General features: G+C 69.7%; 102 protein-coding genes, 3 tRNA genes, 5 pseudogenes and 1 riboswitch (2 of these 111 cut by a window edge). Of the genes and pseudogenes, 63 read left to right on the top strand and 47 right to left on the bottom strand.

The genetic code is table 11. The features are described 5' to 3' along the window. From SSQG_RS14775 to SSQG_RS14760, 4 genes are all read left to right on the top strand, one after another. Position 1 carries a 1-nt sliver of an MFS transporter gene (locus tag SSQG_RS14775; RefSeq protein WP_003990580.1) on the top strand. The gene continues 1,586 nt to the left of window position 1, outside the view, so only 1 of the gene's 1,587 nt is visible here; the start codon falls outside the window, past its left edge; the stop codon is cut by the window's left edge — 1 of its three bases falls inside, at position 1. 173 nt (positions 2-174) lie between these two features. Next, a complete protein-coding gene (locus SSQG_RS14770; RefSeq protein ID WP_003990579.1) occupies positions 175-1,974 on the top strand; it encodes a DEAD/DEAH box helicase in 1,800 nt (599 codons plus the stop codon). Between the two features lie 374 nt (positions 1,975-2,348). Next, entirely contained in the window at positions 2,349-2,990 is a 642-nt protein-coding gene (locus tag SSQG_RS14765; protein WP_003990578.1) for an IclR family transcriptional regulator, read from the top strand. Positions 2,991-3,066: 76 nt separating this feature from the next. Beyond that, a complete protein-coding gene (locus SSQG_RS14760; RefSeq protein WP_003990577.1) occupies positions 3,067-3,858 on the top strand; it encodes a S16 family serine protease in 792 nt (263 codons plus the stop codon). On the opposite strand, the gene SSQG_RS41805 is transcribed toward SSQG_RS14760, so the two are convergent. From SSQG_RS41805 to SSQG_RS14730, 7 genes are read right to left on the bottom strand one after another with little or no spacing between them, the layout of a single operon-like run. Further along, complete coding sequence (locus SSQG_RS41805) at positions 3,855-4,028, bottom strand: hypothetical protein (protein WP_003990576.1); 174 nt, start codon at positions 4,026-4,028, stop codon at positions 3,855-3,857. The genes SSQG_RS14760 and SSQG_RS41805 overlap by 4 nt on opposite strands. Before the next feature lies 1 nt (position 4,029). Beyond that, a complete protein-coding gene (locus SSQG_RS14755) occupies positions 4,030-4,614 on the bottom strand; it encodes an ArsR/SmtB family transcription factor (RefSeq protein ID WP_003990575.1) in 585 nt (194 codons plus the stop codon). A gap of 50 nt (positions 4,615-4,664) precedes the next feature. Next, positions 4,665-5,630, bottom strand: coding sequence for a glycine betaine ABC transporter substrate-binding protein (locus SSQG_RS14750; RefSeq protein ID WP_003990574.1), 966 nt, complete (start codon positions 5,628-5,630; stop codon positions 4,665-4,667). Continuing rightward, complete coding sequence (locus SSQG_RS14745) at positions 5,627-6,472, bottom strand: ABC transporter permease (protein ID WP_003990573.1); 846 nt, start codon at positions 6,470-6,472, stop codon at positions 5,627-5,629. Before SSQG_RS14745 ends, SSQG_RS14750 begins: the two co-directional genes overlap by 4 nt. Beyond that, positions 6,469-7,728, bottom strand: a complete 1,260-nt coding sequence (locus SSQG_RS14740) for a betaine/proline/choline family ABC transporter ATP-binding protein (RefSeq protein ID WP_003990572.1) — start codon at positions 7,726-7,728, stop codon at positions 6,469-6,471. Before SSQG_RS14740 ends, SSQG_RS14745 begins: the two co-directional genes overlap by 4 nt. Continuing rightward, positions 7,721-8,368, bottom strand: coding sequence for an ABC transporter permease (locus SSQG_RS14735; RefSeq protein WP_003990571.1), 648 nt, complete (start codon positions 8,366-8,368; stop codon positions 7,721-7,723). The genes SSQG_RS14740 and SSQG_RS14735 overlap by 8 nt, the downstream gene beginning before the upstream one ends. 19 nt (positions 8,369-8,387) lie before the next feature. Beyond that, complete coding sequence (locus tag SSQG_RS14730) at positions 8,388-8,858, bottom strand: Lrp/AsnC family transcriptional regulator (RefSeq protein WP_003990570.1); 471 nt, start codon at positions 8,856-8,858, stop codon at positions 8,388-8,390. Positions 8,859-8,982: 124 nt separating this feature from the next. On the opposite strand from SSQG_RS14730, the gene hppD reads away from it, so the two are divergent. Next, on the top strand, positions 8,983-10,128 hold the full coding sequence (gene hppD, locus SSQG_RS14725) for a 4-hydroxyphenylpyruvate dioxygenase (RefSeq protein ID WP_003990569.1): 1,146 nt from the start codon (positions 8,983-8,985) through the stop codon (positions 10,126-10,128). 237 nt (positions 10,129-10,365) lie between these two features. Here the strand turns inward: hppD and SSQG_RS14720 are convergent, their stop codons facing one another. After that, on the bottom strand, positions 10,366-11,805 hold the full coding sequence (locus tag SSQG_RS14720) for a tetratricopeptide repeat protein (RefSeq protein WP_039932747.1): 1,440 nt from the start codon (positions 11,803-11,805) through the stop codon (positions 10,366-10,368). A gap of 92 nt (positions 11,806-11,897) precedes the next feature. Between SSQG_RS14720 and SSQG_RS14715 the strand changes: the two genes are divergently transcribed. Continuing rightward, positions 11,898-13,313 carry an FAD-binding oxidoreductase gene (locus SSQG_RS14715; RefSeq protein WP_039932744.1) on the top strand — a complete coding sequence of 472 codons (1,416 nt, stop codon included), beginning with the start codon at positions 11,898-11,900 and terminating at the stop codon, positions 13,311-13,313. Positions 13,314-13,324: 11 nt separating this feature from the next. Here the strand turns inward: SSQG_RS14715 and SSQG_RS14710 are convergent, their stop codons facing one another. After that, a complete protein-coding gene (locus SSQG_RS14710) occupies positions 13,325-13,735 on the bottom strand; it encodes an SsgA family sporulation/cell division regulator (protein ID WP_003990566.1) in 411 nt (136 codons plus the stop codon). A gap of 246 nt (positions 13,736-13,981) precedes the next feature. Between SSQG_RS14710 and SSQG_RS14705 the strand changes: the two are divergent. Next, positions 13,982-15,641 (top strand): annotated as a pseudogene (locus SSQG_RS14705) (RDD family protein). 76 nt (positions 15,642-15,717) lie between these two features. Beyond that, positions 15,718-16,428 carry an RDD family protein gene (locus tag SSQG_RS14700; protein WP_039932742.1) on the top strand — a complete coding sequence of 237 codons (711 nt, stop codon included), beginning with the start codon at positions 15,718-15,720 and terminating at the stop codon, positions 16,426-16,428. Between the two features lie 23 nt (positions 16,429-16,451). On the opposite strand, the gene SSQG_RS14695 is transcribed toward SSQG_RS14700, so the two are convergent. After that, entirely contained in the window at positions 16,452-16,730 is a 279-nt protein-coding gene (locus SSQG_RS14695; protein WP_078507025.1) for a hypothetical protein, read from the bottom strand. 413 nt (positions 16,731-17,143) lie between these two features. Between SSQG_RS14695 and SSQG_RS14690 the strand changes: the two genes are divergently transcribed. Further along, positions 17,144-19,501, top strand: a complete 2,358-nt coding sequence (locus SSQG_RS14690) for an immune inhibitor A domain-containing protein (RefSeq protein ID WP_003990561.1) — start codon at positions 17,144-17,146, stop codon at positions 19,499-19,501. Between the two features lie 134 nt (positions 19,502-19,635). Continuing rightward, positions 19,636-19,977, top strand: coding sequence for a hypothetical protein (locus tag SSQG_RS14685; protein WP_003990560.1), 342 nt, complete (start codon positions 19,636-19,638; stop codon positions 19,975-19,977). A gap of 23 nt (positions 19,978-20,000) precedes the next feature. Here SSQG_RS14685 and SSQG_RS14680 read toward each other — a convergent pair whose 3' ends face one another. Together SSQG_RS14680 and SSQG_RS14675 are read right to left on the bottom strand one after the other, a co-directional pair. Next, positions 20,001-20,591, bottom strand: coding sequence for a nicotinamidase (locus SSQG_RS14680; protein ID WP_003990559.1), 591 nt, complete (start codon positions 20,589-20,591; stop codon positions 20,001-20,003). Between the two features lie 115 nt (positions 20,592-20,706). Continuing rightward, complete coding sequence (locus SSQG_RS14675; protein WP_003990558.1) at positions 20,707-22,104, bottom strand: nicotinate phosphoribosyltransferase; 1,398 nt, start codon at positions 22,102-22,104, stop codon at positions 20,707-20,709. Positions 22,105-22,211: 107 nt separating this feature from the next. Here SSQG_RS14675 and clpS point away from each other — a divergent pair, with 107 nt between their 5' ends. The 7 genes from clpS (at position 22,212) to SSQG_RS14645 (ending at position 27,187) form a co-directional block, all read left to right on the top strand. After that, positions 22,212-22,529 carry an ATP-dependent Clp protease adapter ClpS gene (gene clpS, locus SSQG_RS14670; protein ID WP_003990557.1) on the top strand — a complete coding sequence of 106 codons (318 nt, stop codon included), beginning with the start codon at positions 22,212-22,214 and terminating at the stop codon, positions 22,527-22,529. Positions 22,530-22,561: 32 nt separating this feature from the next. Beyond that, the gene (locus SSQG_RS14665) at positions 22,562-23,170 is read left to right on the top strand and encodes a DUF2017 domain-containing protein (RefSeq protein WP_003990556.1); all 609 of its coding nucleotides are present in this window, start codon (positions 22,562-22,564) and stop codon (positions 23,168-23,170) included. A 365-nt stretch (positions 23,171-23,535) separates the two neighbouring features. Next, on the top strand, positions 23,536-24,960 hold the full coding sequence (locus SSQG_RS14660) for an amino acid permease (RefSeq protein ID WP_003990555.1): 1,425 nt from the start codon (positions 23,536-23,538) through the stop codon (positions 24,958-24,960). 246 nt (positions 24,961-25,206) lie between these two features. Further along, a complete protein-coding gene (locus tag SSQG_RS14655; protein WP_003990554.1) occupies positions 25,207-25,629 on the top strand; it encodes a Mov34/MPN/PAD-1 family protein in 423 nt (140 codons plus the stop codon). Positions 25,630-25,739: 110 nt separating this feature from the next. Beyond that, entirely contained in the window at positions 25,740-25,835 is a 96-nt protein-coding gene (locus SSQG_RS43680) for a putative leader peptide (RefSeq protein ID WP_338117253.1), read from the top strand. Positions 25,836-25,951: 116 nt separating this feature from the next. Further along, entirely contained in the window at positions 25,952-26,230 is a 279-nt protein-coding gene (locus SSQG_RS14650) for a MoaD/ThiS family protein (RefSeq protein ID WP_003990552.1), read from the top strand. A gap of 6 nt (positions 26,231-26,236) precedes the next feature. Further along, positions 26,237-27,187 (top strand): PLP-dependent cysteine synthase family protein, encoded by a 951-nt coding sequence (locus tag SSQG_RS14645; protein WP_003990551.1) that lies wholly within the window; start codon positions 26,237-26,239, stop codon positions 27,185-27,187. Positions 27,188-27,276: 89 nt separating this feature from the next. Here the strand turns inward: SSQG_RS14645 and SSQG_RS14640 are convergent, their stop codons facing one another. After that, positions 27,277-27,720: a type II toxin-antitoxin system PemK/MazF family toxin gene (locus tag SSQG_RS14640; protein ID WP_003990550.1), complete on the bottom strand. Its 444-nt coding sequence runs from the start codon at positions 27,718-27,720 to the stop codon at positions 27,277-27,279. 212 nt (positions 27,721-27,932) lie between these two features. Between SSQG_RS14640 and SSQG_RS14635 the strand changes: the two genes are divergently transcribed. Then, positions 27,933-28,685, top strand: coding sequence for an MBL fold metallo-hydrolase (locus SSQG_RS14635; protein WP_003990549.1), 753 nt, complete (start codon positions 27,933-27,935; stop codon positions 28,683-28,685). 92 nt (positions 28,686-28,777) lie between these two features. Here SSQG_RS14635 and SSQG_RS14630 read toward each other — a convergent pair whose 3' ends face one another. After that, on the bottom strand, positions 28,778-30,040 hold the full coding sequence (locus tag SSQG_RS14630) for a PTS transporter subunit EIIC (protein ID WP_003990548.1): 1,263 nt from the start codon (positions 30,038-30,040) through the stop codon (positions 28,778-28,780). 283 nt (positions 30,041-30,323) lie between these two features. Between SSQG_RS14630 and SSQG_RS14625 the strand changes: the two genes are divergently transcribed. From SSQG_RS14625 to rdgB, 4 genes are all read left to right on the top strand, one after another. After that, a complete protein-coding gene (locus SSQG_RS14625; protein ID WP_003990547.1) occupies positions 30,324-30,557 on the top strand; it encodes a glucose PTS transporter subunit EIIB in 234 nt (77 codons plus the stop codon). A 92-nt stretch (positions 30,558-30,649) separates the two neighbouring features. Next, positions 30,650-31,387 carry a ribonuclease PH gene (gene rph / locus SSQG_RS14620; protein WP_003990546.1) on the top strand — a complete coding sequence of 246 codons (738 nt, stop codon included), beginning with the start codon at positions 30,650-30,652 and terminating at the stop codon, positions 31,385-31,387. A 145-nt stretch (positions 31,388-31,532) separates the two neighbouring features. Further along, the gene (locus SSQG_RS14615; RefSeq protein WP_039932735.1) at positions 31,533-31,931 is read left to right on the top strand and encodes a hypothetical protein; all 399 of its coding nucleotides are present in this window, start codon (positions 31,533-31,535) and stop codon (positions 31,929-31,931) included. A gap of 175 nt (positions 31,932-32,106) precedes the next feature. Further along, on the top strand, positions 32,107-32,709 hold the full coding sequence (gene rdgB, locus SSQG_RS14610) for an RdgB/HAM1 family non-canonical purine NTP pyrophosphatase (RefSeq protein ID WP_039932733.1): 603 nt from the start codon (positions 32,107-32,109) through the stop codon (positions 32,707-32,709). Between the two features lie 38 nt (positions 32,710-32,747). Here rdgB and SSQG_RS14605 read toward each other — a convergent pair. Beyond that, positions 32,748-32,831, bottom strand: a tRNA-Leu gene (locus SSQG_RS14605). Positions 32,832-33,379: 548 nt separating this feature from the next. On the opposite strand from SSQG_RS14605, the gene SSQG_RS14600 reads away from it, so the two are divergent. The 4 genes from SSQG_RS14600 to SSQG_RS14585 all read left to right on the top strand — a co-directional run bounded on the left by SSQG_RS14600 (position 33,380) and on the right by SSQG_RS14585 (position 36,473). Next, positions 33,380-33,787, top strand: coding sequence for a hypothetical protein (locus SSQG_RS14600; protein ID WP_003990543.1), 408 nt, complete (start codon positions 33,380-33,382; stop codon positions 33,785-33,787). A 78-nt stretch (positions 33,788-33,865) separates the two neighbouring features. Next, positions 33,866-35,149, top strand: a complete 1,284-nt coding sequence (locus SSQG_RS14595) for a hypothetical protein (RefSeq protein ID WP_063749162.1) — start codon at positions 33,866-33,868, stop codon at positions 35,147-35,149. Continuing rightward, on the top strand, positions 35,122-35,745 hold the full coding sequence (locus tag SSQG_RS14590; RefSeq protein ID WP_003990541.1) for a hypothetical protein: 624 nt from the start codon (positions 35,122-35,124) through the stop codon (positions 35,743-35,745). The genes SSQG_RS14595 and SSQG_RS14590 overlap by 28 nt, the downstream gene beginning before the upstream one ends. Next, a complete protein-coding gene (locus SSQG_RS14585) occupies positions 35,742-36,473 on the top strand; it encodes an ATP-binding cassette domain-containing protein (RefSeq protein ID WP_003990540.1) in 732 nt (243 codons plus the stop codon). The genes SSQG_RS14590 and SSQG_RS14585 overlap by 4 nt, the downstream gene beginning before the upstream one ends. Before the next feature lie 86 nt (positions 36,474-36,559). Here SSQG_RS14585 and bcp read toward each other — a convergent pair whose 3' ends face one another. Continuing rightward, positions 36,560-37,027 carry a thioredoxin-dependent thiol peroxidase gene (gene bcp / locus SSQG_RS14580; protein ID WP_003990539.1) on the bottom strand — a complete coding sequence of 156 codons (468 nt, stop codon included), beginning with the start codon at positions 37,025-37,027 and terminating at the stop codon, positions 36,560-36,562. A 147-nt stretch (positions 37,028-37,174) separates the two neighbouring features. Here bcp and SSQG_RS14575 point away from each other — a divergent pair, with 147 nt between their 5' ends. The 3 genes from SSQG_RS14575 to SSQG_RS14565 all read left to right on the top strand — a co-directional run bounded on the left by SSQG_RS14575 (position 37,175) and on the right by SSQG_RS14565 (position 38,382). Further along, complete coding sequence (locus tag SSQG_RS14575) at positions 37,175-37,504, top strand: DUF3618 domain-containing protein (RefSeq protein WP_003990538.1); 330 nt, start codon at positions 37,175-37,177, stop codon at positions 37,502-37,504. A 44-nt stretch (positions 37,505-37,548) separates the two neighbouring features. After that, entirely contained in the window at positions 37,549-37,905 is a 357-nt protein-coding gene (locus SSQG_RS14570) for a GroES family chaperonin (protein ID WP_003990537.1), read from the top strand. Positions 37,906-37,955: 50 nt separating this feature from the next. Then, a riboswitch (guanidine-III (ykkC-III) riboswitch) is annotated at positions 37,956-38,027 on the top strand. 34 nt (positions 38,028-38,061) lie between these two features. Then, positions 38,062-38,382: a DMT family transporter gene (locus SSQG_RS14565; RefSeq protein WP_003990536.1), complete on the top strand. Its 321-nt coding sequence runs from the start codon at positions 38,062-38,064 to the stop codon at positions 38,380-38,382. A 65-nt stretch (positions 38,383-38,447) separates the two neighbouring features. On the opposite strand, the gene SSQG_RS14560 is transcribed toward SSQG_RS14565, so the two are convergent. Beyond that, the gene (locus SSQG_RS14560) at positions 38,448-41,342 is read right to left on the bottom strand and encodes a transglycosylase domain-containing protein (protein WP_425314993.1); all 2,895 of its coding nucleotides are present in this window, start codon (positions 41,340-41,342) and stop codon (positions 38,448-38,450) included. 245 nt (positions 41,343-41,587) lie between these two features. Here SSQG_RS14560 and SSQG_RS14555 point away from each other — a divergent pair, with 245 nt between their 5' ends. From SSQG_RS14555 to SSQG_RS14535, 5 genes and pseudogenes are all read left to right on the top strand, one after another. After that, on the top strand, positions 41,588-42,010 hold the full coding sequence (locus SSQG_RS14555; RefSeq protein WP_003990534.1) for a hypothetical protein: 423 nt from the start codon (positions 41,588-41,590) through the stop codon (positions 42,008-42,010). A 167-nt stretch (positions 42,011-42,177) separates the two neighbouring features. Next, entirely contained in the window at positions 42,178-42,978 is an 801-nt protein-coding gene (locus SSQG_RS14550; RefSeq protein ID WP_039932728.1) for an ABC transporter permease, read from the top strand. Further along, positions 42,971-43,792 carry an ABC transporter permease gene (locus SSQG_RS14545; RefSeq protein ID WP_003990532.1) on the top strand — a complete coding sequence of 274 codons (822 nt, stop codon included), beginning with the start codon at positions 42,971-42,973 and terminating at the stop codon, positions 43,790-43,792. The genes SSQG_RS14550 and SSQG_RS14545 overlap by 8 nt, the downstream gene beginning before the upstream one ends. A 14-nt stretch (positions 43,793-43,806) precedes the next feature. Continuing rightward, a complete protein-coding gene (locus tag SSQG_RS14540; protein ID WP_052310448.1) occupies positions 43,807-44,811 on the top strand; it encodes an ATP-binding cassette domain-containing protein in 1,005 nt (334 codons plus the stop codon). 33 nt (positions 44,812-44,844) lie between these two features. Next, positions 44,845-45,543, top strand: a pseudogene (locus tag SSQG_RS14535) (DUF1707 SHOCT-like domain-containing protein); the annotation flags it as partial. A gap of 152 nt (positions 45,544-45,695) precedes the next feature. Here SSQG_RS14535 and SSQG_RS14530 read toward each other — a convergent pair. Then, positions 45,696-47,060 (bottom strand): SGNH/GDSL hydrolase family protein, encoded by a 1,365-nt coding sequence (locus SSQG_RS14530; RefSeq protein WP_003990529.1) that lies wholly within the window; start codon positions 47,058-47,060, stop codon positions 45,696-45,698. Positions 47,061-47,224: 164 nt separating this feature from the next. Between SSQG_RS14530 and SSQG_RS14525 the strand changes: the two genes are divergently transcribed. Both SSQG_RS14525 and SSQG_RS14520 read left to right on the top strand, forming a co-directional pair. Continuing rightward, positions 47,225-48,595: a DUF445 domain-containing protein gene (locus SSQG_RS14525; RefSeq protein ID WP_003990528.1), complete on the top strand. Its 1,371-nt coding sequence runs from the start codon at positions 47,225-47,227 to the stop codon at positions 48,593-48,595. Between the two features lie 75 nt (positions 48,596-48,670). Next, positions 48,671-50,188 (top strand): MFS transporter, encoded by a 1,518-nt coding sequence (locus SSQG_RS14520; protein WP_003990527.1) that lies wholly within the window; start codon positions 48,671-48,673, stop codon positions 50,186-50,188. A gap of 268 nt (positions 50,189-50,456) precedes the next feature. Here SSQG_RS14520 and SSQG_RS14515 read toward each other — a convergent pair whose 3' ends face one another. Continuing rightward, positions 50,457-50,759: a hypothetical protein gene (locus SSQG_RS14515; protein WP_039932725.1), complete on the bottom strand. Its 303-nt coding sequence runs from the start codon at positions 50,757-50,759 to the stop codon at positions 50,457-50,459. A gap of 198 nt (positions 50,760-50,957) precedes the next feature. On the opposite strand from SSQG_RS14515, the gene SSQG_RS14510 reads away from it, so the two are divergent. Then, positions 50,958-51,380 (top strand): Hsp20/alpha crystallin family protein, encoded by a 423-nt coding sequence (locus SSQG_RS14510; protein ID WP_003990525.1) that lies wholly within the window; start codon positions 50,958-50,960, stop codon positions 51,378-51,380. Between the two features lie 89 nt (positions 51,381-51,469). Next, positions 51,470-51,944, top strand: a pseudogene (locus SSQG_RS14505) (DUF2267 domain-containing protein). A 194-nt stretch (positions 51,945-52,138) separates the two neighbouring features. On the opposite strand, the gene SSQG_RS14500 reads toward SSQG_RS14505, so the two are convergent. Beyond that, entirely contained in the window at positions 52,139-52,561 is a 423-nt protein-coding gene (locus SSQG_RS14500; RefSeq protein ID WP_039932723.1) for a MerR family transcriptional regulator, read from the bottom strand. Positions 52,562-52,630: 69 nt separating this feature from the next. Here SSQG_RS14500 and SSQG_RS14495 point away from each other — a divergent pair, with 69 nt between their 5' ends. Further along, on the top strand, positions 52,631-53,602 hold the full coding sequence (locus SSQG_RS14495) for an SDR family NAD(P)-dependent oxidoreductase (RefSeq protein WP_003990522.1): 972 nt from the start codon (positions 52,631-52,633) through the stop codon (positions 53,600-53,602). Between the two features lie 66 nt (positions 53,603-53,668). Here SSQG_RS14495 and SSQG_RS14490 read toward each other — a convergent pair whose 3' ends face one another. Beyond that, positions 53,669-54,658, bottom strand: coding sequence for a helix-turn-helix transcriptional regulator (locus SSQG_RS14490; protein WP_003990521.1), 990 nt, complete (start codon positions 54,656-54,658; stop codon positions 53,669-53,671). A 93-nt stretch (positions 54,659-54,751) separates the two neighbouring features. Between SSQG_RS14490 and SSQG_RS14485 the strand changes: the two genes are divergently transcribed. Beyond that, the gene (locus SSQG_RS14485) at positions 54,752-55,150 is read left to right on the top strand and encodes a VOC family protein (RefSeq protein ID WP_003990520.1); all 399 of its coding nucleotides are present in this window, start codon (positions 54,752-54,754) and stop codon (positions 55,148-55,150) included. Between the two features lie 548 nt (positions 55,151-55,698). On the opposite strand, the gene SSQG_RS39135 is transcribed toward SSQG_RS14485, so the two are convergent. Together SSQG_RS39135 and SSQG_RS14480 are read right to left on the bottom strand one after the other, a co-directional pair. Beyond that, positions 55,699-55,896 (bottom strand): DUF397 domain-containing protein, encoded by a 198-nt coding sequence (locus tag SSQG_RS39135; RefSeq protein ID WP_003990519.1) that lies wholly within the window; start codon positions 55,894-55,896, stop codon positions 55,699-55,701. Then, on the bottom strand, positions 55,897-56,742 hold the full coding sequence (locus SSQG_RS14480; protein WP_003990518.1) for a helix-turn-helix domain-containing protein: 846 nt from the start codon (positions 56,740-56,742) through the stop codon (positions 55,897-55,899). It abuts the gene before it with no gap. A gap of 217 nt (positions 56,743-56,959) precedes the next feature. Here SSQG_RS14480 and SSQG_RS14475 point away from each other — a divergent pair, with 217 nt between their 5' ends. Further along, a complete protein-coding gene (locus SSQG_RS14475; protein WP_039935062.1) occupies positions 56,960-57,592 on the top strand; it encodes an ATP-binding protein in 633 nt (210 codons plus the stop codon). Positions 57,593-57,653: 61 nt separating this feature from the next. Here the strand turns inward: SSQG_RS14475 and SSQG_RS39130 are convergent, their stop codons facing one another. Next, positions 57,654-58,118 (bottom strand): very short patch repair endonuclease, encoded by a 465-nt coding sequence (locus SSQG_RS39130; protein ID WP_003990516.1) that lies wholly within the window; start codon positions 58,116-58,118, stop codon positions 57,654-57,656. A gap of 83 nt (positions 58,119-58,201) precedes the next feature. On the opposite strand from SSQG_RS39130, the gene SSQG_RS14470 reads away from it, so the two are divergent. After that, positions 58,202-59,464, top strand: coding sequence for a DNA (cytosine-5-)-methyltransferase (locus SSQG_RS14470; protein WP_039932719.1), 1,263 nt, complete (start codon positions 58,202-58,204; stop codon positions 59,462-59,464). A 29-nt stretch (positions 59,465-59,493) separates the two neighbouring features. On the opposite strand, the gene SSQG_RS14465 is transcribed toward SSQG_RS14470, so the two are convergent. The 7 genes from SSQG_RS14465 to SSQG_RS14435 form a co-directional block, all read right to left on the bottom strand. After that, complete coding sequence (locus SSQG_RS14465; protein ID WP_003990514.1) at positions 59,494-60,357, bottom strand: NgoMIV family type II restriction endonuclease; 864 nt, start codon at positions 60,355-60,357, stop codon at positions 59,494-59,496. An 18-nt stretch (positions 60,358-60,375) separates the two neighbouring features. Then, positions 60,376-61,167 (bottom strand): HNH endonuclease, encoded by a 792-nt coding sequence (locus tag SSQG_RS14460; RefSeq protein WP_039932716.1) that lies wholly within the window; start codon positions 61,165-61,167, stop codon positions 60,376-60,378. A gap of 213 nt (positions 61,168-61,380) precedes the next feature. Beyond that, positions 61,381-64,374 (bottom strand): Z1 domain-containing protein, encoded by a 2,994-nt coding sequence (locus SSQG_RS14455; RefSeq protein ID WP_039932714.1) that lies wholly within the window; start codon positions 64,372-64,374, stop codon positions 61,381-61,383. 55 nt (positions 64,375-64,429) lie between these two features. Beyond that, positions 64,430-65,983: an ATP-binding protein gene (locus SSQG_RS14450; protein ID WP_003990511.1), complete on the bottom strand. Its 1,554-nt coding sequence runs from the start codon at positions 65,981-65,983 to the stop codon at positions 64,430-64,432. 690 nt (positions 65,984-66,673) lie between these two features. Then, positions 66,674-66,874, bottom strand: coding sequence for a DUF5988 family protein (locus tag SSQG_RS14445; protein WP_003990510.1), 201 nt, complete (start codon positions 66,872-66,874; stop codon positions 66,674-66,676). A gap of 60 nt (positions 66,875-66,934) precedes the next feature. Next, on the bottom strand, positions 66,935-67,954 hold the full coding sequence (locus SSQG_RS14440) for an SEC-C domain-containing protein (protein ID WP_003990509.1): 1,020 nt from the start codon (positions 67,952-67,954) through the stop codon (positions 66,935-66,937). A 165-nt stretch (positions 67,955-68,119) separates the two neighbouring features. Then, a complete protein-coding gene (locus tag SSQG_RS14435) occupies positions 68,120-69,595 on the bottom strand; it encodes a beta-1,6-galactanase (RefSeq protein ID WP_039932712.1) in 1,476 nt (491 codons plus the stop codon). A gap of 232 nt (positions 69,596-69,827) precedes the next feature. Here SSQG_RS14435 and SSQG_RS14430 point away from each other — a divergent pair, with 232 nt between their 5' ends. From SSQG_RS14430 to SSQG_RS14390, 9 genes are all read left to right on the top strand, one after another. Continuing rightward, positions 69,828-70,139: a DUF6412 domain-containing protein gene (locus SSQG_RS14430; protein WP_003990507.1), complete on the top strand. Its 312-nt coding sequence runs from the start codon at positions 69,828-69,830 to the stop codon at positions 70,137-70,139. Between the two features lie 86 nt (positions 70,140-70,225). After that, on the top strand, positions 70,226-70,936 hold the full coding sequence (locus SSQG_RS14425) for a YidC/Oxa1 family membrane protein insertase (RefSeq protein ID WP_039932710.1): 711 nt from the start codon (positions 70,226-70,228) through the stop codon (positions 70,934-70,936). A 194-nt stretch (positions 70,937-71,130) separates the two neighbouring features. Next, positions 71,131-72,567: a lipase/acyltransferase domain-containing protein gene (locus SSQG_RS14420; RefSeq protein ID WP_039932708.1), complete on the top strand. Its 1,437-nt coding sequence runs from the start codon at positions 71,131-71,133 to the stop codon at positions 72,565-72,567. A 71-nt stretch (positions 72,568-72,638) separates the two neighbouring features. Further along, positions 72,639-77,924 (top strand): tetratricopeptide repeat protein, encoded by a 5,286-nt coding sequence (locus SSQG_RS38200; RefSeq protein ID WP_158681043.1) that lies wholly within the window; start codon positions 72,639-72,641, stop codon positions 77,922-77,924. A gap of 148 nt (positions 77,925-78,072) precedes the next feature. Continuing rightward, a complete protein-coding gene (locus tag SSQG_RS14410; RefSeq protein WP_003990503.1) occupies positions 78,073-78,930 on the top strand; it encodes a fumarylacetoacetate hydrolase family protein in 858 nt (285 codons plus the stop codon). 286 nt (positions 78,931-79,216) lie between these two features. Continuing rightward, positions 79,217-81,073 carry a serine/threonine-protein kinase gene (locus SSQG_RS38195; protein ID WP_052310279.1) on the top strand — a complete coding sequence of 619 codons (1,857 nt, stop codon included), beginning with the start codon at positions 79,217-79,219 and terminating at the stop codon, positions 81,071-81,073. Positions 81,074-81,180: 107 nt separating this feature from the next. Further along, a complete protein-coding gene (locus SSQG_RS14400) occupies positions 81,181-81,666 on the top strand; it encodes a hypothetical protein (protein ID WP_158681041.1) in 486 nt (161 codons plus the stop codon). Between the two features lie 205 nt (positions 81,667-81,871). Then, positions 81,872-82,201, top strand: a complete 330-nt coding sequence (locus SSQG_RS41355) for a hypothetical protein (RefSeq protein ID WP_158681039.1) — start codon at positions 81,872-81,874, stop codon at positions 82,199-82,201. After that, a complete protein-coding gene (locus tag SSQG_RS14390) occupies positions 82,198-83,469 on the top strand; it encodes a hypothetical protein (protein WP_039932702.1) in 1,272 nt (423 codons plus the stop codon). Before SSQG_RS41355 ends, SSQG_RS14390 begins: the two co-directional genes overlap by 4 nt. A 19-nt stretch (positions 83,470-83,488) precedes the next feature. Here the strand turns inward: SSQG_RS14390 and SSQG_RS14385 are convergent, their stop codons facing one another. The 4 genes and pseudogenes from SSQG_RS14385 to SSQG_RS14365 all read right to left on the bottom strand — a co-directional run bounded on the left by SSQG_RS14385 (position 83,489) and on the right by SSQG_RS14365 (position 87,627). Beyond that, positions 83,489-84,355: an LLM class F420-dependent oxidoreductase gene (locus SSQG_RS14385; RefSeq protein WP_003990499.1), complete on the bottom strand. Its 867-nt coding sequence runs from the start codon at positions 84,353-84,355 to the stop codon at positions 83,489-83,491. A 229-nt stretch (positions 84,356-84,584) separates the two neighbouring features. Beyond that, a pseudogene (locus SSQG_RS43675) lies at positions 84,585-85,143 on the bottom strand (PP2C family protein-serine/threonine phosphatase). An 883-nt stretch (positions 85,144-86,026) separates the two neighbouring features. After that, positions 86,027-86,557 carry a heme-degrading domain-containing protein gene (locus SSQG_RS14370; protein ID WP_039932698.1) on the bottom strand — a complete coding sequence of 177 codons (531 nt, stop codon included), beginning with the start codon at positions 86,555-86,557 and terminating at the stop codon, positions 86,027-86,029. Beyond that, positions 86,554-87,627: a Gfo/Idh/MocA family protein gene (locus SSQG_RS14365; RefSeq protein ID WP_039932695.1), complete on the bottom strand. Its 1,074-nt coding sequence runs from the start codon at positions 87,625-87,627 to the stop codon at positions 86,554-86,556. The genes SSQG_RS14370 and SSQG_RS14365 overlap by 4 nt, the downstream gene beginning before the upstream one ends. A 96-nt stretch (positions 87,628-87,723) precedes the next feature. Here SSQG_RS14365 and SSQG_RS14360 point away from each other — a divergent pair, with 96 nt between their 5' ends. The 6 genes from SSQG_RS14360 to SSQG_RS14335 all read left to right on the top strand — a co-directional run bounded on the left by SSQG_RS14360 (position 87,724) and on the right by SSQG_RS14335 (position 94,004). Next, entirely contained in the window at positions 87,724-88,905 is a 1,182-nt protein-coding gene (locus SSQG_RS14360; RefSeq protein WP_039935055.1) for an ROK family transcriptional regulator, read from the top strand. A 260-nt stretch (positions 88,906-89,165) separates the two neighbouring features. Beyond that, positions 89,166-90,005 carry a hypothetical protein gene (locus SSQG_RS14355; protein ID WP_003990494.1) on the top strand — a complete coding sequence of 280 codons (840 nt, stop codon included), beginning with the start codon at positions 89,166-89,168 and terminating at the stop codon, positions 90,003-90,005. A gap of 126 nt (positions 90,006-90,131) precedes the next feature. Beyond that, on the top strand, positions 90,132-90,911 hold the full coding sequence (locus SSQG_RS14350; protein ID WP_003990493.1) for an HAD-IIA family hydrolase: 780 nt from the start codon (positions 90,132-90,134) through the stop codon (positions 90,909-90,911). Between the two features lie 130 nt (positions 90,912-91,041). Then, positions 91,042-91,956: a hypothetical protein gene (locus tag SSQG_RS14345; protein ID WP_003990492.1), complete on the top strand. Its 915-nt coding sequence runs from the start codon at positions 91,042-91,044 to the stop codon at positions 91,954-91,956. Then, the gene (locus tag SSQG_RS14340; protein ID WP_003990491.1) at positions 91,953-92,636 is read left to right on the top strand and encodes a class F sortase; all 684 of its coding nucleotides are present in this window, start codon (positions 91,953-91,955) and stop codon (positions 92,634-92,636) included. Before SSQG_RS14345 ends, SSQG_RS14340 begins: the two co-directional genes overlap by 4 nt. A gap of 333 nt (positions 92,637-92,969) precedes the next feature. After that, on the top strand, positions 92,970-94,004 hold the full coding sequence (locus tag SSQG_RS14335) for a glycoside hydrolase family 6 protein (protein ID WP_003990490.1): 1,035 nt from the start codon (positions 92,970-92,972) through the stop codon (positions 94,002-94,004). On the opposite strand, the gene SSQG_RS43670 is transcribed toward SSQG_RS14335, so the two are convergent. From SSQG_RS43670 to SSQG_RS14310, 6 genes and pseudogenes are all read right to left on the bottom strand, one after another. Beyond that, positions 94,001-96,835 (bottom strand): WD40 repeat domain-containing protein, encoded by a 2,835-nt coding sequence (locus SSQG_RS43670; protein WP_338117252.1) that lies wholly within the window; start codon positions 96,833-96,835, stop codon positions 94,001-94,003. The two genes, SSQG_RS14335 and SSQG_RS43670, sit on opposite strands and share 4 nt — an antisense overlap. 118 nt (positions 96,836-96,953) lie before the next feature. Then, positions 96,954-98,213, bottom strand: a pseudogene (locus SSQG_RS42695) (serine protease); the annotation flags it as partial. A 157-nt stretch (positions 98,214-98,370) separates the two neighbouring features. Further along, positions 98,371-100,311 carry a kelch motif-containing protein gene (locus tag SSQG_RS14325; RefSeq protein WP_003990487.1) on the bottom strand — a complete coding sequence of 647 codons (1,941 nt, stop codon included), beginning with the start codon at positions 100,309-100,311 and terminating at the stop codon, positions 98,371-98,373. After that, a complete protein-coding gene (locus SSQG_RS14320; RefSeq protein WP_003990486.1) occupies positions 100,308-102,308 on the bottom strand; it encodes a glycosyltransferase family 2 protein in 2,001 nt (666 codons plus the stop codon). The genes SSQG_RS14325 and SSQG_RS14320 overlap by 4 nt, the downstream gene beginning before the upstream one ends. A gap of 325 nt (positions 102,309-102,633) precedes the next feature. Beyond that, positions 102,634-103,347, bottom strand: coding sequence for a FadR/GntR family transcriptional regulator (locus SSQG_RS14315; RefSeq protein ID WP_003990485.1), 714 nt, complete (start codon positions 103,345-103,347; stop codon positions 102,634-102,636). Between the two features lie 85 nt (positions 103,348-103,432). Further along, positions 103,433-103,506, bottom strand: a tRNA-Lys gene (locus SSQG_RS14310). A gap of 201 nt (positions 103,507-103,707) precedes the next feature. On the opposite strand from SSQG_RS14310, the gene SSQG_RS14305 reads away from it, so the two are divergent. From SSQG_RS14305 to SSQG_RS38515, 5 genes are all read left to right on the top strand, one after another. Then, entirely contained in the window at positions 103,708-105,240 is a 1,533-nt protein-coding gene (locus SSQG_RS14305; protein WP_003990484.1) for a peptidoglycan-binding protein, read from the top strand. Between the two features lie 11 nt (positions 105,241-105,251). Next, a complete protein-coding gene (locus tag SSQG_RS14300; protein ID WP_039932689.1) occupies positions 105,252-106,283 on the top strand; it encodes an SPFH domain-containing protein in 1,032 nt (343 codons plus the stop codon). A 101-nt stretch (positions 106,284-106,384) separates the two neighbouring features. Beyond that, positions 106,385-106,990: a lytic polysaccharide monooxygenase auxiliary activity family 9 protein gene (locus tag SSQG_RS14295; protein WP_003990482.1), complete on the top strand. Its 606-nt coding sequence runs from the start codon at positions 106,385-106,387 to the stop codon at positions 106,988-106,990. Positions 106,991-107,077: 87 nt separating this feature from the next. Next, positions 107,078-107,542, top strand: a complete 465-nt coding sequence (locus SSQG_RS14290) for a DUF3592 domain-containing protein (RefSeq protein WP_003990481.1) — start codon at positions 107,078-107,080, stop codon at positions 107,540-107,542. 40 nt (positions 107,543-107,582) lie between these two features. Beyond that, positions 107,583-109,286: an AMP-binding protein gene (locus SSQG_RS38515; protein ID WP_078506851.1), complete on the top strand. Its 1,704-nt coding sequence runs from the start codon at positions 107,583-107,585 to the stop codon at positions 109,284-109,286. Here SSQG_RS38515 and SSQG_RS14275 read toward each other — a convergent pair. The 6 genes from SSQG_RS14275 to ehuB all read right to left on the bottom strand — a co-directional run bounded on the left by SSQG_RS14275 (position 109,252) and on the right by ehuB (position 113,414). After that, positions 109,252-109,325 (bottom strand) — tRNA-Lys (locus tag SSQG_RS14275). The two genes, SSQG_RS38515 and SSQG_RS14275, sit on opposite strands and share 35 nt — an antisense overlap. Before the next feature lie 95 nt (positions 109,326-109,420). Continuing rightward, entirely contained in the window at positions 109,421-110,182 is a 762-nt protein-coding gene (locus SSQG_RS14270) for an IclR family transcriptional regulator (RefSeq protein WP_039932685.1), read from the bottom strand. A gap of 197 nt (positions 110,183-110,379) precedes the next feature. Further along, a complete protein-coding gene (gene ehuA / locus SSQG_RS14265; RefSeq protein ID WP_003990478.1) occupies positions 110,380-111,165 on the bottom strand; it encodes an ectoine/hydroxyectoine ABC transporter ATP-binding protein EhuA in 786 nt (261 codons plus the stop codon). After that, positions 111,155-111,805 (bottom strand): ectoine/hydroxyectoine ABC transporter permease subunit EhuD, encoded by a 651-nt coding sequence (ehuD, locus tag SSQG_RS14260; RefSeq protein WP_003990477.1) that lies wholly within the window; start codon positions 111,803-111,805, stop codon positions 111,155-111,157. The genes ehuA and ehuD overlap by 11 nt, the downstream gene beginning before the upstream one ends. Further along, on the bottom strand, positions 111,802-112,518 hold the full coding sequence (gene ehuC / locus SSQG_RS14255; protein WP_003990476.1) for an ectoine/hydroxyectoine ABC transporter permease subunit EhuC: 717 nt from the start codon (positions 112,516-112,518) through the stop codon (positions 111,802-111,804). Before ehuC ends, ehuD begins: the two co-directional genes overlap by 4 nt. Further along, positions 112,515-113,414, bottom strand: a complete 900-nt coding sequence (ehuB, locus tag SSQG_RS14250) for an ectoine/hydroxyectoine ABC transporter substrate-binding protein EhuB (RefSeq protein ID WP_003990475.1) — start codon at positions 113,412-113,414, stop codon at positions 112,515-112,517. Before ehuB ends, ehuC begins: the two co-directional genes overlap by 4 nt. Positions 113,415-113,563: 149 nt before the next feature. Here ehuB and SSQG_RS14245 point away from each other — a divergent pair, with 149 nt between their 5' ends. Beyond that, a protein-coding gene (locus SSQG_RS14245; protein WP_003990474.1) for a DUF3830 family protein crosses the window boundary here: on the top strand, positions 113,564-113,600 show its 5' portion. Its footprint extends 458 nt past the window's final position; 37 of the gene's 495 nt are visible here — the first part of the coding sequence; the start codon lies at positions 113,564-113,566; its stop codon lies off the right edge, out of view.

Here is a 113,600-nt window from a genome sequence, read left to right as displayed (position 1 = left end):
ATCCGGCGGGCCGGGGACGGTGGCGGGGGAGCTGTGACGTCGGTCCCACCCGTAGGTGACGCGGGCCGGTCCGCGCGTTGACAGGGGTGGGCCGCCGGTAGGGTGGCCCGGTTGTCATACGTAGCCGAGCCGTCAGGCTCCCTCGAACGAGCCGCCCGACCCCCAACGGAGACCGTGACTACCACCGCCGGCACAAGCTCTGCCTCGCACCATCTGTCCCCGGCGTTCCCCGGCCGCGCCCCGTGGGGTACCGCCAGCAAGCTGCGCGCCTGGCAGCAGGGTGCGATGGACAAGTACATCCAGGAGCAGCCGCGGGACTTCCTGGCGGTCGCCACCCCGGGCGCCGGCAAGACGACCTTCGCGCTGACCCTCGCCTCCTGGATGCTGCACCACCACGTCGTCCAGCAGGTGACGGTGGTGGCCCCGACCGAGCACCTCAAGAAGCAGTGGGCCGAGGCCGCGGCCCGGATCGGCATCAAGCTCGACCCGGAGTACAGCGCCGGGCCGCTCGGCCGGGAGTACCACGGGGTCGCCGTGACGTACGCGGGTGTCGGTGTCCGGCCCATGCTGCACCGGAACCGCGTCGAGCAGCGCAAGACGCTCGTCATCCTCGACGAGATCCACCACGCCGGTGACAGCAAGTCCTGGGGCGAGGCCTGCCTGGAGGCGTTCGAACCGGCCACCCGGCGGCTGGCCCTGACCGGTACGCCCTTCCGGTCCGACACCAACCCCATCCCCTTCGTGACGTACGAGGAGGGGCAGGACGGCATCCGGCGGTCCGCCGCCGACTACACCTACGGCTACGGCAACGCGCTCGCCGACAACGTCGTGCGGCCCGTCATCTTCCTCTCCTACAGCGGCAACATGCGCTGGCGCACCAAGGCCGGTGACGAGATCGCCGCCCGGCTCGGCGAGCCCATGACCAAGGACGCCATCAGCCAGGCCTGGCGGACCGCCCTCGATCCGCGCGGTGAGTGGATGCCGTCCGTGCTGCGCGCCGCCGACCAGCGGCTGACCGAGGTGCGGAAGGCCATCCCGGACGCCGGTGCGCTCGTCATCGCCTCCGACCAGGACTCGGCGCGCGCGTACGCCAAGCTCATCCGGGAGATCACCGGCGACAAGGCGACCCTCGTGCTGTCGGACGACTCCGGGGCCTCCGAGCGGATCGACGAGTTCAGCGGGAACAACGACCGGTGGATGGTCGCGGTGCGGATGGTGTCCGAGGGCGTCGACGTGCCGCGCCTCGCGGTCGGCGTCTACGCCACCACCATCTCGACCCCCCTCTTCTTCGCCCAGGCCGTCGGACGTTTCGTACGGTCCCGGCGGCGCGGCGAGACGGCCTCCGTGTTCCTGCCGACCGTGCCCGACCTGCTCTCCTTCGCCAACGAGATGGAGCGCGAGCGCGACCACGTCCTCGACAAGCCCAAGAAGGAGGGCGAGGAGGACCCGTACGCCGAATCCGAGAAGGAGATGGAGGAGGCGAACCGGGAGCAGGACGAGGACACCGGCGAGCAGGAGCAGTTCTCCTTCGAGGCGCTGGAGTCCGAGGCCGTCTTCGACCGGGTCATGTACAACGGCGCCGAGTTCGGCATGCAGGCCCACCCGGGGAGTGAAGAGGAGCAGGACTACCTCGGCATTCCCGGTCTCCTGGAGCCCGACCAGGTCCAGTTGCTGCTGCAGAAGCGGCAGGCCAAGCAGATCTCGCACAGCCGCAAGAAGCCGGACGCGGAGGCCGACCTGCTCGAAGTGCCCGCCGAGCGGCGACCGGTGGTCTCCCACAAGGAGATGATGGAGCTGCGCCGGCAGCTCAACACGATGGTCGGCGCGTACGTCCACCAGAGCGGCAAGCCGCACGGGGTGATCCACACGGAGCTGCGGCGCGTGTGCGGGGGGCCTCCGGCGGCGGAAGCCACGGCGGGGCAGTTGCGGCAGCGCATCGCCAAGGTGCAGGAGTGGGCGACCCGGATGAAGTGACGCGCTTGTTGTGTCGTCCGCGGGTTGTCGGTGGTTGATCGCGCCCACGCGGCGGAGCCGCACATCGGCAGGGCCCCGCGTCCCTGTGTGTGTTGGGGGGGGGGGCGCTCATACCGCCGCAAATTCCAGCAGTACGCCCCTCCGCGTGCCCGGATTCTGGACGGAGCCTTCCGCTCAGCGAACCCCCTTCGCTACTGTCCGGCTACGCACACGCCCCGTGGCAGCGCCGCCGCGGAGCGCAGCCGTGAAGCGACGCGGTCCGGACAGGCCGGGCCGCCGGCCGATCGGCGGCCTCTGAAGCGCGTTGCCGACGGGACTCGGTGACGCATCCGCCGCCAGAGGGCCGCCGACCTCACCACTAAGGAGTGGGCGTCGTGACCGCGGAGACCTCTCAGACGCTCGACCGGGGACTGCGGGTCCTCAAGCTGCTCGCCGACACGGACCACGGGCTGACCGTGACCGAGCTCTCCCTCCGGCTGGGCGTGAACCGGACCGTCGTGTACCGGTTGCTCGCCACACTGGAACAGCACGCGCTCATACGCCGTGACCTGGGCGGACGTGCCCGGGTCGGGCTCGGGGTGCTGCGTCTGGGCCGGCAGGTCCACCCCCTGGTGCGGGAGGCCGCGATGCCGGCGCTGCGGTCGCTCGCCGAGGACATCGGCGCGACGGCGCACCTGACGCTGGTGGACGGGGCGGACGCGCTGGCCGTGGCCGTGGTGGAGCCGACCTGGACGGACTACCACGTCGCCTACCGGGCCGGGTTCCGGCACCCGCTGGACCGGGGCGCCGCCGGCAAGGCGATACTCGCGGCCCGGCAGCACCCGATGGCGGACCCGGGCTACACCCTGACGCACGGGGAGTTGGAGGCCGGGGCCTGCGGGGCGGCGGCCCCGTTGCTGGGGGTGACCGGCGTCGAGGGCAGCGTGGGTGTGGTGATGCTGGCGGACGTGGTGCCGGAGCGGGTGGGGGAGCGGGTCGTCGAGGCGGCACGGGAGGTCGCGGAGGCGTTGAGCTGACGTCCTCCGAGCTCCCGGCCGGAGCCCCAGGAGACCTGGACCGGAACGGGTCCGACCTCCGCGTTAGATTGATCCCGTGTTCTCTCGCCTCACGCGTCCCCAGGCCCTCGCCGTCTGCGCCCTGCCCGTAGTGGCCCTGATCGCCACGGCGGTGTTCGCGCCGTTGCCGTTCTCGGTGGCGCAGCCGGGGGAGACGGCGAACGTGCTCGGCGAGCACAAGGGGGCGCCGGTGATCACCATCTCCGGTGCGCCGACCAGGGGCACCCGGGGGCAGCTGCGGATGACGACCATCGTGGCGACCTCACCGGACACCCGCGTCTCGTTCCCCGACGTCGTCGACAGCTGGTTCCGCAGCGACGAGGCCGTCATGCCGCGCGACGCCCTCTACCCCAGCGGGGACAGCGTCAAGGAGATCGAGCGGCACAACGAGGCGCAGATGAAGGAGTCGCAGAACGCGGCGACGCAGGCCGCGCTCGGCTATCTCGGTCTCGACGGCAAGGACGTCAAGGTCAGCCTGAAGCTCGCCGACGTGGGCGGGCCCAGTGCCGGGCTGCTCTTCTCCCTCGGCATCGTCGACAAGCTCGACGGCGACGGCACGGGCGGTGATCTCACGGGGGGCCGGGTCATCGCCGGCACCGGAACGATCGAAGCCGACGGCAAGGTCGGCGCGGTGGGCGGCGTCGCCCTCAAGACCCAGGCCGCCAGGCGGGACGGCGCGACGGTGTTCCTCGTCCCGAAGGCGGAGTGCACCGACGCGCGCGCCGAGCTGCCGAAGGGGCTGCGGCTGGTTCCGGTGACCAACCTGAAGAGCGCGGTGAGTTCGCTGGTGGCCCTGGAGACGGGGAAGGGGTCCGTGCCCCGCTGTTAGTGGGCGGTGGCAGCCGGACCGGGCGGGGTGGCGAGCTTCAGGCCGACCTCTACGAGGATCCAGCCGAGGCGCGTACGGAGGGCGGGGCGGCCCACCGGGCGAGGTTCGGTCTCGGCGCGGAGTTCGGCGGCGCGGGCGTGGTGCAGGGCGAGGTGGATGTCGGGGTGCATCTCAGTCCGTCCTGATCGGGAAGGCGTGGGTGTGGAAGCGGACCTGCTCGGCGCCGGGGGTGTCCCTGGAGGCCGCGCGGTCGCGGTAGCTCTCGACGAGCGCGTGCATCTTCTCGACGAGTTCCTGCGTCAGTTCGGGCGTCAGTCGCAGCGTCGCGCTGCTCATGTCCCAGGCGCGGCTCCACTCCTCGGGCCATGAGCCGCGGTTGCCCAGCCAGGTCGACAGGTCCCTGGTCTGCGTGGTGGCGATCTCGTGCAGATAGAGGTCCGCTGCCCCGCGTACGGCCGGGTCGGAGTCGGTGAGCAGGGCGTCGTCGAAGCGGAGGCCGTGATGGATGGCCTTCCACCACCGCTCCCGCCCCTTCCCCCGCTCGGGGGCGTCCTCGACGAAGCCGTACTCCGCGAGTTGGCGCAGGTGGTAGCTGGTCGCGCCGCTGGACTCGCCCAGCTTGGCGGCCAGTTGCGAGGCGGTGGCCGGGCCGCCGAAGCGCAGGGCGTCCAGCAACTGCATCCGCAGGGGGTGCGCGAGCCCGCGCAGGGATCGGGCATCGAGCTGCCGCACCTGTGGGTTCTGGGATTCGGGCATGATGCAAAGCTATCCTTGCAAAGGAATCCTTGCAAGGGTTTCTTTGCAAGTCACCCCTCCCTGACAAACCCCTCCCTCACCATCCAGTCCAACGCCACCTGATGCGGATCCTCTCCCTCCACATCCACCTTCGCGTTGAGCTCCTGCGCCAGCGTGTTGTTCAGCCTCGCCGTCACCGGATTCAGGACATCGGCGATGGCCGGCCACTCCTTCAGCGTCTTCGTGTGGATCATCGGCGCCGCGTTGTAGTTGGGGAAGAACTTCTTGTCGTCGTCCATCACCACCAGGTTCATCGACTTGATGCGCCCGTCGGTCGTGAACACCTCCCCGTACGTGCAGCGGCCCTTCGCGGTCTGGGTGTAGATGATCCCCGTGTTCATCGACGTGATGTTCCGCGCCGGCAGATCCATCCCGTACGCCTTCTGCATGCCCGGCAACCCGTCGGCCCGGTTCGCGAACTCGACCTCCACGCACAGCCGCACGGCCCCCGGGTCGGACTTCGCCAGCTTCGCCACCTCCGACATGGTCTTCGTGCCGTACTTCTTCGCGTTCTCCTGGTTCATCGCCAGGGCGTACGTGTTGTCGAGGGACGATGGCGGCAGCCAGGTCAGGCCGTTCGCCGCGTCCTCCTCGCGCACCGCCTCCCACTGCTCGCGCGGATCGACGACGGGCTTGCTGTGCCCGAGGTACGTGATCCAGGCCGTGCCCGTGTACTCGTACCCGGCGTCGGCGTCGCCCTTCCGGACGGCTTCCCGGCTGCCGATGGAGCCCTGGATGCCGGTGCGGTCGATCACGTCCGCACCGGCCGCCTCGAACGCGATGCCCATGATCGAGCCGAGGATCAGCTGCTCGGTGAAGGACTTCGACGTCACCGTCAGATGCGCGCCCTTCAGCGGTTCGCCCCGGCCGATCGAGCCCGGCTGCACATCGTCGCTCACGGGGGAGCCGCTGGTCAGACCGCAGCCGGAAGCCGCCGCCAGCAACGACAGAGCGACCAGCACCGGACGCCCCCTCACGGCTGCAGCCCCCGTGGCCGCAGCAGCAGCTCCGCGAGCGAGGCCAGCCAGTCGACCAGCAGCGCGAGGGCGACCGTGAGGACCGAGCCCAGTACCAGCACCGGCATCCGCTGGTTGGTGATCCCGGTCGTGATCAGCACGCCGAGGCCGCCGCCCCCGCCGAAGACCGCCAGGGTCGCCGTACCGACGTTCAGGACGAGGGCCGTGCGCACGCCCGCGAGGATCAGGGGGACGGCGAGCGGGAGTTCGACCCGGGTCAGCACGCCCATCGGGGACATGCCGATGCCCCGCCCCGCCTCCAGCAGGGTCGGGTCGTTCGCCTTCAGGCCGGTGATCGTGTTCGACAGCACCGGCAGGATGGCGTAGATGATCATGCCGATCAGGGCGGCTCTGCGGCCGATGCCCAGCCAGATGACGAGGAGTGCCAGGAGGCCGATCGCCGGGGTCGCCTGGCCCGTGTTGGCGAACGCCATCGCCACCGGGGTGGCTTTGCGGAACGTCTCGCGCGTGAGCAGGATGCCCAGCGGGATCGCGATGATCAGCACGAAGAACGTGGAGATCGCGGTCAGTTGGATGTGCTGCCACAACGCCTTGGAGACCTGGCCGCCGGACAGGGCGTTCCGCGTGAGCGCGTCCAGGTCGGCCTGCCGGAACCAGAGCCAGGTGGCGAGCAGCACCGCCGCCAGGGCGACGGGCAGCAGGGTCAGCTTCTGCCGGCTGATGCGAGGCACGGGCGCGGTCCGGGGCGCCCGCGCGGCCGGCTCGGGGACGGCCTGCTCGGTGACGACCGGCTCGGGGGCGGCCGGCTCGGGGGCGGCCCGCTCCGCCTCGGGAGCGGTCACCGCGCCCCTACGGCGCCGCCGGCGCCGGTGACGCCCTGGTCACCCTCCTGCTCCGCGTGCGTCTGCGCCGCCCGCAGCTCCTCCAGCTCGTGCTGGTGCTCCAGCGCGTCGAGGCGGTCGGCCTCCAGCAGGTCGTGCACGGAGCTCATGAGCGTCTGCATGTCGACGACGCCCGTGTACTCGCCGTGCCGCCCGGTCACCGCCACCCGCCCGGTGTTGTCGGTGAGCACCGCCTCCAGCGCGTCCCGCAGGGTCGCGTCCCGGGTCACCGTGTCGTGCACCGGCGTCCCCGCCCGGGCCAGCGACCCCCGGGCCCGCATCAGGTCGCCCCGCCGCAGCCACTTGTAGGGGCGGCGGCGCCGGTCGAGCAGCAGGACCTCGTTGGTGCCGCCGGCCCGCAGCCGGTTGAAGATCTGCTGCAACGGGTCGTCGATCATGGCGGTCGGATAGTCGGTGATCCCCACGTCCCGGACGCGGGTCAGGTTCAGCCGCTTCAGCGCCGCGCCCGCGCCCACGAACCCGGAGACGAAGTCGTCGGCCGGGTTGGTGAGGATGGCCTCCGGGGTGTCGAACTGGGCGATGTGGGACCGCTCGCGCAGCACCGCGATCCGGTCCCCGATCTTGATCGCCTCGTCGAAGTCGTGCGTGACGAAGACGATCGTCTTGTGCAGCTCGTGCTGGAGGCGGATCAGCTCGTCCTGGAGGTGGTCACGGGTGATCGGGTCCACCGCCCCGAACGGCTCGTCCATCAGCAGCACCGGCGGATCGGCGGCGAGGGCCCGTGCCACGCCCACGCGCTGCTGCTGACCGCCGGAGAGCTGGCGCGGGTAGCGGCCGTGGAACTCGCCGGGGTCGAGACCGACGAGGTCGAGCAGCTCCTCGGTCCGCTCCCTGATCCGGGCCTTCGGCCAGCCGATCATCTTCGGTACGAGCGCGATGTTCTGCGCGACCGTCATGTGCGGGAAGAGCCCGGCGGCCTGGATCGCGTAGCCGACCCTCCGGCGCAGCTCGACCGGGTCCATGTCGGTGACGTCCTCGCCACCGATCCCGATGCGCCCGCCGGTCGGCTCGATCAACCTGTTGATCATCTTGAGCGTGGTCGACTTGCCACAGCCGGACGGGCCGACGAAGACGACGACCTCGCCCGCCTTGATCTCCATGCTGACGTTGTCCACGGCCGGCTGCGCACTGCCGGGGAACCGCTTGGTCAGGCTCTCCAGTTCGATGGAGGCACCGTGATCGCCGGTCTCAGGCACGGATCCCCCTGGAGATGGTCAGCCGTCCGATCAGGACGTACGCGGCGTCGAACAGCAGCGCCAGGACGACGATGCCGAGCGTGCCCGCGAGGACCTGGTTGAGCGCGTTGGCGCTGCCCAGCGAGGCGAGGCCGCGGAAGATGATGTTGCCGAGGCCGGGCCCCGAGGCGTACGCCGCGATGGCCGCGATGCCCATCAGCATCTGGGTGGCGACCCGGATCCCGGTCAGGATCGGCGGCCAGGCCAGCGGCAGCTCGACCCGCAGCAGCCGGACCGGGCGGGACATGCCGATGCCGTCGGCCGCGTCCACCAGCGACGGGTCGACCCCGCGCAGCCCGACGATCGCGTTGCGCACCACCGGCAGCAGCCCGTACAGCGTCAGCGCGATGACCGTGGGCGGCACGCCCAGCCCCACGACCGGGATGAGCAGACCGATCAGGGCGAGCGCCGGGACGGTCAGGATGGTGGCGGTGGTCGTGGTGGCGAGGTTCCCGGCCCACTCGCTGCGGTAGGTGACCACGCCGATCAGCACCCCGAGCAGGGTCGCCACGACCATGCACTGGAAGACCACGCTCGCGTGCTGGTAGGCGTCCGTGAGCAGCTGCTGGTGCCGGTTCTCCAGGTACTGCCAGAAGTTCACACGCGCTCACCCCAAGACGTCAGGTCTCCTCCGCGGCCTGCTCCACGAGCGGGATGATCCGCAGCGGAACGGGGTTCTCCATGACGATCGCCGTGGAGGCCCGGACGATGCCATCAAAACCGACGACCCGGTCGATCACACGCTGGAGATCGGCGTTCGAGCGGGCCACGAGACGGCACAGCATGTCCCCGCTGCCCGTGGTGGTGTGCAGCTCCAGCACCTCCGGCACGGTCGCCAAGTGGGCCCGTACGTCGGCGCCTTGGCCCTGCCGGATCTGGAGCGTCGCGAATGCCGTGACCGGGTAGCCGAGCGCCGCCGGGTCCACCTCGGGGCCGAAGCCGCGGATGACTCCGTTCGACTGAAGCCGGTCGAGCCGCGCCTGCGCCGTGCCACGGGCCACTCCCAGCCGCCGCGACATCTCCAGCACCCCGATCCGCGGCTCCCGGGCCAGCAGCAGGATGATCCGGCCGTCCAGATGATCGATCGCCACAGCAGCCTCCCAGGGGTGGTCATCCTGTACAGAAGGGCCGGTGATACGGCCGTACTGCTGAACAGATTGCCCAGCAGAAACGCAAACTATTGCGCACCTTGCCGAGCGGGGAGACCCTGCGGCTATGACGCAGACCACACACCACACTCCCGACACCGCCCGGCAGGCCGACCCCTTCCCGGTCAAGGGAATGGACGCGGTCGTCTTCGCCGTGGGCAACGCCAAGCAGGCGGCGCACTACTACTCCACCGCCTTCGGCATGAAGCTGGTCGCCTACTCCGGACCGGAGAACGGCAGCCGCGAGACCGCTGCGTACGTCCTGGAGAACGGCTCCGCCCGCTTCGTCCTCACCTCGGTCATCAAGCCCTCCACCGACTGGGGCCACTTCCTCGCGCAGCACGTGGCCGAGCACGGCGACGGCGTCGTCGACCTCGCCATCGAGGTGCCGGACGCGCGCGCCGCCCACGCCTACGCCCTGGAACACGGCGCCCGCTCGGTCACCGAGCCCTACGAGCTGAAGGACGAGCACGGCACGGTCGTCCTGGCCGCCATCGCCACCTACGGCGAGACCCGCCACACCCTCGTCGAGCGCTCCGGCTACGACGGCCCGTACCTGCCGGGCTTCGTCGCGGCCAAGCCGATGGTCGAGCCGCCCGCGCAGCGCACCTTCCAGGCGATCGACCACTGCGTCGGCAACGTCGAACTCGGCCGCATGAACGAATGGGTCGGCTTCTACAACAAGGTGATGGGCTTCACGAACATGAAGGAGTTCGTGGGCGACGACATCGCCACCGAGTACAGCGCGCTGATGTCGAAGGTCGTCGCCGACGGCACGCTCAAGGTCAAGTTCCCGATCAACGAGCCGGCCATCGCCAAGAAGAAGTCCCAGATCGACGAGTACCTGGAGTTCTACGGCGGCGCGGGCGTGCAGCACATCGCCCTCAACACCAACGACATCGTCCAGACGGTCCGTACGATGCGGGCGGCCGGCGTCGAGTTCCTGAACACGCCGGACTCGTACTACGACACCCTGGGGGAGTGGGTCGGCGAGACCCGCGTCCCGATCGACACCCTGCGCGAGCTGAAGATCCTCGCCGACCGTGACGAGGACGGCTACCTGCTGCAGATCTTCACCAAGCCGGTCCAGGACCGTCCGACCGTCTTCTTCGAGATCATCGAGCGGCACGGCTCGATGGGCTTCGGCAAGGGCAACTTCAAGGCCCTCTTCGAGGCGATCGAGCGCGAGCAGGCCCGCCGCGGCAATCTGTAGCCCGATCGCCGGCCCGGGGCGTGCGGGTGTCACGGGGCACCCGCACGCCCCCGTCCCTCCGGCCCTCGTCCCTCCGGCCCTCGTCCCTCCGGCTCCCGTCCCTCCGGCCCTCGTCCCTCCGGCCCTCGTCCCTCCGGCTCCCGTCCCTCCGGCTCCCGTCCCTCCGGGCCCCGTCCCTCCGGGCCCCGTCCCTCCGGGCCCCGTCCCTCCGGCTCCCGTCCCTCCGGGCCCCGTCGTTCAGTCCTCGTCCATCTCCGGCACCCCCACGTCCGGCGGCTCCCCCAGCGCCTCCGTCGCCGCCCGAGCCGCCGGCACGTACAGGGGCGAGAAGTGCGGGTTGATCCGCAGCGCCTCCGCGAGGTGCCGCCGGGCCGACCCGTACCGCTCCAGCTCCCGCTCGATCATGCCGCGGTGATACGTGTACACCGCGCTGCGCACCCCGCCACTGTGCTCCTCGTCCGTCGCCCGCACCGCGAACCGCAGCGCCTCCTCGTGCTTCCCGGCCCGGTGCAGCGCCCAGCCCAGCGCGTCGGCCACCTCCGTCCCGGGCTGCCGGCGCCACTCCGCGCGCAACCGCCGTACCGCGGCCCGCGGATCGCCGTGGTCCGCCTCGAACTGTCCCAGCACCAGCTCCTCGTCGGCCCCGCCCGCGACAGCGCGCCGCACCCGCTCGCGCAGCAGGTCGTACTGGACCAGGGCGGCCTCCGGCATCCCCAGCGACTCGTACAACTCGCCCAGCTCCAGGGCGTACCGGGGGCACGGCTGCTTGGCGAGGGCCACCCGGTAGGCGTTCAGCGCCTCCGACGTCCGGCCCAGGGCCGCCAGCGCCCGGCCCTGCCCGGCCTGCGCGGCCCGCTGGTCGGGGTCGAGGCGCACCGCCTCCTGGAAGTGCCGCAGCGCGTCCTGGAGGTCCCCGCGTTCCCAGGCCAGCTGCCCGGCCCGCTCCAGGTAGGCGGCCCGTTCGGCCGGGGTCCGCGCGCCCGCGGCCGCGTCCGCCAGCGAGGCCGCGGCGTCCTCAGGCCGGCCGCGGTCCCGGTAGACGGCCGCCGCCCGGGCCAGCACGGCCGGTCCCGAGCGCAGCTCCGTCAGCCGGTCCAGCATCCGTTCGGCCGACTCGTGCTCGCCGAGCCCGGTGTAGGCGTCGATGAGCAGGGGGTACGTCGTCCACTTCCGCGGCTCCAGCTTCAGCGCCGCCTCGCCCCACCGGCGCGCGGCGGAAAAGTCCCGGCGCGCGTTGGCCAGCGCGGCCAGCCCGGCCACGGCCTCCGTGTTCCGCTTCGGCCGCGCCCTGAGCGACGTACGCAGCGCCTTCTCCGCGCGCGGGTAGTACGCCGGGTCAGCCAGCCGCCGCCCCCGTTCCACATAGGCCGTCCCGAGCACCGCCCAGGACCGGGCGTCCCCCGGGTGCTTGCGCAGCCGCTTCTCCCGCTCGTCGATCAGCTCAGCCAGGTCGGGCAGCGCGGCCGGCAGCCCGGTGGTGACCGCCGCCATGGCCACCGCCCCCGGCGACGGCGGAGCGGGCGGCTCGGGCCGTCGTTCCCCCGGCAGCACCAGCACCAGCACCCCGCCGAGCACGGCGCACCCCGCGACGGCGGCGAGCACCACCCGCGACCCGCGAAAGCGCGGCCGTGAACGCCAGAGCACCTGCCGGTCCGGGCCCTCCTGCTGGTTCTCCATGACGCTCACTGTGCGTCAGTACGACGACCACACCCGGGCAGACGAAGGGTGCCGCCGACGGGGTTCACACCGATGGCCCCGGGTGCGAACCTGTGATCATGAGCCGTATCGAAGCGCGCAGCTCCGAGGACACCGAAACGACCGGCAGCCTGATCGACCTCCTGCTCAGCGGCCTTCCCGCCGAGGCGGTCCTCACCGACCCGGACGTCACCGCCTCCTACGCCAACGACATGGCGAGCTTCTGCCCGGCCGGCACCCCGGCCGTCGTCGTGCTGCCCCGCACGGTCGAACAGGTCCAGCACGTGATGCGCACCGCCACCGCCCTGCGCGTCCCGGTCGTCCCGCAGGGCGCCCGCACCGGCCTGTCCGGCGCGGCGAACGCCTCCGAGGGCTGCGTCGTGCTCTCCCTGACGAAGATGGACCGGATCCTGGAGATCAGCCCGGTCGACCGCATCGCCGTCGTCGAGCCCGGCGTGATCAACGCCGCCCTCTCCCGGGCCGTCGGCGAACACGGCCTGTACTACCCGCCGGACCCCTCCAGCTGGGAGATGTGCACCATCGGCGGCAACATCGGCACCGCCTCGGGCGGCCTGTGCTGCGTGAAGTACGGGGTGACCGCCGAATACGTCCTCGGGCTGGACGTGGTGCTGGCCGACGGCCGTCTCATGTCCACCGGCCGCCGCACCGCCAAGGGCGTCGCCGGGTACGACCTGACCCGCCTGTTCGTCGGCTCCGAGGGCTCGCTCGGCATCGTCGTACGGGCCGTGCTCGGTCTGCGTCCCAAGCCGCCCCAGCAGCTGGTGCTGGCCGCCGAGTTCGCCTCCGGGGCCGCCGCCTGCGACGCCGTGTGCCGCGTCATGGAGGGCGGCCACGTCCCGTCACTCCTCGAACTCATGGACCGTACGACGGTCAAGGCCGTCAACGACCTGGCGCAGATGGGCCTCCCGGAGAGCACCGAGGCGCTGCTGCTCGCCGCGTTCGACAGCACCGACCCGGCCGCCGACCTCGCCGCCGTCGGCGCGCTGTGCGAGGCCGCCGGGGCCACCCAGGTGGTACCGGCCGACGACGCCGCCGAGTCCGAACTGCTCCTCCAGGCCCGGCGGCTGTCGCTCACCGCGCTGGAGAAGGTCAAGGGCGTGACGATGATCGACGACGTGTGCGTGCCCCGCTCCCGGCTCGCCGAGATGCTCGCAGGGGTCGACCGGATCGCCGACAAGTACCGGCTCACCATCGGGGTCGTCGCCCACGCGGGGGACGGCAACACCCATCCGACGGTGTGCTTCGACCCGGCGGACCCCGACGAGTCCCTGCGCGCCCGCGACTCCTTCGACGAGATCATGGCCCTCGGCCTGGAACTCGGCGGCACCATCACCGGCGAGCACGGCGTCGGCGTCCTGAAGAAGGAGTGGCTGGCGCGCGAGATCGGCCCCGTGGGGCTGGAGATGCAGCGGGCCGTGAAGCAGGCCTTCGACCCGCTGGACATCCTGAACCCGGGCAAGCTGTTCTGACAGCGGCGCGCTCACTGGGCGAGCAACTGGTCCAGCTCGTCGTCGAGACCGAGCCGCTCGCCCTCCGTCCCCGGGGGGACCACCCGCAGCGTGCGCTCCAGCCAGGCCGACACCGCCCCCGCCGGGGCCTCCAGCAGGGCGTCCCCGTCGGGTGAACTCAGCGCCATCAGCACCACGCCCCGGCCCTCGGTCCTCGTCGGCCAGACCCGCACGTCCCCCTGCCCGCAGGGCCGGAACACCCCCTCCACCAGCACCTCCCGGGCGAACGTCCAGTGCACCGGGTGCTCGGAGTCGATGTGGAAGGTGACGTGCACGGCGTACGGATCGTCGGTGACGTACCCGAGCCGGGCGGGCACCGGGACCCGGCGCTCCGGCGACAGGACGAGTTTCAGCTCCAGTTCCCGCTCCACCACGGTGTGCATGGCGGTGTTCCCTTCTCCTGATGGCTGCCCGTGAGGGCTTGTCAGGGGGAGAGAGCGGGCGGGGGCGCCGGCATTACGCGCCTTCCCGGAAGTTTTTTCGCAGGGGGATCCGCCGAAGCGGCACGGTGAGTAGCACATCGGTGCTCGAAAGGGGTGGGTCCCGTGGGAGCGGCGGTGGGGGTTGCGCTCGTCTGATAGATGTGGAGGCCCCCATTTGGCCCTCGAGCAGATAGCGGGACGACGGAGATGAGCGCCCCAACCCCGGCCCCCGGTGACGACAGGCCCCGCGAAGGGTATTACCCGGACCCCTCCATTCCTGGATACGTCCGGTACTGGAACGGTGCCTCCTGGGTGCCGGGCACCAGCCGTCCGGCGCCCCAGGACGGCGAGACGCTCGCGCCGCCGCCCGGTGCGGGGCAGTCCGGCGCCGCCTCGGTCGAGGAGACCGGCCCGCACTTCTTCGACGAGGACCCGGTCGAGGAGCCCTCCGCCGCCGACTCCCAGCACGGCAGCCGCCCCGAGCCCGCGTCCGCGTGGGGCGCCGACCGCTCCCACCAGTCCGGCTTCGGCGGCCAGGACCGCCGCGTCTCCTGGGGGTCACCGCCGGTGGCGCAGGGGACGGGCGGGCAGGGCGCCGACCCGAGGGTGCCGCACGCCGACAGCCCGCCTTCCGGCGAGTCCGCCCGCACCGACGGCACGGCGAACATCCCGCCCGCCGCCGCCGACCAGGAGTCCGGGGCGGCGGCCGCGGGCAACACGTTCGTCTTCCGCCGCCCGACGGGCGAGCCAGGCAGCGGGCCAGGGGCCTCCGCGGAGGCGCCCGAGGAGGGCACGATGACGTTCCGCGCGGTGTCGCCGCGCCCGGGTTCGGGCGGTGCGGGGTCCGGGGGCGGCCCGGCGGGGTCCGGCTTCGGTGCGCGGACCGGTGGTTCCGCGGGCGACCCCGCGGCGCCCGGTTTCGGTCCGCGGGCCGGTGCGGCGGGCTCCGGTGCCGACTCGGCGGCAGCCGCCTTCGGCGCGCAGCCCGGGCCGGCCGGTTCCGGTGCCGGCCCCCGTGGGCTCCGGCTTCGGCGCGGCGGCCCCGGCCGACCCCTCGAACCGTCCCGGCTTCGGTGCCGGCAAGGCCGCCGCCGCCCGTGCCGCCGCCGCGCAGAGCGGCGCCGGGGTCGCGGGAGCCCAGGCCTCCACCGCCCCGGCGGCCCTGTCGGGTCCCCAGTCGGCCCCCGCCCCCGTCGTACCTGCGCAGTCCGGCCCCGCCGCCTCCGCCGCCACCCCCCTCAGCGCCGGCCCCGGCGGCGGTCAGTCCTCCTGGGCGCAGCAGGTGCACCGGCTCGCCGGAGCGGGCGGCGGTGACGATCAGCCCGTCGCACCTTGGAAGCCGCCGGTCGAGGACCTGTTCCAGGCGGCGGCCCGGCGGCAGGCGGCGGCCCGCCCCGCGGGGCTCGGGAAGCGGCTGGCCGCCCGGCTGCTGGACACCGTCGTCCTCGCCGGCCTCACCGCCGGGGCCGCCGTACCGCTCGGCATCAAGGCCGTCGACCACGTCAACGAGAAGATCGACGCGGCCAAGCTCTCCGGCGAGACCGTCACGGTCTGGCTGCTCGACGGCACCACGTCGGTGTACCTCGGCATCGTCCTGGCGGTCCTGCTGCTCGTCGGCGTCGTCGCCGAGGTGCTGCCCACCGTCAAGTGGGGCCGCACCCTCGGCAAGAAGCTGATGGGTCTCGAGGTGCGGGACATCGAGGGCCACGACGCCCCTGAGTTCGGGGCGGCCCTGCGCCGCTGGCTGGTCTACAGCGTGCCCGGACTCCTCGTCGTGGGGATCGTCGGCGTCGTCTGGTGCGTCTTCGACAAGCCGTGGCGCCAGTGCTGGCACGACAAGGCGGCACACACGTTCGTGGCGGGCTGAGCGGCCCCGGCGAAGCCGTACCCCGGACGGCCGTCTGCCGGATGCGGAGCCGGGGTGTTCGCGGTCGACTCGGGCCATGAGCAGTGAACCGCCCCCCGGCTCCGGTCAGCAGCCCCCGGATGACGACCCGTTCAGGAAGCGGCCTTCGAACGAGCCGCCCGGCGAGGACACGGGCTCTCCCTACGGCAGCGAGCCCCCGCCGTACCCGGGAGGCGGCCAGGGCGCAGACCAAGGCGGCGGCGAGGGCGGTCCCGGCGGCGGCCAGGGTGGCGGCCAGGGCGGTCCCGGCGGCGGTTCCCCGTACGGCGGCGGCTCCTACCCCGCCGACCCCCTCGCCGGCATGCCCCCGCTCGCCGACAGCGGCAAGCGCACTCTCGCCCGCATCCTCGACATGATCCTCGTGGGTGTCGTCGTCTGGCTGCTCACCTGGGGCATCGGCGTCAGCGAGTTCGACGTGGACAGCGATCGCGTCGAGGTCGGCAAGTCCTTGTGGCAGTCGGCGGTCGCCGCCGTCCTCTACATCGCCTACGACACCGTCCTGACCTCCAGGACCGGCCAGACCCTCGGCAAGAAACTGCTGCACATGCGCGTGGCCAACCTCGACGACGGCAGCACGCCCTCCGTGCAGGGCTCGCTGTCGCGCGCCGCCGTGCTGTGGATCCCGTTCGCCTTCTGCTGCGCCTGCGTCTGGACCGCGATCTGCGGTGGCTGGAGCTACTTCGACCGGCCCTACAAGCAGGGCCTGCACGACAAGGCGGCACGAACGGTCGTGGTCAGCACCGATTGAGGCACAGGTGGATCAGCCGGCGGTCAGGAGACCGCCCGCTCGCGCACCGGCTCCGGGGCCGGAGCGGCGACCGAGGCCCGTACGGGCTTCTCGGGTGCGGGCCGTTCCACCGCGGCCGGGCGCCGTCCGGGCAGCGGTACCGTCATGGCGACCAGCAGCCCGAGGGCGAGCGCCGCGACAGCGATGATCGCGATCCCCACGCCCGAACTCGTCTGGGACAGCAGCAGCATGGCGAGGGTCGACAGGATCACGGTGCAGGAACCGTAGGCGAGCTGTGCGGAGGTCGGACGGGGCATGGCCATCATGTCCTCGAAAGTGGGGGTCCACGGGGGTGTCGGCCTGGCATTCCGCCAGCTTCCGGGCGTTCCGCCAAGCGACTCTAACCGGCAGGGTGCCCGAGCGGAACGCGCGGTAAGCGTGACCTAATCAACAGGGCCGGAGCACAGGGGGCGCACGGAGTCATGGCGTCCACGGAGTGGACATATGCACGCGCCCACTGCCGGACGGGCATCCCGGTGGCGACCCGTTGGTTGTCCGCAAAACGAACGTCGGCTCCGCATAGTGCACTTGACTTGTCCAAGTCAAGGTCTGTCTTTTCTGCTTAACCTCTAGTCAAATGTCGTCACTTGACTACACGCGTTGATCACGCGCGCGCGGACCCTGCCTGACCCAGGACCCTTCCTTCCGCGCGCCCGGACGCGGGGGAGGAACTCAAGTGACCAGAAGACCCTGGACGTTCAGAGCGACTGCCATCGGTGTGGCGCTCGCGGCGGCCACCGCCACCGGCTCGGCTCTCGGTGTGGCGCAGGCCGACGACACCTCCGCCCCGAGGTCCACCACCGTGGACCGGCACGACCCGGCGGACCGCCACGGCTCCGAGCACGACCTCGAAGGCCCGCTGAGCAAGACCCAGGAGGCACAGCGCCAAGAGGCCCTGAAGCAGGTCATATCCGGCAAGACCACGGTGAAGAACCGTGAGGGCTCGAAGGTCGTCCAGCTCAAGAGCAAGAAGGGCGACAGCAAGTACGTCGAGCTCGGCCGCGAGAAGACCGACAAGATCTTCACGATCCTGGTCGAGTTCGGCGACCAGATCAGCGAGTTCGGCGGCACCCCCGGCCCGCTGCACAACAAGATAGCCAAGCCGGACCGCAAGAAGGACAACTCCACGGCCTGGCGCGCGGACTACAACCAGAAGTACTTCGAGGACCTCTACTTCGGCACCGGCAAGAACGCCGAGTCGGTGAAGAAGTACTACGAGAAGCAGTCCTCCGGCCGCTACTCGGTCGAGGGCGAGGTCTCGGACTGGGTCAAGGTCCCCTACAACGAGGCGCGTTACGGCAACAACGCCTGCGGTGACACCAACTGCCCGAGCGTGTGGAACGTCGTCAAGGACGGTCTGAACGCCTGGGTCGCCCAGCAGAAGGCGGCCGGCCGGACCGACGCGCAGATCAAGGCGGACGTCAAGCAGTACGACCAGTGGGACCGCTACGACTTCGACGGCGACGGCGACTTCAACGAGCCCGACGGCTACATCGACCACTTCCAGGTCGTGCACGCCGGTGAGGACGAGTCCGCCGGCGGCGGCGTCCAGGGCGAGGACGCGATCTGGGCCCACCGCTGGTACGCCTTCGGCACCGACGCCGGCGCCACCGGCCCCGCGGACAACAAGCTCGGCGGCGCGAAGATCGGCGACACCGGCCTCTGGGTCGGCGACTACACGGTCCAGCCCGAGAACGGCGGACTCGGCGTCTACGCCCACGAGTACGGCCACGACCTCGGCCTGCCGGACCACTACGACACCACCGGCGCCGGTGACAACTCGACCGGCTTCTGGACCCTGATGTCCTCCGGCTCCTGGCTCGGCACCGGCAAGAACGAGATCGGTGACCTGCCCGGCGACATGACCGCCTGGGACAAGCTCCAGCTGGGCTGGCTCAAGTACGACACGGCGAAGGCCGCGACGAGCTCCTGGCACAAGCTGGGGCTCGCCGAGTTCAACACCAAGCACAAGCAGGCGCTCGTGGTCGACCTGCCGAAGCGGGCCGTCACCACCGAGCTCGTCAAGCCGGCCCAGGGCGCCACCCAGTGGTGGAGCGGCAGCGGCAACGACCTGAAGAACACGCTGACCCGTTCCGTCGACCTGACCGGCAAGACGTCGGCGTCGCTGACCCTCGACGGCTGGTACGAGATCGAGGCCAACTACGACTACCTCTACGCCGAGGTCTCGACCGACGGCGGCGCCAACTGGACCGCCCTGGACGGCACGGTGGACGGTCAGCCGATCCCGCGTGACGGCAGCGACAAGCCGGCCCTGACCGGCACGGTCGACGCGTACAAGAAGCTGGCGTTCCCGCTGGACGCCTACGCGGGCAAGAAGATCGACCTGCGCTTCCGCTACCAGACCGACGGCGGTCTGGCGATGAAGGGCTTCGCGGCCGACCGGATCACCGTGACCGCCGACGGTGCCGCCGTCTTCTCCGACGACGCCGAGTCCGCGGACCCGGCCTGGAAGGCCGTCGGCTTCTCCCGCATGGGCGCGTCCTTCACCAAGGACTACGCGCAGTACTACATCGCGGAGAACCGCCAGTACGTCTCGTACGACAAGACCCTCAAGGTCGGCCCGTACAACTTCGGCTTCTCCAAGACCCGTCCGGACTGGGTGGAGCACTACCCGTACCAGAACGGCCTGTTGATCTGGAAGTGGGACACCTCCCAGGCGGACAACAACACCAGCGTCCACCCGGGCACCGGTCTGGTCCTGCCGATCGACTCGCACCCGAAGGCGATGAAGTGGTCCGACGGCACGCTGATGCGCAACCGCATCCAGGCCTACGACTCGCCGTTCAGCCTGTACCGCACCGACGGCATCACGCTGCACAACGCGGACGTCGCGACCAAGATCAAGTCGTCGAAGGGCGTCTCGGTCTTCAACGACCGCACCAGCACCTACTACGACCCGTCGAACAAGACCGGCGGCGTCAAGATCACTGACACCAACACCAAGATCAAGATCATCAAGGAGGCCAAGGACGGCTCGACGATCGAGCTCGAGGTCGGCCCCGCGGTGAAGTAAAACGCGTTGTAGCAGGTCAGAGCATGATCGGCGGTGACCCCCTGGCGGGTCGCCGCCGATCCGTGTTTAGGTGCGTCCTGTGGTTTTCTTATTGACACCGACCGACACACCGACCGACACGGGGGTATGACCGCATGGCCGCAGGAGGCTTCTGCAAGCTGCCGAACGGCACCGTGGTGGTGGCGCTGAACCTGCCCAGCCCCGCCGCCGACGGCCCGGGTTCCGTCCGCGTACTCGTCCACGCGGCGAACCGCGCCCGAGCCCTGACCAGGCTCCGCAACCTGGGACTGCGGTCGGTCTACCTGCGCGGCAACGCCGCCGGGCCGACCCCCGACGAGATCACCGCCGTCCTCCACCACCCGGACGGCCTCATATGGCGCACGGCTCCTGACAACGGTGTCCTGACCCCGGACCTCGCGACAGAGCTGTGGCGTCCGATCAGGTCCCTCCTGAGACGCCCGACGGCCCAGACCTGAGCACCGCCGGGGACCGCCGCGCCCTACTGGACGACGGGCTTCCCGGAGAGCTCCACGCCTGCCTCCCGCAGCTCCTCGATCGCGCGCTCGGTGGTCTCCGGGGAGACGCCCGCCGTGAGGTCGAGGAGGACCTGGGTGCGGAATCCCTCCCGCACGGCGTCCAGGGCCGTGGCGCGTACGCAGTGGTCCGTGGCGATGCCGACCACGTCCACCTCGGAGACCTCGCGGGACCGGAGCCAGTCGGCCAGTGACGTGCCGTTCTCGTCGGTTCCCTCGAAACCGCTGTACGCCGCCTCGTACGCCCCCTTGTCGAACACGGCGTCGACCGCGCCGGACGCGACGGCCGGGGCGAAGTTCGGATGGAAGCCGACACCCTCCGTGCCGGCGACGCAGTGCGCCGGCCAGGAGCGGACGTAGTCGGGGTTCGTGGAGAAGTGGCCACCGGGGGCGATGTGGTGGTCGCGCGAGGCCACGACGTGCTGGTAGCCGGACCCGGCCGCCTGCCCTATCAGCTCCGTGATCGCGGCGGCCACGTCGGCACCGCCGGACACCGCGAGGCTGCCCCCCTCGCAGAAGTCGTTCTGCACGTCTACGACGATCAAGGCGCGGCGCATGGTCGGTGTCCTTCGGCTATGAGGTCGGCAGGCCCGGCCGTTGAACTTCCGAGCCTATTGCCATGGTTGAGGGGTCGGGAGGGGTCACGGGTCGGCGCATCACGGCACACCGCAATTAGCTACCCGAGGCGCCGTGCAGGTACTCCGTCGGAAGGACGGGCTCCCCGCGCGAGAGCTGCGTGGCCGACATCGGGAGCCCCTCGCGCGCCGCCGCGTGCCGCTCGCGCGCCGCGTCCAACGGCTCGCGGGCGACCACCTCACCCCCCTTGACCAGCTCCACCAGCAGCTGCCGGTCCGCCAGCTCGCCCGGCACCGGCCCGGTGCCCACCACCTCGGCCTCGGCGACCCCGTACGCGTCCAGCCGCCGCGCGGCCCACTTGCGCCCGCCCACGGACGTCTTGCCGCCGGTGGACCGCTTCGCCACCGGCACCAGCGGCGCGTTCGGCCGGGCCGACTCCGCCCGCGCGACCAGCTTGTAGACCATCGAGGACGTCGGGTGCCCGGAACCGGTCACCAGCTGCGTGCCGACGCCGTACGCGTCGACCGGCGCCGCCGCCAGCGAGGCGATCGCGTACTCGTCCAGGTCCGAGGTCACGACGATCTTCGTGTCCCTCGCGCCCAGCTCGTCCAGCTGCTGCCGCACCCGGTGCGCCACCAGCAGCAGGTCACCGGAGTCGATCCGCACCGCGCCCAGCCCGGTCCCGGCGACCTCGACGGCCGTCCGGACCGCCTCGGCGACGTCGTACGTGTCCACCAGCAGCGTCGTGCCCCGCCCCAGCGTGTTCACCTGGGCCTGGAAGGCGTCCCGCTCGCTGTCGTGCAGCAGTGTGAAGGCGTGCGCTGAGGTGCCCACGGTGGGAATGCCGTACCGGAACCCGGCGGCCAGGTCGGAGGTGGTGGCGAAGCCGCCCACGTACGCCGCCCGGGACGCCGCCACCGCCGCCAGCTCGTGGGTGCGCCGGGCGCCCATCTCGATCAGGGGCCGGTCACCCGCCGCCGCGGACATGCGCGAGGCGGCCGCGGCGATCGCCGAGTCGTGGTTGAGGATCGACAGGATCACGGTCTCCAGCAGCACGCACTCGGCGAACGTGCCCTCCACCCGCATGATCGGCGAGCCCGGGAAGTACACCTCGCCCTCGGGATAGCCCCAGATGTCCCCGCTGAAGCGGTAGCCGGCGAGCCACCGGAGGGTCTCCTCGTCGACGATCTCCCGCTCGCGCAGGAAGTCGAGGACGGCCCCGTCGAAGCGGAAGTTCTCCACCGCGTCCAGCACCCGCCCGGTGCCCGCCACGACGCCGTAACGGCGTCCGTTCGGCAGCCGCCGGGTGAAGACCTCGAACACGCTCCGCCGCTCGGCCGTGCCCGCCGCCAGGGCGGCCCGCACCATCGTCAGCTCGTACTGGTCCGTGAAGAGCGCCGTCGAGGGAACGCCCACCCGGCGCCCACCACCACCCTTCTGAGGAAGCGCTTCGCGCCCTTCTTCTTCCGGCAGCCCAAGGTCCGCTGTGTTCATGAGCGGGATCGTACCCCCATTTCGTCAATCTGACGATTGCGGTCCCGCGAGACGCGATCGCCTTACTGCCAGGCCAGTTTGTGCGTCTACCCCCCTCGGGTGGCAGCATGGGCTGTGTGACGTCACCCGCACCCCTGGAGATCGAACGGACCGAGTCGGCGGAGGAGGTCTTCGCCGTGCCCGAGCCGGACGTTCCGTGGGTCACCATCGTCCACAACGACCCGGTCAACCTCATGAGCTATGTGACGTACGTCTTCCAGACGTACTTCGGCTACTCCAAGGACAAGGCCACCAAGCTCATGCTCGACGTCCACCACAAGGGCCGGGCGGTCGTCTCCAGCGGCAGCCGCGAGGAGATGGAACGCGACGTGCAGGCCATGCACGGCTACGGCCTGTGGGCCACTCTCCAGCAGGACCGCAAGTAGCCAGCACCCCGCCCAGCAGCGAAAAGGCGTTCATGCCCGGAACCTTCGAACCGCTTCCCGGCGGCGGCGCGGCCGTCGCCCTCGACGACGTCGAGATTTCCATCATCCGGTCGCTGGCCGTCCAGCTTCTGGAACTCATCGGCCCCGGCCCGGCCGAGGACGCCCCCGAGGACCCGCTCGCCGAGCTGTTCGCGGAGGGTCCGAGCGAGCCGCCCGCCGACCCGGTGCTCAAGCGGCTCTTCCCGGACGCGTACAGCGACCCGGAGGAGCCTGCCACGGCCCGGGACGCCGAGGAGCAGCGGGCGTACTCCGCCGAGTTCCGCCGCTACACCGAGAACGACCTGCGGGCCGGAAAGCGGGACAACGCCCTCACGGTGGTCCGCACCCTGGACGCGCTCTCCTCGGACGCGGCCGGTGAGGGCGGCGCGGTGCTCAAGCTGTCGGTGGCGGAGTCCCAGCAGTGGCTGAGCGCCCTGAACGACCTGCGGCTCGCGATCGGCTCCCGGCTGGAGATCACCGACGAGGACGACACCGACCTCCTGTACCGCCTTCCGGACGACGACCCGCGCAAGCCGATGGTGATGGCCTACCTGTGGCTGGGCGGACTCCAGGAAACGCTGGTCGGGACCCTTATGCCCTGATGTGTGCAGGCCCTGTGATCGCCGGATGACCGATCGGTGTTCGCTCAGAGGACACTCAAATCCGGATAACGATCGCGTCACCGCACCCGCCTTCTATGGGCCCTTCGGGCGTGCTTTGTCCAATTCTCCCTGTGTTGTGCGTCACATATCACCCGTGTGATCAGTATTGCGGCCGTGATAAATCTTCACGACCGCCCGGCGAACACCACCCGTATGTTCGGCCGGGTGCGCCATGTGGCCGGCGGATCGCCGACCAGGCATGAGTGGGCCCCCAGGGCCCGCTCGACTCCATCATCCGGGGGGATCGAGACCCGATCCGAGACCGACAACAGGTCCGGGTCGACATGGAGAAAGGCGCACCACACATGACCTCTGCGCAGGTCGACACGGAAAACGTCTCCGAAGAGGGGTACGAGCGCGGACTCGGCAGCCGCCAGGTCCAGATGATCGCGATCGGCGGCGCCATCGGCGTCGGCCTGTTCATGGGCGCCGGGGCGAACATCGCGAAGGCCGGCCCCAGCATCATCCTCATGTACGCCCTCGCCGGCGTCATCATCTTCTTCATCATGAGGGCCCTGGGCGAACTGCTCCTCTACCGGCCCGTCTCCGGCTCCTTCGCCGAGTACGCCCGCGAGTTCCTCGGCCCGTTCTTCGGGTTCGTCACGGGCTGGACGTACTGGCTCATGTGGGTGGTCACCGGCATGGCCGAACTCACGGCCGCCGCCATCTACATCCACTTCTGGTTCCCCGACATCCCGCAGTGGGTCAGCGCCCTGGTGTTCCTGGTGGTGCTCTTCGGCGTCAACCTGATCTCCGTCAAGATCTTCGGCGAGGTCGAGTTCTGGTTCTCGATGATCAAGGTCACGGCCATCATCGGCATGATCGTCATCGGCCTCGGCGTGCTCACCCTCGGCTTCTCCGACGCCGGTGACACCGCCACCGTCTCCAACCTCTGGTCGCACGACGGCTTCTTCCCGAACGGCATCGGCTCCAGCCTGATGACGCTCCAGGGCGTCATGTTCGCCTACCTCGCCGTCGAACTCGTCGGCGTCACCGCGGGCGAGTCCGAGAACCCCGAGAAGACCCTGCCCAAGGCCATCAACACCCTGCCCTGGCGCATCATCGTCTTCTACGTCGGCGCGCTGCTGGTGATCCTCTCCGTCGTCAAGTGGACCGACTTCTCCGCCGGCGAGAGCCCGTTCGTCCACGCGTTCGGCGAGATCGGCATCCCGCTCGCCGCGGGCATCGTCAACTTCGTGGTGCTCACCGCGGCCCTGTCGTCCTGCAACTCGGGCATGTACTCGACCGGCCGGATGCTGCGCGACCTCGCCGCCAACAGCGAGGCCCCGCAGGTGTTCGGCAAGCTCAACGCCCGCAAGACGCCCGCCGTCGGCATCACGGTCTCCGTGGCGCTCATGGGCATCGGCGTCGTCCTGAACTACGTCGTCCCGGAGAAGGCGTTCCTCTACGTCACCTCCGTCGCCACCGCGGCCGGCATCTGGACCTGGATGATGATCCTCGTCAGCCACATCCGCTACCGCTCCGCGGTCGACGCGGGCCGGCTGCGCGCCTCGTCCTTCCCCGCCCCCGGCGGAGCGCTCTTCAGCTGGGTCGCGCTGCTCTTCCTCATCGGCGTGACCGGCATGATCGCGTACGACAAGGACGCGCGGGTCTGCCTGTACGTCGCGGCCGGCTGGGCCGTCGCCCTGGGCATCGGCTGGGCGATCCTCAAGAGCCGCAACCCGCAGATCGCCGAGCGCCGCGACGCGGAGTTCCAGAAGGTCGGGTAGGCGCTTCGCTGGAAGAGCCTGTGCGGTGAGTGCCGTGGAAGGCCGACGGCTGCACGCGGCATCGTCGTGGCAGGTCGCGCGGTTCCCCGCGCCCCTGGCGGCGCCGCCGAGCAGCCTCTCCCAGGACGCCCAGCCGTAGGGAGTACTCGTGGCACCCCCTGCGGCTGCCGCTCAGGGCGTCCGGCATGTGGGCCGTTCCGTACCAGCCATCGGTACGGAACGGCCCTTCTGCTTATCCTGGCCAGCATGCTGACCATCACCCAGGCCCTCGTCGACCAGATCGTCGCCCATGCGCGCAAGGACCACCCCGACGAGGCGTGCGGCGTCGTGGCGGGCCCGGCGGGCTCGGACCGCCCCGAGCGCTTCATCCCCATGCTGAACGCGGCCATGTCGCCCACGTTCTACGAGTTCGACTCCGGCGACCTGCTCAAGCTCTACCGCGAGATGGACGACCGCGACGAGGAGCCGGTGGTCATCTACCACTCCCACACCGCGACCGAGGCCTACCCCTCCCGCACCGACATCTCCTACGCGAACGAGCCGGGCGCCCACTACGTCCTCGTCTCCACCGCCGACACCGACGGGGCCGGAGAGTTCCAGTTCCGCTCGTTCCGGATCGTCGAGGGCGCGGTCACAGAGGAAGAAGTCCAGGTCGTCGAGGCCTACTGAGAACCCGCCGATCCGGGCCTGAACAGCACGGTCTCACTCCCCGGCCCGGAACCGTCCGCGATGTGGGATCACATTCCAGAACCCGGACCGGGAATCGATACGATGACCCCATGGTTGTCCACGACGTGAGCGACAAGACGCCGGGCGAGCTGCTCGTTGCGCGGCTGCACGTCGACCTGTGCAGGCTCGCCAGCGCCATCTGTTGACGCCGAAACCTGCCGCCGTACGGCCGTGAGCCGCGGCGCCGCACACACGCACCACCCCGCTGTTCCTGCGCTGCCGCGCGCCCCGACCGACTACTCCCGACAGGAGCCCTGAAGCCATGGCCATCGAGGTCCGCATCCCGACCATCCTCCGCACGTACACCGACGGTCAGAAGGCGGTGGAGGGCAGCGGTGACACCCTCGCCGAGCTGTTCACCGACCTCGAGACCCGGCACGCGGGCATCCAGGCCCGCATCGTCGACGGCGACCAGCTGCGCCGCTTCGTCAACGTGTACCTGAACGACGAGGACGTCCGCTTCCTCGACGGCATCAACACCAAGCTGTCGGACGGCGACAACGTCACGATCCTGCCGGCCGTGGCCGGCGGCATGGTCTGATCACCGATGCGCTACGACTCCCCCCTGGCCGCGGTCGGCAACACCCCCCTGGTGCGCCTGCCGCGGCTGTCGCCGTCCCCCGACGTCCGCATCTGGGCGAAGCTGGAGGACCGCAACCCGACGGGGTCGGTCAAGGACCGGCCCGCCCTGCACATGATCGAGCAGGCGGAGAAGGACGGCCGCCTGACCCCGGGCTGCACCATCCTTGAGCCCACGTCGGGGAACACCGGCATCTCCCTGGCCATGGCGGCGAAGCTCAAGGGCTACCGCATCGTGTGCGTGATGCCGGAGAACACCTCGCAGGAGCGCCGGGACCTGCTGGGCATGTGGGGCGCGGAGATCGTCTCCTCACCGGCCGCGGGCGGCTCCAACACCGCCGTGCGCGTGGCCAAGGAGCTCTCGGCCGAACACCCGGACTGGGTGATGCTCTACCAGTACGGCAATCCGGACAACGCGGGCGCCCACTACGCGACCACCGGCCCGGAGATCCTCGCCGACCTGCCCTCCGTCACCCACTTCGTGGCGGGCCTCGGCACCACCGGCACCCTCATGGGCGTGGGCCGCTACCTGCGCGAGCACAAGCCGGACGTCCAGATCGTCGCGGCCGAGCCGCGCTACGACGACCTGGTCTACGGCCTGCGCAACCTCGACGAGGGCTTCGTCCCCGAGCTCTACGACGAGTCCGTCCTCACCAGCCGCTTCTCGGTCGGCTCCGCGGACGCGGTCACCCGCACCCGCGAGCTGCTCCAGCAGGAGGGCATCTTCGCCGGAGTCTCGACCGGTGCCGCGCTGCACGCCGCGATCGGCGTGGGCAAGAAGGCCGTCAAGGCCGGTGAGCCGGCCGACATCGCCTTCGTCGTCGCCGACGGCGGCTGGAAGTACCTGTCGACGGGCGTCTACACGGCTGCCACGACCGAAGAGGCCATCGAGACGCTCCAGGGCCAGCTCTGGGCATAGCCGCACACCAAGAGCACACACAAGGGCTGGAGTCGCGACTCCAGCCCTTCTTTCTTTTCCCGGCTCCGTTCTCCGGCTCTCCCGGCAGATCAGCCCGCCAGATACCGCACCTGGTCCCACAACGCCGGATCCACCACCCCGACCCGCCGCCGGAAACCCCAGACCGGAACCTCCCGCAACTCGTCCGTCTCCAGGAAGCTCGCGCGGCCCTGGGCGTCACCGACCGACCCCGGGGGAAGGGGAATCACACCGGTGCGCTCGTGCCGGAACCGGGTGGTGATCTTGGCGACCGTCGCCCGCTCCCCGCGCACCGCCAGCACCAGACACGGCCGGTCCTTCGTGCGGGACTCGTCCTCGAACGGCACGTCGGCCCACCAGATCTCCGCCGGCTGCGGCCGACCCGCCAGCACGAGGGCCGGTGCCGCCGCCCGGGCCCGCCGCCCGCTCGACCGCCGCCCCCAGCCATCGACGAGCGTGGCGACGAGCGCGAGCAGTACCACCGCGGCGAGCGCCAGCCACCAGGACGTGTCCATACTGAGACGTTACCGGCGCCATCCCTCCCACGCGCCCTTCCTCGCAAGGATCACACCGGGCCTGCCAGCCGAACCGGTGACACCACAGGTGAGTTCGCCCACAACGGGCCCTGGCGGAGGAGCTACCGGAGGTTTTGCGCCTTACGCTCGACGAACCGCACGACCCCCGACGCCCCTCTCAGACATTTCCCGCCAGCGGAGGTTTCTGCTTCATGAAGCTCACCGTCGTCGGCTGCTCGGGGTCGTTCCCGTCCGCGGAATCGGCCTGCTCGAGCTACCTCGTCGAGGCCGACGGCTTCCGGCTGCTTCTCGACATGGGCAACGGTGCCCTCGGCGAGCTGCAGCGCCACTGCGGTCTCTACGACCTCGACGCGATCTTCCTCAGTCATCTGCACGCCGACCACTGCATCGACATGTGCGCGTACTTCGTCGCGCGCTACTACCGCCACGACGGCGGCCGCTGCAATCCGCTCCCCGTCTACGGACCCGAAGGCACGGAACACCGGCTGACCACCGCCTACGCGGACACCCCCTCCGCCTCCTCCATGAGCGAGGTCTTCGACTTCCACACGGTCAAGCCGTCCACCTTCGACATCGGCCCCTTCACGGTGCACACCGAGCGGGTCGCCCACCCCGTGGAGGCGTACGGCATCCGCGTCGAACACGGCGGCAAGGTCCTGACGTACTCCGGCGACACCGGCGTGAGCCCCGCCCTGGACGAACTGGCGCGGGGCGCCGACCTGTTCCTGTGCGAGGCGGCGTTCACGCACGGCAAGGAGAACATCCCCGACCTGCACCTCAACGGCCGTGAGGCGGGTGAGACGGCCGCCCGGACAGGTGCCCGCCGCCTGGTCCTCACCCACGTCCCGCCGTGGACGGACCCCCAGGTCAACGTGGTCGACGCCCGCGAGGTGTACGACGGTCCGGTGCACCTGGCCGCGCCGGGGCAGACGTACGAGATCTGACGGACCACGCGCGGTCCGCGCACGCGAAGGGCCCCGGAACCGAGCGCGGTTCCGGGGCCTTCACCGTGTGCGGCCGTGTTTTCGCGGGCGGGCTACTTCGCCTCCGCCTTCTGCAGCTCGGCGAGTTCCTCGTCGGACTCACGGCCCGGCGTCGGCAGGTTGAACCTGGTGATCGCGAAGCGGAACACCACGTAGTAGACCGCCGCGAAGCACAGGCCGACCAGGGCCAGACCCCACGGGTTGGTCGCGATGCCCAGGTTCAGGAAGTAGTCCACCGCGCCGGCCGAGAAGCCGAAGCCGTCCTTCATCCCCAGGGCCCAGGTCAGCGCCATCGAGACACCGGTCAGCACCGCGTGGATCGCGTACAGCACCGGGGCGATGAACATGAAGGTGAACTCGATCGGCTCGGTGACACCCGTGACGAACGAGGTCAGCGCGAGGGAGAACATCATGCCGCCGACGACCTTGCGGCGCTCCGGCCGGGCGCAGTGCACGATCGCCAGGCAGGCCGCGGGCAGCGCGAACATCATGATCGGGAAGAAGCCGGTCATGAACTGCCCGGCGCTCGGATCGCCCGCCAGGAACCGGGCGATGTCGCCGCTCTTGCCCTCGTAGGTGCCGGCCTGGAACCAGGGGAAGGAGTTCAGCAGGTGGTGCATGCCGATCGGGATCAGCGCCCGGTTGGCGACACCGAAGATGCCCGCGCCGACGGCCCCGGAGCCGACCAGCCACTCACCGAAGTTGTGCAGAGCCGTGCCGAGGACCGGCCAGATGTAGCCGAAGACGATACCGATGACCAGGCCCGCGAAGGCGGACAGGATCGGGACCATGCGCCGCCCGCCGAAGAAGCCCGCCCAGTCGGGCAGCTTGGTCCGGTAGAAGCGCTGGTAGAGCAGGGCGACGACGATGCCCATCACCACACCGCCGAGCACCTTGGCGTCCACCGGCGCGTCGACCATGACGACCTTGCCGTCGACGGCCGTCGCCACCTGCGGCAGGTTCGGGTCCGTGAACGTGGCGAGCACGTTCTTGAAGACGAGGTAGCCGACCACGGCCGCCAGAGCGGTCGAGCCGTCCGACTTCTTCGCGAAGCCGATAGCGATGCCCACGGCGAACAGCAGCGCCATGTTGTCGAGGATCGCGTTGCCACCAGCGGCCATGAATCCCGCGATCTTGGTGATGAAGGCGGGGAACGACTCCCGCCCCAGCATGTCGGTGTTGCCGAGGCGGACCAGGAGGGCGGCGGCCGGCAGGACGGCGACGGGCAGCATGAGGCTGCGGCCGATACGCTGCAGGACCGCCATCACCGCGGAGCCCTTCTTCGGGCCCGCGGGCGCGGCAGTGGCTGTGGACATGAACTTCCTCCATGGGGCACGGCGCCGCCCAGGAAGGGTTCGACAGGGGGACGGCGGCGTCTCAGAAAAGGACCGCGGACTCCGCCGCGCGACCTCCACCGGTGAGTGGTGTAGACCAGTTGTAGCACGGTAGGCCGAACGAGTGGAACCCGCCAATTCCGCCCGCTGCGACGATCAAGCCCCGGCGCTTTGTCGAGAGGCGGACTCCTGGTGTAGACCAGTCGGAAACGGGACGGTCCCGCTGGCGCGAACGACACAGCGCCTTGGATCAGGGAGAACGAACATGGCCAGCAAGGCTGAGAAGATCGTTGCCGGGCTCGGCGGCATCGACAACATCGAAGAGGTCGAAGGCTGCATCACCCGCCTGCGCACCGAGGTCGTCGACCCCTCCAAGGTCGACGACGCCGCCCTGAAGGCCGCCGGCGCCCACGGCGTCGTCAAGATGGGCACCGCGATCCAGGTCGTCATCGGCACCGACGCCGACCCCATCGCCGCGGAGATCGAAGACCTGATGTAAAGAGCGGGCATCGTCCCCGGCTTCACCCCCTGAACGGGCCCCTCAGCACCACGGGAGGGGCCCCTTCCACAGGTACGGATAGGCTCAGGGCCATGTCTCGAATCGACGGCCGCACCCCCCAGCAACTCCGCCCGATCACCATCGAACGCGGCTGGAGCAAGCACGCCGAAGGCTCCGTTCTCGTCTCCTTCGGCGACACCAAGGTCTTCTGCACCGCCTCCGTCACCGAAGGCGTCCCCCGCTGGCGCAAGGGCAGCGGCGAAGGCTGGGTCACCGCCGAGTACTCCATGCTGCCCCGCTCCACCAACACCCGAGGCGACCGCGAATCCGTCAAGGGCCGCATCGGCGGCCGCACCCACGAGATCAGCCGCCTCATCGGCCGCTCCCTGCGCGCCGTCATCGACTACAAGGCCCTCGGCGAGAACACCATCGTTCTCGACTGCGACGTCCTCCAGGCCGACGGCGGCACCCGCACCGCCGCCATCACCGGCGCCTACGTCGCCCTCGCCGACGCCGTCGCCTGGGCCCAGCGCAAGAAGCTCATCAAGGCCGGCCGCCAGCCCCTCACCGGCACGGTCTCGGCCGTCTCCGTCGGCATCGTCGGCGGCGTCCCCCTCCTCGACCTCTGCTACGAGGAGGACGTCAAGGCCGACACCGACATGAACGTCGTTTGCACCGGCGACGGCCGCTTCGTCGAGGTCCAGGGCACCGCCGAGGCCGAACCCTTCGCCCGCGACGAACTGAACGCCCTCCTCGACCTCGCCGTCGCCGGCTGCTCCGAACTCGCCGCCCACCAGCGCACCGCGCTCGATACCGTCCTCGGAAAGTAAAGAGCGCACCAAAAACAGGTGCTCGGCACGGGCAACCGCGCCGAGCACGCTCGCGTCTGAAGGGGTACGGGCGCACGGGCTCAACCCTGTGCGCCCGGCCACCCGCACGGGCCCGACCGGCCCGCCGAACGAGAGGGACCGCTCCATGGCCGCGAGCCGCCGACGCCGCACCGCAGCCGTCGCCGCCACCCTGGCGGCCGTCGCGCTCACCGCCGGACTCACCACCGGCTGCGCCGCCGTCGACAAGGCACTGGACTGCGTCCAGACCGCCGACGCCATCGCCGACAGCGTCACGGAACTCCAGCAGGCCGTGGACAGCGCCGCCGACGACCCGACGCAGCTCGACGAGTCCCTCGACTCCATCGACAAGAACCTCGGCGAGATCGGCGACAGGACCGACAACACGGACGTCAACAAGGCCGTGGACGACCTCAACAAGGCCGTGGACAACGTCCGCACGTCGATCAAGAACGGCGACGAGACGCCCGACATCAGCCCGGTCACGGACGCGGCGGGCGAACTGACGAAGGTCTGTACGCCGTAACGCGCGCCGGCCGGGCCGGGCTGCTCGTCCGCCGGGTTTCGGTGGTGGCGGGCTGTGGGTGCGTCGTGGTTGATCGCGCCCACGCGGCGGAGCCGCACATGTCACTGTCCCGCGCCCCTTGGGCGATGTTCCCCGGCCGCTTCGAGTGACCTGGCCCGCTCGCTACTGTGTGGCCATGAGTCGCCTGATCCTCGCCACCCGTAACGCCGGGAAGATCACCGAACTTCGCGCCATCCTCGCCGAAGCCGGCCTGCCCCACGAACTCGTCGGGGCCGACGCCTACCCGGACATCCCCGACGTCAAGGAAACCGGCGTCACCTTCGCCGAGAACGCGTTGTTGAAGGCCCACGCCCTGGCCCAGGCGACGGGCCTCCCCGCCGTCGCCGACGACTCGGGCCTCTGCGTGGACGTCCTGAACGGCGCCCCCGGCATCTTCTCCGCCCGCTGGTCAGGCCGGCATGGTGACGACAAGGCCAACCTGGACCTGCTCCTCGCCCAGCTCTCCGACATCGCCGACGACCACCGCGGCGCCCACTTCGCCTGCGCGGCGGCCCTCGCCCTGCCCGACGGCACGGAGCGCGTGGTCGAGGGTCAGCTACGGGGAGTGCTGCGCCACGAGCCGACCGGCACCGGCGGCTTCGGCTACGACCCGATCCTCCAGCCGGAGGGCGAGACCCGGACCTGTGCGGAACTGACCCCCGACGAGAAGAACGCGATCAGCCATCGGGGGAAGGCGTTTCGGGCGTTGGTGCCGGTGGTGCGGGAGCTGCTGGGCTGACAACTGAGGGGCCGCCCGAGTGGGGCGGCCCCTCTGTGTGCGGCGGAAGGGATTCGAACCCTCAAGCCCGGTCAGGGGCCACAGGACCTAAACCTGCTGCGTCGCCGTTGCGCCACCGCCGCCGGCCGCCTGTCATCGTACCGGGCGCCGCTCGCCGGCTTCGGCGTCCCCATCGATGTGATCGACCGCCATACCCGCCCTGCGGTAACTGTCCGTATCCGGTGGGCAGTTGCGTCAGAGGAGCCGGGCTTCTACCAGCAGCTGAAAGCTCTTGCAAGGCGGGTCGGCCGAAACGCTTCGGTCGCTGTCGCCGGAGGCGGTGCGGCAGGAGCTCCGGGCGCCTGCCACGGTCGCTCCTGCGCGAAGATTCGCCCGCTCGTCGAGCAGGCCGTCGCCACCCGCGTGGCCTGGAGGTTCCTTCGCGACCGCAGTGCCCGACCACCCGGATCACCGCCTTTGTGAAGGCCGTCCACACTCTGCACCTGGTCAGCTCAGATCGGCGATCAGCGGCACAAGGTTTCACGTAACATTGACTTAAAGATCATCTGTTCGATAGCTTCCACGCCTCGTCCGATGTGGACAGGCCTCATGGGGGGGCCGTATCGGACGGGAGATTCGGAGTTCCCGCATGTCGGGCAGATCCTCCAAGCGCGTATCCGCCGTAGTCGCGATGGCGTCAGCCTTCACCCTCGCGTTGTCCTCTGGTGCCTCGGCCAACTGGTCGAGCAGCATCAGCGGGTGGACGGACGGCGGCGGGAGCAACGGGCAGTCCCGCTACTGGGCGGACGAGAGCTACTCGGAGATCATCTTCAAGGGCTGCAGCGTGCAGGGCGGCAGCAGGACCACCGGGGTCGAGCTGTGGGACTACGACGCCCTGTCGGCCAACGACTTCTACGGTGAGAAGACCTTCACCAACTGCTTCAACGGCACGTCCTACGCGAGCCGGGGCGAGTACAACGGCCTGCCGCAGGAGTCGGACTACTTCTTCCAGCTCGACAACGTCGGCGGCGGAAGCAACGCCTGCTGCCTGCTGTGGGCGACCTACGCGGGAGTCGACACCACTCTCGCCGATTCCTGATCAGTGTTCTGCAGCGTGGTGCCTCGCCGTCGGCGAGGCACCACGCCCCCTTTTCGGACCGCTCCAGGAAGCCAAGAAGTGAAGCCCCTCACACTCATCAGGTCCAGCAGCGCGCTGCGGGTCGCGCCTGTCGCCCTGCTTCTCGTGTTCGCCTACTACGCCACCGATCTCGGTGACGACCTCCGTATCGATCCGCTGGGCTACTCCGCCACCGTGGTCGACGCGGTGCTGCGCAACCTGCTGCCCGTGGCCTTCGCGGTTGCCTCGGGCCTCGCCGCCTGGGAGGCGCGGAAGCTGGGTGCCTCAGGAATCTGGAGGTTGGGGGCGGTGCGATCCCGCTACACCATCGCCGCCCAGCACCTGACGCCCGTGGTCGCACTGGCCTGGTCGCTCCTCATCCTCCCCACGCTGTGCGCCCTCGTCCAGGAGCAGGTCGCGCCCGACGTGCCCGGGCTCACGCTGCTGGCCTTCGGTCTGGTGCTCTGCGTTGCCCACGGCATCGTCGGATTCGCCGTCGGAGCCACCGTTCGGCACATCGCCGTAGTGCCGATCATCGCGGTCACCGACTTCCTGGCCGTCGGCTGGTCCACGGGACTGGAGACACCGTGGCCCCGGCACCTCACCGGCCTCTTCGCCGGAAAGATGATGTTCGGTGAACTGCCCACCGCCGCCGCCCTCGCGGCTCCCCTCCTGCTCGCCGTCGGCTCCGCCGTCGCCATGGCTCTGCTCTGGGCACCTGTTTCCCGCTGGCTGCGCGGAGCCGTCGCGGGAGCACTCGTCGTCGCCTGCGCGTTCGGATCGTTCTCCTTGGTCAGCGACTGGAGCTACATAGGCCCACGGAGCACCGGGCATGGAGCGATCGCCTGTGCCGGACAGTCCCCCCGCATCTGTCTGCCCGAGGCACGCGCCGAGCACATCTCCGCTCTCACCGAGGAAGCGGAGGCGACGCTGGAATCCCTGCGTCGAGCCGGTCTGCCCGCCGAGCCGACCTCCATCAAGGACACCTCTCTCAACCTCCGGTATCCCGAGCCGTCCACGCAGGACGACTGGACCGTCCCACTCGGGGTCGGCGAGGCGACGGGCACCGTCCGCTACCAGGTCGCCCGCGAAGTGGTGCGTTTCGAATGCGCCCCTCCGGCCACCGGCCCCGCCCGCCTCGTGTACTACTGGGTGTCCTCCAAAGTCGGGCAGACGGACACCTACTTGAGGCGGCTCAGCTCCGAACCCGATTTCACCCCTCAGGAACGCAGCCGTATCCAGGACGGGGTGGCGAAGGTCCTGCGGTTGAGCGAGGCCCAGCAAATGGACTGGTACGAGACGACCGTGGCGGAGGCGTGCCAGGAAGACGGGACGACGACGTGATGTGGTGGCTGCGTGCCCGCCGCGCCCACACCCGCCTGCCCCTGGGTTTCCTGATGTTCGCGCTTTTGGCGGCGACTGTTCAGGACACCCCCCTCTTCCTGCCCTCCATCTGGTCCGGCGGCTCCGAGCTCGTGCAGGCCGCCACGCTCGTCCCGCTCGTGCTGACCTCGGTCCTCTTCGACTGTCTGCACACCCGGCTGGACGCCGCCGAGACCACCGGAATCCGACCCGTCAGGTTCTTCGACGTCCTGCTCGCGCTCGGCGTGGTGGCACTCGCGAGTGCCGTGGGCGAACTGATCGCCATGATCACCGGGGCCGCATCGGCCGAGACACTGGGCCGCAACACGGCCTTCCTCGCCGGCCTCACCCTGCTGTGCGGGGCTCTCTTCGGGAGATCCGCCATCCTCGTTCCCGCACTGTGGCCGCTACTCGGCGTGCTCTTCGGCATGAGAGCGCCCGGCGACGCCTACCCGTGGACCGTACTCCTCGAACCGCCTGACACCTGGTACGCCTCCACGGGAGCCCTCTTGATGCTCACCGTCGGCGTCGGTGCCCACCTCCTTCCACCGAACCGCTTCGCACGGAGAGCCGCATGACGCTTGTCCTCGATTCCTGCACCTTCGCCTACGGCCGACGGCGGGCTGCCGTGCTGAAGGACTTCACCTACCGCCTTCCGGACGGACTGACCATCCTGCTCGGACCGAACGGGGCCGGAAAGTCCACGATGCTGCAGCTGGCCGCTGCCGTCACCACGCCCCAGCGGGGAACCGTGACGTGGGACGGACTCGACGCGAAGAGCAAGGACTACCGGCGGACGGTGGCCTGGATGCCGCAGAACATCACACCCCTGCCCTCGCTCACGGCACGCGAGTACGTCGCCTATGTCGGCTGGCTGAAGGGGATGAGCAAGGGCGATGCCTGGGCCAACGCTCCGCGAGCGCTGGCCCGCGTCGAGATGACGGAGCACGCCGACACCCGCACCGGTCGGCTCTCGGGCGGCCAGCTCAGGCGCGTGGGTGTCGCCTGTGCCCTGGTCCACGACGCACGGGTGCTCCTCCTGGACGAACCCACGGCCGGCATGGACCCACGTCAGCGACGGGTCTTCCGCGATCTCCTCGCGTCGGTCAAGGGCGAGGTGCGCATCCTGCTGTCCACGCACGACGTGACCGACCTCGCCGAAGAGGCCGATCACGTGTCCGTCCTGGTGGGCGGACGTCTCGTGCAGAGCGGTTCGACCAGTGAGTTCCTCGCCCACACTCCGCCGGGTACGGCGCAGGGCCGGGCTGCCGAAGGGGCTTATACGACCTTGCTCGAGTCGGCCTGACCCGCTCGGCCTGCGACGCGGGCCGAGATCTTCTCGGTCCGCATCGGCCGTTCCGCGCCCCGCTCGACCGGATCAGCTCGACCGGATCAGATTCCCAGATCCTTGATGATCTTGGCTACGTGGCCCGTCGCCTTGACGTTGTACAGGGCGCGTTCGACCTTGCCCTGCTCGTCCACGACGATCGTGGAGCGGATGACGCCGACGACCGTCTTGCCGTACAGCTTCTTCTCGCCGAAGGCGCCGTAGGACTCCAGGACCCGCTTGTCCGGGTCGGCCAGCAGCGTGACCTGCAGGGACTCCTTCTCGCGGAACTTGGCCAGCTTCTCCGGCTTGTCGGGGGAGATGCCGATGACGTCGTAGCCCGCGCCCGCCAGCAGCTCCAGGTTGTCCGTGAAGTCGCACGCCTGCTTGGTGCAGCCGGGGGTGAGGGCGGCCGGGTAGAAGTACACGATGACCTTGCGGCCCTTGTGGTCCGACAGGGACACCTCGGTGCCGTCGGCGTCGGACAGTGTGAAGGCGGGGGCCACGTCCCCCGGCTGGAGTCGCTCGCTCATCGGACCAGCCTAAGGGGTCCTTTCACTATGCCCGTCCGGGTCGCTCATAGTGAAAGGACCCCTGACCGGGGGTCGGGACAGTGCTGTGAGCCGTGGAGCTGACAGACTGTCCAGCACAGGCTTCACACCGACTTCGGAGGCGACACGGTGGCGGACACGGCGGACACCAGGACCCCGGCGCAGATCGAGGCGGACATCAGGCGCCGCCGCGAGACCCTGGCCGAGACCCTCGACGAGATCGGGGTGCGGGTGCACCCGAAGACGATCGTCGGGGACGCCAAGGCCAAGGTCGCGTCCAATATCGACCACACCCTCGGACGGGCCTACGTGGAGGTCAACCGGGCCGTCACCGACGTGCGGGCCCGGTTCGTCGACGAGGATGGCGCGCCCCGGCTGGAGCGGGTCGTGCCCGTCGCCCTCGTGGTCGTCGGAGTGGTCGGGCTGCTCGCCTTCAGCACACGGCGGCGCAAGGGCTGACCCGACTGCGCACGTTCGCCGGGAAGACAGGTAGGTTTCAAGGCGTGAGCGCCAAGAGAAACGAGCACAGCACCCACCCGGACAAGCTGCCCATCCGGATGCTGCACGACCGCGTACTCGTGCGGCAGGACACCAGCGAGGGCGAGCGGCGTTCCGGTGGCGGCATCCTGATCCCCGCCACGGCCGCGGTCGGCCGGCGCCTCGCCTGGGCCGAGGTCGTCGCGGTGGGGCAGAACGTCCGGACCGTGGAGCCGGGCGACCGGGTTCTGTTCGACCCGGAGGACCGTGCCGAGGTCGAGGTGCGCGGGGTGGCGTACGTGCTGATGCGCGAGCGCGATCTGCATGCCGTGGCCGCGGACCGGTTCGAGGGCTCGGAGGACTCGACGGGCCTGTACCTGTAGGTACCCGTGCTGGTGGAAGGGGCCGGTGACCATCGTCACCGGCCCCTTCGGCGTTCCCTTTGCTAGCTTGGAGGGACCCGACGAGACGCGCCGTACCGGGACGAAGGCAAAGACGACGCACCTACACCGTCAGCCCGTCTCCCGGAGGTGCTCGTCATGGCCTGGGTTCTGCTCGTCGTCGCCGGTCTGCTCGAGGTCGGGTGGTCGATCGGTATGAAGTACACCGACGGCTTCACGCGCCCGCTTCCCAGTGTTCTCACCGGCGCCGGCATCATCGCCAGCATGCTGCTGCTGTCCCAGGCCGCCAAAACCCTGCCCATCGGTACCGCCTACGGCGTGTGGGTGGGGATCGGCGCGGCCGGGGCGGCGGTGGTCGGCATGGCGGTGCTGGGGGAGCCGGCCACCGCCGCCCGGATCTTCTTCGTGTGCCTGCTGCTGGTCGCCGTGGTGGGGCTGAAGGCGACCAGCGGTCACTGAGTCACGTGATCACTGAGTCACGTGATCACTGAGTCACGCGGCCACTGAGTCACGCGGTCACCGAATCATTCGCGGCGTGCGCCCTGTGGTGCGAAGCCCCAGCCGGGGCCGGTCGGTCCGCCCGTGGCGCCGCCGTCGGAGGCGTCGCCGCCCTCCGTCGTGCCGCCGTCGGCCGTGCCGCCCTCGGTGGTGGTGCCGCCGTCGGTCGTGCCGCCGTCCGCGGTGCCGCCGCCGGTCGGGGACTCGCCTCCGGTGCTGCCGTCGGTGGTGCCGCCGTCGGTCTGGCCCTGGGTCTGTCCGGCGGGTGTGCTGGGGGTCTGACCCGGCGTCTCGGTGCCGGTCTCCTCGCCGGTGGGCGTGCCGCTCTCGTCGGGGGTGTCGCCCGCGGTCGGGTCGGCGGTGGTCGGGTCGGCCGGGGCCTCGGAGATGTCGGAGCCCGGCTGGAGTTCGAGGTCGAAGTCGGTGACCGGCTTGCCCTCGAGGGCGTCCTGGGTGAACTGCGTCCAGATCTCCGTGGGCGCCCCGCCGCCGTTGATGCGCTCCAGGCCCATCGCCCCGTACAGCGACTTGTGGGCGGCGGTGACCGGGTCCTGGCCCATGACGGAGACGACGGTGGCGAGTTCGGGCGTGTAGCCCGCGAACCAGGCCGCGGTGTCCTCCTCGGCGGTGCCGGTCTTGCCGGCGACGGGGCGGCCGGTGACCTGGGCGGCGGAGGCCGTGCCGTTCTGGACGACGCTCTGCAGCATGGAGGTGGTGGTGTCGGCGGCCTCGCGGCTCACGGCCTGCCGGGTGCGCCGCTCCGGCAGCTCGATCGGCGTGCCCGCCTTGGTGACCTTCTCGACCATCGTGTACGTGCCGTGGCGGCCGTGGTTGGCGAGTGTGGCGTACGCCTGCGCCATGTCGAGGACGCTGGCGGTGGCGGTGCCGAGTGCGATGGCGGGGCCGTCGGCGAGGTCGGGGGTGGCCTCGGGGATGCCGAGGCCGATCGCGGTCTGCTTGACCTTCTGGGGGCCGACGTCGGCGGCCATCTGCGCGTACACCGAGTTGACGGAGCTGTCGGTGGCCTCGGTGACGGTGATGTCGCCGTAGGAGTGCTGGTCCTCGTTCTCAGGGGCGTAGGGGTCGCCGTCCCAGCCCTGGACGGGGCGCTTGTTGGTGCCGTCGTAGATCGTGTTCGGCGTGATCACCCGGCCGTCCTGGGTCTGTGAGCCGTTCTCGACGGCCGAGGTGAACACGAAGGGCTTGAAGGTGGAGCCGACCTGGAAGTCCCGGCGGGTGGCGTTCGGGGTGTACTGCTTGACGTAGTCGACGCCGTTGTACATCGCGACGACCTTGCCGGTCTTGGGGTCGACGGACGCGCCACCGGCGCGGACGTAGTTGTCGACCTTGTTGTTCTTCTTGTCCAGTTTGGACATCAGCTTGTCGTCGACGGCCTTCACGAAGGCGTCCTGCCGGGGCTTCTGCAGGGTGGTGGTGATGCGGTAGCCGCCGGCGTCGAGCTTGTTCTCGTCGATGATCTTGTTCTGGGTGAGGTAGTCCTTGACGGTCCGGACGATGTAGCCGCGCTGTCCGGACATGCCGGTGGAGAGGGTGGACTCCTTCGGTACGGGGAACTTCATGCCGGCCCGCTCGGACGCGCTGAGCCAGCCCTTCTTGACCATGCCGTCCAGGACGTAGTTCCAGCGGGACTCGGCGGCCCTGCGGTTCTCGGGGTGGGCGACGACGTCGTACTGGCTGGGTGCGTTGACGAGCGCGGAGAGGTAGGCGGCGCGGGCCGGGTCGAGGTCCTTGGCGTCCATGCCGTAGTAGGCCTGGGCGGCGGCCTGGATGCCGTAGGCGTTGCGGCCGAAGTAGCTGGTGTTGAGGTAGCCCTCCAGGATGTGGTCCTTGCTCACCTCGCGGTCCAGCTTGATCGCGATGAAGAACTCCTTGGCCTTGCGGGTGACGGTCTGCTCCTGGCGCAGGTAGTAGTTCTTCACGTACTGCTGCGTGATGGTGGAGCCGGACTGCTTGCCCTTGCCGAGGGCGGTGTTCCAGGCCGCGCGGAGCATGGCCTTGGGGTCGACGGCGGACTCGGTGTAGAAGTCGCGGTCCTCGGCGGCCAGGATCGCGTGCTGGGCGCCCTTGGAGATCTGCGCGAGGGTGACGTTCTCCCGGTTGACCTCGCCGTCGCGGGCGATCACGGAGCCGTCGGCGTACATGTAGACGTTGGCCTGCTTGGTGGCGAGTGCGTTGGCCGGGGGGATCTGCACCAGCGAGTAGCCGAGGAAGAAGCCGCCGGCCAGCAGCAGGACGACGACGATGGCGGCGCCGAGCGTCATACGCCAGGTCGGGATGACCCGGCGCCAGCCGGTCCGCTTCCGTTTCCCGGCCGGCGCCGCCGGCGCCCCGCCCTGGTCGCTGACGGTCGGCAGCTGCGCTGTGCCGGGGTCGCTGTCAGCCGATGCCGCAGCCGTAGCCGGTGCCGCAGCCGTAGCCGGTGCCGACGCCGCAGCCGGTGCCGTACCCGGGCTGCCGGCGCCCGGCGTCCGTGCCGTGCCCTTGATCGCCCGCATCTGCACAGTGCCGGGGTCGCTGTCCGGCTGGGTCCGCGCCTGTTCCCGGTCCGGGGTGCCGGCGCCCTGGGTCCCTGCCGTCCCCTTGACCGCGCGCATCTGTACCGTGCCCGGGTCAGTGTTCGACTGCGTCTGCGTCTGCGTCTGCGACTCCGACTGCGCTTTCGCAGGTGCCTTGTCCGAGCCTTCGGCCGCCGGCTTCCTGGCCTTACCCGGCTCGCTGACCGCGCGCATCTGTACCGTGCCCGGATCGGTGTCGGCCTGGTCGCCCCGGTCCGGTGGCGTGCCCGGGGCGTCGCTCGCCTTGGCCGGTGGCGTCGCCGGGTCGCCGTCCGCCTGCGGCTCTCTCGGTGCGCGGCCCGGTTTCGGCTGCTGCGGCTGAGGCTCGTCACTCATGTCGTGCACGGACTCCTGTTTCGCGTCGTACGTCGTTCCGTACGTCTCTGCTCGCTCTTGTGCCCCTGTGATGAAGACTGTCCCATCCGGCGATCAGTTCCCTGACCGAGGGCCGTGTCCTGAGCCGTGTGACGAGGCGGGTGGCGTGCGGGCGGGCCGACGGGCCGGCGCAGGGTGAACTGCGTTATGCTGCACGGCTGTTCGAATAGCGATCTCGCAAGCGCGAGATTCGCCCGAAGGGGGACACGCCGAAGATGCGACTGCTCGTACGCTCCGCCCTGGCCGGCACCGCCGCCACTCTGCTCGCCCTTACCACGGGCGCCTCGGCCCACGCGGACGGAACGGATCGTACCGTCTGGGCCAGTGCCGACTGGAACGTCACGCCCAAGGAGGAGTGGGGCGGCAAGGCTCACATCCAGACGTACGGCGAGATCTTCACGATCACCGACCTCGCCAAGGACGGCCACTCGACCATCGGGATCATCTCGATCGGCGGCGAGGGCAACACCTACTACTACTGGAACCGTGACGGCGTGGACACCACCCGCACCCTCAACCTGGACATCAAGGAGGGCACGCCGGTCAACATCAAGGCGTGCATCGGTGACTGGAGCGGTTCCCCCACCGCCGGGATCATGTGGGACAAGTGCAGCGGCTGGGCGCAGACCGACGCGTGATCGAACTCGTCGAACTCCTCGTGGGGCGCCCCGGACACGAGCCGGGGCGCCCCACGGCGTCTGTGCCCTACGGCGCGGGTCCGGAGCGTGAAAATCCGTGGCGCGCGTGATCCCCGTCGCACTAGGCTCCTGCGCTTCGGTGCCGGGCGGCGAGGAGGGCTGTGGATGTGGGCTCGGGACGGTTGTACGCGGCCGTCGCGGCGGGCGGCTTCAGGCGGTACGCGACGTATCGGGCGGCCACGGTGGCCGGGGTGTTCACCAACACGGTCTTCGGCGTCATCCTCGTCTACACGTATCTGGCGCTGTGGGACGAGAAGCCGCACCTCGGGGGGTACGACCAGGCGCAGGCCGTGACCTATGTGTGGCTGGGGCAGTGCCTCTACGCGACCCTGGCCATCCAGGGCGGCGGCGCCGAGAAGGACCTGATGGAGCGCATCCGCACCGGTGAGATCGCCGTCGACCTGTACCGTCCGGCCGATCTCCAACTCTGGTGGCTGGCGGGCGACGTGGGGCGGGCGCTGTTCCAGATGCTGGGGCGGGGCGTGATCCCGTTCGCGTTCGGCGCGCTCTTCTTCCCCATGGCGCTGCCGACCTCGGTCACCCCTTGGGCGGCCTTCGTGGTCACGCTCCTGCTGGCGACGGTCGTCAGTTTCGCCATCCGCTACCTGGCGGCCCTGAGCGTGTTCTGGCTCATGGACGGCATGGGCGTCAACCAGGTCCTGATGGTCACGGGGATCTTCTTCTCGGGCATGGTGCTGCCGCTGAACGCCTTCCCGGGGATCTTCGGAGAGGTCGTACGGGTGCTGCCGTGGGCGGCGCAGCTCCAGATGCCCGCGGACGTGCTGATGGGGGAGACCGACCCGCTACGGGCGTTCGTCTTCCAGGCGGCGTGGGCGGTGGCGCTGCTGGCGGCGGGACGGCTGCTGCAGTCGGCCGCGACGCGCCGGGTGGTGGTGCAGGGTGGCTGAGCGCGGTGTCCTGGTCGAGGGACTGCGGGCCTACCGGCTGATCGCCGGGATGTGGGTGCGGTCCAGCATGACCTACCGCACGTCCTTCGTCGTCACGGTGGTCGGCAACCTGACCGTGACCGGTCTGGACTTCGTCGGAATCCTGCTGATGTTCTCGCAGGTCGACTCGCTGGGCGGCTGGTCACTGCCCGAAGTCGCCTTCCTGTACGGGCTGTCGGTGACGGCGTTCGGGATCGCCGACCTGGTGCTCGGCTCGATGGACGTCCTGGGCGCCCGGATGCGTGACGGCTCGTTCGACACGCTGCTGGTGCGTCCCGTGCCGGTGCTCGCCCAGGTCGGCGCCGACCGCTTCGCGCTGCGCCGCCTGGGCCGGATCACCCAGGGCGCGGTGGTGCTGGGCTGGGCGCTGGTCTCGGTGGACGTGGACTGGACCGTGCCGAAGGTGCTGCTGGTACCGGTGATGGTGGTCAGCGGCGCGGCGATCTTCTCGGCGGTGTTCGTGGCGGGCGCGGCCTTCCAGATCTTCGCGCAGGACGCCGCCGAGGTGCAGAACGCGTTCACGTACGGCGGGACCACGCTGCTGCAGTATCCGCCGGCCGTGTTCGGGAAGGACCTGGTGCGCGGTGTGACCTTCATGGTGCCGCTCGCCTTCGTCAACTGGGTGCCCGCCGCCCACGTGCTGGGGCGGCCGTACCCGATCGGTCTGCCGCCGTGGGCGGCGTTCGCGTCGCCGCTGGTGGCGGTGGCCTGCTGCGTCTTGGCCGGGGCGGCGTGGCGGGTGGGGCTTCGTTCGTACCGGAGTACAGGGAGTTGAGCGGGGTGGCCGGGGTGACAGGGACGACCGGGGCGGCCGGGGCGGCCGGGGCGGGCAGCGGATTCGTCGAACTGGACGGTGTGGAGAAGGTCTTCGAGGTTCGGAAGAAGACCGGCTTCATGAAGCGGGAGCGGCGGCAGGTGCGGGCCGTCGACTCGATCTCCTTCCGCGTGGAACGCGGCGAGATGGTCGGCTACATCGGCCCGAACGGCGCCGGCAAGTCGACCACCATCAAGATGCTCACCGGCATCCTCACGCCCAGCGCGGGCCGGCTGCGGGTCGCCGGCATCGACCCCTCCCGCGAACGGACCCGCCTCGCGCACCGCATCGGCGTGGTGTTCGGGCAGCGCACGACCCTGTGGTGGGACCTGCCCCTGGTCGACTCCTACCGGCTGATGCACCGCATGTACCGCATCCCGGACGCCCGTTACCGCGAGAACCTCGACCGTCTCGTCGAACTCCTCGACCTGGGCGACCTGCTGGACGTCCCGGTACGGCAACTCAGCCTCGGGCAGCGGATGCGCGGCGACATCGTGGCGGCGCTGCTGCACGACCCGGAGGTGCTGTACCTCGACGAGCCGACCATCGGCCTCGACGTCGTCTCCAAGTCGAGGGTGCGGGAGTTCCTGCGGGAGCTGAACGCCGAGCGCGGTACGACGGTGCTGCTGACCACCCACGACCTCCAGGACATCGAGCAGTTGTGCAAGCGGGTGATGGTCATCGACCACGGCCGCCTGATGTACGACGGCGCGCTCACCGGGCTGCACGAGGCGGGTGACAGCGAGCGGACCCTGGTGGTCGACCTGGAGCGGGAACTGCCGCCCATCGAGGCACCGGCGCCCGCACGGGTCGTCCGGGTGGACGGCCCCCGCCAGTGGCTGGCGTTCCCGGCGACGGAGTCGGCGGCACCGCTGGTGGCGCGCATCGCGGCCGAGTACCCGCTGGTGGACCTGTCGGTGCGGGAGCCGGACATCGAGGCGGTGATCGCGAAAATGTACGCGGAGCGTGCGACCGCATAGTGCCCGGCACCGGTAACTCGTAGGCTGCTGTACATGACCGACGACGCAGTCCCGGATCTCCGCGCCTCCGACGCCGACCGCGAACGAGTCGCCGAGATCCTGCGGGACGCCCTCGCGGAGGGCCGTCTCGACATGGCGGAGTTCGAGGAGCGGCTGGACGCGACGTACGCGGCCCGGACGTACGGGGAACTCGCGCCGATCACCCGGGACCTGCCGGCCGCGGGCGTCACGGCGCCCGCCGTGTCACTGACCAAGGAGCCGGCCACGACGGAGGCCGGGGGAGCGGGCTGGCCCGGGCGGATCACCGGCGGGGAGGGCTCCTCCACCTGGGCCGTCGCCGTGATGTCCGGCTTCCAGCGCAAGGGCCGCTGGACGATGCCCCGGAAGTTCACCTGCTTCGCCTTCTGGGGTGGCGGGGAGATCGATCTGCGCGAGGCGAACTTCGCGGACCGCGAGGTCGAGATCAACGCGATCGCGATCATGGGTGGCGTGGACGTCATCGTCCCGCCCGGAGTCGAGGTCGTCGTACGCGGCATCGGCGTCATGGGCGGCTTCGACCACCAGGAGGAGGGCGTACCCGGCGAGCCGGGCGCCCCGCGCGTCATCATCACCGGCTTCGCCTTCTGGGGCGGAGTCGGAGTCCAGCGCAAGCTGCCCCGGGCGGAGAAGCTCCGGCTCAAGGAGGAGCGCCGCCGGCAGAAGCTGGACCGCAGAGCGGACCGGCGCGAGCTGGACTGAGAGCCGTACCGGCTGAGCCGCGGGCAGTCGTGCCGCTGGGGCGATGGGGGTCCCCCCTGCTCGAGCGAAGTCGAGAGCTTGGGGGAGGGTGGGCGCGGCGGCACCCCGCTAGCGCCGGGCTGCGCACCCACCCCGCAGTTCGACTCCTACAGCTCCGCCGGAGCCGACCCCTTCAGGCTCTCCAGGTCGAAGGACTGCGCCATCCGGGCGTACCCCGCATCACTGGGATGCAGATGATCCCCGGAGTCGTACTCCGCCGTCAGCCGCCGCGGGTCGTACGGATCCCGCAGCGCCTTGTCGAAGTCCGCCACCGCGTCGAACACCCGCCCCGCGCGAATCTCCGCGTTGATGGCCTGCCGCACGCCCTCCCGGGCCTCGGTGTACCCCCGGTGCCCGTAGAACGGCATCAGCGTCGCCCCCACGACCTTCAGCCCCCGCGCATGGGCCTGCCCGACCATCGTCCGCAGCCCCGCGAGCACCGCGTTCGGATCGGCGAGCCGGGGGTTGCGCAGGATGTCGTTGACCCCGAGGTCGATGACGACGACCTTGGCGTTGGTCCGCTCCAGCACGTCCCGCCCGAAGCGGTTCAGCCCGCTGGGGTTGTCCGCCGGCCGGCCCAGCCCGTCCGTGAGGACCCGGTTCCCGCTGATGCCCTGGTTGACCACGCTGTAGCGAGGCAGGTCCCGCCCGGCCGCGATCTCCGCGCGTAGCCTGTCGTACAGGACGTCGGTCCACCTGCTGTTGGCGCCCGCCGTGGAGGTGATCCCGTCGGTGATCGAGTCACCGAGGACGACGACCGTCCCCTCGGACTCGTTGCTCAGCACGTCCAGCGCGGTCAGGTAGCGCCAGTACTTGGTCTGCTCGGTGTACGGCGTGCCCGTCGCGTCGTCCGTGTGGTCGCCCTGGGCGACGTAGGAGATCTGCCGGGCGTGCGGGTGGTACGTCACCGGCCCGGAGCTGGTCGGCGTGTACGTCGTGATCAGGACGTCCGCGTCGTGCGGGATGACGACGCGCACCGCGTCGCTCAACACCTGCCGGCCCGGCGGGATGACGACCGCGGGACCGCCGTTGAAGGTCAGCTGCCGCAGGGTGTCCGGGAGCGCCGCGGCCGTATTGCTCGCGGCGGCCACGGCGATCGAGGCGCGCGTGATGCTCAGCGGCGACTGGCCGTAGAGATTGGACAGCGTGACGCGGGCACTCGTACCGCCGACGCTGGTGTGGACGACGTTGCGCACCGAACGGTCCGCCATGCCGGTGGTCTCGGTGCCCGGCTCGGCCGCCGCCGGGGAGGTGGACCAGGTGCCGACCCAGTTGCCGGTCGAGGCGGGAGCGGCGGAGTTGTGCGGAAGACGGCCGTCGGTGAGGGCGCCCCGGCCCTGCGTGCCGTCGTCGGACGCCACTCCGACGTATATGGCGGTGGAAAGGGCCACGATCGCTGCGACGACCAGGGCCAAGAGGGCGCGGTACTTGGTCGGGGCTTCCCCGACACCCCCGGCACGTCCTCGGGTCATGCTCTTCAGTTCTCCTCAGGCGATGGGAGCCCAAGGCTCCGATCTGATGTGCCCATGATGCGGCATGGGCCGGGGGAGGCTCACAGGGACCCCGTGGCAAACCCCCTCCCGACAGACGCCGGGAACTCCTGTTCCGTTCCAGGAGTCGGTCAGGAAGGGACAATGTGTGCGGGATCACCGAGCGGGTGGAGCGGATGGAACGGATGAAAGTGGAAGAAAAGGGTGGCGTCGCAGGGCAGCATGCCCGAACCGGCGCGACCGTGAACCGTGCGATGACGACCTTCAGCCCGGCGGACGAGGAGAAACAGCGCGGCGTACGCCGTATGAAGCTCACCGCCACCGCACTGCTGATCTTCGTGGCCGTGGTCTACATACTGGCCAAGTGGGCCCAGAACTCCGGCGCCGGCCCCTGGGCGGGCTACGTCGCCGCCGCCTCCGAAGCGGGCATGGTCGGCGCGCTCGCTGACTGGTTCGCCGTCACCGCCCTCTTCCGCCACCCCCTCGGCATCCCCATCCCGCACACCGCGATCATCCCCACCAAGAAGGACCAGCTCGGCGTCTCCCTCGGCGAGTTCGTCGGCGAGAACTTCCTCTCCGAGGACGTCGTACGGCAGCGGCTGCGCGCCGTCGGCATCGGCAGCCGCCTCGGCGCCTGGCTCGCGGTCCCCGAACACGCCGACCGGGTCACCGCCGAGCTGTCCACCGCCCTGCGCGGCGCCCTGACGGTCCTGCGCGACTCCGACGTCCAGGCCGTGGTCGGCGAGGCGATCACCCGCCGCGCGGGCGCCCAGGAGATCGGCCCCGGCATCGGCAAGATGCTGGAGAAGGTCGTCGCCGACGGCGGCCACAAACGGGTCGTCGACCTCGTCGTCAGCCGTGCGCACGACTGGCTGGTGCTGCACCGAGACGAGGTGATGGACGCCGTGGAGGGCGGTGCCCCCGGCTGGACGCCGAAGTTCGTCGACAAGAAGGTCGGCGAGCGCGTCTACAAGGAGCTGCTGCGCTTCGCCACCGAGATGCGCGACATGCCCGCCCACCCCGCGCGCGGCGCCCTCGACCGCTTCCTCACCGACTTCGCCTCCGACCTCCAGTCCGACACCGACACCCGCGCCCGTGTCGAGCGGCTCAAGGGCGAGGTGCTCGGCCGCGGCGAGGTCCAGGACCTCATCGCCAGCGCCTGGACGGCCGTACGATCCATGATCGTCGCGGCGGCGGAGGACGAGCGCAGCGAACTGCGGCTGCGGGTACGGGCGTCGCTGCTGTCCCTGGGCTCCCGGATGGCGCGCGAGCGCAAGGTGCAGGACAAGGTCGACGGGTGGGTGGAGGGCGCGGCCGTGTACGTCGTCACCACCTACCGCAAGGAGATCACCTCCCTGATCACGGACACGGTCGCGAGCTGGGACGCCGAGCACACCACCCGGAAGATCGAGGCGAACATCGGCCGTGACCTGCAGTTCATCCGGATCAACGGCACAGTGGTGGGCTCCTTGGCCGGCCTGCTGATCTACACGGTGTCGCACGCCCTCGGGGCGTGACCGACCTGTCTCAAGGCGTAAGAGAAAGCGCTCAGGGCACTCGGCCCGGGTTTCCGCTCGACGAGGAGGGAGCCCATGGCCACCGCACAGGCCGGGACCGGCCGCACCATCACCACCGACATCCCCGCCCGCCTCGACCGCCTCCCGTGGTCGCGCTGGCACTGGACGATCGTCATCGGCCTCGGCACCGTGTGGATCCTCGACGGCCTCGAGGTCACCGTCGTGGGCAACATCGCCAGCCGCCTCTCGGAGCCCGGCAGCGGCCTGCCCATCACCTCCGGCGAGGTCACGGGCATGGCGGCCGCCCTGTACGTGGCCGGAGCCTGCTCGGGAGCCCTGTTCTGGGGCCGCCTCACCGACAGATGGGGCCGCAAGAAGCTCTTCATGATCACCCTGGCGGTCTACCTCGCGGCCACCGCCCTCACCGCGATCTCCTTCGACACCTGGTGGTTCTTCCTCTTCCGCTTCCTCACCGGCTTCGGCATCGGTGGCGAGTACGCGGCCATCAACTCCGCGATCGACGAGCTGATCCCCAAGGAGTACCGGGGCCGCGTCGACCTGATGATCAACGGCAGCTTCTGGCTGGGCGCGGTCTTCGGCTCCCTCCTCTCGATCGTCGCCCTGGACACCGACATCTTCGCGGCGAACGTGGGCTGGCGCCTGACCTTCGCCCTCGGCGCGGTCCTGGCCCTGGTGATCCTCCTGGTCCGCCGGCACGTCCCGGAGAGCCCCCGCTGGCTCCTGATCCACGGCCGTGACGACGAGGCGGAACGCATCGTCTCCTCCATCGAGCGCAAGATCGACGAGGAGAGGTCCGAGCCGCTGCCGCGCCCTGAGGGCGAGATCACCATCCACCAGCGCCGCAGCGTCTCCTTCCTGGAGATCGGCCGCACCGTCTTCTCCGACTACCGCCGCCGCGCGATCCTCGGCTTCGCCCTCTTCATCGGCCAGGCCTTCCTCTACAACGCCATCACCTTCGGCTTCGGCGCGATCCTGACGACGTTCTTCGACGTCCCGAGCGGCAACACCGGCTACTACTTCGCCGTCATCGCCATCGGCAACTTCTTCGGCCCGCTCCTGCTGGGCAAGCTCTTCGACACGGTCGGCCGCCGCATCATGATCTCCGGCACCTACCTCCTGTCCGGCCTGCTCCTCTTCGGCACGGCCTGGCTCTTCGACCAGGGCACCCTGAGCGCCGCCACGATGACGGCCTGCTGGTGCGCGGTGCTGTTCTTCGCCTCGGCCGGGGCGTCCAGCGCCTACCTCACCGTCTCCGAGGTCTTCCCGATGGAGACCCGCGCGATGTCGATCGCCTTCTTCTACGCCATCGGCACCGCCGCCGGCGGCATCAGCGGCCCCCTCCTCTTCGCCGACCTCACCGGCACCGGCAAGGTCGGCGACACGGTCCTCGCCTTCCAGATCGGCGCGGCCCTGATGTGCCTGGCCGGGCTGGCGGCGGCGCTCCTCGCGGTCCGCGCGGAACGCCGCTCCCTGGAGGACATCGCCAAGCCGCTCACGGCGGCGGACGAAGCCCCGGCGACGAGTGGGGGAGCCGACGGCGATCAGGGTTCCGGCTCCCAGGGAGCGTCATAAGTCGCGTACCTGCGGGGGACGGTGAGGAGACGGCCGGACGGCGGAGCCGATAACAAAAACTGCGCTATAGTTGATCTGCGTCCAGTCGCCGGAACTCCGGTCGGCGGACAGTGCGTTGGTGGTCCAAGGAAAGACGCCCCGCTTCCTGCGGGGAAATGCAGGTGCAAGGCCTGCCCGGCGCTCCACACACAAGAACCCGGCCCTGGGTTGTAGGGCCGGGTTCTTTGCTGTGCGCTCGGTCAGTCAGTCTGTCTGTCCGGCAGGCCGGTCAGCCGCGCCGGTCGGCGACGACCCAGGACGCCAGCCCCACGGCCCCCGCCACCCCGAACACGGCAGGCCACGCCCCCACCTTCTTGGCCAGCGGATGCGACCCCGCGAAGGCGCCGACATACGCGGCCGACAACGCCGCCGCGGCCACCCCACCGGCCTGCTCCCGCCACTGCCGCGCGGCCGTCACCCCGGCGACGGCGAGCACGACCCCGCCGAGCGGCCGCTGCCTGGTCCAGCGGGCCACGCCGTACCCACCCACGAGACCACTCGCGGCGACCACCGCGCTGGGAACCCTGGCCATGTCTGCCTCCTGCGTTCTGCCTACTGCTCGAGATCTTGAGGCTAACTCCCACAGCCACGGGCGCACTCGGCAGGGCACAGGACACACCCGCCTCGAACCTGAGCCTGGGCTTGTCAACTTTCCTCCTCCGAGCTATATAAGAAGACGCAGACCGTAGGGCATCGCACAGGCACCGCCTGAAGAGAGGAGTGAACCGTGATGCTCATGCGCACGGACCCCTTCCGTGAGCTCGACCGACTCACCCAGCAGGTCTTCGGCCCCGCCACCCGCACCTCCGCGATGGCGATGGACGCCTACCGCTCCGGGGACGACTTCTTCGTCCACTTCGACCTCCCCGGCATCGATCCCGAGACGATCGAGCTGGACGTCGAACGCAACGTCCTGAACGTACGAGCCGAGCGCAGGTCCCCCGCCCCCGAGGGCGCGGAGCCCGTGGTCGCCGAACGGCCCACGGGCACCTTCACCCGGCAGCTGTTCCTCGGCGACACCCTGGACACCGAGCGCATCGACGCCTCGTACGAGGCCGGCGTCCTGACCCTGCGCATCCCGGTGGCCGAGCAGGCCAAGCCCCGCCGCATCCAGATCAGCGGCGGCGACACGCCCAAGCAGATCAACCGCTGACCGCACACCCACGAGAACGATGGCGCGCCACCGGCGCCGGACCCGCCGGCGGCGCGCCCCGACACGGCACCCGGAGGAAAACCCCGCACATGAGCACGACGACAGTGCCCAGTGTGACGACGAGGCACCACGCCCCGACCGACCACAACCGCGACGACGACCACGACTGGACCCGACTGGTCGCGGCGGTCCAGAGGTCCGGCCAGTACGCCACCCGGCAGAAGGCGGAACAGACCACCCGCACCGTGCTGTCGGCCCTCGGCGCCCATGTCATCGGCGACGAACGGGTCGACCTCGCCCGCGCCCTCCCCGAGGAGGCCGCCCTGCTGATCGCCTCCCAGATCCCGGCCGCACACCCGCTCACCGCCGCGCAGTTCGTCGACGAGGTCGCGTCCCGCACCGCCGGGGCCACCCCCGCCACGGCCCGCTGGGACGTCAGCTCGGTCCTCAGCGTGCTCCCGCCCCTGGTCGGCGACGCCCTGGTGACCCGCATCCTTCGCCCAAATTCCCCCGCCGGCTACGCCTCTCCTGTTCGGCCGAGCGGACCTGACACCGGCAGCGTAGGCTCCTGACCCCCGCACGACGGCCACCCCCGGCGAGACGACCGGGCGGTGGCCGTCACGCAGGTGGCCGAGTCACCGCTCCGCCGCATGGTCGCCAACCTGGGCGGCAACGGAAACCTCCCCGAGGCCGCGAACTAGCTCGACAGGCCCCGCCTTCGCACGGATCCTGCGGAACGTTGACGTGCCGCACAACCTCTAGGCCGTCGGGTCCCAGAGCCCACCGGCCTCCCCACGGGCGAGGTGCTCGGCGTACACGCTCGTCTTCCAGGCGATGACGGAGCGACACTCCTCCAGCGCCCGGATCTGCGCCTCGACGCGCTGTTGATGGGCGTCGAGGAGCTGGAGCCGCTCGGCCTCGTTCCCCGGTCCGTGCCGAACCAGCTCGGCGAACCGCTTGAGCTCCGCGAGCGGCATCCCGGACTCGCGCAGCTTGACGCAGATCAGCAGCCAGTCGACATCGACCTCGGTGTATCGCCGTCGGCCGCCCGTCGTGCGCTGGACGGGGCCGACCAGCAGGCCCTCACGCTCGTAGAAACGCAGAGCATGCACGCTGAGCCCGGTCCTCCGGGCCACCTCGCCGATGCTCAGTGCTTGTGCACGGGGCTCGGTAGTCGCCATGCCGTACAGCCTAGAACCCACTGCCCAGGACTTGATCTAGACCTCGCTCTACTTCATAGCGTCACCGCCATGACCAGCACCCAACAGCAGCCGCTCGGCTCACCCTTCTCCGCCGTCAGCACCGCCGAGGACGTCACGGCCGGCCTCGACCTCTCCGGCAAGACCGCCCTCGTCACAGGGGGCTACTCCGGACTCGGCCTGGAGACCACCCGCGCCCTGGCCACCGCCGGGGCCCGGGTCATCGTCCCGGCACGCCGGCCCGCTACCGCCCGCGCCGCGCTCGCGGAAGTGCCCGGCTGCGAAGTCCTCCCCATGGACCTGGCAGACCTCGACAGCGTGCGCACCGCCACCGCACGAATCCGCGACTCCGTCGACAAGCTCGATCTCCTCATGGCCGTCGCCGGCGTCATGGCCACCCCTGAACGACGCGTCGGCCCCGGCTGGGAAGGCCAGCTCGCCACCAACCACTTGGGGCACTTCCTCCTCGCCTGCGAGCTCTACCCGCTCCTGGCCGCCGCCGACGGCGCCCGCGTCGTCGTCAACAGCTCCGCCGGACACACCCTGACCGACATCCGCCGGCACGACCCGCACTTCCGTACGGGCTACGACAAGTGGCTTGCGTACGGCCAGTCCAAGACCGCCAACGCCCTGTTCGCGGTACACCTGGACACCCTCGGCCGCCCTCACGGAGTCCGTGCCTTCACCCTCCACCCAGGCAAGATCATCACCGGCCTCCAACGCGAGATGACGCTCCAGGAGCAGATCGACCGCGGCTGGGTGGACGAACAAGGCACCGTGATCGGCACCGACTTCAAGACGCCTTCGCAGGGCGCCGCCACGGGCTTGTGGGCTGCCACGTCCCCCCTCCTGGACGACCGCGGCGGCCTCTATCTGGAGGACTGCGACATCGCACGCGTCTCAGCCCCCGACGAGCCCATGGACGACGGAGGCGTCCGCGCCTACGCCATCGACCCCGACTCGGCCGCACGGCTCTGGGAGCTGTCCGCCGCGGCGACGGGCGCCACCCCGATCCCCCGATGAGCAGGTGCGAAGCGTGCACTGGATACGCCGCGAGCGTCCCTCTGCAGTGACATGGGTTCCTCACTGTCAGGCTCGGCGGGCGTAGGACGTGAGGCGATCGGCGAGCGTGATGACGAGGTCGCGGAGTTCAGCGGGGCGCTCGATGACAAACGGCCGGTCGAGTGAGGCGAGTGTCCGAGGCAGCCAGTCGAGCCGCTCCGCCCGCAGTTCGACGCGCAGCCAGCGCTCGGCCGCCGGGTCCTGACCGTCCGCGGGCTCGTGTTCCTCCAGTCTCGCGACGCTGGCGGGAAGGTGCGCGCGGATCTGCTCGACTGTCCCGTGGATCCGCAAGGTCACCTCATGCCGGTACTCGGCCGTGGCGAATCCCGACAACACGCGCTGCGCCGGATCGGGACCCACGGGCGCTTCGAACGATCCGGGCAAGGCCCTCGCGTCCGCGATGCGATCGAGCCGGAAGGTTCGGTCCTCGCCGATCTGGGCGTCCTTGCCCGTGACGTACCACCGGCCCGCATGGGCGACGATCCCGTACGCGTGCAGTGTGCGTTGGCTGGGCCGTCCGTCGCGGTCGGTGTAGCGGATCGAGACCGGCCGACGGTGGCGCACCGCGTCGGCGACGGTGAGCAGGACCCCGGCGTCCGGGCGATCCAACTCGCCGGGCTCATCCGTGAAGGCGAGTGTCTCCAGGAGGGAGTCGAGCCGGCGGGCGATGTGCTTGGGCAGCACCCGCCGGATCTTCGCCGACGCCGTCTCGTTCGCTGTGAGCTCCGTCGTCGTCAGCCCTGCCCGGCGGCCGGCGACCAGGCCGAGCAGCACGGCCAGCGCCTCGTCATCGCTCAGCATGAGCGGAGGCAAGCGATACCCGGGAGCCAGCCGGTACCCGCCGTAGCGGCCGCGCACCGACTCCACGGGCACGTCCAGGTCGATCAGCTGGTCCACATAGCGCCGCACAGTGCGCCCTTCGACGCCGAGACGGTCGGCCAGCTCGGCCACCGTCCGGGTGCCGCCCGACTGCAGCAGCTCCAGGAGTGTCAGCACGCGGCCGGTAGGTCGTGGCATATTCGCAGCCTAACGCTAATACAGGACCGATTCTGTCCCCTATTTCTCCTAGCCTGCGACGCGTAAGCCTCCAGCACAGCCAAGGAGATCCCCATGGACTTCGTCTCGATCCGCATCATCACCAGCGATGTCGCACGCCTCGTCGACTTCTACGAGCGAGCCACAGGGATGCAGGCGATACGGGCCACCGAGGACTTCGCCGAACTCAGGACGGCGGGCGCGACCCTCGCGATCGCCGGCACCCGCACCGTCCCGCTGTTCGCCCCGGGCTCCGCCCGCCCGGCGGACAATCACAGCGTGATCACCGAGTTCCTCGTCGACGACGTGGACCGCGTTCACCAGAACCTGACCGGCTTCGTCACCGACTTCGTCAACGGGCCCACCACGATGCCCTGGGGCAACCGGTCGCTGCTGTTCCGCGACCCCGACGGCAACCTCATCAACTTCTTCACGCCCGTCACCCCAGAGGCCATCGAAAAGTTCGCCCGCTGACACCACGCCGTCGCCGGGAGGCCGGCGATGGCGTGGTGGCAGCCGCGAGCAGCTTCGTTGCCACCCTTGAACGCCACCGAGTACCCGCACTCGGCGACGCTCCCGAGCTCCTGCCTCGCCGTCCCCGCCGCCCCACCTCTGGGCCGCCCGGTCGGCCAAATCCCCGCGGTGGAGGGGCGAGTGTCAAGAGTGAAGCGAAGCGCAATCGGCGAAGCCGACGCCCGAAGGGCGCTCTTGACGCTCGCCCCGGAACCGCCAACCTCGTGAGAACCGGGCGGCCTTGAGTACCTCCTGGCCAACGGGACGGGCAGAGACCTGGCCTTCTACGCCAGCGACTTCCGCATCGCTTCGCCCAGCCGAACTGCCGCCAGGGAACGTCGTTAGCTGGCCGGTGCCATCGCGCTCAAGGACGGTGGCTTACGGTCCGCGATGCACTAGCTACCGGCCTGGCTGATGACGTTCAGCGTAGCCAGACCTGCGTCTGCCGGTAGTCGGACGCCAGTAGCGTGCACGACGCCCTATTTCACATCGGTGAGCGCACGAGTCTGTCATCGACTCACGGCACTCACGAAAGAACGCCATGCCCTGCTCCCAATGGCTAGGGCTGGCCCCCACGGGTTCTTGGAGTCGCGTATGAGCACGCCGTTGGCGAGGTTGGCACACTCCAAGCACTCGGTGGTGTTGCCGCCGCTGTACGACGACTTGAACCACCCGGGCTCAGAAGCGGATTGCGGGCGAGCCGGCATTTAGAGCTCCTTGCGGGCGCGATGGATCAAGGCGGAGGAGGCCTCCATGTCCAACGCTTGTGCGCGAAGGTACTCGAACGCAAGTCTGTATCGCTCCAGTTCCTCCTCCTTCTCCAGGAACAGGGAGCCTGTGTGGAAGTCGACATAGACGACGTCGAGGGCTGGTTCGGGGCCACCGATGATGACGAAGCTGCCCAGGGCAGCCGCGTGAGCCCCCTTGGAGAACGGCAGCACCTGAAGGGTGATGTGAGGCGACTCGTTAGCTTCGAGGAGCCGGTCAAGTTGCTCCCTCATCACCGTCGGTGACCCGACGACGCGGCGGGTCACCGATTCATCAAGGATCGCCCACAGGCGCAACGGCTTCGGACGGCTCAGGATGTCCTGCCGCTTCATGCGGATGTCGACGAGCCGCTCGACTTCCGCAGACTCCAAGGGCACCTCGTTGGCCTTCTGGAGTGCTGTGCTGTAGTCGCGGGTCTGTAGGAGCCCAGGGACGTAGACGCAGCAGAAGTGGTTCTCACGAACTGCCTCGTCCTCCAAGGTGAGCAGCAGGTTCATGCTCTCCGGGATGGAATCGGCGAAGGAGCTCCACCAGCCCTGCTCCTTGGCGTTCTTGGCGAGGTTGACCACTGCTCGTCGCTCGGCATCAGTTGCTCCGTATTCACGGCACAGCGCATCGACGACGATCCACTTGACCGGTCCGGCCGTGGTCTCGTACCTGCTGACGGTCGCTTTCGATACGCCGACCAGGTGCCCGGCCTGCTCAAGCGTCATTCCCGTTCGGGAGCGCAACTTGCGCATGGTGGCGCCCAGCTGGCGGCGTCGTGTCGTGCTCCGATCGGGCATGTAGCTCCTTCGCCATGTACCGGGCTACAGCCCGGAGGACGCCCATCAGGCTAGGTAGCGGTGAACCCGGCTCACCACCAGATTCACCCGATAGATTCCCGTGAGAAGTTACACAATGAGATTTCTCTATGCCATGCTCTCCTCAGTCGCTACGCAGCGCAGCCGTACGGATACGGCGGGATTGAAGTGCCGCGTGGCCAGGGAGGGAGGAATGGTCATGCCCGGCTACGAAGCCACGGAGCCCCAAGCCCGCTGTGTTCTGCCCTTTGAAGCAGCGCCGGCGGAGGTGCGCTTGCTGAGAAGAGCAGCCGTTCGGCAACTCGAGTGCTGGGGCATGGTCATGGCTGCTGACGAAACCGAACTTCTCGTGACGGAGCTGGCCACCAATGTCGTGAAGCATGTTGGTGAAGGAGTGTCGGCAGCCCTGATCCTTGAGAGGAGGGGCGGGAGGCTGCGCCTTGAGGTCCACGACCAGAGCCCGGTTGCGCCCGTTGTCAAGACCGCAGGATGCGGTGATGAGTCCGGTCGAGGCCTGCGTCTGCTCGCTGCCATGGCGGTGGACTGGGGCACAGTGCTGAGTGCGGCGGGTAAGGCGGTCTGGTGCGAGATCCCGCTAACCGACGCGCGCAGGTGCCGAAGGGTCGAGCGTGCTGTGGAGGTGCTCGAGAACTACGAGAAGGTCGAGTGCACGCTTGGCCAGAACGGACGATGGCGAGAGGTAAGTCTCGTTGAGTCCGCGGTCGAGCTGATCGCTGATCTGCTCCACTGGACCACTGTCGGCGGCCACGATCCGGACGACATTCTCGACCGCGCTCAGATGCGCTATGAAGCTGTATCAGGAGCCGCCTGACAGGGCGGAGGCCTTATAGGGCACCGGCAAGAGTCCACTCCAACGGCAGTGGAGCCTACCTTCAGCCAGCGCGTGGACCCTGACTGCCGGGGGCCGCGGCGTCGAGAACGGCGATGATCCGCGCTGCGGCCCTATCTGGGTCCTCGTGCTCCCACACGCGGACGACAGACCAGCCTGCCGCGGCAAGGGCTTCGTCAGCGGCCCTGTCCCGGGCCACATTGCGCTCCAGCTTCGGCCCCCAATAGCCACCATTCACACCAGGCTGCCGGCCATGCTCGGGGCAGCAGTGCCAGAAGCAGCCGTCGACGAACACAGCTACTCGCGCACGAGTAAAAGCAATGTCGGGACGTGGGCGCGCGCCCTCCAGCTGCAGACGGTAGTCAACGCGGTACCGCTTCCCCGCGGCGTGGAGCAGCGACCGGATGGTCCGCTCGGGCTTAGTATCCCGCCGCTTGATCGCAGCCATGTTGCGTGAGCGGCCAGGCGTCGGCGGTGTCGGCGTTGCGGGATCAGAGCTAGGGGTCATCGCATCCACCGTAAGCCCTAGTGTCAGACCCACAGTGTTTGATGGGTCAGGATAGTAGACCTGTGCAAGACAGACATGGAGGTATGAGCGTGGCTGATCTGTCCGCCGTGGAGATCTGCGCGGGCGCTGGGGGCCAGTCGCTCGGCCTTGAGCTGGCAGGTTTCGATCACGCCGTCGCCGTCGAGCTCGACGAGAACGCCGTCAACACCCTTCGCGCGAATCGCGACTGGAGGGTGGTGCACGGTGACGTCGCCGACGAGGACCTCTGGAAACCAGGCAAATACATCGATATCGATCTTCTCGCAGGTGGAGTGCCATGCCCTCCGTTCTCGATCGCCGGTAAGCAGCTCGGCGCGACCGACGAGCGTGACCTCTTCGCGTGGGCCGTTGAACTGGCCGGCAAGATGAAGCCCCGGGCGCTCCTTCTTGAGAACGTTCGCGGCCTCTCGATGCCTCGCTTCTCTGCCTACCGCCAGCATGTGAAAGATCGCCTGAGGGACCTCGGCTACTGGTCCGACTGGAAACTCTTGCATGCAAATAACTACGGCGTCCCACAGTTGCGACCGCGTTTCGTCCTAGTTGCCATGCGCCATGAAGATGCCCAATGGTTCAACTGGCCTGAAGAAAAGCCCACCACGCAGACCGTTGGAACGGCACTGCAGGACATGATGGCTGCTAAAGGCTGGCTGGGGGCCGAAGCTTGGGCGCAGAAAGCGAACGACATTGCCCCCACTATTGTTGGCGGCTCCAAGAAGCATGGTGGCGCGGACCTTGGTCCAACTCGCGCGAAAGCAGCTTGGCGTAACCTCGGCGTAGATGCAATGGGGGTTGCCGACGCGCCGCCGGACGGATCGACTCCAGTGAACTTCCTGCCGAAGCTCACCACAGAGATGGTGGCTCGCATCCAAGGCTGGGGCAAGGAGCGCGACTATGAGTGGGAGTTCACTGGTCGCAAGACGACCAGGTATCGCCAAATCGGCAACGCATTCCCACCACCCGTTGCCCGTGCGATTGGCACTGCCATCGCCAATGCGTTGAACCGCAAGGGCGAGCCAAAGCAACTGGCCGAAGTTGAGAACGAAGTTATGCATGACGCGCTCTACCTGGCCTTGAAGAATGCGTCAACTGCTCTGACGGAGAAAGAGCTGGTGCGGCTTGCTGGTGAGAAGATGGACTCTCTGGCCTTCGAGCGCCGGATGGCCCTGCTCGCGCGGGACTTCGTGATCGACGAAGATGATCAGCTCGGAGGTCGTGCGTACCGGCTCGCGGGCTTCAAGGGGTTCACAGGCCAGGAAGACCACGACCGGCACGCACGCTTTGCTGAATTGCGATCCCGAATCAGCTAGCCACGTCATGCCCGCTGGTAGGCCTGCTGCTAGATCGCCAGATCTAGCGGCAGGTCACTGATGTCGCGAAGACGTTTACCGGTAACGAGGGTGTTGAGCATACTGACTGCCTCGTCGTTATCTGTTTCGTGGACCGCTTTGATCAGCTCCGGCAGGGCGAAGTGATACACGGTGTCGATATCACCAGTGCCAAGCGCTAGTGATGCCAGGCGGGAGGGCGAGGGCTCTCCGGTGACGACCGCGATGTGGGGAGTGCGCCCCTTCCGGTTTCGGATAACATTGAGGGCCTCTGAGCGTGCATTCTGGGCGCGGTCGCTGCGAAGCGTCCACTTGCACGAGACTATGGCGTGAACAATGGGGCGATCCTGATTGGTGAGCCTAATGATGCCGTAGCGGCCAGATTTCGAGTCAACCAGATCTGAATCGCGATTGATGTTCTCGTCTGGTTCCGGGTGTCGGAGTATCAAAATATCCGGGCTGATCTCGTAGGAATTTCCCAGTACCGAGGCGAGATTCCGGTCGTTTTCAATTGCGTTCGCGAGGTCGGCTAGGTGAGTGTAGGGCTCGTACCTAGAAATCTGGTACTCGGCTCGGGAGCCGCCGACATTCTCGATGCTCCAATCACCCGGGCGGAGAGACTGGAATAGGGGAAAGGTATCTGACAGGAACCCCTCGACGGCCTCTTCGAACTGCTTTCCGACTCGCTGCCCGGTGAGCTTCTTGGGGATGGTCCCTGCCGAGAGATCCTTTGCAATGCTTAACCCGATGCTGACGCTGGTTTTCTGACTACTGTCGGCATTTGAGGCCACGCCGTCAGGGGACAGGGAAAGGGTGTACTTCCCGGTGAGGTCATCGTGAAAGTTTTTCCTGGCTGTCGTGAGCGCCGCTGTCACGTGAGGAGGACTCCTAACTCAGATGCCGGAGCTGGTCTGCAAGTAGGTAATGAGATCCTCCTGCTCCTGGTGCGTGAGGACCCGAGCTAGATCGTAGACACGGTCAAGCTCTGAACGAGTACGTTCCGCGCGCTGCAGCCAACTAAGTAGCGTTTGCTTGTTTCCTCGGCTAAGGCGCCGGACCTGTGCTAGTACCTCGTCGTACTGCCAGGGATCGGGAGCCCCGTCTCGGACGGGCTCGTTGCACCGTGCGCACTCGGTACGCCAGTTGTCGGTGTCGTCGGCCGCTCCACGTGTCCTCAAACGTTCCTGCGGCACTCGATGCCCGATGGTGAGCCGGGCCTTGCTGTCGGGCTCACCTGGGTAGGACTCCCCGGCCCCCGCGCCGCAGACAACGCAGCGTCCGCCGTCGCGGTCTATGACGTCGCGCCGTACGCGGGCTGATGGCGCAAATCGTTTGTGGGCTAGGCGATCCTCGTCGAGCCAGTACCGGGCCCCCTTGGTCTGGAGCCGATACTCGTCTGTGCCCAGCGAGCCGTCATCCTTATACGACGGGATGATCCATCCCACTGAGCGCAGGGTGCGGAGACGGCGATTGAGGTGCTCGGACTTGCCGACGATGTCCGAACCCAGCGCGTCGCGGAGCTCGTTCATCGTGAATATGTCGCCTATTTCCTTGTTGAACCAGAGCCAGGCCGCTAGCCGTCGCTCTTGGCCAAACGGCCTGTTCCGGGTGCCTGGCTGGACTGTGAGTTCCCACCAAGGGGTTCCGTTTGGGGCTATCGGCCCATCGTTTGCGCTGGCGTCCATGTCTTGGAGTATGGCCGGCCTGTTGGATCATCGTCTAAGGGTTGTCCCGTAGGTCGTCGACATCCCGCCCCCGTCCGAAGACCGCTCTACGTTTCCCTTCGCCCCCGCCCGCTATGCGCCTGCGGACCGTCCGATCTGCACGACCGGCCGGAACGGCTTTGTCCTCGAGTGACCGCCCCTCGCGGGGCGGCCCTGACGTTGAGGAGGCGGAACTCAGAACGAACTCGTTGGAATTGTTGCGTCATAGGCGTACCTCGAGTTCTTGGCGCGGAAGCGCACCAAGCGCCGGTCGGCGCTCATGGCGGAGGTAGGCGGGATCAAGGTGAACGCCATCACGATCTTCGACGGATCGGCAGAGCCGTTCCGCACGACCGCCTGCACGTCGCTGTGGCTGTCCCCCTCCACAACGGGGTACAGGAGTGCCACTCCCGTCGTAGAACCGATGCCGGTGCTCTCACCGGGGCGCCCCTCAGCCAATGAGCGCGCTGTATCGATCAGGCGCTGGCCCGCAGTGCGGTGTTCGACACTGGCGATGCGGCCGAAGGAGGTCTTGCCGGTTTGTCGGCTTCGGCGGGCGAGGGACAGTGGCAGAGATCCGAGCACGCGGGCCTCTACGCGAGTGTTCGCTGCTAGGCGAGGGGAGATGAGGAGCCAGTCATCCACCTTCCCGAGCTTTCCGTCGAGCTGGCTGAGGTACGTCAGGTGTGGGTCGAAGTGCCCTGGACGTTCCCATTCGAGCTGAGACAGCACGCTGACGAGGTCACTGTGCGAGACGGTTCCGGTCAGCGCCTCGAAGGTTCGCATGAGCGAGCTGGAATTGTCCGGCGGATTGGTGAACATAGCCGGGGCTGCGTTGAGTGAGTCCAGCAGGGGACGCCAGCGCTCTGTGTTCCGCTTGAGTGCCGCGTTGTTCTCCGGGTACGCCGCGGGCTCAATGGGACGGCCAGGTGATCGAATCTCCACCAGCTCCGCGTTGAACATCTTGTTGCGGGCCGAAGGCCTGATCCAAGGCAGGTGCTGGGCCACAAGGGGAGGCACTTGCATCGGTGTTATCTGCGGCTGCCCATCGACCACTGCGGCGTATTGCGCCAGTTGCTCCCGGAACGTCTCTTCGTCACGGCAGATCGCTTCGTAAGCCTCGTACAGATCGGCATACCTATTGCGGCCGAAGGGCTCCTCTCGTCCGATGTAGAGCCGGACCAGGTCCCGGTAACCGGGTCGGAAGCCGAACCAGCGTCCCATCTGCATCAAGGTGTCGGCTTGCTGGGTGGTGCGCCGGTAGTAGGTGATGGTCAGGCCTTCTACGGTGAACCCGCGAGAGAGCTTCGTTCCGCCCACCAAGATCTTCCAGACGTGCGGTGTCCGGTCGAAGTCGAGGTTCAGCTGATCGAAGTAGCGGTCGGAGTCCCCATTTACGACGATGACTGGCTGCCCCCCTGAGCCGATGCGCTGACGTGCGGCATTCACGTAGGGACGCAGTCCCTCATAGGAGGGAGGAGCAGGGAGGTCCGACGCACGTGCCTCACTGACTTGAGCGAAGTCCGAAGCCCAGAGCGCGGCAAGGCGTTCGTGGCCGGCGGCCGAGCTGTAACCCGCCTGATGCCACATGGAATTGATACGCAACGCGAGATCCGCGTGATCGTCTTTCCGCACCGACTGATGGGCGAGCATCGTGTGGTGCCGGAACGGGCCGCCATCCACACCGTGGTCAGCCCGGTACAGCTTTAGAGCACCAGACAGGACGAAGGCGTCCATGGCCTCTTGAAGACGGTCCCCCGTCGACTCATAGATGTCCCGGATGTGTGCCTTCTCCTGGGAGTTGACGTACGTGCGTTCATCTCGGGGTATCGCCGAGTCCAAGTCGTGGAAGTCCTGAGCGCCCATGTACCCGGAAGGACGAGGAAGCGAGATCAGGAAATCGCTGGGGAAGATGTCCTCGTCGTCACCAGGGTCGATGAAGACGTTGGCGAAGGGGGTGGCCGTGTAGCCAACGTACTGCGCGCGCGGCAACAGGTTCAGGAGCTGCGAGAGCAGCCCATTGATGGCAGTCCGCTCAGTGCTGCCCTGCTCCCACTTCTTAGGATCCAGGGTGTTGACGGACGCCTGGTCGGACTCGTCATCAATGATCAGGGCGGGCAGTTCACCGAGCAGTCCGTGAATCTGCTTGAGGTCTTTGACGAGCTTGGTGAGGACAGACTTGTTTTTCTTCACCACAAGGATGCGGGCCGCTGCGTGGTGGAGGTTCGCTGGATCATGTAGCGGGCGGGTCGGTTCGCGCTTTTCGAACTCAAGGGCTCGGATACCTTGCGCCAGGCTCTTGTAGTCGTTGTCGCGAGTCGTCAGACGCTCGATGTCAAACGCGCCAAGCACAGACGGGCGTGCGCCGTGCTGGACGAAGTCGTCCCAGTCCTCGTCGTCGCCAACGTAGTCCACGCCTACGAGGGAGTCCAGGTCCGTGATATCCGCCCCTCGCAGGATGTTCTCCTGCCCGATGAGTTCCATGTCGAGGCGGCGCTGGGTCTGAGCGCGCAGCAGGTTGAGCGTGCCGCCCAGCACGATGACGAGGCGGTAGCCGGCGTCGATCGCCTTGGCTGCGACGCCAGTGAAGTTCGCTGTCTTGCCTGACTGTACGTATCCGACGACCAGGCCCTTCGCCTGTCGGGCTGCCGGTTGTTCGGGATCGGTGAGGCGTTCCACGACTGCCCGACTTGCTTCATCGAGGCTCGCTATCGCAGCGTCGGACCACCCCTTGGCGCGAAGCTTCTGCTCGTACGACGTCCAATAGAAAGAACGGGCGGCAGCTCGATCGGCGGTGTACCACGGGGTGAATTCACGCGTGATTACTGTGGGGCCAGGGATTTTCGCGACGGGTACGGAGTCATCCAGCGCCTTCCGCAAATCATTGCCAAACCGCAGCCGGTCATACACGGCTGTTCGCCGTTCATCAGTGCGGGCAGGTGTTGCAAGCGCCCACTGAGGTTCTTCGGCGAAGTCCCAGGCGGTGAGGTGACGGCTCCATAGGGCTCTGAGTGCCTCGTCGCCGTTGACGAGGTAGGTGTGGAAAAGTTCCTCACTCAGGTCGGCGTCGGGATAGTCCTCGTCGGCTGCGACGGCAGCCCAACGCGCGAAGTGCCGGGGGGCGTTCATCATGCCGGCCAGCGCATGGGTGTGAATTTCAAGGAGCACCTTGGCTGGGGTGTCACTCATGTGAAGAAGTCCTCAGTCCGCATCAAAGTGAGACAGGAATGACTGCGCGCTTGTGTCAGGAGAGCTGCTGCGCCCGCCGCATGCGCTGGGCATCTACGGAAGCCAGGAGGATGGTGTTCCAGTAGTCCAGACGGTCTTGGCGGCTACGCTCCCAGCGCCCCAGCCCGAAACAGTCCTCAAGAAGCAGGTACAGCAAGGTCTTCGCGACCGGGGCGTCGTTCGCACCGCCACGCCTGCCGTCGTTGAAGTCTTCCCGGTAGGCGTTGTTGAGGATGACCGCATTGCGCTCGCGGTCAAGGTCGAAAAACTGGTTCGGCGGAAGCACACCCCACGTGAAGGTGATCGGCTCCTCGCCCGGTTTCTCGGGCAGTTCTTCCTTGATCACTCGCTTGACTCTTGGATCCAGGCCCTTGCCTGGGGGAGTGACAGGCTTGCGGACGATCTCGTTTCGCCTGGAACCGTCCCTGTAGGCAGTCTCAGCGTCCAGCAGGTAACTCCGGAACATGTGTCCCTTGGCGTCCACGGCCTTGTCGAGGCCGTCCGTGAAGGCTGGAGTGACGGTGACGCTCTCCTTCTTCACATCGAGGCTCAGAACGTTGTTCTCGTGAGACGGAAGGTCGACGGCGACTCTGGCGAGAACGTGATGCCCCTCTGGGTTTCGCCAGCCGTTCCATCCACCCGCCTGCACGAGCCGGTCGTTCCGGTAAAAGTAGAAGCCTTGTCTTTCCGTGAGTGACCCGATCTGGCGGAAGCCCGCCTGCTTGGACTTGGCAGGCCAGATGTGGGCGGTGAGACAAAGCTCCCCAAGGCCTTCCACTGGGGCCTGGAACTTGCGGGGGTAACCCGGCTTGCCCGGCACCTTGTAACCGAACGGGTCCAGGGCTTCTACGGCGATGTGGTCCACTTCCTCGCCGAGTCCACGCTCTCCGCTGCCTACGTCCCACACGGCTATGTCTAGCTTCAGGCCGCGCTGCAGATACCGGTGCAGGTAGAGCCCAAGGTGGGTCTCGAGGCGAGCAATCGCCTTTGACAGGAACTGGTCGCTCTGGCCGCGCGCGACGGTCTCGAAGGCCCGCACGCCATCCCAGCGGACGACGGTTCCCTGCCACTCGATGACCCCGTCATAACGGTCAACGAGATCCTGCGCGTACAGCGGGTCGACGGTGTCGCAGCGGAAGCTGTCCTCGATGCCCTCCGCGGTAAGGCGCCGTCCCGCAGCTCGGCTTCTCCTAGTGCGGCTGACCACGGTGAGCGACGAAGCATGGGAGAGTGAAGCGGCCTTCAGGCCTGTGCCGTACATGCCCAGGGCGCCCTCGCCGTAGTCACGGCGGCGCCCCACCGTCATCGCGGCATCCAGCCCTGCCTCGTCCATGCCCTTGCCGTTGTCGATGATCAACAACGTGAGAATCCGGTCGGCATCACGCAGGAAGTGCACGACGATCGTGTCTGCGTCGGCATCGATGGAGTTGTCGATGAGGTCAGCTACGGCGACCTCGAAGCCATAACCCTGGTTGGTCAGAGCCCTGCCGTAGCCCGCATCTGGAGGCAAGTGCGTGCTGCCGGTCGTGGGGACGTTGTACTGCCAGTCGGCGCCGGGCTCGTAGGGCATGCTTCCTCAAATGCACAGGTCAGAGACTGCGTTACGAAGTAGCAGCCCCTTACATCCAACGGGGAGTGTGACCGTACTGCAAAGATTGGACATAGGGGAGGCAGATGCCGAACAGGGGCGATAAGTCCCTTATTTTCCGGCAGCTTTGGCCAAGGATGTTCCTTGAATATCCTACTTTGCAGGTGTTCGCTGTCTGTAATGGAGCGTGTGCAAGCTGGGTTGGCTGAGAGGAACCGACGGCTGTGCCGAGGCCGAGTCCAGTCTGGGACCGCCCGCTTCCCGGCCAGTGTCGTGCCTCCACGCCCCGCCTCAAGGGCGCTTCACTCCGCTGCGCTGCGTTCCGCGTCGGCTGCGCCGATGGCCCTTCGGGCTCACCCTTGACCCGGGCCTCTCAAGCACGCGATAGAAGCGAGCGGGCGGCCCGGGGGAGTGGGGGTCGGAGGTGGGGGGGGGCGGTGCTGGAGGCTGTTCTGCCCGGGGGCGGAGACGGTGCGCGGCAGGTTTTCGGCGCACGCCGGGTCGTCTCGGCGGTTGGCAGGCCGGCCAGGTGGCAGGCGGTTGTGGTCGGGCCGGGGTGGCTGTCGGTGACTGGCGGTGACGGCTGACGGGCCCGGTGTGGCTAGCAGTGGCGGCTGGGTCTTGTGGGTATCGGCCGGTGCGCCCCGGGGTCGGTCGTGGTGCGCGGCCCCGCTACTCCGCGACCTCCGTCCGTTCCCACCAGCGATACACCGTCGCCGACCCCTCCTCGGTGTCTTCGTGGCGGGTGGTGACCTTGTAGTGCTCGTAGCCGCCGCGGTGGGGGATCTTGAGTTCTTGGCCGGGCGGGGTGACCGGGACGATCTTGCCTGTCAGATCGTCCGGTCCGCCGTCCAGGAGTGCTTTGGTGGTCATACGTCCATTTTGCCCCGTGAGGGGGTGGCGCATTCTGCGGGGCGGGGTCTCCGGTTCTTGTCAGGCTGCGACCGCGCCGTGGCACTGGCCGTAGGGGCGGCCCGAGCCGCACCAGCAAGCCGATCCCTGCTGCGGGGGCCAGGCCACCGCTCGGCCCCGGGCCGCCAGGGTCGTCGCGTACTGGGGGAGCAGGGTGGGGTCGGACGGGGAGGAGAGTTCCGAGGCTGCGAAGGCCTCGTAGGAGGGGACCGTGCCGGTGACGATGCCCAGGTTGGGGGTGCCGGACGAGGCCAGCTCTCGCAGGGCGGCCTCTATGGTCGCGAGGTGGGTCTCGTGCGAGGGGTATTCCGAGGCGAGCGCCGGATACGCCTCCAGGAGTTCCGTGAGCTCCGTCGCCGGCCAGTGGAGGATCGCCACCGGGAACGGGCGGGAGAGGGCCTCGCGGTAGGCGCCCAGTTCCGCTCGGAGGCGGTGGATCTCCGCTTCCAGTTCTGCCGGGTTCTCCGAGCCCAGGGACCACACGCGCTTCGGGTCGTGGAGTTCGTCCAGGGAGACGGGGAGGGAGTGGACCGAGTCGGCCAGGGCGTCCCACTCGTCGTGGGGCGTGCCCAGCATGCGGCGGACCCGGTGACGGCCGAAGAGGAGGGGGTGGGTCGGCTGCGGGGGCTGCGGGACGTCGGTCAGGAGGTGGCGGACGGCCTCCGTGAACGTGTCGTGCGCCGCTTCCAACTCGTCGTGGTTCTCCAGGGCCTCCGCGGCGATCACCCAGGGGGCCGGGTCTCCGGGCGCGGCCGCCCGGACGCCCTCGATGATCGCTCTGGCCTCGGCCTCGTGGCCGTACTCCCAGAGGTTCGAGGCCTTCAGGGCGCGGACCAGGTGGGGGTTCTCCAGGGTGACGGTGGAGGACAGCAGGCGGTCGTAGAGAGCCGTGGCCTCGGGGCGGGCGCCGGAGAGTTCCAGGTGGGCCGCGGCGCGCAGCAGCAGGGCCTCGGCGTCCTCGGGGTAAAGGCCGGCGGTCCGCTCCAGGCGTGCCGCCTCGGCGGTGTGGTCGACGTTCTCGGCAGGCGTGTCGGGGCGCATGGGGGACACCGTACTGCCGGGAGGTGACGAGCGTGAGAGATGCGCAGGCCAGACCATCCGACCTCCCGATTTCCCCTGCTCGCCCACCCCGGCTTCACGGTTCGCCCCGAACCGCTGCCGTGCCGACGCCGGCCTACGCCGATGCCGGTCTACGCCAACGCCGGCCTACAGCGTCACTCCGTCTACCTGGAGTGTCTGGACCGACTTCGCCGCGAAGGGGACGCTTACCGACTTTCCGTTCAGGCGGATGTCTGAGTGCGGTGTGTAGAGGTCGCCGCCGCCCGTCGTCACGGTGTTCCAGCGGGGGACCGCTCCTCCCGAGCCGCCCGTCACCGTGGAGAAGCGGGAGAGGTCGAAGGTGAGGGTCTGGGCGGAGGTGGAGGTGTTGACCGCCACCAGGACCAGGCGGCGGGCTGTCGCGTCGTAGGCCGCCACCGCGTAGCTCACTCCCGTGTCCAGGATGGTCATGCCGGGGCGGATGTGGCGGCTGAACTGGGCCAGTACGTAGTGCTTCGTCTGGACCGTCGTCGGCTGGAGCGTGTTCGCGTCGTAGGCGATCATCGCCCAGCCCGTCGACGGATCCATGACCTGCCAGTAACACCATGCCGTGGGGTGCAGCCAGCGGAAGTCGTAGCAGAGGTTCGACGCCAGGGTGAGGCCCGTGCCGTCGCTGTCGCCCGTCTCGGAGTTCCACAGCTTCTTGCGGGACGTCGTCACCACGTCCGTGTAGAGGAGGTCGCGACGGCCGCCCGAACCCTGGTAGCCGTGCACGTTGACCTGGGAGACCAGGGCTTTCGTGGCGGAGTCGAAGGACGACCATGTCGAGCGGGCGGTGTCGTAGTTCGTCTCGTCCGACGCCGCGATGCGGATGCTCGTCAGTCCGCGTTTGTCCAACTCGCTGCGCATGTACGGGAGTACCGCCGCCTGGACCGCCGGGTCCATGTGGCAGCCCTCCTGGGTGCCGGTCGCCGTCCACCAGGTGGAGGCCGGCTCGTTGAAGGGGTCGACCGTCGCGAAGTTCACGCCCCAGTTGTTGCGGGCGTAGAGGGCCGTCGCCGCGAGGTGGGAGGCGTGCTGGCGGTAGTTCCAGGTCTGGAGGTTGTTGCCGCCGTTCGCGGCGCCCGACGGGTTGTGGTTGGAGCACATCCACCACATGGGGGAGTTGGCGAAGAGTTCGGTGATCGCGCCGCGCTGGGTCGCCTTCACGAGCATCGCGCGCTGGTTGGCGTCCGCCGACCACTTCCAGGCGGAGGAGGTGGGATCCTCATTGTTCCAGTCCTGCCAGAAGCCCTCGATCTGCTTGAAGCCGGGGATGTTGGGCGACTTCACCATCGTCTCGCCGCCGACGCTGTTCCAGCTGGACGCGCCGAGGTTGTAGCGGGCGATGTTGAGGCCCAGGCCGGGGAGGGAACGGCCGCTGTACGTCACCGACTTGGTGGTGAAGAAGAGGTCCGCGAAGTCGTCCCGGGCGCCGAAGACGCCCGCCCACCAGGCGAGGGAGGTGCCCCAGCCCTCCCAGGTGCCGTACGTGGTCGACGGGTTGACGGCGATCGTGGCGTCCGCGTGCGCGGTGCCCGTCGCGAGGGCGCTGCCGAGGAACGTACCCCCTGCTGCGGCCAGCAGGGATCTGCGTCGTATCACGGCTCCTCCGTAGGGGAACGTGGGGGGATCCGGGGCAGGCGCCCGTCCCCCGGTCCGGCGTCGCGGGTTGGCCCGCTCGTGGCATCGAGAAGCATCGGGCGTGGCAGGTGTGTTGTCGAGAGTTGTGACAGCCCTTTCTCAATCCCGTGTACGAAGTCCCGGACCCGCTCGGGAGGGTGATCCTGTATAACCGACAGCAGGGCATACGGACGTACGAGAGGGAGGGCAGCCGATGAACCGTAACTGGGCGAGTCCGCGTCCCGCTCTCGTGCTGCTCTTCCTGGTCGTGGAAGTGGCCCTGCTCGACACCGGCAGCCTCTCCGCCACCGTCGCCCTCGCCGCGACCGCCGCCGCCTCGGCCGCACTCGCGGTGTGCGCCCTCCTCGGCTCGCGCTGCGCGCCCGCCGTGCCGCGTACCCGTGTGCGTACGGCCATCCGCGACCGTGATCTGCGTACGGCCTTCCTGCCTCAACGCGACCCCGACGCCAGGGGGCGCACCCGGCCCCGGGCACCCGGTCACGCCCTCCGGGCGACCGTCGCGTAGGGGCGCTTCCACCTAGCTGACCCCGCGCGGGTCGTCATGCCGCCATGCTCCTTTCCGGCACGACGAGACCCCCGGAGGGCTCACCCATGTCCGTCTTCGCCAACCTGGTCGAGCAACTCGCCGACCTCCTTCAGCCGCTGTTCGGCGCCTCCGCGGCCGCCGCCGCGATCGTCCTGTTCACCGCGCTCGTACGACTCCTCGTCCACCCCCTGTCCCGGGCCGCCGCGCGCGGTCAGAAGGCCCGGACCGCGCTCCAGCCGAAGATCGCCGAGCTGCGGAAGAAGCACGGGAAGAACCCCGAGAAGCTCCAGCGGGCCGTACTGGAACTGCACGCCGAGGAGAAGGTGTCGCCGCTCGCCGGCTGCCTGCCCGGGCTGCTCCAGGTGCCCGCCTTCTTCCTGCTCTACCACCTGTTCTCCAGCGACACGATCGGCGGGGAGACCAACGAGCTGCTCGGCCACCAGCTGCTCGCCGCGCCGCTGGGTGGACGGTGGGCGGACGCGCTCCAGGCCGGTCCGTTCGGTGGTGCGGGGCTCGTGTACGCCGGGCTGTTCGTCGTCGTCGCGTGCGTCGCCGTGTTCAGTTACCGGCTGAGCAAGCGCATGATGGCGGCCAACCCGGCCGTGCAGGTCAGTGGCGGGGAGCAGATGCCGGGCGTGGGAGCAGTGACCAAGGTGATGCCGTTCATGTCCTTCTTCACGCTCATCACCGTGGCGGTGGTGCCGCTGGCCGCCGCGCTGTACGTGGTGACCAGTACGACGTGGAGTGTGGTGGAGCGGGCTGCCCTCTACCGGTAGTCGCCGGCAGGGTCCGCATAGGCCGGGTCTGCATAGGCCGGGTCTGCATAGGTCGGGTCTGCATGGACAGTGCAAGCCGAGGAGTTTCGAAAGGATGATATTCCCGGAACTTCCGGCGCCCGGCTTCCCGTTGCTGGTAGAAGAAGCCCCATGGCCGGGGCCGTGGGACGCGGCCCGGGTGGGAGGCGGGGGAAATGGGACGCAGGCATCTGGTGTACGTGCTGCCCGGAATCGGTGGCAGCGTGCTGGAACGGCCCGAGGAAGGCGCCGAGCGGTCGAAGGTGGTGTGGGACGCGGGCTTCGGTGACATCGCCGGCCTGCTGTCCCGGCCGCACCGACTGGCGGTGGACGAACCGCTGCGGGCGGTGGGGCTGATCGGCTCCAAGCGGCTGCTGCCGGGCTGGACCGTCGTCCCCGGCTACGAACGGCTGGTGGCGAATCTCCAGGCCCTGCCCGGTGCGGTCGTCGACACCGGGCATCCGGACCGGCGTGACCCGGCCGCGAACGTGGTGCTGTTCCCGTACGACTTCCGTCTCGGCGTCAGGCATGCCGCGAAGCTGCTCGCGGCCGACGTCCACGACCGGCTGAAGGACCTCGCCCCGTCCGAGCGGGCGGGCCGGGTCGTGGTGGTCGCCCACTCGATGGGCGGTCTGGTCGCCCGGTACTGGCTGGGCCCACTCGAAGGCTGGCCGCTGTGCCGGGCCCTGATCACTCTGGGGACCCCTCACCGCGGCGCCCCCAAGGCCTTGCAACTGCTGGCCAACGGCGTACGGGTGGCGGGGGTCCGGCTGGCCCCGGTGAGCGACCTGCTGGGCCAGTGGCCATCGGTCAGCGAATTGCTGCCCCGCTACCCGATGGTCTGGGACACAGCCTCCGCGGCTCCCCTCTACCCCCACGATGTGCCTCTGGACAGCCTGCGCCCCCTGGCGAAGCAGGGTTTCGCGCTGCACGAGGAGATCGAGCAGGCGTGGCAGGAGATGCCGCGCAGCGGGGCCGAGCCGCAGGTGGTGCCCCGGCTGGGCTGGAGCCACCGCACCGCGGGCTCGGCGGTGTGGGACGGCCGCGCACTGAAGGTCAGCAAGAAGCTGCCGGACTGGCTGGAGCTGGCGGGCTGGGAGGAGGACCACGGCGACGGCACCGTACCGGCGATCTCCGCCGTCCCGGTGGAGATGGACGGCCACGACACCTCCGGCTGGCGGGCCCGCGACCGCCACGGCCCGATCGTCTCCGCCGACTGGGTACCCGACCTGGTCCAGGTCTACGAGGAACGGCAGCGGCTGTCCGCGGCCCGCGGCGAAGAACGCGAGGCCGCCCTCGGCCTGGATCTGGACGAACTCCACCCGCAGGGTTGCGCGATCCCGCTTCAGGCGCAGTTACGCGGGGACAGCCTGCCGCCGGAGGCCACCACCGACCCGGGTGGGCTCGCGGTGTGGGCCTCGCTGCGCCCGGTGCACGGCCCTCGGGCCGTGGTCGCGGAAAGGCGACTGGAATGGGACCGTGACCGGGGTAGCTACGTCACCGAACTGCCCGGCCCGGAGCCCGGCCTGTATGACGTGCGGGTGAGTGTGCGGGCCGTGCCCGGCGTCGGTGACCTGTCGGCGTCCGACACCCTCGCGGTGGTGGCCCCATGAGAGCCCTCACGTCCACCGGTTCGTGGCCCCGCTGGTCCCTCGAAGGGGAACCGGCCGCGCTGGCCAAGTACGTGCTGCCCGACGAGGTCGCCGCCCTGCTCCACCTGCCCGGGCCCCCTGCCGACAGCCGACTCGGGCAGGCCCAGGCCGTCTACGAGGCGGTGGCCGGTGCCGGGATCACCTACTCCCACGAAGCGCCCTCCGACGATCCCGGTCGGCAGGTCATCCGCCAGCCCGGCGAGGTGCTGTGGTGCCCCAAGCACGCCACCTGCCTGGACCTCGCCCTGATCCTGGCCGGCGCCTGCCTCCACTCCGGCCTGCATCCCCTCGTCCTCGTCCTCGACCCACCTCAGCCGGGGCGCGCAGCGCATGCCCTTCTGGGCGTGTGGATCGACGAGCCCGACGGCATCCGTCCGCCGGATGCGGATGTATGGGACGGCCGCCCCGACGGCTTCGACGAACTCGTCCAGGCCGACCTGACGGGACCGTCGAGGCCGCTGTTGCTGATCGACCCGGTCGGCGTCGCGCGCGCCCTGCCCTCCTCACCCATCCTCGGCACCGGTGCCGCTTTCGCCGAGGCGGCTGCCGCCGGCGCCCGCTACGCCCGTGACTGGACCTGGCGCCTCGCCGTCGACATCCGCCGTGCCTGGCGCGAACGCGACACCCACACCCCGGCCGACCGCCCCGACGACCAGCCGCTGCGCCCGCCGTACGTGGCGCTGGACCCAGCGGTCCACCGACCCTTGCAAGCGCTACGGGCCGAGCACGCGGTCGTGCCCTTCCAGGCCCGGGACGAGCTGACCATCCTCACCCACTGGTGCCACACGGTAGCGATGGGGGCCTACACCGGCGTCACCGTCGTCCATGGCGTCGGTGGCGCGGGCAAGACCCGGCTCGCCCTGGAACTCGCCCACCAACTGGCGACCCGGCACGGCTGGTACACCGGCTACCTGCGCGAGCGTCCGACCGGGTGGGACTGGCTCGGCACCGTCGTCTCACCGACCCTCATCGTCCTCGACTACGCCGACGCCCGCACCGCCGACGCCGAACAGCTCCTGACCATCCTCAAACGCCGCATCGACAGCGGCGCGGCACCCGCGATCGTCGTCATGACCGCCCGCGCCATCGACGGCCAGTGGCTCACGGCCCTGCGCGGAACGTGGAACCGCGACGGTCACCTTGTCCGCGAGAGTGCCCCTCTCCACCTGCCGCCCGAACACCCCGCTGGCGCGGCCCTCTTCCGCCGCGCCGCCCGCACTTTCCACCATGGTCCCGATGACGACCTCGACCTCGATGCCGCCGACCGGGCCGCCCCCACCGACTGGACCACTCTCGACCACGTCCTGCTGGCCCTGCTGGCAGCCCGCAGTCCCAGCCGACTGCCCACCACGCGTCAGGACCTCTACGAAGAAGTCCTCACCCATGAACACACCTACTGGGCCCAGACCTACAGAAAGAACGCAAGGCTCGGCCGAGACGCCGATGCGCCCCTGGACGTCCTGAACCGGGCCGTCGCCAGCCTCACCCTGCGCGCACCCACCACACGCAAAGCGATCAACGTCGCACTGTGCGCCGTGGAGGAGCTTGCCGACGCCGCCGAATGGCGCGAGACCGTCCGCACCACCCTGACGACTTGCCTGCAGCCCGGCCCCGACGAACCCCTCGTCCTGCGCCCAGACCCGATCGCCGACCACCTCACCCTCCATCAACTCCACGACGACGAAGACCTGCTCCCCGGCATCCTGTACGGCCTCGACGACGATCGTCTCCTGGCCGCCCTGCGCCAGCTCAACCGCGCCGCCATGGCCGCGCCCGACAGCGCCGCACGCATGGTGAAGGCCTGGGCCAGTGTTGGTGCAGACCGATGGAGACCCGTCCTCCAGGTCGCCGCAGAACAAGGCGGTACCGCGCTGACCGCTCTCCACCAGCTCGTCGACGACGAGCCGACGGTGCCCTGGCTCGACGATCTCGCCGACGCCATTCCCTTCACGACGATCGGTCTGCCCGAACTCGGTCTGCAGGCCGACCTTCGGCGCCTGTCGATCTTGCGGGCCGATGGCGCGACCCACCCCGCTGCGTTAGCTCGACAGCTCCAGCGCACCAGCCATCGTGAAGTCGCTGTCGGGGACTGGCGGGCGGCTCTCGGTTACATCACCGAAGCCGTCGAGATCTGCCGCGCCCTTGCCCAGGTCAGTCCGGCTGCCTATCTGCCCGAGCTCGCCATGTCCCTGAACAGCCTCTCCAGCTGTCAGGGTGGGGTCGGGGACGACCGGGAGGCGGCGCTAGCCTCAGCCACTGAAGCTGTCGACGCCTACCGTGCTCTTGCTCAGGAGAGCCCGGAGGCCCATCTGTCCGATCTCGCTTCGTCTCTGAACAACCTCTCCGTCCAGCAGAGTGAGACGGGGGACCGGTATGGGGCGTTGGCCTCGATCACTGAAGCCGTACAGATCCGCCGTGCTCTTGCTCAGGAGAGCCCGGAGGCCCATCTGTCCGATCTCGCTTCGTCTCTGAACAACCTCTCCGTCCAGCAGAGTGAGACGGGGGACCGGTATGGGGCGTTGGCCTCGATCACTGAAGCCGTACAGATCCGCCGCGTCCTTGCTCAGGAGAGCCCGGCTGCCTACCTGTCCGACCTCGCTGCCTCCCTCAACAACCTCTCTGGCTACCAGGGTGGGGTCGGGGACCGGCAGGCGGCGCTGGCTTCGATCACTGAAGCTGTCGACCACTACCGCGCTCTTGCTCAGGTCAGTCCGGCTGCCTACCTCGCCGACCTCGCCATGTCCTTGAACAACCTCTCCGTCCAGCAGGGTGAGGTGGGGGACCGGGCGGCGGCGCTGGCTTCGATCACTGAAGCCGTTGAGATTCGCCGCGCTCTTGCTCAGGTCAGCCCGGCCGCCCATCTGCCCGACCTCGCCTCGTCCCTGAACAACCTCGCCATCCGGCAGAGTGAGAGCGGGGATCGGGAGGGGGCGCTGGCTTCGATCACTGAAGCCGTTGAGATCCGCCGCGCTCTTGCTCAGGAGAGCCCGGCTGCACACCTGCCTGACTTCGCCGGGTCCCTGAACAACCTCTCCAATCGGCAGGGTGAGGTCGGGGAGCGGGAGGCGGCGCTGGCTTCGATCACTGAAGCTGTCGACCACTACCGCGCTCTTGCTCAGGTCAGCCCAGATGCCTACTTGCCGGACCTTGCCGGGTCCCTGAACAACCTCTCCAACCGGCAGGGTGCGACGGGGGATCGGGAGGCGGCGCTGGCTTCGATCACTGAAGCTGTCGACCACTACCGCGCTCTTGCTCAGGTCAGCCCAGATGCCTTCCTGCCCGACCTCGCCATGTCCCTGAACAACCTCTCCGGTTGTCAGAGGGAGGTCGGGGATCGGGGGGCGGCGCTGGCTTCGATCACTGAAGCTGTCGACCACTACCGCGCTCTTGCTCAGGTCACCCCGGATGCCTTCCTGCCCAACCTCGCTACGTCCCTGAACAACCTCTCCGGTTGTCAGAGGGAGGTCGGGGATCGGGGGGCGGCGCTGGCTTCGATCACTGAAGCTGTCGACTCCTACCGTGCTCTTGCTCAGGTCAGCCCAGATGCCTACCTACCTGACCTCGCGATGTCCCTGAACAATCTCTCCATCGAGCAGGGTGAGGCCGGGGAGCGGCACGCGGCATTGGCTTCGATCACTGAAGCCGTTGAGATCCGCCGCGCTCTTGCTCAGGCCAACGCTGCTGCCTACCTTCCTGATCTCGCCACGTCCCTGAACAATCTCTCCGTCCGGCAGAGTGAGGTCGGGGACCGGCAGGCGGCGCTGGTCTCGGTCACTGAAGCTGTCGGCCATTTCCGGGTCCTTACTCAGGAGAGCCCGGCTGCCTTCCTGTCCGACCTCGCGATGTCCCTGAACAATCTCTCCGGCTGTCAGCATGACGCTGGGGACGCGGAGGGGGCGCTGGCCTCGATCACTGAAGCTGTTGAGATCCGCCGTGCTCTTGCTCAGGTCAGCCCGGCTGCCTATCTACCTGACCTCGCGATGTCCCTGAACAATCTCTCCATCGAGCAGGGTGAGGCCGGGGAGCGGCACGCGGCGCTGGCTTCGATCACTGAAGCTGTTGAGATCCGCCGCGCTCTTGCTCAGGTCAACCCGGCTGCCCACCTGCCTGACTTCGCCGGGTCTCTGAGTACCCTCTCCAACTGTCAGGGTGAGGTCGGGGATCGGGAGGCGGCGCTGGCTTCGATCACTGAAGCTGTTGAGATCCGCCGCACCCTTGCTCAGGCCAACCCGGTTGCCTATCTACCCGACCTCGCCACGTCCCTGAAGGACCTGTCCGACCGGCACAGTGAGATGGGCGTCGTCTCTTCCGCCTGGGGGGACACCATCACCGACCTGGGACTCCACCCACTTGCCCAAGCGGAACTCCGAGCCCACTACGCCGCGTACCTCGCCACACACGCCGACTCCAGTCTTGCCGTAGAAGAATTGGTCCGGGCGGCGCAGGCCTGCGCTGTCGGCGACCCGTCACCCCTGAGCCGCGCCAGGCGGCGGGTACGGACGGCCGCAACGAGCCTCGGCATCCAGGATCCGCGACTTCCCGACTGGGCCGTAGACCCCCTCCCCGACCACATCTGGGACCTTCTCCTCCAATGGGCCCAGGCCACCCACTGGCCCGCCGTCGAAGCCTTCCTGCACACGCATGCCGACCTGCTCCGGCAACCGGACTTCCGCCATCACCTGGAACTGGCAGCGGCCCTCCTCCCCGAGGAGCCGGCTATCGACAACCTCACCAACGTCCTCGGCCAGGTCGATGCCGAAGGCCTCGACAGCATCCTGGAACGTGAAAGGCACAACCACGCGGTCCGGCAGACGCTCTACGAGTGGATCGCGACCCCCACCTGGACGGAGTCCAAAGACTTCCTCGTCGAGCACCACAGCACCCTGAGCACACCGGAAGTCCAGGCACTGCTCGCCGGAACAGATGACCCCGAAGCACGCCGGCACCTGGCCATCCTCCAGCTCGCGGAAACCCTCTCTCACGACCAGGCCTACGAGATCGTCACGGACCCGGACGTCGCGACCGAGCGCGCCTTCACCGCCGTCGACCAGGCAGATATCCCGCTCCTGTATCGCGTCCTCGCCGCCGGCCAGGACCTGCTCACCGGCATCACCGGGGCGTTCTTCGCCACCGTGGCCGCCGTGGCCAGTGGCGACACCGACCAGGCACGCCGACTCGCCCAGGCCATCGCCGAGCATGGCACCGACACCCAGCGCCGTGCCTACGCGATCCGGCTCCGAACCCTCGCCCGGCTCGCCCCCGAACTGGCCGAAGCGGGCGAACTGGCGGACACCATCCACCCCGACGAGCCCTCCTGATCAATGTTGCTCCGACGGTCCAGTACGTGAACTGGGTATTGCGGAGTGACCTCGCAGCTTGGAGGATCGACCAGTCCTCCGATGGCTGCCCCGCCGCATCCGGGCCGCACGCCTCCGGCGGGCGCCCGCGATCGAGGGAGACGTGATCATGAAGCTGCTGCGAGTCGGTACGGCGGGGGCGGAGCGGCCCGCGCTGCTCGACGCCGAGGGGGTTCTGCGGGACCTGTCGGGCGTCGTCGCGGACATCGACGGTGCGCTGCTCGCGGACGAGGAGGCGCTGGGCCGGATCCGTGCCGCCGCCGACTCCGGCGAGCTGCCCGTCCTGGATGCCACCGGGTTGCGGGTCGGGCCGCCGCTGGGGCGGATCGGCAAGATCGTCTGCATCGGGCTGAACTACCACGACCACGCGCGCGAGACCGGCGCCGAGCCGCCCTCCGAGCCCGTGCTCTTCATGAAGGCCCCGGACACGGTGGTCGGGCCGAACGACACGGTGCTCGTGCCGCGCGCGTCCCGCAAGACCGACTGGGAGGTCGAGCTGGCCGTCGTCATCGGGCGTACGGCCAGGTATCTGGAGTCCGCGGAGGAAGGGCTCGCGCACGTCGCCGGGTACGCGGTGGCGCACGACGTGTCCGAGCGGGAGTTCCAGATCGAGCGGGGCGGGACCTGGGACAAGGGGAAGAACTGCGAGACGTTCAATCCGCTCGGGCCGTGGCTGGTGACGGCGGACGAGGTGCCGGATCCGCAGCGGCTGTCGCTGCGGCTGTGGGTCAACGGGGAGTTGAAGCAGGACGGGACGACCGCCGAGCAGATCTTCCCGGTGGGGGAGGTCGTGCGGTACCTCAGTCACTTCATGACGCTGTATCCCGGGGATGTCATCAACACCGGGACGCCGGCGGGGGTGGCGCTGGGGGAGCCTGAGCCGAAGCCGTTCCTTCGGGCCGGGGATGTGGTGGAGCTGGAGATCGAGGGGCTCGGGCGGCAGCGACAGGAGTTCAAGGACGCGTAGGCGCTCCGCTGATCGAGCCGGGGAACTGCCGTTCGCCGGCGCTGCCGTTCGTCGGCGGCTGCCGACGGCCTATGGCGCGCGGACAACGGGCCGGCGTGCGCTCCCGGCGCGGTTGTGCGCGGTAGGGGCGCGCGCCAGGTGTGCGCTCCTATTCGGGTGTTCACGACGCTCAACGTGTGGAAATCAGCCAGTACGGTTGGCGTGCGGGTGGGCTGATTCAGGGCGCGCTCCGGGGGCGGTTTGTGCGTGAGGGTTTCGCACCCTGACGCGGAACGGGGGGAGCGCCATGCGGGTACTCGCCGGGCGGTACGAGCTGATCGAAGAAGCAGGGCGTGGCGGTATGGGCCAGGTCTGGCGCGCCACGGACCGGGAGCTCGGTCGTCCGGTCGCTGTGAAGCTCCTGCCGCCGGAGCTGACCAGGCACGAGGAGTTCCGGGTCCGGTTCCGCCGGGAGGCCCGTACCGTTGCCTCGCTCAGCCACCGCAACATCGCCGTCCTGCATGACGTCGGTGAGGACGTCCGGGACGGCGAGACGACTCCTTTCCTCATCATGGAGTTCATCGACGGCCGCACCCTGGCGGACGCCCTGGCCGAGGGGCCGTTCACGGTCGAGCGGGCCCTCGCCGTCAGCCAGGGGATCGCCGAGGCCCTGGCCCACAGCCACGGGCGGGGCCTGGTTCACCGGGACATCAAGCCCTCCAACGTCATGCTCACCGCCGAAGGCGGGGTGAAGGTCCTGGACTTCGGGATCTCCAAGGTGGTGGCGGAGACCACCACCCGCCTGACGGCGACCGGAATGACCGTCGGGACCCCTGCTTATCTGTCACCGGAGCAGCTGACGGGTGAAGCGATCGACGGTCGCTCCGATCAGTACGCCACGGGCTGCCTTCTGTACGAACTGCTCACCGGACGCCCGCCTTTCATCGGCGACTCCCCGTTCGCCGTGATGCACCAGCACATCAGCAAGGAGCCTGTCGGCCCGTCCAGGCTGCGGCCGCAGATCCCGGCGGCGGTCGACGCCGTCGTGCTCCGGGCGCTGTCGAAGGACCGTGAGCAACGCTTCGCCGGCATGGGCGAGATGCAGCGGGCTCTGGCCCTCGCGGGGACAGAAGCCCCTGCCCTGCCGGCGGCCCCGCCAGTCCCGCCGGCCCCGCCACTCGGGGCGGGGCCCGGGCGGACGATGCTGGCCGAACAGCAGACCCAGGCCGCATCGCTGCCGGCGCAGGCGGCTGCCACCCCGGCGGCTGCCACCTCCCCGGCGGCTGCCACCTCCCCGGCGCCTCCCACCACCCCGACGCCTCCCACCACCCCAGCGCCTCCCACCGTCCCGGACGAGGCGGCGACCACCCACGGCGATCAGGCACCGGCCGCACCATCGGCGGCGACCGCCAGCGGTCCCGGCCGGACGGACTCCGCCGCCCCACCGTCCGCGCGCAGATGGCGCCGCCTTCCGGGCGGGAACCGCGTCGTTGCCCTCCTGGGGATCGTGGTCTCGGCCGTGGTCGTCCTCGGCCACCAGGACCTACAGCCGGTGAGCGGCTTCCTCGTACCGTTGTCGGCGGTCGCCGCCCTCGGACTGGTCGCGTTCCGCTGGTGCCCCGTGACATCCGCCCTTCTGTGGTGGGGAGCCGGCGCCTTGGTCATCGCGGGCGTCACCGCCGGGGCAGCGGTCGAGGAGAGCGACTACGCCTTCGTACACGAAGACGACTTCGACGGCCCTCTCTACTACTACGGCATCTACTACAAGAACTACTACGAACTGGACGAGGACCCCTCGGGTCACACACTGTTCCAGGAGGGGTACGACGGTGGGTACGAGCCCGCGTCGGCCATGGTCTCCCTGGACTACACGGGGCACGCCACGATGTCCCTCCTGGCTGCTCCGGTCCTCGTCCTCGCCGCGCTGTGCCTGGTCCGGACCCTGCGCCCCCGGCGGCACTCGGCTCTTGTGGCGGCCTCCGGCATCACGCTGGCCGGGCTGGGGGTCAGCTGGCTGGCTTTCGGATCGCATGCCCAGGTGACAGCGTTCTCCGTCGCCTGGGGCCTGACCGCACTCGTGGCTCTCGTCCAGGAGTTGCGTGGCCGCGACCGCGGGTCGGGCCCGCGTCTGCGACGCCGTCTCCGGCTCGTGGTCGCCGAGTAGAGAAGGCCCGCACGCCGCGGGGCGGGCAGTGTCCCGGCTTCTTCTGACAGAAAGACAGGGCTCAGCTCATGACGTTCTCACGTGTGCGCAGGCTCGCAGGAGCAGCATTGGTCGCAGTGGTCGTCGCGGGATGCGGAGGAGGCTCCGAAGAACCCTCTCCGCCCAGTTCACCGCCCTCCACGGAACCGAGTGACGAGATCACCGATCCGCCGCCGCCCCCCGAACCGACTGACGACATCACGGAGCGGCCCTCGCCCACCGCACCGGAGACCCCGCCGTCAGCGACGTTCGAAGCGCCGCAGGGCTTCGTGCCGAGCGAACTGGTCGGCGAGTGGGACGGGGACGGCACGTCCGTGCGCTTCGACAAGATCCGCTTCTCCGACGACGGCGGTGTGCGCCTCCTTTACAACAGCGGCCTCGTGCTCGACGGAACAGCGGTGGTCGAAGGCACCTCCATGACTCTGTATGTGCCGGGAGGGCCCATCCCGTACGCACACTGGTCGATCGAGCAATTCGACGCCGGCTACGGATACGTCTTCGAGAACCTGAAGCTGGACGGGAGCAGTTATGTCCGCCAGATCGCCGGTGGCTGACATGACCGTCACCGGTGCGTTCCGCGCGGTGCTCTGCATCGCCCTGCTGCTCGGGAGCGTCACGGCCTGCGTCTCACCAGGCGATGCGCCCGGCCCGGGTCCCACGACCAGTGCGGCCCCACGCACACCGGCGCCGCGGACCACCGATGCCGCCACGGGGCAACAGGTGCTTCCCCAGGGCCTCGTCGGAAGGTGGCAGAGCGACGTGAAGGACAGCGACGCCAGCCTCACCTATCGCTTCCGGGCCGATGGCGACTACACGTTCGTGGGCGTCCTCGCGTACGACTCCCCGGACGGCATCGTCCAGGTCACCCGCACCTCGGAAGGCGCGGCACGGGTCGAAGGGGCGCGGCTCGTCCTGAAACCCACGAGAGCCGCCACATCCCGCCGGGACCCGAGCGATCCGCAGGGCGACTACGTGGCGAGGCCGGCCCCGCTCACCACCGAGCGTCACACATGGGAGGTGACGGGCGATGTCCTCGCTCTCACCGACAAGGAGGGGCTGAAGGTCACGTACGAGCGGCGGTCGCCGTGAACCCGTCGACCTCGCGGTTCAGTCTCCGTATCCGGGTCCAGATCTGCCTGCTCGTCGTCATCTCCGCGGCGACCCCCCTGTCCGCCTGGGCGTTCAGCGAGGCGTCCGGGACGTACCAGGAAGCGGTGCGCCAGGAGATCACGCGTCAGGAGACGCTGCTGGACGATGTGCGCACGGTGTACACGGACGACGCGTCTCTCGCCTTCAACGTGGCCGCGGCCTCGGCGCGCGCCGACGCGCTGCGGCCGGTCCGTCATGAGAGCAGGACCGCCGCGGCGGAGTACGAGATCGCCGCCCAGACCGCGTTCACTCTGCGCGGCGCGGCCGATTCCGGGAGCCTTCTGAACGACGCCTACCGCCACGAGAACCTCGGCTACGACCTACCCCGCCGACTCGCGGACCTGCAGCGGGACAAACCCAAGCCCTACGGACTCGCTCCAGAGGCGACGATGCGGTCCGGGGACGTGTGGGTCAGGTGGGGGCTCGTGTTCGCCGCGCTCGTCGGCCTGGCCGTGCTCGCCGGTGTGGCCGCCGCGAACGTCGTGCGGCCGCACGCCCTGCGCAGGCCGCCGGGTCCTGACCGCCGCCGCGTCGTCAGGGATCTGCAGCTCATCCCTCAGCCGGCCGTCCCGCCCAGCGGTGAGAGCCGCCTCGCCACGCTGCTCAATCTGTTCGTCGTGGTTCTGCTGATGGTGCTTCCCCTCGGGGGGATCTACGCGGCGGGCGTCGAACAGCGGGCCCAGGCCGAGGCGGCCCGCAAGGCGACCCAGCTCGGTACGGCCGCCCTGGCCTACGGCCAGCGCATGGCGTTCCTCGACGGAAGCCGCCGAACGGCGGAGCTTGCCGAACTCCAGGCGATGGCCCGCGAACGCGCCTCACTGGAAACCGGGGTCACGCCCGCTCAAGCACGGCACGAGCGAGTGGTGGCCGTGGTCGAGACACGTGCCGCGGAGCGCGTGCGCAGGATCGCCGATTACATGGGGCGTCCTCCCACACGCGCCGACCGCGTCGACGCCGCAGCGGTGATGGCCTTGGGCAAGGAATCCGAGCACCTGCTGTCAGGTCTTCGGACCGAACAGAAGCGCCAGGTGGGCCTGGCGGACCGGGCCAGCAGCCGCGGCCTGTATCTCGGCGCGGCGGCCGCCATCACCGCCGTGGCGGAGATGCTGGTCGCCGCCGCTGTCTCCGACGGGCGCCAGAGGTGGCTGCTGTGGCCGGTGACCGCCGCGGCCTGCTCGACCCTTCTGACCGTCATGGCCCTGCTCTGAACCGCGCCCCGGGAAGGAGTCAGCCGAGCAGCGTCGCCAGGTCGCGCCACGCCTTCCTCGGGAGGGCGTCGCGCGGCTGGTCGTCGACCACCTGGAGGGCCACGTGGTCCGCGCCCGCCTCGAAGAACGTGTCGATCTTGGCGCGGATCGCCGTGTCGTCGCCCCAGGCGAACAGGGCGTCGACCAGGCGGTCGCTGCCACCGTCCGCCAGGTCGTCCTCGGTGAAGCCGTGGCGGAGGAAGTTGTTGGTGTAGTTCGGCAGCGGCAGGTAGAAGCCGAGGAACTCGCGGGCGAGGGCGCGGGCTCGGACCGGGTCCGTCTCCGGAACCACCGCCAGCTCGGGGGCGAGCAGGGGGCCCTCGCCGAGGAGTTCGCGGGCGTGGGCGGTGTGCTCGGGCGTGACCAGGTAGGGGATCGCACCGGCGGAGCGGTCGCGCGTCAGCTTGAGGCTCTTCGGACCGAGCGCGGCCAGGACGCGGCGCTCCGCGGGCAGTCCGGCGGCGTCCAGGCCGTCCAGGTAGGAGACCAGGGCCGAGTACGGGCGGCGGTACTGCTCCGCCCGCTTGGCGTGGCTGACGCCGAGGCCGAGGAGGAAACGGCCGGGATGGGTGGCCTCCAGCTCGGCGAAGCTCGCGGCGGTGGCGTCCGGTTCGTGCTCCCAGATGCTCTGGATGCTGGTGCCGACGATGAGCCGCGAGGTCGCCTCGATCAGCGGGGCGGCGTTGGCGGCGGAGGTGTTGCCGCCCAGCCAGACGGCGCCGTAGCCGAGCTCCTCCAGTTCGGCGGCGGCCTCGGCGAGTTCGCCGCGCCGGTCCGGGTCCTCCGAGCGCAGTCCCACGCTCCAGATGCCGTAGCGGCCGATGGTGTCCTTCAGGGCGGTGGTCATCGGTCGGAATCCCTCCGGTCGGGCGCCGTGTCGATCACGCGTACAGCGGTTCCAACCGGAGGGACCCGGCGGTAATTCCACCGCCACCGCTCCTGGCGCCGCGGCACGCAACGTTTGCCCGGCGAGGAGCGGCGTCCGGTGCGGCGAGTGGGGGTACCCCCTGCTCGAAGGGCTTGGGGGAGCGTGCCGGGCGTCGCGACGGGGCGAACGTCGCCTGCCGGGGCACTGGCTAGATGTCGAGCTCGGCGAGGTGGTCTGCTGTGCGGCCGTGCCATTGGATGAGGAACAGGGTGGCGTCGTCGCTGCTCACGCCGCCCCGGGCGGCTTCCAGGACGGCGGCGAGTCTGCGGACGGTTTGGATGACTCCACTACTGGAAGGTTCGGTGCGCTCGATGGCTTCGATCAGGCGGGATTCATGGAACTCCTGCCCCTGGGGGCCTCGTTCCTCGATCACGCCGTCGGTGAAGAACAACACCTGGTCCCCCGGGCGGAGTTGAGCTACGGCGATCGGGGGGGGCGGGGAAACCGAAGCCCATGGGCAGCCTTTCCGCACTCTCCAGCCTGTCGATGACGCGGTGCCCCCTGATCAGCAGCGGCGCCGGATGACCGGCGTTGATCCACTGGAGGTGGCCCTCGGAGACGTTCAGGCGCATCATCTGAGCGGTCACGAACTGTTCGGGCCCGAACGCGCCGTTGATGCTTCGGTCCATCAATTCGTACAGCTCCCGGAGCCCGACATCCATACGCCGGCCACGGCGATGGGCTCCCAGGGCGAGGGTCGCCAGCATCGCGGCTTCCAGCCCGTGCCCCATCGCGTCGATGATCGCCAGGTGCAGGAGGTCGTCGTTGAGCGCGTAGTCCAGGCCGTCCCCCGCCACCTCGTACGCCGGCTCCAGGGCAGCCGCGAGCGACACCTGCGGCGTGTGCATCGCCAACGGGGGAAGTTGCGCGTACTGGATCTCCGCGGCCAGACTCAGTGGCCGGCCATGGCGTCGTGCCATGAAGAACTGGTCCGTGTAGCGGGTCTTGGAGATGATCATCTCCGCGATCAGGGCCGAGAGTCGCCGCAGGAGCCGACGGTCGTCATCGTTCAAGGTGTCCAGGGTGATCGACAGCACGCCGACCTCGTCAGCACCGTCCACCAGCGGCACATGAACGCGCAGCCCGTCGGCCTGGGACTCTTCCACCATGCGCCTGCCGAGGAATGCGTCCCCCTCCGGTGATCCGTCGATGGCAGGCGGCTCACCCGCCGTGAGGCGCCGGCCGCGCAGCGGCACCAGCTTGCTCAGAGCGTAGTCCTGAAGGTGGATCGAAACGTCGCGGCCTCCGATCCTGGCCACCTCTTCCGCCACCAGCGGAGCGATGAGCTGCGGCGGCAGCTCGTGAGACCGGTCCAGCATCTGCCCCAGCAGCCGCTCACCGAACCCTTCGGAACGGTCCTCGGGGACCCGCCGGGGGCCGATCCGGCGCTCGTCCACTCGCACGCCGCCTTCCCGTCGTGGACCGAAGCTCCTGACTCAACCATCGCCCCTGACGATCGCGGCGGCCACCGGAGTGAGGCCACGGGGGGCCCGCCCGGGCGCGGGAACCACCGTCCCCTCCCCCCCGCCCCCGCTCGGGTCGGCCGGAGGGCGCCGTGCCCTACAGCCGGCCTGATCCAGACGACAGGGCCTACTCGGCTTGCTTGCTCAGGAACTCCTCCAGCGCCTGCACGACGAGCCGGTGGTCCTGGAGCTGCGGCAGCCCGGACACCGTCACCGTGCCGATGACGCCCGCGCCCTCGACGGTGATCGGGAACGATCCGCCGTGCGCCGCGAAGGTGTCGGGGTCGAGGCGTGAGGACTCCTCGAACGTCGTGCCCTTGGCGCGGAAGCGGGCGCCCACCAGGTAGGACGCGGAGCCGTAGCGTTCGACCACCCGGCGCTTGCGGGCGATCCAGGCGTCGTTGTCGGGCGTGGAGCCGGGCAGGGCCGCGTGGAAGAGCTGCTGGCCGGCGCGGTGGATGTCGATCGCGACGGGGGCCTGCCGCTGCCGGGCCGTCTCCACGAGGAGCGAGCCGAGCGCCCAGGCGTCGTCGTAGGTGAACCGGCGGAACACCAGGCGGCGTTCCTCCCTCTCCAGCTCCTCCAGGCTCGGGGTGAGCTCCGGCTGGAACTTCGGGCCGAGCTCGTGGTGGTGGGAGGGGTTGCTCTTGTGCGTCACAGGGTCACCGTCACCTTCTCGTGGGCCGAACGACGGGCGGCCTCCAGTACGTCCAGGGTGGCGGCCGCCTCCAGCGCGGTCACCGGGTTCGGGGCGCCCTCCAGCAGGGCCTTCGCCACGGCCGCATAGTAGGCCGGGTAGTCGCCCGGGAGGGTCGGTACGGGGCGGCCGCCGCCGGTCACCGGGGACTCGCCGGAGCCCACCCGGCCCCACAGCGACTCGGGTTCCCTGCCCCAGTCGGCCGCCGCGGGGGGACGCTTGCCCTCGCGCAGGGCCGCCTCCTGGGGGTCGAGGCCGTGCTTGACGTAGCCCGCGGTGGAGCCGAGGACGCGGAAGCGGGGGCCGAGCTGGGCGGTCGTCGCGGAGACGTAGAGGTGGGAGCGGACGCCGCTGGTGTGCGTGATCGCGATGAAGGTGTCGTCGTCCGCCTCGGCGCCCGGGCGGCGCACGTCCGACTCCGCGTACACGGTGGCCGCCGGGCCGAAGAGGACCAGGGCCTGGTCGACGACATGGCTGCCGAGGTCGTAGAGCAGACCTCCGATCTCTGCGGGGTCGCCGGACTCCCGCCAGCCGCCCTTCAGTTGCGGGCGCCAGCGCTCGAAGCGGGACTCGAAGCGATAGACGTCGCCCAACTCGCCCTCGGCCAGCAGCTTGCGCAGGGTGAGGAAGTCGTTGTCCCAGCGGCGGTTCTGGAAGACGGAGAGGAGCAGGCCGCGCTCCTCGGCCAGCGCGGCGAGCTCCCGGGCCTCGGCGGCCGTGCCGGCGACGGGCTTGTCGACGACCACCGGCAGACCGGCCTTGAGGGCGGTGGTCGCGAGCGGCACGTGCGTCTTGTTCGGGGACGCCACGACGATCAGGTCCAGCTCGGCGGCCCGGTCGAACAGCTCGTCCGGTGTCGCGGCGAGGCGCACGTCCGGGAACTCGGCGCGGGCCTGCTGCTGCCGTTCGGGGTTCGAGGTGACCACCGTGTCGAGGGTCAGGCCCTCGGTGGCGGCGATCAGCGGGGCGTGGAAGACGGAGCCGGCGAGGCCGTAGCCGACGAGGCCGACGCGGAGGGGTGTGCCAGTCATGGCATCCACTTTCGCAACGCTGTTTCCAAAGTGCAAGCGCCTGGGGACAATGGAGGCGTGAACAGGGCGGACGAGCACACCGGTGGGGTCAGCGGCATGCGCGGGGCAGGAGGGCTGGGAGGGGCAGGTGGGACAGGAGCGACGGGAGGGACGGGAGGGCTCGGGGGCGGGGTGAACCTGCTCGCCCTGCGTAGCCACAACACCGCGCTGGTGCTCGACCTGTTGCGGACGGCCGGGACCGACGGCATCAGCAGGCTGGAACTCGCCGAGCGGACCGGGCTCACCCCGCAGGCGGTCAGCAAGATCACGGCCCGGCTGCGGGAGGACGGTCTCGCGGCGGAGGCGGGGCGCCGGGCGTCGACCGGGGGCAAGCCGCGCACGATGCTGCGGCTGGTGCCCGAGGCGGGGCACGCGGTCGGGGTGCACCTGGACCGGGACGAGGTGCGGGTCGTGCTGGTGGACCTGCGCGGGGCCGTGGTGGGGGAGCGGCGGGCCCCGCTGGACCTGGGGGCCGGGGCGGGGGCCGTGTTGGCGGCGGTGACCGGGGTGGTGCGGGAGACGGCGGCCGGGGTGCTGCCCGCCGTCCCGGGCGCCGAGGCCGGTGCGCTCGCCCGGGCCGGCTCCCTGCTCGGCGTGGGCGTCGCGCTGCCCGGGCCGCTCGATCACACCCGGGGCGTGCTGCACCGGGTGACGGGCTTCCCCGAGTGGGACGGCTTCCTGCTGCGGGAGGCGCTGGTGGAGCGGCTCGGGGTGCCGGTGGTGATCGACAAGGACACCAACGCGGCGGCGGTGGGACTGGCCGCCGGGGGAGAGGGCGGCTCCTTCGCCTACCTGCACCTCGGTACGGGGCTGGGGGCCGGTCTGGTGATCGGGGGCAGCGTGCACCGGGGTGCCCGGACCGGGGCGGGGGAGTTCGGCCACCAGGTGATCCAGCTGGACGGCCCGCCGTGCACCTGCGGCGACCGCGGCTGCGTCGAGGCGCTGTGCCTCGCGGCGGTGGCACACGGCGACACGGAGGAGGCGGCACGTGTCCTGGGCGCCGGGGCGGCGAACCTGGTGGGGCTCCTCGACATCGACATCGTCCTGCTGGGCGGCCGCACGGTCGCCACGACGCCGGAGCCCTTCGTGCGCGGGGTCGGCGCGGTACTGGAGACAAGGGCCCGGCGGACGGGGCAGGACGCGGTACCGGTACGCCTCGCGACGGGCGGTGGGCGAGTTGTCGCGGTGGGGGCGGCTCAGTTGGTGCTGGGGCCCGTGTTCGGGCGGAGGGACGGCTGAGGGCTGCCGAGGCTCGGGAGGGTGAGGGGGCGGTCCGAGGTGGCGGGCGCGTGTGCGGTCCGTACCGGCTGCGGATGTTCGCCGGGTGGGCGGCTTGAGGGGGCCGAGGCTCGGGAGGGTGAGGGGGGCGGTCCGAGGTGGCGGGCGCGAGTGTGGTTCGTACCGGCTCCGGATGTCCGCCGGGCGGGCGGATCCGCACCGCCGTTCGGGGGGCGTCGCGGGCCGTGTCGCTTGCGGTCGGCCTCGACCGGCAATGTCACATGGCCATGCGACTCTGCACGCCCGCTCACCTCTGCCTGGCGGCGGCAGCCGCCGTCCTGCTCCCCGGTGCCCACCCGGCGTACGCGGACGACCCGGCGCCCGCCTGCGCCGCGCCCGACGACCACACGTTCCCGCTCACCACCCGCGTCCACGGCGGGCCGGACTCCTACGCGGCCGGGGGCGGGTTCGGGACCTGGTACCTCGATCTGACCAACACGACCGACCGGCCCTGCACCGGCATCCACCCCGTCGTGGTGCTCGTCGACGCCAAGCGGGCCCTGGAGCCGTCCCAGCCCCGGCTGGAGTTCTTCGACGGGGCGCGGTCCCACGCCGTGCGGTTCGAGAAGACGGGCGAGGACGAACTCGTCGGGGCACTGGCCGACGACGAGGCGCGGTTCGCCGGGTTCACCGTCGGGCCGGGGAAGACCGTCACCGTGCGGGTGCGGCTCGCCCTCACCTCGGACGCCGTGCCCAACGACGTCACCGCCAACGCCGCCGTCGTCCAACGGCACGACGACGACGGCGACTGGGTCGGACAGTCGAACGACTACCGGTTCGGCATCGAGGGCGGCGGCCCGGTCGACGGCGGCGATACGGGCGACGACGGCGGGACCGACTCCCACCCGGAGACAGAGGCCACCTTGCCCGAGTCGGAAGCCACCCCGCCGGAGTCCGAGGCCACCGCCCCGGAGTCCGAGGGCACCGTCCCGCCCCGCGAGGACCGGTTCCCGTTCGCCGAGGAGCTCGCCCGCACCGGAGCCGGCATCAAGGTCGTCGGGGCCGCTGCCGTGCTGCTCACCGGAGGTGGGGTCCTGCTCCTCGCGCGCCGCCGCCGCTGAGACGGGCCGGCGGGCCGGCGGGCCGGCGTCCCGCCACTCGGGACGCCGGAAGCCGACCGTTCCGGAAGATCTGGCCACTGTTTAGGCTTGGGCTGCCTGGACCGCGTACGGCAGGAGATCCCGCACATGGCAGACCGCAAGCCCATCGAGTCGTGGCTCACCGACATGGACGGTGTGCTCATCCACGAGGGTGTGCCGATCCCCGGCGCCGACGCCTTCCTGAAGAAGCTGCGCGAGTCGGGGAAGCCCTTCCTGGTCCTCACCAACAACTCGATGTACACCCCGCGTGACCTGCACGCCCGGCTGATCCGCATGGGCCTGGAGGTGCCGATCGAGAGCATCTGGACCTCGGCCCTGGCCACCGCCCAGTTCCTGGACGACCAGCGGCCGGGCGGGTCGGCGTACGTCATCGGCGAGGCGGGCCTCACCACCGCGCTGCACGACATCGGCTACATCCTGACCGACCATGAGCCGGACTACGTCGTCCTCGGCGAGACCCGTACGTACTCCTTCACGGCCATGACGAAGGCGGTGCGGCTCATCCTCGACGGCGCCCGCTTCATCTGCACCAACCCCGACGAGACCGGCCCGTCCGCCGAGGGTCCGCTGCCCGCGACCGGCGCGGTGGCCGCGCTGATCACCCAGGCGAGCGGGAAGAAGCCGTACTTCGCGGGCAAGCCGAACCCGCTGATGATGCGGACCGGACTGAACGCCATCGGGGCGCACTCCGAGACCAGCGCGATGATCGGCGACCGGATGGACACCGACGTGCTGGCCGGCATGGAGGCCGGGATGCGGACGTTCCTGGTGCTCACCGGGCTGACCCGGCCCGAGCAGGTCGAGGACTTCCCGTACCGGCCGTCGCAGGTCGTGGACTCGATCGCGGACCTCGTCGACCGGGTCTGACCTGGGCCGACCTCCGAAAGCGGCCCGTCCGCGCCCAAACCCGTCGTCACCCGTACGGAGCAGAATTCGCGTCCCGGAGGATGCGATGACCCCTCGTGCGGGGGAGGCTCCAGTCGTCTGGAGGTTCACGATGGGTTCCCTGAGAGTCACTGTCTGTACGAGCGCCCTGGCCGTGGCCGCCCTGACCCCGGCGGCGTACGCGGCGGACACGGGGGGCGTCTCGGTGATCCCGGCGTTCCCCGCGCCCGGCAGTGACGTCACGCTCCGCGTGACCCACTGCGCGGAGCGGACGGCCGTCGCCGCCTCGGCCGCGTTCGTCGCGGACGCGCGGCTCGTCGCCGTCACCGAGGGTGAAGTCGCCGGCGAGAGCCGCGTCCGCTCCACGGTCGTGCCGGGCACGTACACGGTGAGGGTCACCTGCGGGGGCGCCGAACGGACCGGCACGTTCACCGTCCGGAGGCGCGCGGGACAACAGCCGCACGCGTCCGGAGCCGAGTCCGGAGCCGCGCCCGGAACCGCGTCAGGGTCGGCCGGTCAGCCCCCCGCGCCTGGGGCGGTCGGTCAGCCTCCCGCACCGGGGACGGCCGGTCGGCTCCCGGCGCCCGGGTCCGCCGGGCAGCCCCCCGCGCCAGGCCCGGCCGGGCAACTCCTCACACCACCCGCGGCCGGGCAGCCCCCTGCGCCTCCCGGCGGCACGGCCGGGCAACCTCCCGCGCCCGGCACCGCCGGCCGGCCCCCCGCTCCCGGCACCGCCGGGCAGCCGCCCCTGCCCGAGGGGGGTGGCCAACCGTCCGCGCCCGGGTATGACGGGCAGTCGTCCGTCTCGCGGCGGCCGGGCGCGCACGCCTCGCCCGTCGCCCCTGTCGCCGCCGGCGGCGGTGGCGCGGCGGACCTCGTCGCGGCGGCGGACCACGGGACCGGCCCCGACACGGCCCGGGGAGTGAGCCCCGGCACGGCCCAGGGCATGACCGGCCTGCTGCTCGCGGGCGTCGCCGCGCTGGTCATCGCGCTGGGCGGCCTCCGTCGCGGCCGTGGAACGGGATGACGATGTCCTACCAGGATCAGATCAAGGGACGCTCCTCGGGCACCGGCCGTCTGCTGGCCGGTGTGGCCTGGGTGGTGCTGCTGCTCGGGCTGTGGCTGTGGGGCCGTGAGGTGACCGACGTACGGCACGGCGTCTCCGCGCCCGCCACGGGTGACATGGCGGCGGCCGGAAGACCCCCGGACGTGAAACTGCCCCCCGCGCACCGGCCGCTGGACGACGCGTTGCCGCAGCGCGTCGACATCCCCGGACTCGGTGTCCAGGCACCCGTGGTGGCACGCGGCCTGGACGCACGCGGGGCGCTCGATCCGCCGCCGTACGACCAGCCGGGCGTGGTCGGCTGGTACGCGGGCGGGGCGGCACCCGGGGCGCCGGGAACCGCGCTGATGGTCGGTCATGTCGACACCCGGTCCCGGCCCGCCGTCTTCTACAAGGTCAGCGCGATGCGGCCGGGCCAGACGATCCGGGTGGTCCGGGCCGACACCGAGGTCGCCGAGTTCACCGTCGAGTCCGTCCAGGTCCTCACCCGCGACCGCTTCGACGCCCACCAGGCCTACGGGCCCCGCAAGTCGGGCCGGGCCGAACTGCGCCTGATCACCTGCGGCGGCAGCTACGACCGTACGACCCGCAGCTACACGGCGAACGTGGTCGTCTCGGCGTACCTGACGGGAACCGGCCGTTAGCGCCTCCGGTGCGGCCACCTGACCCGGCCGGCGACCCGCTCCCCCTGAAGTCGCCGACCGGGCTGGTCCTCGACCGCGCGCACGGGCTGCGGGAGTAACCCGGCGAGCTGCGCGGGAGGCCGCGGGAGCCACGGCGGGTGAATCTCTGGCCGGAGCCGGGCGCTGCTGAGAAGACTCTAGAACCAAAGGGCCACCCCGGCCTAGAGGTTGAATGACGCCAAGTCCCGATACGGTGGCGCTGCGTCATCCGCGCAGGTCGGCTTCGGCCTCGTGGGCGTCGCGGGACGTATGTCAGGATTGAGACTTGGAACGGTGCACCCAAGGGGGAGTTGGATGTACGGCAGCAGGGGGGTCGGGGCGTCCGCCGCGAGGCGGATCTCCACAGCGGTGCTGGGGGCGGCACTGCTGATCACGGGATGTTCGTCCGGCGGAGGGGACGGAGCGGACAAGGACGCCGACGCGGGCGCCGGAATCACACAGCGGCCCAAGGGGACCGCCCCGTTCTGGGTCAACCCGGACGGCACCGCGGCCCAGCAGCTCGCTGACCTGGAGAAGTCCGGCAAGAAGCAGGACGCCGAGCAGATCCGGAAGATAGCGGAGCAGCCGGTCGCCGAGTGGATCGGCCCGGACAACCCCGAGGAGCAGACCCGGGGCTTCACCGAGGCCGCCGACAAGGCCGGCCGGAGGGCACTGCTCGTCCTCTACAACATCCCGCACCGCGACTGCGGCCAGTACTCACAGGGGGGCGCCGCCGACGGCAACGCCTACCGCGCGTGGCTCGACGGCGTGGCGGCGGGCATCGGCGACCGGCCGGCCACGGTCATCCTGGAACCGGACGCGCTGCTGCACCTCGTCGACGGCTGTACCCCGCAGCAGTTCCACGAGGAGCGCTACGACCTCCTCAAGGGCGCCGTCGGCAAGCTGAAGTCCCTGAAGGACACCAAGGTGTACCTGGACGCGGGCAACGCCGGCTGGCAGCACCCCGACCAGATCTTCGAGCCGCTGAACCGGGCCGGCATCGCCCAGGCCGACGGCTTCTCCGTCAACGTCTCCAACTTCTACTCCACCGAGGAGTCCGTCTCCTACGGCAAGCAGCTCTCCGCCAAGGTCGGCGGCAAGCACTTCGTCGTCGACACCAGCCGCAACGGCAAGGGCCCCTACACCGGCGGCAACCCCGACGAGCGCTGGTGCAACCCGCCGGGACGCGCGCTGGGCGAGACGCCGACGACGAAGACGGCGGACCCGCTGGTCGACGCGTACCTGTGGGTGAAGCGGCCGGGCGAGTCGGACGGTGAGTGCAAGGGCGGGCCCAAGGCGGGGCAGTGGTGGGCGGACTACGCGCTGAAGCTCGCGAAGGCCAGTTCCTAGAAGTCGGTGCAGACGTCCTCGACCTGGTCCCGGTCGGCCGCCACTTTCTTCTCGTCTTCGGTCGGTTCCCGCCCCGCCAGGGCGCACAGCCGGTCCATCCAGCGTTCCGGATCGAGCGGGATGGTGGAGGTGCGGGAGCCGTCGACGATCGTGAGGTTCTTGCCGTCGGTGCTCGGTGAGAGGACCGAGCCGTACCCCACGTAGTAGCGGTAGGTGTCCTGGCGGTCGTCCACGTCCCAGACGACCTGCTCGCCGGTGGCGGTGGTCGTGTGGAGCAGGCGGTCGCCGAGGAAGCGGCCGAGGTAGTAGACGCCGTTGTAGGTGAGGTCGGGGAGTTTCTTCTTCTTCTCGACGTCCCACAGTCGTACCTGGCCGCCGGCGTACTGCATGGCGAGCACCTTGCCGTCGGGGGAGAGGACGAACGACCGCATCGACCGGTCCCCGTCGTCCCTCTTGATCCACCTCTTGAACTCGCCGGTGGTGAAGTCCCAGACGCCGATCTCGGCCACCGTCCGCACCACCGCCTGGGGTTTGCCCGGCAGGGCGGTGGCGTAGGTGCCGGCCGCTTCGTTGGCGATCTGGGCACGGTCCTGGACGGGCGGCCGGTAGATCTCGCCGTCCGGCTTGCCGCTCCTCAGATCCCAGCGGGAGACGTACGACAGCCCCGAGATCACGGCGTGGTCGCTGTCGGAGAAGCTCAGGTTGATCCAGGAGGGGACGAGCCCCGTCATGGGGTCCGGGCCGGAAGCCGTGATGCCTTCGGGCGCGGGCAGTTCGAGGACGTGCTCCTCCCGGAGGGAAGAGCCGTCGATCCGCCAGACGAGGACCGTCCGCCCGTCCTCGGCGATGGTCAGCATCCGCCGCCCGTCCGGGCTGAAGGCCGCGTACATACGCGCCAGCTCCCGGGACGGTCGCGCGGTCGCGAGGAGACGGTGGTCGGCCAGGTTCCACAACTGCAGTCCCGTGCCCTTGGAATCCACGACCGCCATCCTGCCGCTCTGCCCGTCCGGTGTGCGGATGCGGTTGAGCAGGGCGTTGGTGTCGAAGGACGTGGGCGGCTTGACGCGGACGGTGACGATGCTGCCGCCGACCCCGACGATGGCACGCAGGTCGCCGGGCGGGCCGGCCAGGGCGACCGGGGGAGCGAAACCGCGCCCGGTGATGTTCTGGTCCTCGGGAGCGGCGGCCGGGGTGTCGAAGGTGGCGGGCCAGCCGCTCTCCAGGTCGATGACGAGGAACCGCATCCGGCCCAGGTCGGTGCCGATGCGCCCGGTGGGGTTGACCAGGTAGCGACCGGTGGCGTCGAGCCGGGGCGTGTAGAGCGGGCACAGTCCCTGGAAGGTGCTGTTGTTCCAGCTCTGGAAGCGCTTCGGGGTGGTCCCCAGCCGCCATGCCTCGAGTGCGCCCTGCTCGGTGCAGGTGACCAGGGTGCGGCCGTTGCCGCTGACCGTCGCGGAGGCCGTGGCGCGCTCGTCCCAGGGGCGGTGCAGCGAACCGTCGTCCAGGTCCCAGGAGACCAGCCGGCCCCGCGCGTCGTCCGCTGACGCGCCGGAGGGCACGATCCGTGCCACCACCGTGTCGTCCGCGCCGAACCAGGCCTGTGCGGCGTCCCAGCCGCGTGGTGGGACGAGGGGGCGGCCGGTGCGCCGGCCGTCCTTCGTCTCCCACATGAGCACGCCCTCACCGGGGATCGTGGCGAGAATCCGCTTCCCGTCCCCGTCGAAGCGGAGATCGTGGGGGGAGCGTGGGTTCTTCTTGGCGGCATCGACCTTGCGCAGGCCGATGGTCCGGAACTTGTCCAGGTCCGAGGAGACCGGTACGCCGAGGGTGACCAGACCCCAGTCGCTCGCCCGGGCCACCCTTCGCCCGTCGGCCGACACGGCGATCCGCTCGGTGTCGTGCCGTGTGGAGAAGAGGGAGGGCTTCGGCCGCTTCTTCCCCCGCAGGTCCATCCGCACGAAGTCGCCGTTGGCCAGCACCGCGTACGCTGACGAGCCGTCACCCGTGAGCGCGACGTCGTCGACGTCCTGACGCCCCTCCATCACCACCCGGTCCACATCCTGCAACCGCAAGTACTGCGCGAGCAGCGCGGACCGCGCGTCCGCCCGGGCCTCGGCCCGATACGCCCCCACCGCGAAGAGGGAGGAGACGGTCAGGGACGTACCGTCGAGACTCGCGGCCTGCTGCGCCAGCCGGTCCGACGCCAGCCGCCGCTGCTCCTTCAGCAGATTCAGGTACAGCACGGACACCACCGTCGCCGCCACCACGGCCAGGACGGTCACCACGGCCCACAGCACGCGCAGATACCGCTTCCGGCGCTCGGACCTCGCGGCCTCCTGGCGCTTTTGGGCCCGCAGCCCGACACTCGCCTCGATGAACTCCCGATCCTCGGCGGTCAGTTCACCGCCACGGTCGTCCAGCCACCGCTCCGCGACCGGCAGCGCCGGATCCTCCAGCAGCAGCCCGTCCGGCCGCCCCTCCCGCCACCACCGGGCGCGGTCGTACCGCAGCTCCCCGCGCCAGGTGAGGAACGCGCGGTCCTCCCGTAACTGATCGGACAGCGGCTGCCAGTGCTCGATGAGGGCCTCGTGGGCCAGCTCGACCGTCTCGCCCCGCTCGGGATCCGCACCCAGGACGAGGACCCGCTCCTCGGCGAGCGCGCCGGCGACGGCCCACCGCTCCTCACCGGCGTCCCGGCGGGCGAGCCGGGCACGCAGGGCCGTACCGCCGCCGGGTGGGAGCTGGACCAGTGCACGGAGCAGCCCGGCCGCGGTCTCCGGCGTCGTACCGCGCAGCGCCCGCTGCCACGCCGAGTCGGCCCTGCTGCTCAACACCCCGCCCAAGCCGCCCAGTTCGAGGTAGGTGTCGAGGCGGAGCCGGCCGCCGACCTTTTTTTTCCCACAGGGTGGTCAGGACGAATCCGAGGAGGGGCAGGGCTCCGGGACGGCCCGTCGCGTCGTCGATGAGCCGGTCGGCCAGTCCGCTGTCGTACTCCACGCCGGGGAAGGCCCGCAGCGGCAGCCGGACCACCTCGGTGAGCTGCTCGCGGGTCATCAGGCCCAGCTGGTGCGCGGGCGCCCCGCCGACCAGGCGGCTCAGCTCCGGGTGGCGCAGGGCCGTGTCCTGGAAGTCGGTGCGCAGCGCCACCAAGGCCGCCACGCCGGGGTGGCGGCAGGCGTCGAGGAGGGCGTCCACCAGGGCGCGCAGCTCCTCCTCGGGGCGCAGCAGCAGGGCCTCCGCCTGGTCGATCGCCAGGACGAGTCCGGGGGCCGACCGGTGGGCGCGCAACTCGTCCCGGACCACCGACGCGTCCGGCAGGCGGCCCTCGGCACGCAGCGTCACGACCTCTACGTCCTGCTCCTTCAGGCGGGGGAGTACGCCCGCCATGAGGAGGGAGGACTTGCCGGAGCCGGAGGGGCCGGTCAGCGTCACACAGCCGTCGGGTGAGGTTCCGCGCGGGCAGAGCAGATCGATCACCGCGGTGACGTCCTCGTCCCGGCCGAAGAAGTGCGCGCTGTGCTCCTCGGTGTAGGGGCGCAGGCCGGGGAACGGGGAGTCGGGCGCGAGCAGTTCGGCCAGTTGCGGCAGCTCGTCGAGGACCGTGCGGGTCGGGATGCAGAAGCTCTGCCCGCGGTGCGCCGGCGAGATCGAGGCGACGATGCCGACCACGGCGCCGAGGTCGTCGTCCCACACGGCCGAGCCGCTGAAGCCGGGCTGGACCGGGTCCGTCTGTCCGTCGAGCGGCGACATCTGCAGTCGGCCCGTTCTGGTGCCGCCCCGCAGCCGGGCCGTGTGCCAGCCGCCGCCCGTGTCGTCCCTCGGCAGTCCGAAAACGATGGCCGTGTGGTCCCAGACGTCCCTGGGCGCCACCATGACGACCGGCCGGGCCTGCGGCAGCGGGCGGGACAGGGACAGGACGGCCACGTCCCCGCTGCCGTCCGCGCGTACCGGGACCCAGTCCCGTACGACGGCCTCGGTCTCCTCGCCCGCACGCAGGGCCAGCCGGACCCGCACCGGGCCCTCGGGGCGGTCCTCCCGCCGCGTCGGCAGGCCCGCGGCGTCCAGGACGACATGGGCGCAGGTCAGCACCAGTGTGGGCGCGACGATCACGCCCAGGCCACCGATGTGTCCGTCCGCGCCCGTGACCTGGACGGTCGCGGCGGCCAGGACGTCCTCGGCCACCGGATCCGACGTGGTCGGCTCGGTCATCTCCCGTTTCCCCCGCCACCGTTGACCACACACGTTGCCGATGTCGTACCCGAGAGCACACCACAGCAGGTGCACGGGTCAAGGGCGTTTCCCGTCATCCGGACATGCGAAAGGGGCGCCCCCCCCGCAGCGGAGAGCGCCCCCAACCAGCCGATTCCTACGGCACCTTGACCCACTGAGCCTTGCTGGGCGTCCCGTCGGCGTTCGTCACGAACAGCATGTACCACCCTGCCTGGACCAGGTTCCGGTTCTCCGGCACGGTCACCGTCAGCTTGTCGCCGGACGCCTTGAAGTCCAGGGCGATCGACCGCTGGTCGACGTCCGTGACGTGCGTGGCGGCGCTCGGGCGGATCAGCCGGACCTTCTTGACCGACTTGGCGTCCGAGGAGGTGAAGACGCCCGTTCCGCCGCGCTCGATGGTCTGCGGCCCGCCGGACAGCGAGGGCCGGTTCCCGTCGCCGTACAGGTACGGCGGGGTGTAGATCTCGATGCGCTGCTCGAACTTGCCCGGCTTGGTGTTGGCCTTGTCGGCGTACAGCGAGTCCGAGCCGAAGAACATCACGCGGCCGTCGGGCAGCAGGATCGACCCGGAGTGGTAGTTGCGGCCGACGAGCGGGTCGGCGACCCGCCTGAGGTCGTTCTTCGCCGTGTCGTAGAGATGCGCCTGGAAGATGTTGGAGTCGCCGCGGCCGCGGTAGTCCTCCGAGCCGCCGGAGATCAGCACGCTGTCGTCCGGCAGGATCGAGGCGTTCGGGTAGCGGGTGCCCTTCTCCAGGGACGGGCCGTCCTTGAAGCGCGGGTCCGGGTCCTTCAGGTCGACGATCCGGGTCTTCTCGCTGGACTGCTCGGACTCGCCGACGCCACCGCCGCCGACCACCATGTACTTCTCGTCCTGGGCCGGCGGCAGCAGCACCGTGCCGGACGTCTCCATCAGCTTGGGGTCGCTCAGGCCCGGTATCTTCGCGAACTTGTTGGTGTCCACGTCCCACACGCCCGGCTCGCGGCCCACGTTGTCCGGTCCGTAGCCCGCGTTGGAACCCGAGTAGAACACCTTGCCGTTCTGCATGAGGAACAGCGCCGGGTAGGTCGGGAACTGCCGGACCTTGCCGGTGTAGGTCCACTTCTTGGTCTTCGGGTCGAAGACCTCGTTCTTGCCCGGGACCAGCTGGCCGATGTCGTCGAGGCCGGAGACGCTGAGGATCTTCCCGTCGCTCAGGGTGGTGAGCGTCGGGTACCAGCGGGCCTCCTTCATCGGGTCGACCTTGATGTACTTCTCTGCCACGGGATCGAACTCGAAGGCGTCCCGGATGCCCTGGAAGTCCTTCTTGTCGAGGGCGAGTTTCTGCGCGATGCCGTAGGTGTTGCGGGCGTCGTCGCCCTTGAGGCCGCTCACGCGGTAGTTGTCCTGCGTGCCCGTCTCGTACTTCTGCCCGCGCTTCTGCGCCTCGACGTAGATACGGCCGAGCCCGGGGTCGTTGCGCAGGAACCTGCCGGTCGCCTTGTCGAAGACCTTCTTCGCGCGCGGCACGAGGACGGGGTCCTTGGAGACGAAGGTCTTGCCGTTCTTCTTGCCCGTGAACCTGGTGCCCGCGGGCAGGGTTATCGGCTGGTCCGGGTTCTCGTTGTGGACGATCATCAGGCCGCCGGCCTTGGTGACGTCACCCTTGAGCTTCTCGTACCGCTTGGTGCCGCCCGCGATGAGCAGGTTGCCGTTGGAGAGCTGCGTGTGGCCGGTGCAGAACAGGTCGGCGGGGGTGGGCACCTTCTTGATGGTGCCCTTGACCGGGTCCCAGATCCGGGTGTCGAACTTCTTCGCGTCGAAATTGTCCTGGTTGTTTCCCGACCCCGCGACGAGCAGCACCTTGCCGGTGCGCAGCAGCGCCGCGTGGATGGTGTTCTGCCGGTACTCCTCGGGGAAATCGACGATCTCCCATTTGCCGTTCGCGGCCTTGTACTCCGGCTTGTTGATTGTGTACTGGTGGTATTTCTCGGTGCTGAAGCGGTAGAGCCACGGCCCGTTCATCCCGGCCAGCGCGAGTACCACCGCCGTGCCGATCGCGAGTCGACGGGCCCGGCGGCGGCCTGCACGGTCGTTCATTCCTTACGTCCCCCAAGTCCACCAAGGGCGATCTGCATGGTCTGGTCGGATCCTCCGACCTCCCCGTTTCCGCCGGGGCCGGCGGCCCAGCTGGGCTTCTGCTGCGGGGCGTGGGGCGCCTGCTGCTGCGGGATCGGCAGCGGCTGCGTCCGGGGCGGCCCGGCAGGGTCCTGTGGCTGCTCCCCGGCGGGGGCGGCGGGCTTCTTCGCGTCCTGCCGCAACTGCCAGCGCCAGGCGAAGACCGGCGAGGCGGTGATGAGCAGTGCGAAGGTCGCCCAGATGATCATCGCGGGGTGGGAGTGGCCGAAGACGAAGCCGGCCGTGATCGACGCGCCGAAGATCAGGATGAAGTACCAGTGGTAGCGGAACGTCCCGAACCAGCGGTCCGGGCTCGCCGAGTCGCCCTTGGGCGTGACCACGAACTTGCTCTTGCGCCGCAGCACGGAGTCGAACAGCGCCTTCGCGTACAGCGGCGCCGACAGCGCGGACATCACCATGCCGGCCACACCGCCGGAGCCCTCCGGCTCGTGCGGCGAGACGTTGTGCCGGCGGTTCCAGACGTACAGGCCGATCTGCAGGGCGGAGGCGTTGCCGTAGAGCATCAGCCAGACCGCCGGGTCGATGTTCACACCCGAGGCGCCCATGCCCAGGAACAGCGCACAGCTCAGCGCGGCCAGGATCCAGTTCAGGGCCGACATCGGGTAGAAGATGATCATCATCGTGTAGTTGAAGAGCTTGCTCGGCGGAAGCGAGTACCAGCCCTTCCAGTACTGCCCGATGATCGTCTCGTACGTCCCTCGCGACCAGCGCATCTGCTGGGTGAAGAAGTCCGTCCAGGCGCTGGGGCCCTCACCGACGGCGAGCACGTCCGGGGTGTAGACGGAGCGCCACTTGTTGCCCGTCGCCGGGTTCTTGTGGCGGTGCATCTCGAAGCCGGTCGCCATGTCCTCGGTGATCGAGTCGTACAGGCCGCCGATCTGCTTCAGCGCCTTGATGCGCACGGCGTTGGACGTGCCGACGAACATCGGGGAGCCGTAGCGGTTGCCGGCGCGCTGGATCAGCGCGTGGAAGAGGAACTGCTGCGACTCGGCGGCCTTGGTGATCGGGTTGTCGTAGTTGCCGTAGACCTGCGGGCCGATGACGAAACCGACGTCCGGGTCGCGGAAGAAGCCGAGCATCCGCTCCAGGTAGTTGGGCAGCGGCACGTGGTCGGTGTCGACGGAGGCGAAGAAGTCGTACTCGTCGCCGTGCGCCTCCAGCCAGGCGTTGTAGTTGCCGTGCTTGGTCTTGGCGCGGTGCGGGCCCTTGGCCTGGTTCCACTTCGCGACGCCCTTGCGGGAGAAGTGGTGCACGCCGAGGCGCTGGCAGACGGCCTTCACGTCGGGGTCGTCGCCCTCGTCGAGCAGCCACACGTGCATCAGGCCCCGGTGACGGATCTTCACGGCCGCCTCCAGGGTCTTCGTCACCATCTCCAGCGGCTCCTTGCCGGGCACGAAGGAGGTGAGGAAGGCCACTCTGGTGCCGGTCTCGGGCACCACCGGGATCGGGTCGCGCGCCACCAGCGTCGCGTGCGCGTTCGACAGCACGTTCATGCAGCGGAAGAACTCGATCAGACCGATCGAGACGAGCATGACCATGTCGAGCGCGGGCAGCCAGTCGAAGGCCGGATAGTCGCGCTCGGTCCAGTGCTCGGGCTGGAGCAGCCAGAACAGCAGCACCAGCGACAGCACCGGAGCCGCGGCCAGCATGAGGGCCACGCGTATGCGGTGCGGCTCCTGTGAGATGAGGGAGCGGTACTGCACCTTGTACGGCTTGCCGGGGTCGGGCTGAGTGAGGGGGCCCGCGAGCCGGCTGTAGTGCTCGTAGTCGTATCTCGGCAGAGTCTTCTTGATTCGCCTGAATGTCCCCGTGGTGCTCATCCGGTGTGCCGGAACCCTGAGCTGGGTGGTCTGGGACGGGTCGTGGTCCTGCCGGGCGCCCGTCGGCCTCGACGTCATGAGTCATCCCCCCACACGCGGAAAGCCGCGTGTTTCGTCGCTTGCTTCCGCCTGCGACAGGTCCCCCTCGACCTTCACAGACGTATCAGTGGTGGATCGCGGTCACCACGTCTTCCACACCTTATAGACATGGCAGCGCGACCTTCCGGTTGCATGATGCCCCCCTCGGCATCGCTCCACGAACGGGGCCCCTATCCCCGCCCGGTCGGCAACCGGCCCTTTTGCCCCCCAACTGCCGTGAATCCGCGGCATCTTGAAAAACCAGAAAACCAGGGTTCTACGGCGTCCATCATGATCGCAAGACGCGAAACGCGGTGTTTACCGGTCATACGCGTTCATTGTGACGGGTGTGGGGGATCTGTGGAGCGGTTGTGGACAGGCGGGCGCGGATGTTCCCGAAGTGCTCTCTTATGGCCTCCTCCGCGCGCATCGCATCACCGGATCTGACCGCGTCGAGGATCTCCCGGTGCTGCCGGCAGGTCACCTTCGGGTCCTGCGGCTCGCCCCCGAGGTCCGTACGGACCCGGTGGAAGGCATCCCAGAACGCCTCCAGGACCTCGCTCAGCAACACGTTGTCCAGCCCCCGGTAGAGGGTGGCGTGGAAGGCCCGGTCGGTCTCGGCGAGACCGGCTCCGTGCGCGGCCTCCTCTTCCATACGGTCGACCAGCGCGCCCAGTTCAACGAGATCCGCATCCGGTATCCGGCCGGCGAGCCGGGACACCAGCCCCGTCTCCACGGCCTCCCTCAGCTCCAGCAGCTGGAGCAGGGAGTCCTCGCCCCGGTAGTGCCCGGCGACCGTGCGGAATGCGAGGCCCTCGATCATCGGGGCCAGGGACATCGGGCCGACGTAGGTGCCGAAGCCGTGCCGGATCTCCACGATGCCCATCGCCTGGAGCGCCTTCAGCGCCTCCCGTACCGAGTTCCGGCTCGCGCCGAGGTACTCCATCAGCTCGGGCTCGGTCGGCAGCGGGGCCCCGGAGGCCAGCCGGCGGTCGATGATGAGTTTCTTGATCCGCTCCTGGAGGTCGCGCGCTGCCATGGCGAGAGGGTAGCGGCCGGACCGCCCCAGGACCGACCACGGGCATGCGAAAAGCCCCCCGCTTCCGCGAGGGGCCTTCGGTCGGTGCGCCGCCAGGGACTCGAACCCCGGACCCGCTGATTAAGAGTCAGCTGCTCTAACCAACTGAGCTAGCGGCGCTCGCTGACGTCATAACTCTACAGGACGCCCGGAGGTGCTCCTGACCACCCGACCCGGGGCCTGGGGCGGCCGGTCAAGGCGCTCCGTTACATCATTCGGACCGTCAGCATGCGCGTCCGGAAGACAGTTGCGAAACTGACGACGTCCCGCCCGGACGCGCACTGGCGCTGCTGTTTCCACCGGAAGTGTGAGGGGAATCGCATGGAGTCTCCGGTATTCGAGCAAATCGACCCGGCGAGCGACTGCGACTGCCCCGGCTGCGTCCACTGGCGCCGCGCCCTGCCGCGTTCCCGGACCGGCCGCATCACCGCCCATCCGGCCGCGCGCCGGGCCCTCGCCCTGGCCGCCATGGCCTCGGCGGCGCTCGGTGCGAGCCACGCCGTCCCGGCCGTGGCCGTCCCGCCCGTATCGCATCGTTCCGGTGTTTCCGCAGGTGACGAGCGTGACACCCCCCAGGGTGACACGGCACCGCTGCACGGCCCCGACGCCCGTCGGGACCAGCCTTCCACCTCCAGCGAACCCGTGGCCATCACCCGCGCGGAGATCATCAGCCGGGCCAGGACCTGGGTCGCCGCGAAGGTGCCGTACAGCATGAACAAGTACTGGTCCGACGGTTACCGGCAGGACTGTTCGGGCTATGTGTCCATGGCCTGGAAGCTGCCCGGAAACGAATGGACGGGCAGTCTCGCGCAATACGCCGAGCGGATTTCCAAGGAGGAACTCCAGCCGGGCGACATTCTGCTGTTCCACAATCCGGCCAACGCCCAGAGCGGCTCGCACGTCACCATTTTCGGCGGCTGGACGAATTCCGCCCGCACCTCCTACACGGCCTACGAGCAGGCCCGCCCCCACACCCGCCGCAAGGCCACCCCTTACGCCTACTGGACCGACTCCCACCGGTACGTCCCCTACCGCTACAAGGGCATCACCCAGGAGCCGGCACAGGGGCCGGACTCGGGGTCCGGCTCGGGGACCGACTCGGGGGCGCACTCCGGGCCGGCCGCGGGACCGGACTCCGGGTCAGGTTCGGGAACGGGTCCGGGGGCAGAACCGGGACCGGCTTCGGGGGCGGACAACCCGGGACCGGGCCCGGGCGCGGTTTCAGGACCGGCTTCGGGAGCGGCCCCGGGCGCGGTTTCGGGAGCGGCTTCGGGACCGGCCCCCGGGTCGGACAGGGGGCTGCCGGGCGCCCCGGCCGCCGCCACGCCGTACCCGGGAGCCGTGTATTTCGGCCCCGGCGCGAACAACGGGTACGTCCTGCGGCTCGGCCGCATGCTCGTGGCCCGCGGAGCCGGCGCCGCCTACCGCTCGGGTCCGGGACCGCGCTGGTCGGACGCCCACCGGCGGGCGACCCGGGCCTTCCAGCGGGCCCAGGGCTGGAAAGGCGCCGACGCCGACGGACTGCCCGGCCCGCGCACCTGGGATCTGCTGGTCACCGGCAGGGGCAAGGACGTCAAGGCCGGGGCGGTCGGGACGCGGCCCTCCTCCCATGACGTCCCCGGCTACCCCGGGCGGGCGATGTTCCGGCCCGGAGAGGCCAACCCGCACATCACCCGGATGCGGAGGCAACTCGTGCGGAAGGGGTTCGGCAGGTTCTACACGGCCGAGCCGGGCCCGCGCTGGAGCGAGGCGGACCGACGAGCCGTCGAGGCCTTCCAGCGCACCCAGGGCTGGCGGGGCGGAGCGGCGGACGGCTTCCCGGGGCCGGAGACCTGGCGGCGGCTCTTCTCCTAGGGGAGGCACGTATGAGTACGAGCACGTCCCACACGTCCGAGCCCGACGGACCGGCCGACGCGCCGGGCAGGCCCGGCCGGCTCATCCAGAACGAGTCCACCACCGAGATCCCCGTCCACCTGCTGTTCCGCGACGAGCCCGACCCGGCGCCGGGACCGATGAAGCCGGCGGTCGTGGGCCGCAGGCAGGGCACGGGGGAGCAGCCGCGCCTCGGGCGCGCGGCGGCGGTGACGCCGCGTCCGGTGCCGTATCTCGACCCCGACCTGGTGGAGCGCCCCGCGCGGGTGCTGCCCGGTGCGGCGGGTGTGCTGGCCGGGGTGTGCGGGGCGGCCGGTTGTGTGGCCACCTCGTGGTGGGCCGGGGTGCTGCCGCCGCTCGCGCTGGAGGCACTGCGGCTGCCCGCGCACGCCGGGGCCGGGCTCGGTCCCGCGCAGTGGGCGGCGTACACGGCAGCGGGGGCGCTCGGTCTCTTCGGGTTCGGCGGACTGGCCCGGGGCCGCACCGGGCGGGCGTGGGTGCTCGACCTGTTCGGCCGGTACCGGGGGACCGTCCGGCGCTCCGGCCTGCTGTGGGTCAACCCCTTGTGGCTGCGCCGCCGGGTGGACGTGCGGCTGCGGCACTGGCGCAGCGAGCCGATGCCCGCCGCCGACGGATGCGGGGTCGCGCTGCGGGCGGTCGTGCTGGTGGTGTGGCGGGTGCGGGACACCGCGCGGGCCACCCTGGTCGTCGAGGACCACGAGAGGTATCTGCGCGAGTGCGTCGAGGCGGCGCTCGCCCGGGTGCCGGTCCAGATGCCCGGCGGGACGAAGGGTGCCCCGGACGCGGCGGCCGAGACACTGACCCGGCTGGTGGCGGCGGACACGGAACCGGTGGGCCTGGAGGTGTTCTCGGTGCAGCCGCTCCGGGTGGAGTACGACCCCGAGGACACGCTGACCCGGCTGACCATGCGGGGCCTGGTCGAACTCGACGACCACGAGCGGAAGGCGCTGGTGAAGGACCTGACGGTGGCGTTCTGCGCGGGGCGGGGAGAAACAGCCCCGTGATTGGTATGGACATGTTCAACTGATGCCCATACATTCACACTTGGTCTAGACCTACCTGCACGGCTCACTGAACATCCCCCACGTTCTCCAGGAGCGGCAGCATGCGTACCAGGACCAAGTTGTCCGCAGCCGCGGTGGGACTGGCCACGACCGGAGCCCTCGTACTCTCCTCCGGCGGAGCCAGCGGCCACGGCTACACCGACCTCCCCGTCAGCCGGCAGAAGCTCTGCCAGAACGGCACGGTGACCAACTGCGGATCCATCCAGTGGGAACCGCAGAGCGTCGAGGGCCCGAAGGGCTTCCCGGCCTCCGGACCGGCCGACGGGCAGATCTGCAACGCCGGCCTCGGCCAGTTCGGCCAGCTCAGCGCAGCCCGGACGCCGTCCGGCGGGGCCTGGCCGACAACCCGGGTAACGGGCGGTCAGAACTACACGTTCCGCTGGCAGTTCACGGCCATGCACGCCACGACCGACTTCAAGTACTACGTCACCAAGCCGGGCTGGAACCAGAACCACAACCTGGCCCGGTCCGACCTCAACCTCACACCGTTCTTCACCGTGCCGTACAACGGCCAGCGGCCCCCGTCGACGCTCTCCCACAGCGGCAGGCTGCCGACCGGGCTGAGTGGTCATCACGTCATCCTCGCGGTGTGGACGATCGCCGACACGGGCAACGCGTTCTACGCATGCTCGGACGTGACCTTCTGAGGTTCTCTTGAGTCACCGGCGCGGCCGGCGTGGGTAGGTTCCTCCCACGCCGGCCGACCGATGGCCGCGCAGGCCTCGGGGGAGCTCATGGAAGTCTTGTTCTACGTCGTGCCCATGCTCATGATCGCGGTCGCTTCCTGCGCCGTGGTCGCGGTGATCCGCCGCTCCGTCCGGGTCGGCCGCGCCTGGAGCAGCGGCCTGACCGCCGAGGCACGTTGTCTGCGGACGTACACCACGACGAGTGGTGGCGGCGACAGTTCGGTGCACACGACTCTGCACCACGTCTACGCGTTCACCACCCGCGACGGCCGCGGCGTCCGGTTCGAGGAGCGGGGCGGGCCGGGGACGACCCTCGAGGGCGACATCGTCACCGTGCACTACCCGGCAGACCGCCCGGAGCACGCCACGGCCAGGCCCCCGACGCCAGGGAGGCTCGCGGCGGGCACGGGATGCCTGCTCGCCTTCCTCGGCACGTTCATCCTCTTCGCCGTCGGCTTCATGGCCGTGACGTACGCGATGTTCTCCGCCGCGGGTGACTTCCCGCAGCCGTAGTGCTCCACATCTGACGTCATGTCAATTACCGTGCGCCGTCATGGAGTCCACTACGGGGCACACGGTCGCGGAGCTCGTGGCGGCCCGGTGGGGTGACCACCGGCCGGGGCTGTGGTGCGAGGACGTCGTGCTCACGGGGCACGAGGTGGCGGCCGGGGCCGCCGCCCGGGCGGCATTCCTCGCCGACCTGTTGCCACCCGGCGCCGAACCCCACCTCGGCGTGCTGCTCGACAACACCCCCGAGTTCCCCCTGTGGCTGGGCGCGGCGGCCCTGGCCCGGGCTGCCGTCGCCGGCGTCAACCCCACCCGCCGGGGCGCCGAACTCGCCCGCGACATCCTGCACACCGAGTGCCGGATCCTGGTCACCGACCGGGCCCACCTGCCGTTGCTCCAGGGCCTCGACCTGCCCGGAGTGCGCCTGCTGCTCACGGACACGGCGGAGTACGCCGACCTCCTGACCCCCTATGCGGACGCCCGCCCGGACCCGTCCCGCGCCACCCCGCACGACCGCTTCCTGCTCTACTTCACCTCCGGCTCGACCGGCGCCCCCAAGGCTGCGCTCTGCTCCCAGGGCCGTCTGGCGGCCGCCGGACGCGCGCTGGCCGGCCAGTTCTCCCTGACCCCGGACGACGTGCACTACCTGTGCATGCCGATGTTCCACGGCAACGCGGTGATCGCGGGCTGGGCACCCGCCCTCGTCACCGGCGCGGGCGTGGCGCTGCGCCGCCGCTTCTCGGCGTCCCGCTTCCTGCCGGACGTACGCCGCCACGGGGCGACGTACTTCACCTACGTCGGCCGGGCCATCCAGTACGTGCTGGCCACCGAGCCGGGCCCCGGGGACCGCGACAACCCGCTCCGTCTGGGCTTCGGCACGGAGGCGGGCGCGGTGGACGCGGCGGCCTTCGAGCGGCGGTTCGGGGTGCGGCTGGTGGAGGGCTACGGGTCGTCGGAGGGCGGGGCGGCCGTGCGGTGGTCGCCGGGAACACCGGCGGGGGCGGTCGGCCGGGCGGCACCCGGGCTCGTCGTCCTCGACCAGGAGACCCGCGAGGAGTGCCCGCCGGCCCGCTTCGACGGGGCGGGGCGGCTGCTCAACGGGGACGAGGCGATCGGCGAGCTGGTCAACCGGGGGCCGAACCCCTTCGAGGGGTACTGGCGCAACCCGGCGGCGGAGGCGGAACGGCGCGGATGGGGGTCCCCCCGCTCGAGCGAAGCCGAGAGTGGGGGAGGCTGGTACTGGACGGGCGACCTCTTCTACCGGGACATCGACGGCTACCTCTACTTCGCCGGCCGGACCGACGACCGCCTCCGCGTCGACGGCGAGAACCTGGCCGCCGCGATGATCGAGAACATCCTCGCCCGCTACGAGGGAGCCGCCGCCGTCGCCGTGTACGCGGTGCCGGACCCCGTGACCGGTGACCAGGTCATGGCGACGGTCGCCGGAACGTTCGACCCGCTGTCCTTCGCGGAGTTCCTGCTCTCCCAGCCCGACCTGGGCACCAAGATGGCGCCCCGGTTCGTGCGGGTGGTGGAACGGATGCCGGTGACGGCGACGAACAAGATCCACCGCGCGGCGCTGCGCAAGGAGGGCGTCCGATGCGCGGATCCGGTGTGGTGGCGGCCGCCGGGGGAGGGCGTGTACCGCAGGCTGACCAGCGCTGACCTCGAACACGCCGAAGGGCCTCCCGCTCCCACGAGAGGCCCTTCACCGGTGCGCCGCCAGGGACTCGAACCCCGGACCCGCTGATTAAGAGTCAGCTGCTCTAACCAACTGAGCTAGCGGCGCATGACTCCCGCCGACCGCCGGAATCGTGTTCCGCGGTGGGCGACGGGAAAATACTACCCGGTCCCGGGGGGTGCTTCTGACCACCCGAGACGGGTCTAGATCGCCATGGAGAGCAGCACCGGTGCCGCGTTGCGGTTGAGGGCGTCAGCGGCCTGGCGCAGGCGGTGGGCGTGCTCGACCGGCAGGGACAGGGCCAGGCAGCCGACCGAGGAGCCGGCCGTGATGGGGACGGCGGCGCAGACCGTGCCCACCGCGTACTCCTGGAGGTCGAGGACGGGCACGGTGGGTGGCTGGGCCTCCAGCCGGGACAGCAGCAGCCGGTCGCTGGTGATGGTGCGCGAGGTGAGGCGGGCCATCTTGTGCCGGGCCAGGTGGTCGCGGCGCCCGGCGTGGTCGAGCTGGGTGAGCAGGCTCTTGCCGATGGCCGTGGCGTGGGCCGAGGAGCGGAAGTCGACCCACTCGTTGACCTTGGGAGTGGCGGGGCTGTCGGCGTACTGGGTGATGCTGATCTCGCCGTCGACGTACCGGCTCATGTAGACGGCGGCGCCGACCGAGTCGCGCAGCCGGTCGAGGGTGTGCTGGAGCTTCTCGCGCAGGGTCTGCTTGTGGTGGTGGGCGGAACCGAGGCGGGTCAGGGTCTCGCCCGTGACGTACGCGCCGTCGGCGATCTGCTCGACGTAGCCCTCACGGCGCAGCATCCGCAGGAGCGCGGTCAGTCGCTCCGGTCCGATGCCGGTGTGCCGGACGAGGTCGGCGTCGGAGACTCCGGTGGAGCTCCGCGCCACGGTCTCCAGGACGCGCAGGGCTTCCTGCGCCGAGTGGTACGGGGTGGTCGGCGGCTCGTGCTTCAGCGCCACGGTGGTCTCCCCCTGCGCTTGCTGTTGGGCCGAAATCCGGACAGCGAATCCCCTCCACGATAACGAACAATGGGCTTGTGGAGAGCGGGGGTTGACAAGATTCACGGGGCCCCGGACTGGGGCATTGACCCGCTGGCATATGCCAGGAGCATGCCCCGATCACAGGACCCCGCGTCGTGCCTGGTCACACGGTGTAGTCAGAGCACCGCGCTGAGAAACTCCCGCGTCCGGTCCTTCTCCGGCTCGCTGAAGATCTTCTCCGGTGCGCCCGCCTCGATGATGCGGCCCGAGTCGAACATCAGCACCTGGTCGGAGATGTCCCGGGCGAAATTCATCTCGTGGGTCACACAGAGCATCGTGATGTCCGTGGACCGGGCGATGTCCCTGAGCACGTCGAGGACACCCGCGACCAGCTCCGGGTCGAGCGCGGAGGTCACCTCGTCCAGGAGCAGCACCTGCGGCCGCATCGCCAGCGCCCGGGCGATCGCCACCCGCTGCTGCTGCCCGCCGGACAGCTGCGCCGGGTGCGCGTCGCACTTGTCGGCCAGGCCCACCATCTCCAGCAGGCCCTTGGCCCGCTCCACCGCCTCGTCCTTCGACATGCCGAGGACGGTGACCGGCGCCTCCGTGATGTTCCGCAGCACCGTCATGTTCGGGAACAGATTGAACTGCTGGAACACCATCCCGATCTTCTTGCGGACCTCGCGCACCTCCTTGTCGGAGGCGGGGAACAGCTTCTGCCCGTCGACCGTGATCGTGCCCTCGTCGGGCTTGAGCAGGGTCATCAGCAGCCGCAGGATCGTCGTCTTGCCGGAGCCGGACGGCCCGATCAGGGTGACGTGCTTGCCGGCCTCGACGGAGAAGTCCAGGTGGTCCAGGACGGTGTTCTGGCCGAACCGCTTGGTGACCTGCTCCAGCCGGATCAGCTCGCCGTCACCCTTGGCGGGGTTCTTCTCGGGGTTGGGAAGAGTGTCAGTGGACAAGGCGTCGCTCCAGGGCTCGCAGGAGAAGGGAGGCCAGATAGGAAATGACGATGAAGGCCGCTCCGATCACCGTGAGCGGCTCGGTGAACTGGAAGTGCTCCTGCGAGAACAGGCGCGCGTGGCCCAGCATCTCCAGGACGGTGATCGCCATCAGCATCGGCGTGTCCTTGAGCATCGCGATGACGTAGTTGCCGAGCGCGGGGATCACCCGGCGCACCGCCTGCGGCAGGATCACCGCGGTCCACGTCCGTCGCAGCGGCAGGTTCAGCGCCGTCGCCGCCTCCCACTGGCCGACCGGCACGGCCTCGATGCCGGCCCGGTAGACCTGCATCGTGTACGTCGAGTAGTGCAGCCCGATCGCGAAGACACCGGTGCTCAGCGCCGAGAAGGTCAGGCCCCACTCCGGCAGCACGTAGAAGAGGAAGAACAGCTGCACCAGCAGCGGGGTGTTGCGGACGAACTCCGTGACCGCCCCGACGGGCCAGGTCACCCACCGTGAGGGCACCCGCATCAGCAGCGCCCACACCAGGCCCAGCACGAACGAGATCAGCGAGCCGAGAAGCAGGATCTGGAGGGTGACCAGCAGGCCCTTCCAGAAGTCCGGCATGAAGTCGGATACCGCGCTCCAGTCCCAGTTCACGAGACGGCACCTCCCACACCGGTGGTCTGCGGACGGCTCAGCTCCTGGTCGGCCGTACTGCCGACCGGCTTGCCGACTCCGCCCTTGAGCTTCTTCTCCAGCCCGCGCATCACGCGGGTGAGCAGGAAGGCGATGACGAAGTAGATGAGCAGGATGTACGTGTAGATCTCCGCGCTCTCCTGGAGCGCGAGGCGCACCAGGTTGCCGCTGAACGCCAGGTCACCCATGCCCATGATCGACACCAGGGCGGTGCCCTTGAGCAGCTCGATGAGCAGGTTGGAGAACGGCGGGATCATCTCCGGCACCGCCTGCGGCAGCAGGATCAGCCGCATCCGCTGCCAGGGCGTGAAGCTGAGCGCGATCCCGCCCTCCTTCTGCGCCGGGTCGACCGCGCTCAGCGCGCCGCGCACGATCTCCGAGCCGTACGCCCCGTAGGTCAGGCCGAGCGCGAGCGTGCCCGCCCACAGCGGCACCAGCTGCCAGCCGAAGGCCGGAGGCAGCACGAAGAACACCCAGAAGATCATCACCAGGGCCGAGGTCCCGCGGAACACCTCGGTGTAGAAGCCCGCCAGGAAGCGGACGATCCACAGCCGGTGGGTGCGCGCGACGCCGACCACGAAGGACACGGCGGCCGCCATCAGCGCGCTGCAGACGAGCAGCTGGATCGTGACCCAGACGCCCTTGAGTACGAGTTCCCACAGTCCCGAGGTCATCCGCCGCAGAGCTCCTTCGCGGTCAGATCCGTCATCTCGGCCTTGGTGAAACCGAACGGCTCGAGGATGCGGAAGAGCTCACCGCTCTTCTTGAGCTTGCTCAGCTCGACGTTGAAGGCGTCCCGCAGCTTGGTCTCGGTCGGCCGGAACGCGAAGGCGCCTCCGTCGACGTGCGGCTTGCCCTCCACGAGCGGGGCGAACGGCTTGGTCGACTCCGCCTTGGCCGACTTCTTCACCACCTCGCGTACGGTGAGCGCCGTACCGGCGAACACGTCCACGCGTCCCGCCTCGACGGCGTTCAGACCCGCGACCTGGTCCGGGACGATGAGGATCTCGCTCTCCTTGTACCCCGCCTCGACGGCGTACTGGATCTCGGCGTAGCCGGTCCCGGTGGCGAACTTCGCCTTCTTCGCGACGACGTCCTTGTAGCTGTGCAGCCCCTTCGGGTTGCCCTTGCGCACGATGAACGCGTCGAGCATCTGGTAGTCGGGATCGGAGAAGATGACCTGCTCGCAGCGCTCCGGGTTGACGTACATTCCGGCGGCGACGACGTCGAACTGCTGGGAGTTCAGTCCCGGGATCAGCGAGCCGAACTCGGTCGGCACGGGCTGCACCCGGTCGATGCCGAGGCGCTTGAAGATCACTTTGGCCAGTTCCGGTGCCTCGCCGGTGAGCTCGCCGTTCTTGTCGATGAAGCCGAACGGGATCTCGCCGGCGATACCGAGACGGACGACCCCGGCGGCCCGGAGCCGGCCGAGCAGGTCGCCGCCCTTCGTGCTCGACGCGGTGGCCACCCGGCTGCATCCCGCGGCGCCCAGCGCGCCGAGCGCCGCGACCCCCGCGAGCAGCGACCGGCGTGTGGGCCCGGATGCAGATCCGGACACGGTCTGGGACATGGGTTCCGGACTTCTCAGTGGGCTTCTCTGTGGTGGAGCCATGGGCGCGCGGCTACCCGAACGCATCAGAGTTATGCCGACTTTTTCGAGCCCCACACGTATCCCCGTGCGCCCTTGACCGCAGGGGCGTCGGGCACTCCCATGGAGGCATGGCTGATCGCTTCATCGAGGTCTCCCTGGTCAAGC

The sequence above is a fragment of the Streptomyces viridochromogenes DSM 40736 genome, assembly GCF_000158955.1.
GTDB classification, from domain to species: domain Bacteria; phylum Actinomycetota; class Actinomycetes; order Streptomycetales; family Streptomycetaceae; genus Streptomyces; species Streptomyces venetus.
Note: the sequence above shows the minus strand (reverse complement) of the source record. Positions and strands in the feature narration are given on the sequence as shown.

Bases quoted from the DNA above. Each gene is read 5' to 3' on its own strand.
- SSQG_RS14475 (WP_039935062.1), top strand. From the start codon at position 56,960: ATGCCCGGCTACGAAGCCACGGAGCCCCAAGCCCGCTGTGTTCTGCCC.
- SSQG_RS14355 (WP_003990494.1), top strand. From the start codon at position 89,166: ATGGCCATGCGACTCTGCACGCCCGCTCACCTCTGCCTGGCGGCGGCA.
- SSQG_RS14755 (WP_003990575.1), bottom strand. From the start codon at position 4,614: ATGCCCGAATCCCAGAACCCACAGGTGCGGCAGCTCGATGCCCGATCC.
- SSQG_RS14460 (WP_039932716.1), bottom strand. From the start codon at position 61,167: ATGGACGCCAGCGCAAACGATGGGCCGATAGCCCCAAACGGAACCCCT.
- SSQG_RS14720 (WP_039932747.1), bottom strand. From the start codon at position 11,805: ATGGAGAACCAGCAGGAGGGCCCGGACCGGCAGGTGCTCTGGCGTTCA.
- SSQG_RS14360 (WP_039935055.1), top strand. From the start codon at position 87,724: ATGCGCGGGGCAGGAGGGCTGGGAGGGGCAGGTGGGACAGGAGCGACG.
- SSQG_RS14520 (WP_003990527.1), top strand. From the start codon at position 48,671: ATGGCCACCGCACAGGCCGGGACCGGCCGCACCATCACCACCGACATC.
- SSQG_RS14625 (WP_003990547.1), top strand. From the start codon at position 30,324: ATGGCCAGCAAGGCTGAGAAGATCGTTGCCGGGCTCGGCGGCATCGAC.
- SSQG_RS14305 (WP_003990484.1), top strand. From the start codon at position 103,708: ATGGAGTCTCCGGTATTCGAGCAAATCGACCCGGCGAGCGACTGCGAC.
- SSQG_RS14495 (WP_003990522.1), top strand. From the start codon at position 52,631: ATGACCAGCACCCAACAGCAGCCGCTCGGCTCACCCTTCTCCGCCGTC.
- SSQG_RS14365 (WP_039932695.1), bottom strand. From the start codon at position 87,627: ATGACTGGCACACCCCTCCGCGTCGGCCTCGTCGGCTACGGCCTCGCC.
- SSQG_RS14290 (WP_003990481.1), top strand. From the start codon at position 107,078: ATGGAAGTCTTGTTCTACGTCGTGCCCATGCTCATGATCGCGGTCGCT.
- SSQG_RS14710 (WP_003990566.1), bottom strand. From the start codon at position 13,735: ATGCACACCGTGGTGGAGCGGGAACTGGAGCTGAAACTCGTCCTGTCG.
- SSQG_RS14675 (WP_003990558.1), bottom strand. From the start codon at position 22,104: ATGAACACAGCGGACCTTGGGCTGCCGGAAGAAGAAGGGCGCGAAGCG.
- SSQG_RS14600 (WP_003990543.1), top strand. From the start codon at position 33,380: ATGGCGTCAGCCTTCACCCTCGCGTTGTCCTCTGGTGCCTCGGCCAAC.
- SSQG_RS14700 (WP_039932742.1), top strand. From the start codon at position 15,718: ATGAGCAGTGAACCGCCCCCCGGCTCCGGTCAGCAGCCCCCGGATGAC.
- SSQG_RS14660 (WP_003990555.1), top strand. From the start codon at position 23,536: ATGACCTCTGCGCAGGTCGACACGGAAAACGTCTCCGAAGAGGGGTAC.
- SSQG_RS14470 (WP_039932719.1), top strand. From the start codon at position 58,202: ATGAGCGTGGCTGATCTGTCCGCCGTGGAGATCTGCGCGGGCGCTGGG.
- SSQG_RS14335 (WP_003990490.1), top strand. From the start codon at position 92,970: ATGTACGGCAGCAGGGGGGTCGGGGCGTCCGCCGCGAGGCGGATCTCC.
- ehuB (WP_003990475.1), bottom strand. From the start codon at position 113,414: ATGTCCCAGACCGTGTCCGGATCTGCATCCGGGCCCACACGCCGGTCG.
- SSQG_RS14315 (WP_003990485.1), bottom strand. From the start codon at position 103,347: ATGGCAGCGCGCGACCTCCAGGAGCGGATCAAGAAACTCATCATCGAC.
- SSQG_RS43680 (WP_338117253.1), top strand. From the start codon at position 25,740: ATGGTTGTCCACGACGTGAGCGACAAGACGCCGGGCGAGCTGCTCGTT.
- SSQG_RS14340 (WP_003990491.1), top strand. From the start codon at position 91,953: ATGACGATGTCCTACCAGGATCAGATCAAGGGACGCTCCTCGGGCACC.
- SSQG_RS14425 (WP_039932710.1), top strand. From the start codon at position 70,226: ATGTCCGTCTTCGCCAACCTGGTCGAGCAACTCGCCGACCTCCTTCAG.
- rdgB (WP_039932733.1), top strand. From the start codon at position 32,107: ATGAGTCGCCTGATCCTCGCCACCCGTAACGCCGGGAAGATCACCGAA.
- hppD (WP_003990569.1), top strand. From the start codon at position 8,983: ATGACGCAGACCACACACCACACTCCCGACACCGCCCGGCAGGCCGAC.
- SSQG_RS14320 (WP_003990486.1), bottom strand. From the start codon at position 102,308: ATGACGTCGAGGCCGACGGGCGCCCGGCAGGACCACGACCCGTCCCAG.
- SSQG_RS14480 (WP_003990518.1), bottom strand. From the start codon at position 56,742: ATGCCCGATCGGAGCACGACACGACGCCGCCAGCTGGGCGCCACCATG.
- SSQG_RS14555 (WP_003990534.1), top strand. From the start codon at position 41,588: ATGCGACTGCTCGTACGCTCCGCCCTGGCCGGCACCGCCGCCACTCTG.
- SSQG_RS14345 (WP_003990492.1), top strand. From the start codon at position 91,042: ATGGGTTCCCTGAGAGTCACTGTCTGTACGAGCGCCCTGGCCGTGGCC.
- bcp (WP_003990539.1), bottom strand. From the start codon at position 37,027: ATGAGCGAGCGACTCCAGCCGGGGGACGTGGCCCCCGCCTTCACACTG.
- SSQG_RS14650 (WP_003990552.1), top strand. From the start codon at position 25,952: ATGGCCATCGAGGTCCGCATCCCGACCATCCTCCGCACGTACACCGAC.
- SSQG_RS14350 (WP_003990493.1), top strand. From the start codon at position 90,132: ATGGCAGACCGCAAGCCCATCGAGTCGTGGCTCACCGACATGGACGGT.
- SSQG_RS14640 (WP_003990550.1), bottom strand. From the start codon at position 27,720: ATGGACACGTCCTGGTGGCTGGCGCTCGCCGCGGTGGTACTGCTCGCG.
- SSQG_RS14420 (WP_039932708.1), top strand. From the start codon at position 71,131: ATGGGACGCAGGCATCTGGTGTACGTGCTGCCCGGAATCGGTGGCAGC.
- SSQG_RS14430 (WP_003990507.1), top strand. From the start codon at position 69,828: ATGAACCGTAACTGGGCGAGTCCGCGTCCCGCTCTCGTGCTGCTCTTC.
- SSQG_RS39130 (WP_003990516.1), bottom strand. From the start codon at position 58,118: ATGACCCCTAGCTCTGATCCCGCAACGCCGACACCGCCGACGCCTGGC.
- SSQG_RS14685 (WP_003990560.1), top strand. From the start codon at position 19,636: ATGGCCGCAGGAGGCTTCTGCAAGCTGCCGAACGGCACCGTGGTGGTG.
- SSQG_RS14500 (WP_039932723.1), bottom strand. From the start codon at position 52,561: ATGGCGACTACCGAGCCCCGTGCACAAGCACTGAGCATCGGCGAGGTG.
- SSQG_RS14455 (WP_039932714.1), bottom strand. From the start codon at position 64,374: ATGAGTGACACCCCAGCCAAGGTGCTCCTTGAAATTCACACCCATGCG.
- SSQG_RS14450 (WP_003990511.1), bottom strand. From the start codon at position 65,983: ATGCCCTACGAGCCCGGCGCCGACTGGCAGTACAACGTCCCCACGACC.
- SSQG_RS14445 (WP_003990510.1), bottom strand. From the start codon at position 66,874: ATGACCACCAAAGCACTCCTGGACGGCGGACCGGACGATCTGACAGGC.
- SSQG_RS14325 (WP_003990487.1), bottom strand. From the start codon at position 100,311: ATGAACGACCGTGCAGGCCGCCGCCGGGCCCGTCGACTCGCGATCGGC.
- SSQG_RS14515 (WP_039932725.1), bottom strand. From the start codon at position 50,759: ATGGCCAGGGTTCCCAGCGCGGTGGTCGCCGCGAGTGGTCTCGTGGGT.
- SSQG_RS14655 (WP_003990554.1), top strand. From the start codon at position 25,207: ATGCTGACCATCACCCAGGCCCTCGTCGACCAGATCGTCGCCCATGCG.
- SSQG_RS41805 (WP_003990576.1), bottom strand. From the start codon at position 4,028: ATGCACCCCGACATCCACCTCGCCCTGCACCACGCCCGCGCCGCCGAA.
- clpS (WP_003990557.1), top strand. From the start codon at position 22,212: ATGGGCTGTGTGACGTCACCCGCACCCCTGGAGATCGAACGGACCGAG.
- SSQG_RS14440 (WP_003990509.1), bottom strand. From the start codon at position 67,954: ATGCGCCCCGACACGCCTGCCGAGAACGTCGACCACACCGCCGAGGCG.
- SSQG_RS38195 (WP_052310279.1), top strand. From the start codon at position 79,217: ATGCGGGTACTCGCCGGGCGGTACGAGCTGATCGAAGAAGCAGGGCGT.
- SSQG_RS14485 (WP_003990520.1), top strand. From the start codon at position 54,752: ATGGACTTCGTCTCGATCCGCATCATCACCAGCGATGTCGCACGCCTC.
- SSQG_RS14645 (WP_003990551.1), top strand. From the start codon at position 26,237: ATGCGCTACGACTCCCCCCTGGCCGCGGTCGGCAACACCCCCCTGGTG.
- ehuC (WP_003990476.1), bottom strand. From the start codon at position 112,518: ATGACCTCGGGACTGTGGGAACTCGTACTCAAGGGCGTCTGGGTCACG.
- SSQG_RS14295 (WP_003990482.1), top strand. From the start codon at position 106,385: ATGCGTACCAGGACCAAGTTGTCCGCAGCCGCGGTGGGACTGGCCACG.
- SSQG_RS14565 (WP_003990536.1), top strand. From the start codon at position 38,062: ATGGCCTGGGTTCTGCTCGTCGTCGCCGGTCTGCTCGAGGTCGGGTGG.
- SSQG_RS14410 (WP_003990503.1), top strand. From the start codon at position 78,073: ATGAAGCTGCTGCGAGTCGGTACGGCGGGGGCGGAGCGGCCCGCGCTG.
- SSQG_RS14630 (WP_003990548.1), bottom strand. From the start codon at position 30,040: ATGTCCACAGCCACTGCCGCGCCCGCGGGCCCGAAGAAGGGCTCCGCG.
- SSQG_RS14385 (WP_003990499.1), bottom strand. From the start codon at position 84,355: ATGACCACCGCCCTGAAGGACACCATCGGCCGCTACGGCATCTGGAGC.
- SSQG_RS39135 (WP_003990519.1), bottom strand. From the start codon at position 55,896: ATGCCGGCTCGCCCGCAATCCGCTTCTGAGCCCGGGTGGTTCAAGTCG.
- SSQG_RS14695 (WP_078507025.1), bottom strand. From the start codon at position 16,730: ATGGCCATGCCCCGTCCGACCTCCGCACAGCTCGCCTACGGTTCCTGC.
- SSQG_RS14680 (WP_003990559.1), bottom strand. From the start codon at position 20,591: ATGCGCCGCGCCTTGATCGTCGTAGACGTGCAGAACGACTTCTGCGAG.
- SSQG_RS14530 (WP_003990529.1), bottom strand. From the start codon at position 47,060: ATGACCCGAGGACGTGCCGGGGGTGTCGGGGAAGCCCCGACCAAGTAC.
- SSQG_RS14615 (WP_039932735.1), top strand. From the start codon at position 31,533: ATGGCCGCGAGCCGCCGACGCCGCACCGCAGCCGTCGCCGCCACCCTG.
- rph (WP_003990546.1), top strand. From the start codon at position 30,650: ATGTCTCGAATCGACGGCCGCACCCCCCAGCAACTCCGCCCGATCACC.
- SSQG_RS14490 (WP_003990521.1), bottom strand. From the start codon at position 54,658: ATGCCACGACCTACCGGCCGCGTGCTGACACTCCTGGAGCTGCTGCAG.
- SSQG_RS14300 (WP_039932689.1), top strand. From the start codon at position 105,252: ATGAGTACGAGCACGTCCCACACGTCCGAGCCCGACGGACCGGCCGAC.
- SSQG_RS14585 (WP_003990540.1), top strand. From the start codon at position 35,742: ATGACGCTTGTCCTCGATTCCTGCACCTTCGCCTACGGCCGACGGCGG.
- SSQG_RS14510 (WP_003990525.1), top strand. From the start codon at position 50,958: ATGCTCATGCGCACGGACCCCTTCCGTGAGCTCGACCGACTCACCCAG.
- SSQG_RS14635 (WP_003990549.1), top strand. From the start codon at position 27,933: ATGAAGCTCACCGTCGTCGGCTGCTCGGGGTCGTTCCCGTCCGCGGAA.
- SSQG_RS14665 (WP_003990556.1), top strand. From the start codon at position 22,562: ATGCCCGGAACCTTCGAACCGCTTCCCGGCGGCGGCGCGGCCGTCGCC.
- SSQG_RS38515 (WP_078506851.1), top strand. From the start codon at position 107,583: ATGGAGTCCACTACGGGGCACACGGTCGCGGAGCTCGTGGCGGCCCGG.